This window comes from Nocardiopsis deserti (assembly GCF_008638355.1).
Taxonomy (GTDB): domain Bacteria; phylum Actinomycetota; class Actinomycetes; order Streptosporangiales; family Streptosporangiaceae; genus Nocardiopsis; species Nocardiopsis alborubida.
In genome coordinates this window covers 1-115,343 of the sequence record NZ_ML703348.1, presented here as the reverse complement: position 1 = coordinate 115,343, position 115,343 = coordinate 1, and the positions used below count along the sequence as shown (strand labels likewise).

Below are 115,343 nucleotides of genomic sequence, written 5' to 3'. Positions count from 1 at the left end.
GTGTGTCCTTCGGCATGCAGAGCGCCCGAGAGCACGTGCTGCGGGTGCTGGAGCGCGGCCACACGCCCGGCCGCCCCGAACAGTGCGTGGAGTGGGCGCGGCGGGCCGGGTTCGAGCACGTCAACCTGGACCTGATCTACGGCACCCCCGGGGAGGGCGACGAGGACTGGAGGGCCTCCCTGGAGGCCGCGGTCTCCGCGGGGCCCGACCACGTCTCGGCCTACTCGCTCATCGTCGAGGAGGGCACCCGCCTGGCCGCCCGGGTGCGCCGGGGCGAACTCGCCGAGCCCGACGACGACACGATGGCCGACCGCTACCTCATGGCCGAGGAGATCCTCGCCGCGGCCGGGTTCAGCGCCTACGAGGTGTCCAACTGGGCGCGCACCGAGCAGGGCCGCAGCAGGCACAACCTCCTGTACTGGACCGGCGGCCACTGGTGGGGCGTGGGCCCGGGCGCGCACAGCCACGTGGGCGGCACCCGCTGGTGGAACGTCAAGCACCCGGCCGCCTACGCCGCCCGCCTGGCCGCCGGGGACAGCCCCGGCCTGGCCCGCGAGGTGCTCACCGATGAGGAGCGCCGCTTCGAGCGCGTCCTGCTGGAGCTGCGCGTGGAGGGCGGGTGCCCGCTGGACCTGCTCGAACCGCACGGCCGCGACGCGGCCAAGCGGGCCGTCGCCGAGGGACTGCTGGACGCGGACGCCCACGAGGCGGGCCGCGCGGCCCTCACCCTGCGCGGGCGCCTGCTCGCCGACGCCGTGGTGCGCGACCTCACCTGAGCCCCTCCGGCCGGGCCCGGACACGGCGAGGGGGCACGGCCGACGGCCGTGCCCCCTCACGCTCGCCGACGCGCCGGGCTACTTGACCCAGCTGACGTTGAACGGGTAGCGGTACCACTCGCCCCGGTTGGCGGCCACGCCGCCGATGATGCCGAAGACGATGGCGGCGACCCAGCAGATGAACCAGGTCAGGAAGCCGACGATGACGATCATCAGGAGGCTGGAGATCACGTAGCCGATCATGATCAGGAGCTGGAAGTTCAGCGCCTGTGCCGCCTGGTTGCGGACGAACGGCGACTCGTCCTTCTTCACCAGGAAGATGATCAGCGGCAGGATCCAGCCGAGGATGCCGCCGCCCACGTGGGCGAACATCGCCATCTGACGCTCGTCGGGACTGGGCTGGCCGGTCGTGGCCGAGGAGGGGCCGTAGGCGCCGTGCGGGGGCTGGCCGTAACCGCCCTGCTGGTAGTGGGACTGGTAACCGCCGGTCTGCTCGTACCCGGGCTGGCCCGGGTATCCGCCGGAGGGGTCCTGGTACCCGGGCTGGCCCGGGTATCCGCCGGGCTGGCCGGGCGGGGGCGGGTAACCGCCCTGCGGGTAGCCAGGCTGACCACCGGTGGGGTGACCGTGCTGGGAGGGGTAACCACCGGAGTCCTGGCCGGGCTGCTGGCCCTGGCCGTAGGGGCCCTCGGGAGGGTTGTTGGGATAGGACATGTTGGGTTCCTTCGTGCGGGTGCGCTCGGACTGCGTGCGGGAGCGGATCACTTCAACAGGCGGATGCTCACCGGGTAGCGGTACCACGTCCCCTTGTTGGCGCCGTTGGCGCCCATGACGCCGAACACGATAGCGACGACCCAGATCAGGGCGACCAGGAGGGATCCGATCCAGGACAGCTCTGGGAAGAAGATACCCAGGCCGATGAAGGCCACCCACGCGAAGACGTAGGGGATCAGCAGGGTGAGCTGGAAGTTGGCCGCCTCGGCCGCGTGGTGGCGGACGAACGGCGACTGGTTGCGCTTGGCGAAGTAGATGGCCAGCGGTGGGATCCAGCCCAGGCAGGCGATCACGAAACCGGACAGGTGGGCGAGCATGGCCACGAGCGTGCTGTTGTCGCCGCCCGGGGCGCCCTGCTGGGGCTGGCCCTGGACGCCGGGCTGCCCGTACGCCGCGGGAGCGCCCGGGTAGGGCTGCTGCTGACCCGGGGCGGGCTGGCCGTAGGCGCCCTGGTGGGGCTGGCCGTAGGGCTGCTGCTGGCCGTACTCGGACGGCGGTGCGTATGCGGGCTGTGCGCCGGAGGGCTGTGCTCCCGGGGTCTGGCCGTAGCCCTGCTGGCCCTGGTCGGGCTGCGGGGCGTACGGGGACTGCGCGCCCGAGGGCTGCCCGTAGGCGGGCTGCTGGCCGTAGGCCGCCTGCTGCCCGTACCCGGGCTGCTCGGGGGCCCCTTCCGGCGGGGCGAAACCGGGCTGCTGCTGACCCGGGGCGGGCTGGCCGTAGGCGCCCTGGTGGGGCTGGCCGTAGGGCTGCTGCTGGCCGTACTCGGACGGCGGTGCGTATCCGGGCTGCGCCCCCGAGGGCTGGCCGTATCCGGGCTGTGCGCCGGAGGGCTGTGCTCCCGGGGTCTGGCCGTAGCCCTGCTGGCCCTGGTCGGGTTGCGGGGCGTACGGCGACTGCGCGTCCGAGGGCTCGGGCTGCCCGTAGGCGGGCTGTCCGTAGGCGGGCTGGCCCTGGCCGTGCTGGTCCTGACCGGGCTGGGGCGCGTACGGCGACGGGGCGCCCGGGGGCGGTGCGAAGCCGGGCTGTGCTCCCGGGGTCTGGCCGTAGCCCTGCTGGCCCTGCTGGCCCTGGTCGGGCTGCGGAGCGTACGGCGGCTGCGCCCCGGAGGGCTGTGCCCCCGAGGGCTGGCCGTATCCCGGCTGCGCTCCCGAGGGCTGTTGACCGTGGTCCTGCTGGCCGTAGCCCTGCTGACTCTGGTCGGGCTGCGGAGCGTACGGCGGCTGCGCCCCGGACGGCTGCCCGTAGGCGGGCTGCTGGCCGGGATCCGGCTGCTGGGGCTGCTGTCCGTGCTCCTGCTGCCCCTCCTGTCCGTGGTCCGGCTGCTGTCCCCGGTGGGGGTCCTCCGGGGGCGGGGGGTTCGTCGGGGTCTGGCTCATGCTCTTCCTTGGCTCCGCTGATGAGGGGGAGGTTCCTGTACTACCGTGCTGTACCGACGACCGCGCGGGCCGGAGGCGGGCGACCTCGGCGCCGGACACGGGGACCGACGCCTCGCCCAGGTCAAATCCTAGGTCCTGCCGCTCCTCCCGCGCGCAGTGCTCGCCACGCAGTAGCCGGGCTCGCTAGGGAGCGTCCGGGTGCGGCCCGGTGACGAAGTCGATCAGCTCCTCCACCCGGCCGAGCAGGGCCGGCTCCAGATCAGCATAGGTACGCACCGATCCCAGGATTCGGCGCCACGCCTCACCCGTCTCCATCCGCCAGCCCAGGGCGCTCACGACCCCCTCCTTCCAGGGGACGCCGCGCGGCACCTCGGGCCAGGCCCCGATCCCCACGGAACCCGGCCGCACCGCCTGCCAGACGTCGACGTAGGGGTGCCCGGCCACCAGCACGTGCTCGCCGCGCACCCGCTCGGCGATCCGCGTCTCCTTGGAGCCCGGCACCAGGTGGTCCACCAGGACGCCCAGCCTCCTGCCGGGCCCGGGTGAGAACTCCGCCACGATCGAGGGCAGGTCGTCCACCCCCTCCAGGAACTCGACGGCCACCCCCTCCACACGCAGGTCGTGGCCCCAGACCTTCTCCACCAGCTCGGCGTCGTGGACGCCCTCCACGTAGATCCGGCTCTCCCGGGCCGTGCGCGCCCGCGCGTCCGGCACCGCCACCGACCCCGAAGCACTGCGCAGCGGTCCCCTCGGGGCCGCGGCGGGGCGCACCAGGGTCACCGGCTCGCCGTCGACCAGGAACGCGGCCGGGGCGAGGTCGAACACGCGGCGGCGGCCGTGCCGGTCCTCCAGCGTCACGGTGGCCTTGTCCCAGGCCACCACCGCCCCGCAGAACGCCTCCTCGGCGTCCTCCACGACCAGTTCCCGTTCCAGGGGCACCTCGCGGACCGCCTTCCTCCTCGGGCGGCGCCAGTCCCCGGCGAGCACGTCGCGGCCGTAACGGCCGGTTCCCTTGGTAGCCACGGTCGTGCAGTCTACTGGTGGTGCGAGTCGGCGCCCCGTCGGCCGCGGCGCGTGCCGCGGGCCCCGCGGGAGCGGGGACGAGGGGGCCGGGCCGGGGCGTCGCCGCCCACGGGTAACCGTCAGGGTTTGCGGCCGGGCATAGACTTAGCACTGAGGACCACGGAGTGCCAGGGAGGTGGCGAGTGCTGGATGAGCGCAAGCTCGCGGTCCTGCGTGCCGTCGTCGAGGACTTCGTCAACACCAACGAGCCCGTGGGGTCCAAGGCCCTGGCCGACCGGCACCGGCTCGGCGTCTCCCCGGCGACCATCCGCAACGACATGGTCGCCCTCGAGGAGGACGGCTACATCGCGCAGCCGCACACCAGTGCCGGCCGCGTCCCCACGGACAAGGGGTACCGGCTCTTCGTCGACCGGCTCTCCTCGGTCAAGCCGCTCTCGACCGCGGAGCGGCGTGCCATCGAGTCCTTCCTCACCGGCGCCGTCGACCTCGACGAGATCGTCGCCCGGACCGTACGGCTCCTCGCGCAGCTCACCCGCCAGGTCGCGATCGTCCAGTACCCCTCGCTGACCCGCTCGTCGGTGCAGCACGTGGAACTGGTCCCCCTCGGGGGGCAGCGGATCATGATGGTCGTGATCACCAACACGGGCCGGGTCGAGCAGCGCGTCATCGACGGCCTGGGAGAGGTCCACGAGGCCGCCGTCGACGACCTGCGCGCGATGTTGAACCGGGCCATCGCCGGACGCCACCTCGGCGACGTGCCCGACGCGGTGGAGGACCTGCCTCCGCAGGTGCCGCCCGAACACCGCCAGATGGCGGTGTCGGTCCTCTCCGTCCTGCTGGAGAGCCTCGTTGAACGGCACGAGGAGAAGATCGTCCTCGCGGGGACGGCCAACCTCGCCGCCGTCGACTTCGCCGCCAGCCTGAGGGAAGTCCTGGAGGCACTGGAAGAGAACATGGTCCTCATCCGTTTGCTGGGAGAGGCCAAGGACCCGTCGATGCTCACGGTGCGCATCGGCGCGGAGAACTTCCACGAGGGCCTGAGGTCCACCTCCATCGTGTCGGCGGACTACGGTGTGGGAAACCAGTCGCTCGCCAAGATCGGTGTGGTGGGACCCACCCGGATGGACTACCCGGGGACGATGGGAGCAGTACGCGCCGTGGCTCGCTATGTCGGACAGATTTTGGCAGGACAGTAACCCAGTGGCCAGAGACTATTACCAGGTTCTCGGAGTGCGTCGCGACGCGTCCAAGGACGAGATCAAGAAGGCCTACCGGCGGCTCGCGCGCGAACTCCACCCGGACATCAATCCGGACCCCGCAACCCAGGAGCGCTTCAAGGAGGTGACCCAGGCCTACGAGGTCCTCTCCGACGAGAACAAGCGCCGGATGTTCGACATGGGCCAGGACCCCTACGCGCCCGGCGGCGGTGGCGGGGCCGGGGGCTTCGGCGGCGCGGGCGGGTTCGCCTTCGACGACATCATGAACGCCTTCTTCGGCGGTGGCCAGCCCGGCGGGCGCGGCCCCCGGGAGCGGGTCCGCCGCGGGCGCAGTATCAAGATCCGGGTCGAACTGGACCTGGTGGAGACCGCGTTCGGGGTCAGCAAGGAGATCACCTTCCCCACCGCGATCCTGTGCGAGACCTGCCAGGGCGAGGGGACGGCGGCCGGTTCGCACCGCACCACCTGTGAGATGTGCCACGGGCAGGGTGAGGTGTCCCAGGTCACCCGGTCCTTCCTCGGACAGGTCATGACCTCCCGCCCCTGCCCCCAGTGCTCGGGCCAGGGCTCGGTCATCACCAACCCCTGCGGCGACTGCGCGGGCGAGGGCCGGGTGCGCGAGAAGGTCACCCGCACCGTCAAGATCCCCGCGGGCGTCGACGACGGCACCCGCATCCAGCTCGCCGGAGAGGGGGAGGTCGGCCCCAACGGCGGACCGCGCGGCGACATCATCCTGGAGATCATCCAGCGCCCGCACCCCACCTTCGAACGGCGCGGAGACGACCTGCACTGCACGGTGACCGTTCCCATGACGGCCGCCGCGCTGGGCGCCTCCTTCGCCTTCGACACCCTCGACGGCACCGAGAACATCGACCTGCGCCCGGGCACCAACTCCGGCCACGTCATCACCCTCCCGGACAAGGGCGTCAGCCACCTCGACGGCGGCGGCCGGGGCGACCTGCGCATCCGCGTCGACGTGGAGACCCCGAGTCGACTGGACGAGGAGCAGGAGGCCCTCCTGCGCAAGTTCGCCGAACTGCGCGGCGAGGACCAGACCCCGGGACGCTTCAGCCCCGGACACGGCGGGTTCTTCTCCAAGATCCGCGACGCCTTCGGCGCCAAGTGACACCGCCGGTCTTCCTGGTCGAGGCCGCCGACCTGGCGGCCGACCGGGTGACGGTGGACGGCGCCGAGGGCCGTCACGCCGCCGTGGTGCGCCGCATCCGGGAGGGCGAGACCGTCGACCTCTCCGACGGACGCGGCCTGCGTGCCCGCTGCACGGTGACCGCCGTGGGCAGGGACCACATCGTCTGCGCGGTGGTGGAGCGCCGGGAGGAACCGGCGCCCCGCCCCCGCCTGACCGTGGTCCAGGCACTGCCCAAGGGCGACCGGGGCGAGCTGGCCGTGGAGATGATGACCGAGGCCGGAGCCGACGCGGTCGTGCCCTGGGCGGCGGAGCGCTGCGTCACCCGCTGGAAGGGCGACCGCGCCGCCAAGGCGCTGGCCAAGTGGCGCGCGACCGCCCGTGAGGCGGCCAAACAGGCCCGGCGCGCGCGGCTGCCCGAGGTCGCCGACCTCGCCGACCGCGCCGCCGTGGCCGAGTTGCTGGCCGGGGCGGATTTGGGCGTCGTGTTGCACGAGGACGGCGTCAGCCGCCTGTCACAGCTGGAACTGCCCGCCCGGCAGGGCCCCGGCGTCGTCGTGGTGGTCGGCCCCGAGGGCGGCTTCTCCGACGGCGAACTGGAGGCGTTCGACGCCGCGGGCGCGGTCCGGGCGCTGCTGGGGCCGAGCGTGCTGCGCACCTCCACCGCCGGGGTCGCCGCCCTGTCGGTGCTCCAGGCCCGCACCGGCCGCTGGTAGGGCGTACGGCTGGTAGAGCGCACGGTCGAACACCGAGTACGCAGGAGGCGCCCGGACACGTCCGGGCGCCTCCTGCGCGTGTTCGTGTGTTCTTGTTCGTGACTCCTGTTCGGGGACCGGCCCCGGGACGGGCGCGTCAGCTGCCGGGAGCCGTCTTGGCGCCGCTGTCACCGCCGGTGGTGCCGGTGCCGCCCGTGCCGGTTCCCTCGCCGCCGGTACCGCCGCCCTCGCCGCCGGTACCGTCACCGCCGCCGGAGGGCTCCTCCCCGCCGGTCCCGCCGCCGCTGTCGCCGCCGCCGTCCTCATCGGGGGGACCCTCGCCCGCGCCGCTGCTCGGCTCGTCGCTGGGCTCGCACCCCTCCTCGGAGGCGGCCTTCTCGTCCTTGTCCTCCTCGGAGCCGGACGGGGCCGGGGAGGCGGACTCCTGGGGCGCAGGACACGTGGAGGTGGCCGTGACGCCCTCCTCGGAGGGAGCGGGCTCCTCCTCGTCGTCCTTCGGGGTGGGGGAGGCGGCCGGGTCCCGCGGCGGCTCCTCCTCCTGCTGGGTGGTGCCGTCCACGGATCCGGTGGAGGGATCGGGTACGGCCACACCGCGGTCCTCCCCCCCCTCCTCGGTGGGCGCGCCCTCGCGGTCGGCGCCCGCGGGGACGATCTCCAGCACGTGGTCGCGGACCTGGGGGCTGGAGATGACCACGGATCCGGCGATCAGGGCGGCTCCCGCCACCGCCACCGCCGGACGTAGCCAGGGCATACCGAACCAGGCCGAACCGCGGTTGCGCTCGGTGCGCTCACGGATCAGGTTCAACGCCTCGGGAGAGGTCGTGACCGTGTCGGCCTCGGCCTTGAGCAGGTGGCGGAGCTGCTCCTCGAACGGATCATTCGTGGGGTTCGTGGGGCTGGTCATGTCGTCTGCTCCAGAACAGAGCGGAGCGCGGAGATACCGCGGGACGTGTGGCTCTTCACCGCGCCCCGGCTGATCCCCATGGCGTCCGCGATCTGTGCCTCGGACAGGTCGCCGTAGTACCGGAGCACGATGGCCTCTCGCTGACGGGTGGGTAGTTTGCGCAGGGCACGGATGACGGCTTCGCGCTCCAACAGGCTCAAAGCGCCGTGTTCGGCGCTGGGCGCGTCGGGCAGGGCCTTGGGCGCGTGCTTCTCCACGACCGCCCTGTGGCGGAGCACGGACCGCGCCTTGTTCACCACGGCCTGGCGCAGGTAGGACAGGGCCTTGTTCGGGTCGCGCAGGCGGCGCCACGCTCCGTGCATGGCGACGAACGAGTCCTGGACGACCTCTTCCGCGGTCGCGTGATCGCGGACGAGCAGGGCGGCGAGCCGAACGAGCGGACGGTAGTGCTCCCGGTAGAGCTCCGTCACGGCGTGGTCGGCGTCCCACTCCACCGAGAGCGGTGCCGTGGTGGCACCGGCCACCATGGTTTCTGTCGTCACATCAGTTCGACGCACACCCTTGTCGCGGGGTTTACGAAAGGGCATACCTCTTCTTTTCCAGGTAGACGTGCGTTTCAATCCGAACACGCGGGAATATGGCCGAGGCCGGACGGAGCCGACGACCTGGCGCGCACGGGTGGAAAGCCTATCGCGCCTGGGGCGCCGGGCGTCGCCGAACCCGCTCGCCCGCGGCGCCGCGGGCGCCCTCCGCAGTTGGCCCGCCCGACGGGGACCTGCGGCATCATGGTCCCGGACGAACCCGAGACGGCGGCCGCTCCGGCGGCCGCGCAGACGGAGAAAAAGGTGCGCGATGGCCCAGGAAGACTGTCTTTTCTGCAAGATCGTGAAGGGGGAGGTGCCCGCCGAGATCGTGCGTGAGAGCGAGCGCGCGGTCGCCTTCCGCGACATCAACCCCCAGGCGCCCACGCACGTGCTGATCATTCCGCGCGAGCACTACCCCACCGCCGCCGAGGCCGCCGCCGCGGACGCCGGCCTGCTCGACGAGATCGTCCGGGTGGCGCACGAGGTGGCCGCGGCCGAGGACGTCGCCGACCAGGGCTACCGGCTCGTGTTCAACACCGGCAGCGGAGCCGGGCAGACGGTCTTCCACCTCCACGGGCACCTGCTCGGCGGCCGCGGGCTGAACTGGCCCCCCGGGTAGGCCGGGCCCGGCCCCTCGGCCCGCGGGCGGGCGGGAGCCGCTCCCCGCGCCGCGCCGCCGCCCCGTCCGCACCCCTCCCGCACGTTTTCCACAGGCGGAAATAACGGATCGAGTCGGGCGGAGGCGCCTTGGTAGACTCGTCGCTGTGGGCTTCGAGGGTTCGGTGTGGCCGTTGGGAACACCGGCGAGGAAGCTCCGACCTGGCGCCGTCCGCGGCGCCGGGACCGTCCACCAGGTGCGCCTCCCGCAGGGGTCGGCAGGCGCCCGACCGAAGGGTAGGGACAGCGGCCGCACGGCCTCACCATGTCCGAGACAACGCACACGCACCCGCCACGGGACACCCAGGTCAAGGTCGTGGTGCCCGACGAGCACACGATGGTCAGCCTGCTGGGCTCCAGGGACGAACTCCTCAGGGCGTTGGAGCGGGCCTTCGACAGCGACATCCACGTGCGCGGCAACGAGTTCACCATCAGCGGATCCCCGGAGGAGACCGCCGTCGTGGTCCGCCTCGTCGAAGAGCTGATCGAACTCGCCAAGAGCGGCACCCACGTCACCCCCGACACCATCGAACGCATGCTCCACATGCTGCGCTCGCCCGGCGCCGAGCGCCCCGCGGACGTGCTGACCACCAACATCCTGTCCAACCGCGGCAAGACCATCCGCCCCAAGACGCTCAACCAGAAGCGCTACGTCGACACCATCGACCAGCGCACGGTGGTGTTCGGCATCGGTCCCGCCGGTACCGGCAAGACGTACCTGGCCATGGCCAAGGCGGTCAAGGCGCTCCAGGACAAGGAAGTCAACCGGATCATCCTCACCCGCCCCGCGGTGGAGGCCGGAGAGCGGCTGGGCTTCCTGCCCGGCACCCTCTACGACAAGATCGACCCCTACCTGCGCCCGCTCTACGACGCCCTGCACGACATGCTCGACCCCGACTCCATCCCCAGGTTGATGGCGGCGGGAACCATCGAGGTCGCCCCCCTGGCCTTCATGCGCGGCCGCACCCTCAATGACTCCTTCATCATCCTGGACGAGGCCCAGAACACCTCGCCCGAGCAGATGAAGATGTTCCTCACCAGGCTGGGGTTCGGCTCCAAGATCGTGGTCACCGGTGACGTGACCCAGGTCGACCTGCCCGGCGGGCAGACCAGCGGCCTGCGCACCATCGAGTCCATCCTGCGTGACATCGACGACATCGCCTTCTGCCGCCTGAGCAGTGAGGACGTCGTCCGGCACAAGCTGGTCGGCAAGATCGTGGACGCCTACGGGCGCTACGACGCCGCCCAGGACGACGCGCGGGACGACCGCAGGGTCCCCGCCGGAGGCGTCCGCCCCCGCCGCGGACCCGCGCGCCGGGGCGCCTCCGACACCCCGGCCGTGTCGGAGCCGGAGAGCACCGGTGGCGGGGAACAGGCAGACTGAGGCAGGGGAGTGTTCCACCGGAGGCCTCCGGGCCCGGAACGGTCCAGGGAACACGACCCGACGGCGTTCGAACCGGTGGGCCCGCGACAGGCGGGTCCACCGGTTCGGTTGCCGCTGGCGCGCCGGACCGGCGCGTCGCACCACCGGTCGGGCGCGTCGCCCGGCCCCGCGATCCCTAGGTAAGGCAGCCGCAACCATGAGTATCGACGTCGCCAACGAGTCCGGCGTCACCACCGTGGACGAGGAGAGGCTCTCCCGTCTGGCCCGCCACGTGCTCGACGCCATGCGCGTCCATCCGCTGGCCGAGCTGTCCGTCGTGCTCGTGGACGAGGAGCCGATGGCCGATCTGCACGTGCGGTGGATGGACGAACCGGGTCCCACCGACGTGCTCTCCTTCCCGATGGACGAACTGCGCCCCGGCGGCCCCGGCCGCACGAGCGAGCCGGGCGTCCTGGGAGACGTGATCATCTGTCCGCAGGTCGCCGAGCGCCAGGGCGAGAAGGCCGGGCACGGCACCGAGGCGGAGATCGACCTGCTGTGCACGCACGGCATCCTGCACCTGCTGGGCTACGACCACGCCGAGCCCGAGGAGCACAAGGAGATGTTCGGCCTCCAGGGTGAGATCCTCGCCGCCTGGCGCGAGCGCGAGGCGCCCGGGGCCGAAGGGGACGAGAGCGCCCGATGAGTCCGTCGGTCTGGCCCGACGTCGCCCCCCTGACCACAGGTGAGCCCGTGGAGTGGATCAGCGCGTTCGCGGTCGCCCTGGTACTGACCGCCGTCGCGGGCTTCCTGGTGGCCGCGGAGGTCGCCGTCACCCGTGTGATGTCCGTGGGCCTGCCCGAGGCGAACTCCGGTGAGCGCGTGGCCAAGGCCGGGCGCCGCTGGGAGCGGGTGTCGGCCGATCCCACCCGCCACCTCAACGTGCTGCTGTTCCTGCGGGTGGTGTGCGAGGTGTGCGCGGTGCTGGCCGCCGCCGTGGGCATGGTGTTCCTGTTGGGGCTGGGCTGGCCCGCGCTGGCGCTGACCGCCGGGGCGATGGTCGTGGTGGAGTCGGTGCTGATCGCGATCGCGCCGCGCATCCTCGGCCGCCAGTTCTCCGGGGCCTTCGCGCGCGCCAGCGCGGCGATCGTCTACCCGGTCCAGGTGGTGGTGGGCCCCATCGCCCAGCTGTTCGTGGGGGCGGGCCGCGCGCTCACCCCGCGTGCCAAGGGCGACCGCGAGGGCCCCTTCAGCACCGAGGTGGAGCTGCGCCAGCTGGTGGACCTGGCCGAGCGGGGGGAGGTCATCGACCCCGAGGAGAGCCAGATGATCCACTCGGTGTTCAAGCTCGACGACACGCCCGTGCGCGAGGTGATGGTGCCCCGCCCCGACATCGTGTTCACCAGCCGTGACGCCGACGCCGACGCGGTGCTGACCCTGGCGCTGGCCAGCGGCTACTCGCGTATCCCGGTGACGGGTGAGGACGAGGACGACGTGGTCGGCATCGTCTACCTCAAGGACCTGGTGTACCAGCTGCGCGACCGCTGGGCCGCGGCCGCGGGCACCGACGACGAGGTGCCGCTCACCGCGGGCGACGTGATGCGCCAGGCGAACTACGTCCCCGACACCAAGCCCATCGACGAGCTGCTGCGCGAGATGCAGCAGCAGCGCAACCACGTCGCCGTGGCCATCGACGAGTACGGCGGCACGGCGGGCCTGGTCACCCTGGAGGACATCGTGGAGGAGATCGTCGGTGAGATCACCGACGAGTACGACCACGAGATCCCGCCGGTGGCCTGGCTCGACGCGGAGCGGGTGCGGGTGACCGCCCGCCTGCCGCTGGGCGAGCTGGACGAGCTTTTCCCGGACCGGGACCTGGACGTGGCGGACGTGGAGACCGTCGGCGGACTCGTGGCGTTCGTCCTGGGCCGGGTGCCCGTGGGAGGGGACCGGGCCGAATACGCTGGTCTCCGACTCACCCTCGAGGGCAAGAACAGCCGCCGGAGCCGGATGACCACGGTCCTGGTGGAGCGCCTGCCCGCTGACGCCGCAGGGGCGCCGCAGGAGGGGAACGACGACGTGAGGAGCACGGAGCAGTGACGGAGACGACGGGGCTCGGCCCCGAGGACGGCAAGCTCATCACGCTCGCGCGGGCCTCCCGCGCCCGCAACGCGGTGGCGGAGGGCGCGGCGGTGCGCGACGAGACGGGGCGCACGTACGTGGCCACGACGGTGTCGCTGCCCTCGCTCCGGCTGTCCGCGCTCCAGGCGGCCGTGGCCGCGGCCGTCTCGGGAGAGGCCGCCGCGCTGGAGGCCGCCGTGGTGGTCACCGAGGCCGCGGAGCTGACCGAGGACGACCGCGCGGTGGCGGACGACCTGAAGACCCAGGTGGTGGTGATCGCCGCCCCTGACGGGGTGCCCGCGAGCATCACCCGGCGCTGAGAAGGACGCATGAACGAGCTCGACCTGGAGAAGCTGCGCCTGCCGTTGCAGATGCCCTCCCACCCGGAAGGATTCCGCAGCGGTTTCGCGTGCTTCGTGGGCCGCCCCAACGTGGGCAAGTCCACCCTGATGAACGCGCTGGTCGGGCAGAAGGTGGCGATCACCAGCAACCGGCCCCAGACCACGCGGCGCACGGTGCGCGGGATCGTGCACCGGCCCGACGCGCAGCTGATCATCGTGGACACGCCCGGCCTGCACAAGCCGCGCACCCTGCTGGGTGAGCGGTTGGACTCGCTGGTGCGGTCCACACTGGTCGAGGTGGACGTGATCGCGTTCTGCCTGCCCGCCAACGAGCCGATCGGGCGGGGCGACACCTACATCGCCAAGGAGCTGGCGGAGCAGACCAACACCCCCGTGGTCGCCCTGGTGACCAAGACCGACCTGGTGGACCGGGACGCCGTGGGCCGTCACCTGATGGCGGTGAACGAGCTGGGCGACTGGGCCGACATCGTCCCCGTCTCGGCTCAGGGGGGTTTCCAGCTGGAGACCGTCACCGACGTGCTCTGCTCGCACCTGCCGGAGGGGCCGCCGCTGTACCCGGACGGCGACCTCACCGACGAGCCGGACGAGATGCTCGTGGCCGAACTGGTGCGCGAGGCGGCGCTGGAGGGTGTGCGCGACGAGCTGCCGCACTCCATCGCGGTGGTCGTGGACGAGATGTACGAGCGCGAGAACACCCGCCCGGGCAAGGAGCTGGTGGACATCTACGCGTCGCTGTACGTGGAGCGCTCCAGCCAGAAGGCGATCGTGATCGGGTCCAAGGGCTCGCGTCTGCGCGACGTGGGTTCGCGGTCCCGCAAGCAGATCGAGGCCCTGCTGGGCCGCCGGGTGTTCCTGGACCTGCGGGTGCGGGTGGCCAAGGACTGGCAGCGCGACCCCAAGCAACTGCGCAAGCTGGGCTTCGACCAGCCCACCTGACGTGTTGCCGATGTGGTGTGTGGGGCTTTGACCTGCGTTGATCTTTGCTTATAGCGCGACTCGGGCGTCCAACCTCGCTATAAGTACAAGATCACGCTCGACAGCGCTGGGCCGGTGAACCCTCTCGGTCACCGCACCGGCCGGGACGGACGCACGAGAGCCGGGCCGGGGATCTCCCCGGCCCGGCTTCCTACGTCTGGTTGTTGAGGTCGGTGGCCAGCAGGGTGGCGCAGCGCCGCACGATGGGGGCGGCGCGGTCCACGAACTCCCAGCTCACCCGGGCCTCGGGGCCCGACACCGACACCGCCATCCCCGAGGGCGCCCCCGCGACGGGAACCGCCACGCAGCGCACGCCGACCTCCTGCTCGCCGTCGTCCACGGCGAAGCCCTGCGAGCGGACCCGGCGCAGTTCGGTGAGGAAGTCGTCGGGGTCGGTGATGGTGCGGTCGGTGGCGGCGGGCATGCCGGTGCGGCGGACCGTGGCCAGCACCTCCTCGTCGTCGAGCTGGGACAGCAGTGCCTTGCCCACGCCCGCCGAGTGCGGCAGCACGCGGCGCCCCACCTCGGTGAACATGCGCATGGAGTGCTGTGAGGGCACCTGTGCGACGTAGACGACCTTGTCGCCGTCGAGCATGGCGAGGTTGGCGGTCTCGCCCAGGTCCTCCACCAGCTGCGCCAGGTGCGGTCTCGCCCAGGTGCCCAGCATCTGCGAGGCCTTGTCGCCCAGCCCGATCAGCCGGGGGCCCAACGCGTAGCGGCGGGAGGGCAGCTGGCGCACGTAACCGTTGCCGACCAGGGTGCGGATGATGCGGTGGATGGTCGGCAGCGGGAGCCCCGAGGATTCGGCCAGCTGGCTCAGCGAGGTCTCGCCGCCCGCCTCGGCCATGATCTCCAGCAGGGAGAAGGCGCGGTCGAGGGACTGCACGCCGCCGGGGCGTCCGCGTTTGCCCTGGTCTTCAGGGTGTAGAGAGGTCTGTGGGGCTGACAAGGATCGTGCTCCCATGCTGAGGGCCGTGGGTTCGGGGTCCTGCCTCCGCGGGGGGAGGACGGTTTCCGGCTCACTGTCTTCTATAGCACGTGGAACGGCGGCGTTCCGGTGGTCCGGGAACCTGCGTCCCGGGATCTTGGACACCCCGGGCTCCCTTGTTATTCCGGATAGCAAAAGTTACTATCCACGATAGGAAAAACTAGCCTGGGAGAGGACATACACGTGCAACAGGACCGGCCCGAGAACCGCCGCAGGGAACCCGATCTCGGCCTGGACGTACTCACCGCCGGACTGAACGCCCGCCTGGCCGACGCCGACGCCCGGCTCGTCCGCGACTACCCGGGTTCCTCCGGTGCCCGCCAGCCGGTGCACACCGTCTACGTTCCCGCGGACCGCGTCCGGACCGGCCTGGCCCGGGAGTGGGGTGAGGCCGCCCTGCGCAGCCTGGACGAGTACGCGCCCGACGCCGCGGCACTGGCCGCCGCCACCGGTGTGGACGAGGACGCCGTGGCCGGGGTCCTGCCCCGCCTGCGCGACAAGCTCGCCCGCGAGCCGGTCGAGGACCTGCGCGTGGACCTGGAGGACGGCTACGGCGACCGGGGCGACGAGCAGGAGGACCGCGACACCGTCGACGCCGCCCGCGCCCTGTGCTCCGACCTGGGAGCAGGACAGGCCCCGCCCGTTCTCGGCGTCCGGATGAAGGGCATGGAGGCCGCCGGACGCGCCCGCGGAGCCCGCAGCCTCGCGCTGTTTCTGCACACCCTCCTGGAGGAGCTGGGGGGCCTGCCGGACGGGTTGGCGCTCACCCTTCCCAAGATCACCTCCGTGGAGCAGGTCGAGGCGATGGTCTGGCTCGCCGAGGAGCTGGAGCGGCGCCTGGAGCTGCCCGAGGGGCGGCTGCGGTTCGAGTTGCAGATCGAGACCCCGCAGTCGGTCCTGCTCCCCGACGGCACGGTGGCCGTCGCCCGCATGATCGGCGCCGGACAGGGCCGGGTCAGCGCCCTGCACTACGGCACCTACGACTACAGCGCCGCCTGCGGGATCACCGCCGCCTACCAGAGCATGGCCCACCCGGTCGCCGACCACGCCAAGGCCGTCATGCAGGTGGCCGCCGCCGGAACGGGGGTGTGGCTCTCCGACGGCTCCACCAACGTGCTGCCCGTGGGCCCGGCCGAGGAGGTGCACGCCGCCTGGCGCCTGCACGCCTCCCTGGTCCGCCGCTCCCTGGAACGCGGCTTCTACCAGGGCTGGGATCTGCACCCGCACCAGCTGCCCACCCGCTACCTGGCCACCTACGTCTTCTACCGCGAGGCCTTCGCGCCCGCCGCGGCCCGCCTGCGCGCCTACCTCGGCGCCGTCGCCGGGGGCGTGCTGGACGAGCCCGCCACCGCCCAGGCGTTGGCCGCCGCCCTCGTGAGCGGGGTACGCTGCGGGGCGCTGGACGAGGCCGAGGTGGCCGACGCCGCCGGAACCGACACCCGCACACTCGTCGGCCTGGCCAGTCGACGGGTGGGACAGGAGCAGTGACACACATGACCCAGCACGATCTCGCCGTCCGCGCCCGCCGCGCCCTCACCCCCGAGGGGGAGGGGCCCGTCACCGTCGGAGTGCGCGACGGGCGCGTGGTCAACGTCCTGGAGGGGGAGTTCGCGCCGCTCATCGCCCGCCGCGAGATCACCCTGGCCGAGGACGAGGTGCTGCTTCCCGGCCTGGTCGACACCCACGTGCACGTCAACGAGCCCGGGCGCACCGAGTGGGAGGGCTTCGCCACCGCCACGCGGGCCGCAGCCCTGGGCGGGATCACGACCCTGGTCGACATGCCGCTCAACAGCGTGCCGCCGACCACCACCGTCGCCGGGCTCGACGCCAAGCAGGCCGCCGCCGAGGGCAAGCTCGCCGTGGACGTGGGCTTCTGGGGAGGGGCGGTCCCCGAGAACAGCCGCTCCGGCGCCACGAAGGAGCTCGCCGCGCTCTGGGAGCGCGGGGTGTTCGGGTTCAAGGCGTTCCTGTCCCCGTCGGGGGTGGAGGAGTTCGGCCACCTGTCCCCGGAGGAGTTGTACTCGGCCGCGGAGGCGATCGGGGAGTTCGGCGGCCGACTCATCGTGCACGCCGAGGACCCCGGCGTCCTGGACGGGGCGCCGCCCGCGGCCGGACGCGACTACGCCGCCTTCCTGGCCTCGCGGCCCGACACCGCCGAGAACGAGGCGATCGCCCGGGTGATCGACGTGGCCCGGGCCACCGGCACCCACGCGCACGTGCTGCACCTGTCCAGCGCCTCCGCGCTGCCGCTGATCGCCCAGGCCAGGGCTGAAGGGGTGCCGCTGACGGTGGAGACCTGCCCGCACTACCTCACCCTGGAGGCCGAGGGCGTGCCCGCCGGGGCCACCCAGTACAAGTGCTGCCCGCCCATCCGGGACGCGGCCAACCGCGACCTGCTGTGGCGCGCGCTCGCCGACGGGCTGATCGACTGCGTGGTCAGCGACCACTCGCCCAGCACCCCCGACCTCAAGGACCTGGACACCGGCGACTTCGGCACCGCCTGGGGCGGGGTGTCCGGGCTCCAGGTGGGCTTCTCCGCGGTGTGGACCGAGGCCCGCCGCCGCGGCGGTTCCCTGGCGGACGTGGTGCGGTGGATGTCGTCCGGGCCCGCGCGGGTGGCCGGACTGCGCGGCAAGGGCGCCATCGTCGAGGGCGCCGACGCCGACTTCGCCGTGGTCGCCCCGGAGGAGTCCTTCCGGGTGGACGTGCGTGCGCTGGAGCACCGCAACCCGGTGAGCCCCTACGACGGGGCCGAACTGCTCGGGCGGGTGCGCCGCACCCTCCTGCGCGGTCGGGACGTGGGGCACGAGGACAGGTCCGGGCGGATGCTCGTCCGGCAGTAGGAACGGTGGTCGGGCCGCGGGTTCGGGCGTCCGCGGGGTTCTGGAGGCGGCGCAGGCGGGACTGCGAGCAGGCTGCGCCGTAGGCGTCGGTTGAGGGCGGTGGGCGACGGGTGGGTACGGGCCGTCTCGCCGGAGGCGCCGCTGTGCCTGCTGCGACCCGGTTCCCGTACCGCAGGGCGCCCGAACCAGGAGAGTGCTGCGCGCAGTGTCCGTTGAGGGTGGCGGCCCGCCCCGTCGCGGAGCGCCCCGGCGGGCGGTGGCGGGCGACGGGCGGGCCGAAGCGAAGCGGAGGTCCCAAGGAGAGTCGGGCGGGCCGCGCGGGCGCGGGTGTCAGCCCCGCAGCTCGCTCCAGCGGTCGCGGAGACCGGCGGCCCCGGATTCGGTCAGGGAGCCGAAGACGTTGAGGCGGGCGATGCCGCCGTCGGGGAACACGTCGGTGCGCACGTGGGTGGCGGTGACCGGGGCGTCCAGGACGAAGCGGTGGGCGCTGTCGGGCTCCAGGCGGGTGCGGGGGATGATCTCGAACCACGCGTCGGGGGCGTCGGAGTGCGCGTCGCGTCCCAGGACCGCCACCCAGCCCGCGGCGTTGCCCTTGAGGTAGGCGGTGTCCAGCTCCAGGGCGCGGACCGTGGCCTGGGCGGTGAGGCGGAAGCGCACCCAGTCGTGCTCGGTGTCGCGGCGGCGCCGGTTCTCCCAGCCGTCGTCCATCTTCTGTGAGCGGCCGGGGGCGATGATGTTGTCCGGTGAGGAGTAGAAGCGGTCCGAGGCGTCCTCGACCATGCCGCCGTTGACCAGGGCGGCCACGTCGAAGCCGCCGAGGGCGGTCAGCCAGTCGGGGTCGGGCACAGGCTCGCCGTACACGCGCAGGCGGGCGACGCCGCCGTCGGGGAACTGCCTGAGGCGCAGGTGGGTCCACCGGCGCCCGGCGTCCACCTCGAAGCCGTTGGCGGCGTGCCCGTGGACGAAGGCGCGGGGGACGATCTCGGTCCACTCCGCCTTGAGCAGCTCGTCGGTGGTGGGGGTGCCCTCCAGGTGGACGGCCTCGACGCTGACCTCGCGGGGGTGGTTGCCGCGGAAGTGCGCGGTGTCCACCACCACGCCGCGGACCAGGCCGGGCAGGCCGAGGCGGACCAGGGCCCAGTCGTGGTCGTCGGCCGCGGGGTGGGGCTGGTCGCCGCTCACGCCGCGGCGCCTGCGGGTCTCCCAGCCGTCCATCACCTTGCCCTTGTGCCCGAAGGCGTGCGGGTCGAACACGGCCGGTTCGGGCAGCAGCAGGTTCTCGCGCTGGGCGAAGAACTCGTCGTTGGCCGCCACGACCCCGGCGCCCAGGCGCCGGTCGGCCAGGTCGACCAGGGCCGAGAAGTCGAGGTCGGTGCCCCGGTAGTCGGCGTAGGGGTCGCCGCCCGCGTAGGGGCGGGCGTTGTAGGCACGTGGATCGGTGGGCTGGGCCCCGCTCATGTTGCTCCTGAGAGAAGTGGACGTGTCGGACATGTCCAGAGTCCCAAGAGAGAACGATTACTTCCAGCGAAAGTTTCTGATCACTCTGTTCAGTTGAACTGAACAGAGGGGCCGCCCAGGTCCGCGGCGGTGTCGGCCAGGGCACGCAGCACCGCCGCGACCTGGGGGCGCCCGCCAGCTCCGGAGCGCACGGCGGAGACCACGTGGCGGCGCGGCTGGTCGGAGCGCAGCACCCGCAGGCTGACCCCGGGGGTGTCGTCCGCGGCGGCCAGCCGGGGGATCAGCGCGACGCCCATGCCCGCCGCCACCATGTCCAGGATGGCCCTCCAGTCGGAGGCCACGTGCGCCTGCCTGGGGACGAACCCCGCCTGGGCGCACGAGGCGACGGTGATGTCGCGCCAGGGGCCCGACGCACCGTAGATCCACGGCTCCTCGGCCAGGTCGCGCAGGCGCAGGGCGCGGGCGCCCGCCAGGCGGTGGTGGACGGGCAGGGCCGCGTCCAGGGGGTCGGTGAGCAGCTCGCGCCGGTCGTAGCGGCCGTCGTGGCCGGTGGGGGCCTGGGCGGCCAGGGACAGGCCGACGTCGATCTCGCCCGCCGACAACAGGTCGTAGACCTCGGCCGCCTCGGCCTGGTGCACCCGCGTGGTCAGTCCGGGGCTGGCGCGCCGCAGGGCGCCCAGCGCGGGCACCACGAGGCTGGGGATGGCGGTGGCGAAGGCGCCCACGCGCACGTGCCCGGCCTCGCCCCGGGCGAATCCCTCCAGCTCGGCCTCGGCCCGCTCCAGCTGGGCCAGGACGATGTCGGTGTGGCGCAGCAGGGCGTGCGCCGCGTCGGTGAGGCGGACCCGCCGCCCGTGCGCCTCCAGCAGGGCGACCCCCACCTGCTGGGAGAGGGAGGACAGCTGCTGGGAGACGGCGGAGGGGGTCATGCACAGGGCCTCCGCCGTGGCCCGGACGGTCCCGAACTCCTCCAGGGCGCGCAGGACGCGGAGTTTGCGAAGATCCCAGTCGGTCACCCTGACAGGAATACCATTCAGCAGCCCTGAACGGCAGCGCCGGTGTCCGCGGGGATCCCGCGGACACCGGACCCGGGGCGGGAGGCACGGCCCCCGCCCCGGCGACGGATCACGCCCGGGGTTTGTCCAGGGGCTCGCAACCCCCGTCGCGGTAGGCCTCCCGGGCCTGGTCGGTGTACTTGGCCTCCCCGGGGCCGGCGCTGCCGATCTCCTCGGCGTCGATCTCGGCCGGGGCGGCGGAGCGCCCGCGGCCGATCACGTTGAAGCACACGTTGAGCACGATCGCGACGACGGCCGCGCCGATGATGCCCGAGTGCGCGACCAGCTCCACCGACTCGGGCAGGAACGCGTAGAAGGTCGGGTAGGCCAGCGGGATGACCGCCACGCCCACGGAGGCGGCCACCAGCACCAGGTTGAGGTTGTTGGTGAAGTCGACCTTGGCCAGGGTCTTGACGCCGCTGGCGGCCACGCTGCCGAACAGGACCAGGCCCGCGCCGCCGAGTACGGGAGTGGGGATGGCCGCCATGGCGCCGCCCAGCACCGGGAACAACCCCAGCGCGACGAGGATGCCCGCGCCGGTGGCCACCACGTAGCGGCTGCGCACCTTGGTCAGGGCCAGCAGGCCGATGTTCTGCGCGAAGGAGCTGGTGGGGGTGGCGCTGAAGATCGGTCCGATGATCGAGCCGCTCACGTCGGCGCGCAGGCCCGCCGAGATGCGCTTGGCGTCCACCTTCGAGCCGGTGATCTCACCGACCGCGATGATGTGCGAGGCCCCCTCGGTCAGGACCACGAGCATGATGACGCACATGGTGACGACCGCGGCGACCTCGAACCGGGGCGCGCCGAAGTAGAACACCGAGGTCGGGTCGAACACGATGTCGGCCTCGCCCACCCGGCTGAAGTCGGCCATGCCCAGGGGGACGGCGACCAGGGTGCCCACGAGCAGGCCCAGGAGGATGGACAGCCTCCCCCAGATACCGGGGAGGACCCGGGATCCGAGCACGATCACCCCGAGGGTGAGCCCGGCCAGCCCGAGGTTGGCCACGGGCGCGGCCGGAACCGCGGAGCCGTCCTCCAGGGTGCGGACGCCGCCGTCCATGATCCACCGCGCCGCCACCGGCATGAGGCTGACGCCGATGACGGTGATGATGGTGCCCGTGACGATCGGGGGGAAGAAGCGGATCAGCTGTCCGAAGAACGGCGTCAGCGCCAGGGCGAAGACCCCGGCGGCCAGGGAGGCGCCGAAGGCCACGGGCAGGTTCTCGCCGTCCTGCCCCGCGGCCAGGGAGGTGATGGCGCTGACGGGGACGAAGGAACAGGCCACCACGATCGGCATCTGCGCGCCGACGCGCCGGTGGCCCACGGTCTGCATGAGTGTGGCGAAACCCGCCACGAGGAGCGCGCCGCTGACGAGGATGCCCATGGCGGCAGGGTCGTTCGCGAGCCCGGCGGCGGCGCCGATGACGAGGGCCGGCGCCACCGCGCCGGCGTACATGGTCAGGATGTGCTGGAGCCCGTAGACCAGGAGCAGCCGCGCGGGCAGCTTCTCGTCCTCGGGGCGGGGGGCGGATGCGGCGTTCGTTGTGGCCGAGTCCTTCGCGGACGGACTGTTCGACATGGCCAGTTTCCAGCCTTTGCGATCGGCGGCCACCCCGGAGGGGGCCGAACTCTCGGGCACGGGGCCCGGTGGTGTCGCACCGGCCCGACGCCCCCGTCAGGGGACGCCGGAGCCGGGGAAGGGCCCGCCGCGGCGGGCCAGGACCCGTGGCACGGCTGTGCGCGCGGGTCACGGGAGTGTCGGTGCGCGTGCCCGGCGAGGCTCCGGAGCCGCGGACGGGACCGCGAGGAGAGGGCGGTCCCGCCCGCGGGGCACTGCCGGAGCGCCCACCGGGGAGCGCCCGGGCACGGGGGTGGGGCGGGGCTTCGTCAGGGGGCGCCGTCCGCACGCCAGGAGCTGTCACCCCGAGGAGGGCGCCGTCTAGGGACTGCTTTTCGAACCTGCCTGAGCTTGTGGGGGGTGGTTCGGGCGCCCACGGGGTTCTGGAGGTGCCGGAGGCGGGTTCGCGAGGAACGGGCGAATCCGGTGTAGGCGCCGAAGGTTCCCGTTCTTCGGGCGTCCGAACACGGACCGAAGCGAAGCGGAGGTCCAGAAGAACACGGCCTAGACACTGCCTAGACGAAGCCGGGGACGGTCTTCCAGGCGTCGCCGGGCTCGGGGGCGTCGTCGCGCTCCACGGTGGCCTCGATCTTGCCGTAGGGGCGGTCGGCGGCGAAGAAGACCTCGTTCGGGTTGTCCAGGCCGAACGGGGACAGGTCCACCAGGAAGTGGTGGTTGTTGGGCATGGAGAAGCGGATCTCGGCGATCTCCGGGTGCGCCTCCAGGACGGCCTTGCCCATCTCGTAGAGGGTCTGCTGCAGCGCCAGGCTGTGGGTCCGGGCGAAGGCCTCCAGGCACAGGGCGCGGACCGAGGAGTAGGTACTGTCGAAGTCGTGCTCCACGCCGACGTAGCGCCAGCGGGCGGTGACGTCGGTGGCCAGGATCCGGTCGGTGGTCTCGGGCAGCGTCGTGTACCTGGTCCTGGGGAAGCCGTGGAACTCCGAGCCGGTGGACTTGAGCACGGACAGGCCCTCGAAGCCCGAGACCACCCACTCCCGCCCGTCCGTCTTGGTGACGACGGTGGTGCGGGTCTCGGCGCCCCTGCGTGAGAACGCGTGGTCGTGCGGCCCGGAGGAGGTCTCGATCCGCTCCCAGGAGTACTCCTGCACCTCCTGGCGGGCCCCGTGCACGTACTCGTGCTCGTCCACGAAGTGGCGGGCCAGGCGCAGGGCGAAGTCCTCGACGGCGCCGACGCCGCCCCACTCGCGGGCCTTGGCGTAGACGGTGTTCTTCTGGGTGTCGGTCGGCAGGCAGGTGCTGTTGTCGCCGTGGGTGTGCACCGTCTCCAGCTCTCCGCGCAGCTGGGAGGTGACGTTGACGTCCTTGATCCGGTGGACGTCGGTGTCGCGGTTGACGTGGACGAGGCGGACCTCGGCCTTGCCGTACTGGTTGTCTCCGAGTCGGATGCCCATCAGGGTGAACTCCATCCGTGTGATGCGTGAAGTCGTCATCGTTCGCGCCGTGGCGCAGTGCTACGAGGGAGGACCGCTGTGGTCGTGCGGAAGGACCTGTCGCGCACTCGAAGATTCAGGCTTGCTCTGGCCGGCGAGGATCTCCTGCCCGCCGCTCCCTTCCCGGTCGGCCGTGCCGCCGCGGTGGTCTGTGTGGGTGGTGTCCAGGGGGAGGGCGCGGGGCGCCCGCCTGGTCAGGGTGTGCGTCCGCCGGACATGCCCTAGGAGCCCCGGTAGGTCGAGTAGGCGAACGGGCTCAGCAGCAGCGGGACGTGGTAGTGGGCGTCCTCGTCGGCGAGGTCGAACACGATGGAGACCTCGGGGTAGAAGCCGCGCTGGCCGGTCGCCCCGAAGTAGGCGGCGGTGTCGAAGACGACCCGGTGGAAGCCCGCGGGGAGCCGGTCGGGGCCCAGGTCGGGCACGCGCCCGTCGTCGTCGGTGCGCCCCTCGGCGACCGTCCGCCAGGACCCGGGGCCGTCGGCGGCCTCCAGCCGCACGGGCACGCCGCGGGCGGGTCGGCCCAGGGCGGCGTCCAGGACGTGGGTGGTGACGTGGCTCATGCGTCCTCCAGGAGTTTGACGAGGCGGAGCCCGGCGATCCGCCGCAGCTCCCCGCCGACCACGGCCAGTTCGGTGTCGCGGTCGTTGGACAGTCGTGCGACCAGGTCCGCGAGGAGTTCGCGGCTGGAGCGCCCGCTCGCGCAGACGAGGTAGATCTGCCCGAACCTGTCCTCGTACTCACGCTGGGCGTGGGCGAAGATCCGCTGGACGCGCACGGAGGCGTCGTCGGTGTCGGAGGCGAAGGCGGACTGCTCCCCGCGCGACCAGGCGGCCTCGGTGTCGGCGCCCTCGGCCTTCTCCCCGATGCGGGGGTGGCGGGCCAGTGCGGAGGCGACCTCGTCGGCGGTGACCGCGCGTGCGTGCCCGTCGGCCGAGGCCAGCAGGGCCGCGCGGTCGGAGAAGGGCGCCTCGGACGCGACGGCCGCGATCCAGCGGTCCACGTCCAGGCACTGCGCGAGCGCTGCGCGCAGCTCCCGTGCGGGCAGCGCGTTCAGTCGCGCCAGACCGGGGTCGGGCCCGTTCTCCGGCTCCTCCGGGGTGCTCATGTGGTCTCCCGTGATTCGGCGCGACCCCCGGGTCTCCCGTCCGTGGGACGGCGTACCGCGGCTCCCGCCAAAGATTTTCGTAGAGCAGATAACTAATTCCGTATTACGGATTGGGGGGACTCTAGTTGATGCGAGTGTGACCTTGTCAACACTCGCAAGGGGAGATCTGCGAAAAATAACCCGATCTGTGCCCGAGCACAAAGAAGGCCCAGCCTTCTCGCCGTCACTCAGGGTTGATGACGGGGTTCGTGGGGTGCATGGGGTTGGAGTGGCGCCTGGTGTGCGAAGGGGTGGGATTCGGAGTGGTTGACAAGCGGGGGTGTCCCGGCACACACTTCAATCATTCCTTAAAGCGAAAACTACTTTCCACATTGTGGAAGTAGATGCTGGAGGCAAGGTATGAGCCACACCCTGGGGTACACGGTGAACTGCTCGCTGCTGTTCACCGAGCTCCCCCTCAACGACCGCCCCCGGGCGGCACGGGAGGCGGGCTTCGACGCCGTCGAGTTCTGGTGGCCGTTCGAGAGCCCGACCCCGCCGCAGGACGAGATCGACGCCTTCGTCTCCGCCCTCGACAGGGCGGGGGTCCGCCTCAGCGGCCTCAACTTCTTCGCGGGTCAGCTGCCCGGGCCCGACCGGGGCGTGCTCTCGCACCCCTCGCGCAGCGCCGAGTTCCGCGCCAACATCGACGTCGTGGTGCGCATCGCCGAGCGCACGGGCGCCACGGGCTTCAACGCCCTCTACGGCCTGCGCCAGCCGGGGGTCGACCCCGACGAACAGGACCGGACCGCCCTGGAGAACACCGTCGCGGCGGCCGAGGCCGTGGCCGCGGTCGGCGGCACCGTCCTCATCGAGCCCATCAGCGGGGCCGAGAGCTACCCCCTGACCACCGCCGCGGACGGGCTCGCCTTCGTCGCCCGCGCGGGGGAGGCGGGCGCGGACAACGTCGCCCTCCTGGCGGACCTGTACCACCTCGCCGTCAACGGCGACGACTTCGCCGCCGCGGTCCGCGACCACGCCGCCGAGTTCGGACACATCCAGATCGCCGACACCCCCGGGCGCGGCGAGCCCGGCACCGGACGGCTGCCCATCGGGGAACTCCTCACCGCCGCCCAGACCGGGGGCTACCGGGGACTCGTCGGCCTGGAGTACAAGCCGACCGTGCCCAGCGCCCAGAGCTTCGGCTGGCTCAACTGATCCCCCAGCCGCGCGTCCAACCGCCAGTCAGGCAGCACCAGCCACACAGCACCAGCCACGCACCACCAGTTACGAAGGGGGCCGTCGTGCCCGTCAAGAAGATCGCCTTCATCGGCCTGGGGATCATGGGCCTGCCCATGGCCGTCAACCTCGTCCGCGCCGGGTACACCGTGACCGGCCACAACCTCACCCCCGAGCGCGTCGACGCGCTGGTCGCCGAGGGCGGCCTGCGCGGGGGCAGCGTCGCCGGGGCCGCCGCCGACGCCGACGCCGTCATCACCATGGTCCCGGACTCCCCGGACGTGGAGGAGCTCATGCTCGGCCAGGGCGGCGTCTTCGAGAGCGTCAAGCCCGGCACCCTGGTCATCGACATGAGCACCATCCGCCCGGACGTGTCCCGCTCGGTGGCCGAGGCCGGGGCCGAGCGCGGCCTGCGCGTCCTGGACGCCCCCGTCAGCGGCGGCGAGGCGGGCGCGGTCGAGGCCAAGCTCTCCATCATGGTCGGCGGCGCCGCGGAGGACTTCGAGGCGGCCCGGCCGCTCTTCGACGTCCTGGGCACCACCCCGGTCCTGGTCGGCCCGAGCGGCTCCGGCCAGACGGTCAAGGCCGCCAACCAGCTCATCGTCGCGGGCAACATCCAGCTCCTGGCCGAGGCCCTGGTCTTCCTGGAGGCGCACGGGGTGGACACCGAGTCCGGCCTGGAGGTCCTGGGCGGCGGGCTCGCGGGCAGCACCGTGCTCCAGCGCAAGGGCGCGGCCATGCGCGCGCGCGACTTCACCCCGGGCTTCCGGATCGCCCTGCACGACAAGGACATGCGCATCGTCACCGACTCCGCGCGCGCCGCCGGGGTCGCGATCCCGCTGGGCTCGCAGGTCGCGCAGTACGTCGGTGCGCTCAAGCACCAGGGGCACGGCGGCCTCGACCACTCCGCGCTGCTGAAGATCGTCGAGCAGCTCTCCGACAGCTCCGACCGGTAGCGCCCCGGCACTTCGGACCACAGGGTCCGCGCCCGGCCCCGCGCCGTCCGTCCCCGGTGTTGGCCGCACCGGGGAACCACGGTCCGCGCGCGCCGTCCGTGCCCGCCCGCACCTCAGCAGCACCCCTAGCACTAGCGCTGCCACCACACAGCCACCAGTACACAGCCACCAGCACCCCCAGCACTGAAGGGTTCGCTTCCCATGCCACAGATGCCCGCGATGAACGCGGTCGTGGAGGTCCTCAAGGACGAGGGCGTCGACACGGCCTTCGGCTGCCCCGGCGCGGCCATCCTGCCCCTCTACAAGGCGATGGAACAGGTCGGCGGTATCGAGCACCTGACCGTCCGCCACGAGGAGGGCGCCACCCACATGGCCGACGGCTGGTCCCGGACCACCGGCAAGGTCGGCGTGGCCATCGGCACCTCCGGTCCCGCCGGGACCAACATGATCACCGGCCTGTACACGGCCATCGCGGACTCGGTCCCGATCGTGTGCATCACCGGCCAGCAGCGCACCGACCTGCTGGACAAGGAGGGCTTCCAGGCGGTCGACATCGTCGAGATCGCCAAGCCCGTCACCAAGTGGGCCGTCCAGGTCAAGGAGGCCGCCACCGCGCCCTGGATCTTCCGCGAGGCGTTCCGGATCGCGCGGGAGGGACGCCCCGGCCCCGTCCTGGTGGACATCCCGGTGGACGTCGCCCAGCAGCTGATCGACTACGACCCCGCCATCGACGCCCCGCTGAAGGTCAACGCCGTCGAGCCGCACCCGCCCCGGGTGGAGCGCGCGCTGGACATGCTGCTGGAGGCCGAGCGCCCCCTGATCCTGGCCGGGGGCGGCGTGATCACCGCCGAGGCCTCCGACGACCTGCGCGCGCTGGCCGAGCACCTCCAGGTTCCGGTGCAGGTCACCCTCATGGGCAAGGGTTCCTTCGACGAGGACTCGCCCCTGTACTCGGGCATGACCGGCGTGCAGACCTCCCAGCGCTACGGCAACGCCTCCTTCCTGGAGTCGGACCTGGTCCTGGCCGTGGGCGCGCGCTTCGCCGACCGCCACACCGGGCAGATCGACGTCTACCGGGGCGAGCGCAGGTTCATCCACGTCGACATCGAGGCCACCCAGATCGGCCGGGTCTTCGAGCCCGACCTGGGCGTGGTCTCCGACGCGGGGCTGTTCCTGCGCGAGATGCTCGCCGCCGCCCGCACCCGCGGGGCCACGGCCCAGGTGCGGCCCTGGATCGACCGGGTCGCCGAGCTCAAGGCCACCCTGACCCGCAGGGAGGACTTCGACACGGTCCCGGTCAAGGCGCCGCGCGTCTACAAGGAGATCAACGAGGTCTTCGGCGAGGACACCTACTTCGTCACCGCGATCGGCCTCTACCAGATCTGGGGAGGCCAGCACCAGAAGGCGTACAAGCCGCGCCACTACCAGATCTGCGGCCAGGCGGGCCCGCTCGGCTGGGAGATCCCCGCCGCCATCGGCGTCAAGAAGGCGCTCAAGGACACCGAGCCGGACGCGGAGGTCGTCGGGATCGTCGGCGACTACGGGTTCCAGTACATGGTCGAGGAACTGGCCGTCGCCGCCCAGTACGACGTGCCCTACGTCATCATCATGCTCAACAACGAGTACCTGGGCCTGATCCGCCAGGCCTCGATCCCCTTCGACATGAACTACCAGGTGGACATCCACTACGACGAGTACGGCACCGACAACGTCAAGCTCATGGAGGCCTACGGGTGCTCCGGGCGCCGCGTGCTGGAGCCCGGGGAGATCCGCGAGTCCCTGGAGTGGGCCCGCAAGCAGGCCCAGGCCACGTCGCGGCCGGTGCTCGTGGAGATCATGATCGAGCGCGAGGCCAACACGCCGCACGGGCCCGCGATCGACGCGGTCCGGGAGTTCGAGCCTGCTCCGGGGGCCTGACGGCGGGTGTGCCCCGTGCGGAACGCCTGCCACAGCGGACCAAACGGGGCACACCGGTAGCACCAGGCACATATGAACCCGTCGTTACGGGGTTGTGTCCGGAGTGTGTCGCGACGTGCGTTTTCTCAGGCCCGCACCTGCGCAAACGTGGAGTCACCTTGACGACGGACCCGCCGTGCCAGGGAGCGGGATAACGCAACGGAGCCGTCGTCGGCACTCTCGGAAGTTGGAAAAGCATGTCCCCCCACGCGCGTTTCCTCTCTGCGGCCGCCGTCGCGGCCGTCGCGCTCGCCTCCTCCGCCTGCTCCTCCCAGAACGGGTCCGAGGAGGAGTTCCAGGAGCTCCTGGTGGAGAGCGGTCTGCCCGGTGACGAACTCAGGATCACCGCGCCGGACGCCGAAGGGTTCTGGTGGGCCACCTACGAGGCCACGGAGGACTGCCAGTTGCAGTTCAAGTGGAACGGCACCGACCCGGTGCTGATCTACGGGGCCCAGACGGACGGCTACCTGGAGCTGGCCCCGGACGAGACCCACGTGGAGTCCTTCGGCCAGGGCAAGGTCCAGCAGGCCTGCCAAGGGGAGTTCTGACCGCCTCCGGCCCCGGGCGCGCCGTCCGGGGCCGGAGCCCCGACCGCCGGCGTCAGCCCTCGGCGCCTGAGCCGTCCTCTCCCCAGTGGGGAACGGTGCGGCTCCACTCCACGACCTTGCGCAATGCGGTGTTCACCGTCTCCTCGGGCGCCGTGGTGCACATCGCCCCTCGCAGCCAGGTGTACCGGGACTGACTCCGGCGGTGACGCGTCCGTCCGGCCCGGGGCGGCGGCGCGCGTGCGCGGCCTGCCGGAGGGCGTACCCGGTCGACGGCCCCGCGGCGGGTCCTCCTAACGTGAGTGCGTTCCCGAGGGCATGACCCCTCCCGACCCGCACACCACGGAGCCCGCCATGAGCGACCTGTTCGATCCCGTCCGGATCGGCCGCCTGCACCTGCCCAACCGCCTGTTCATGGCCCCGATGACGCGCTCGCGCTCCCGCGGGGGCGTGCCGGGCGACCTCGCCGTCGAGTACTACGCCCAGCGCGCCTCGGCCGGACTGATCATCACCGAGGGCATCCAGCCCAGCGTCCGCGGCCAGGGCTACACCGACACCCCGGGGCTGCACAGCGACGAGCAGGTCCAGGCCTGGAGGCGCGTCACCGACGCCGTACACGAACGCGGCGGGCACATCTTCGCCCAGCTCATGCACGCGGGCAGGGTCGGCCACCCCAGCCTCTACCCGGACGGCGGGCTGCCCCTCGGCCCCTCTCCCATCGCCTCGGGCGCGTCCATGTACGACGGCGGGCAGAAGCTCGCGCACCCCGTGCCGCGCGAGATGACCGCCGCCGACATCGACCAGACCCTCGCCGACCACGCCGCGGCCGCGCGCAACGCGGTCGCCGCCGGTTTCGACGGGGTGGAGCTGCACGGCGGCAACAGCTACCTCATCGAGCAGTTCCTCTCCGACGGCAGCAACCGGCGCACCGACGGGTACGGCGGCAGCGCCGCCAACCGCGCCCGCTTCGCCCTGGAGGCCGTGGACGCGGTCAGCGAAGCTATCGGCGCCGACCGCACCGGCCTGCGCGTCTCCCCGGCCAGCACCCTCAACGGCATCAGCCAGAGCGACCCCCTGGAGCAGTACCTCGCGCTCCTCGACGGGCTGCGCGGCCGTCCCGGGCTGGCCTACCTGCACCTGACGGAGTCGGCCTCGGCCGAGTACACCGGGGCGCTGCGCAAGGAGTGGCCGGGGGTCTTCGTCCTCAACCCCGCCTCCGGCACCGACACCGGACCCGCCACCGCGGCCCTGGCCGAGGAGCGGGCGGACGCCGTGGCGATGGCCGCGGCCTGGATCGCCAACCCCGACCTGCCGGCCAGGATCAGGACCGGCGGTCCCGTCGCCGTCCCGGACCGGGCCACCTACTACGGCGGCGACCACCGCGGCTACACCGACTACCCGGCCCTGGACGCCTGAGCCCAACCGCCGAGGAGCCGGGCCGCCGAAGCGGTGACGCCTCCGGGCAGGGGCGCCACCGCTTCGGCGGGGGCGGGAACGCGAAATCCCGTCGACGGGACCGGCCCGGCCGCCGGCGCGCGGTGACCGCGCTGCCGGTGGCGGCCTCGGGTGTTGGCCGCACCCTGGGCCCCGTCGACGGGATCTGGAACAACCCCCCTAGCACTGAAGGGTTCACCGAAAATGTTACAGACCCCCCGCCGGTCTCTTGAAATCGAGGTACCGGTAGTGGGGCGGATCCCGCCGCGCGCGCCCTCCGTGGGGCGGACCTCCAGGTCATGTGACGCGCGTCCCAACATGCGGACACCGGGTACCAGTTCCGCGGAGCCGTCTGCTAGCGTGAGGACCGTTATGCTGCGCGAGCTGCTTCTCCTTAGCGGCCGCGGCGGGGGTCGTTAAAAGGTCGGCTCCCTCGCCGCGGGACTTCGGCTTGTCCTGGTCGACCATGACCAAGCGCCAGATCCACCCGAGGAGCCACCGAGATGGTGCCGCAGCAAAAGCCCAGCCCCATGCCCTTCCACCGCTACAAGCCCTTCGCGCCGGTGGACCTGCCCGACCGCACCTGGCCCTCCAAGAGCATCACCGAGGCCCCGCGCTGGCTGTCCACGGACCTGCGCGACGGCAACCAGGCGCTGATCGAGCCGATGGACCCCGCCCGCAAGCGCGAGATGTTCGAGCTGCTGGTGCGGATGGGCTACAAGGAGATCGAGGTCGGCTTCCCCTCCGCCAGCCAGACCGACTTCGACTTCGTCCGGTCCCTGATCGAGGGGGACGCGATCCCCGACGACGTGCAGATCTCGGTGCTGACGCAGGCCCGTGAGGACCTCATCGAGCGCACCGTGCAGAGCCTGGTCGGGGCCAGGCGCGCCACCGTGCACCTGTACAACGCCACCGCGCCCACCTTCCGCCGCGTCGTCTTCCGCGTGGACCGCGAGTCCTGCAAGGACATCGCCGTCCAGGGCACCCGGCACGTCATGCGCTTCGCCGAGCAGTACCTGGGCGGGACCGAGTACTTCGGCTACGAGTACTCGCCCGAGATCTTCGTCGACACCGAGCTGGACTTCGCCCTGGAGGTCTGCGAGGCCGTCATGGACGTCTGGCAGCCCGGCCCGGGCCGCGAGATCATCCTCAACCTGCCCGCGACCGTCGAGCGCTCCACGCCCAACGTCTACGCCGACCAGATCGAGTGGATGAGCCGCAGCCTGTCCCGGCGCGAGCACGTGGTCGTCTCGGTGCACCCGCACAACGACCGCGGCACCGGCGTGGCCTCGGCCGAGCTGGCCGTCATGGCCGGGGCCGACCGCGTCGAGGGCTGCCTGTTCGGGCACGGCGAGCGCACCGGCAACGTCTGCCTGGTCACCCTGGGCATGAACCTGTTCAGCCAGGGCGTGGACCCCAGGATCGACTTCTCCGACATCGACGAGATCCGCCGCACCGTCGAGCACTGCACCCAGCTGCCGGTCGCCCCGCGCCACCCCTACGGCGGCGACCTGGTCTACACCGCCTTCTCCGGCTCCCACCAGGACGCCATCAAGAAGGGCTTCACCGCCCAGCAGGAGGCCGCCGACGCCGCCGGGACCCCGGTGGAGGAGTACGTCTGGGACGTGCCCTACCTGCCGATCGACCCCAAGGACGTGGGCCGCAACTACGAGGCCGTCATCCGGGTCAACAGCCAGTCCGGCAAGGGCGGCGTCTCCTACATCATGCAGCGCGACCACTCGCTGGACCTGCCGCGCCGCCTCCAGATCGAGTTCTCCCAGGTGATCCAGAAGTTCACCGACGCCGAGGGCGGCGAGTTCGCCGCCGGGCGCATCTGGGAGATCTTCTCCCGGACCTACCTGGCCGAGGGCGGCCCGGTCGCGGTGCTGGCGCACCGCTCCACCACCGACAGCGACGGCACCTACCGGATCGAGGCCGACGCCCGGGTCAACGGCGAGATCCGCGAGCTGACCGGCACCGGCAACGGCCCCATCTCCGCGTTCTGCGACGCCCTGACCGACGTCGACGTCAAGGTCCGCGTCATGGACTACGTGGAGCACTCCATGGGCGGGGACGGCGACGCCCGCGCCGCCGCCTACGTGGAGGCCGAGATCGACGGCCGCGTGGTGTGGGGCGTGGGCATCCACAGCAGCATCACCACCGCCTCGCTCAAGGCGCTGTGCAGCGCCATCGCGCGCGTCTGACGCGTGCACGCCCACGGGCGGGCACCCGGGGCCGCGACCGGCGGGTCGCGGCCCCGGCCCGCCTCCCGGCCCGTCTTCCGGTCCCTCAGAGAAGGCCGAAAGGCCCGGGGTCGGACAGGCCCAGGGCGGCGCACGACTCCCGGTGCGCGCCGGTCAGCTCGCCCAGCGCGAGGGGCCTGCGTGAGGTCGCGGCCATGTCCTCGCGCGCCTCGGCCGTCCAGGGGAAGGGGTGCAGCGACAACCCCTGCGCCAGGTCCAGCGCCTCGGCCTCCTCGCGCCAGCCCGGCCAGCGCAGGGCGCGGTAGAAGTCCTCCAGACGGCCCTCCAACAGCCACAGCATCCAGCCGGAGTAGGCCGTCTCCAGCGGCTCCCACTCCAGGGAGTCGGGCGCGAAGTAGACCATCTCCCCGGGCCTGCCGGGGTGGTCCCCGCCCTCCGCCGCGGGCCCGTTGAGGGCGAACACCCCGCCCAGCACGTCGTGGGCGACCACCAGCCGCGGCGGCGGGCCGTACACCACAGCGGCGCTCAGGTCGTTGACCTCGCCCAGTCCGGGCAGCTCCGCCCCGCCGCCGCCGTGCACGCGCAGCCACCCGCCGTCCAGGAGCAGGCCGCCGGACTCCAGCGCCATCGCGCCCAGGAAGGACCGTGCGGTCACCTGGAGGCGGTGCAGGCACGTGCGGCCGCGTTCGGGGTCCACGGGCAGGGCGCGCACCGAGGCCCCGCCCCGCTCCATGCGTTCGGACAGCAGCGGCCAGGCGGGTTCGTCCACCTCGACCAGTTCACTCAGCTCGCGCACAGGGCCACCTCCCGTCGGGCCGCGAGGGGTCGCGACGGCGGTCCACATTACCGGTCGGCGCCGACGCGTTCGCAGAGGCCTTCGGGACGGCGGCGGTAGGCGTGGACGCTGTCCGCGCACGGGGTGACGGAGCGGATAAAAGCCGTGGCGGCGGTGGTCGAGGGAGTGCCACGATGCCGTGCATGGTGTACGGCGAGATCATCCAGAGAACCCTGCGCGTCCCCGAGCCCTCCGGCGCGTCCGGAGACGGCTGCGCCGCGACCCGGCGGCTCGACGCCGCGCTGCTGTCCGTGGGCTTCACGCTCACCGGCGGGCTGCGTGCCCGCCTCGAAGGGCTCGCCCCCGAGGCCGTGCTGCGCGAGGCCGGGCTCCTCCTGGACGCGGTCCGGCGGCTCGTCGGCGCCGCCGCCGAGCACAACGTCTACTTCCGCGACTTCCCCGACAACGTTCCCGACACCGTCGAGTTCTGGGCGGAATGCCTGGCCAAGGCGATCGGCGATCCGGCCGGACCGGTTCACCTGGCGCTTCCGGAGGGGCGGGTCAACCTGCTCGACCTGCCCTCCTACGGCCGCTACCAGCACGCCTACGCCGAACTCGCCGCCGCCCGCGACGCGTTCGTTCCTGGGGCCAAGGACCGGCTCACCCCGCTCCACCTGGGCGCGTCCCTGGCCGAGGAGACCCGCACACTGTACGCGGACCTGGCGGGCAGCCCGGTCCCGCTCGGGCAGGACGACCTGGCGCTCCTGGCCGTGCTCGCCGACGAGTGCGCCGACGGGGAACCGCCGCAGGTCATCCCCGTGCGGGAGAACCGCGCCGTGGTCAACGCCGCCCGTGTGCGGGCCGGACACGCCCCGCGCGTGGACACCGCCACCGACGTGCTGCGCCTGGCCCAGGCCCTCTCGGACGGGGACCCCGCCCTGGTCCGGCCCGCCCGCCCGCGCTCCTTCCGCCGCCGCGAGCGGCGCGCGCTGCTCGCCGCCCTGGACGCGGTGATCGCCGACAACCCCGGCAAGCTCGCCGACGTGGGCCGCCACACCGAGGCGTGGAAGCGGCTGGGGGAGGGGCTGCACCCGCACGAGTACCCGGTGTGGGAGCACGCCCGCGAGGTGTTCGCGGTGGCGCGCGGCGACCGCCGCGTGCGCACCTTCGACGCCCGCGTGGAGGCGGCCTTCCTGGACGGCGACGTGACCGCTGCCGTGGACCTGCTGGCCACCGCTCCGGGCATGCTCGTGCGCGCCCTGGACCGGATCCTGGCGGCGGGCGGCGCCGGGACCGGGGAGCCGCTGGCCGCGCGCCTGCGCGAGGTCGGCGACCGCGTCTCCGGCCGGGTGCTGGTCTCCGCGCGCGAACAGCTCGCCAACCGGGACGCTCCCGGCCTGGTGCGCCTGTTCGCCAACCAGTCCGCGCGCGGGCACACGGCATCCGACACCCGTCCGCCGCTGCCCCGGGCCGACACCGTCGCCGTGCTGGAGGCCCTGGACGGCCTGATCGCCCGGCGCCTGCCGGTCCACGACCTGCTCCTGGTGGACCCCGCCGTGCTCTCGGTGGCCGTGCCGCGTTCGGGCAGGGGCGCCGCCAAGGGCATGGGCGTGCTGCCGCGCGGCAGCCGCACCGAGGTGGAGGGGGACCGGCTGCGGTTCTTCGTGCACTGGACGCAGACGGAGACCCGGGAGACCGACCTGGACCTGTCGGTGGAGCTGCTCGACCAGGACTTCGCCCCGGTCGGCCAGGTGTCCTGGACCAATCTCAGGCAGGGTGCGAGCGCTCACTCCGGCGACCTGGTGGCGGCGCCCGCGCCGGGTGGCGCCACCGAGATGATCGACCTGGACCTGTCCGCGCTGGACGAGCGGGTGCGGTACGTGGTGCCGCAGGTGCTCGTCTACGAGGGCGACCGGTTCACCTTCCTGCCGGAGGCCTTCTTCGGCTACATGACCAGGGACGGCGAACAGGGCGGCATGCCCTTCGAGCCGCGGACCGTGCGCGTGCGCTCGGACCTGGAGGGCGAGTCCCGGGTGCTGGTCCCGCTGGTGTTCAGCCGGGGGAGCGGCGGCCGGTGGAACGCGTGCTGGACGCACCTGTTCCTGCGGGGGCGCCAGCACTTCAACCGGGTCGAGGAGACGGGGGCGTCCGCCCGGCTGATGGCCCGCGCCGTCGTGGAGCGCCGCTACCTCACCGTCCGGCACCTGGTGGACCTGATGGCGGGCGCGGGCGCCGAGGTGCGGGAGTACCGGGAGCCGCCCACCGCCGAGGAGGTCGCCGGGCGCCGGGTGGCCTACCTGGGGCTGGAGCGCCCGGAGGGGCTGCCCGAGGGGGTCGGGGTGACCGCGCTGGCGGATCTGCCCTCCCTGCTGCCCGACCCCGGGGCGGTGTGACCGTAGGATCGCCTCCGGGCGGCACCTGCCGGAGCTTCCTTCTCCCGGGAGCACCGTGAGCGGGCGGTACCGCCGCACCGCCGGTGCCCAGCTCCGGCGCTCTCCGCCCGGAAAACCGCGTGACGTCCGGGGCGGGGGCGCGTTAGCCTCGTCCCCGGGCGGCACAGCGGAGGCTTCCTTCTCGGGGTTCGAATCCCCTTTCTCACGGTACGCAGTCTCCGCGCTCTCCGCCCGGTACGGTGAGGCGCCTTCCGGGGGCTTCCTTCTCCCCGCCGCGAGGCACCCTTTTTCCATCGAGTCCCCGGGCTCCCCCCACCGGCGAGGCACAGCGGCGGCTTCCTTCTTCACCAGAGCCCAGCCGCCGCGCTCTCCTCGCACGCGTCGGGCCGCCCTCCCCTCTGGGGAAGGCGGCCCGACGCGCGTTCGGGGTTACTCCCAGCCGAACATCTGGGTCCAGGCGTTGCCGGACTCGCCGACGCCGATCGCGACCAGGTCGCAGTTGAGGATGTTCCTGCGGTGCCCGTCGCTGTTCATCCAGGCGTCCATCACCTGCTGGGGGTTGGTCTGCCCCTTGGCGACGTTCTCCGCGCCCCAGGCGTCGTAGCCGTGGCGGTCGGCCCGGTCCCCGGGGCCCTCGCCCTCGGGGCTCTGGTGGCTCATGTAGTCGCGCCGGTCCATGTCCTCGCTGTGCTCCTGGGCGGCGGCTGCCAGCCGCGAGTCCACCCGCAGCGGGCCGCACCCGGCGTCCGCGCGCTGGGCGTTGACCAGGGTCACGACCTGCTCGGAGACCCCGCCGGAGGGGGCGTCGGAACCGCTGTTGCCGTGGCCACCGCCGTTGCCGCCACCGTCGTTGCCGCCGCCGCCACCGCCGCCGCCGCCACCGCCGCCGCCACCGCCGCCGGACTCCGAGCCGCCGCCGTCGCCACCGCTGTCACCGCCGCCGGTGTCCTCGCCGTCCTCGGGTACGGAGGAGGCCTGCGCGCTCTGCGGCTCGCCGCCGTCCCCGGAGGGCGTCGGCTCCCGCTCCGGCGTCGCGGTGGGCGAGGCGAAGAAGTCGGCGTCCTCGGAGGCCTCGGGCACGAGCGAGTCGTCGGTGACCGCGGTACCGACCCCTCCCTCCTGCGCCTGGCCGTCCGCGGTGTTCCGGAAGGGGCTGAGACCGGAGTCCGCACCGGTGAACAGCAGTGCGCCCGCCACGACCAGGCCGACGGGGACCGCCGCCAGGGGTATCGCGAGCGGTATCGAGCGCCGTCCGCGCCCGGCACGGCGGTGTCGGTCGGCGCTCTTCCTGCGCCTGCCTCGGCGACCACGCGCCATAGGGCCCTCCTCGGGAAGTGGGACGTCGGGGCACGGGCGCGGCGGGACGCCGTTCGCGCGGGGTCCGCGCTCCGGCCGGTCCTCGCTCGTGCCCCGCGGGTCTCGGGTGGACCCGTGTCGGGGAGCGCGCGGGATGCGCGCGGCTGCTCCGGTAGTGCCGCGGGGGAAGGGCGGCTGGCCCGACGCGGAGCGCCTAGCGCGTGAGAGTAGAGCAAATGTCGCAAAAAGGGAAACCAAACTGTAATAAAGCTGGTCATAGAGGGGTTCTGTGCTCCACCGTCCGCGTGGACGGTCCGTGGTATCCGCGACAATGGGGGGGTGAGTCTCTACCGCGACGAGGGTGTCGTCCTGCGCAACCAGAAGCTGGGCGAGGCCGACCGCATCATCACCCTCCTGACCCGGCGCACCGGCCTGGTCCGCGCCGTCGGCAAGGGGGTGCGCCGGACCAAGTCCCGCTTCGGGGCCCGCCTGGAGCCGTGCACCCACGTCGACCTCCAGCTGCACGCGGGCCGCACGCTGGACGTCATCACCCAGGCCGAGACCGTGCGCGCCTACGGCGAGGCGGTCGTGTCCGACTACTCCCGCTACACCGCCGCCACCGCGATGCTGGAGACCGCGGAGAAGGTCGTCGCGGTCGAGAAGGACCCGGCGCTGCGCCAGTTCCTCCTGCTCATCGGCGCACTGCGTACCCTGGGTGAGGGAAGCCACGACTCCCGGCTGGTCCTGGACGCCTACCTGCTGCGCTCGCTCGCCGTCGCCGGGTACGCGCCCTCGCTGGCCGAGTGCGCCCGCTGCGGCAGCCGGGGGGAGCACCGCGCGTTCGCGGTCCACGCCGGAGGTATGGTCTGCACGGTGTGCCGTCCCCACGGCTCCGTGCACCCGTCCCCGGACACGCTCCGGCTGATGTCGGCCCTGCTCGGAGGGGACTGGGAGAGCGCGGACGCCAGCGAGGACAGGCAGCGCTCCGAGTGCAGCGGGCTGGTCGCGGCCTACCTACAGTGGCACCTGGAAAACGGAATCCGATCACTGCGCCACGTGGAGCGTTCTTGAGTCTGTTCAGCTTCGACACCGGTAAGCGGCGGGAGTACGCCGCGCCCGCCCCGCACCCCAGCGGCGCGCGTCCCCCCGAGCTCCCCGCCCAGCTGGTGCCCCGGCACGTGGCCGTGGTCATGGACGGCAACGGCCGCTGGGCCAAGGAGCGCGGCCTGGCGCGCACCGAGGGGCACAAGGCCGGTGAGTCCTCGCTCTTCGACGTGATCGAGGGCGCCCTGGAGATGGGCGTGGCCAACCTGTCCGCCTACGCCTTCTCCACCGAGAACTGGAAGCGCTCGCCCGACGAGGTGCGCTTCCTCATGGGCTTCAACCGCGACACCATCCGCAGGCGCCGCGACGAGATGCACGCGCGCGGGGTCCGCATCAGGTGGGCCGGGCGCGCGGGGCGGCTGTGGAAGAGCGTCATCCGCGAACTCCAGGACGCGGAGGAGATGACCAAGGACAACACCGCGCTCACCCTCCAGTTCTGCGTGAACTACGGCGGCCAGGCCGAGATCGTCGACGCCGCGCGCGAGCTGGCCCGCAGGGCGGCGGCGGGACTGATCTCCCCGGACAAGATCACCGAGGACACCCTCGCCCAGCACCTCTACGCCCCCGACGTGCCGCCCGTGGACCTGTTCGTGCGCTCCTCCGGCGAGCAGCGCACGTCCAACTTCCTCCTCTGGCAGTCCGCCTACGCCGAGTTCGTCTTCCTGGACACGCTCTGGCCCGACTTCGACCGCCGCGACCTGTGGCGGGCCTGTGAGATCTACGCGAGCCGGGACCGCCGCTACGGCGGTGCCGCGCCCAACCCCGTGTCGGAGGAGAAGAAGTGATGGCAGGTTCGGACGGTCCGCTGCTCAGGCCGGGTATGTCGCTCGTCTCGGTGGGCGACAGCTTCACCGAGGGCGTGGGCGACCCCTATCCGGAACCGGGCGCGGGCTTCCGCGGCTGGGCCGACCGGCTGGCCGAGCACCTGGCCGACGACCAGGGCGAGATCGTGTACGCGAACCTGGCGGTGCGCGGCAAGCTCATGCGCCAGATCGTCACCGACCAGATCCCGCCCGCCCTGGCGATGGCACCGGACCTGGTCACCCTGAGCGCGGGCGGCAACGACCTGCTGCGCCCGGGCGGGGACCCCGAGCGGATGGCCCGGATCCTGGACCACACGGTGGGTCGCCTGCGCGCCGCGGGGAGCCAGGTCGTGCTCTTCACCGGAGTCAACGTCACCACGGGCTACATGCGCGGCACCATCGGCCTGTTCGCGCGCTACTACATGCACGTGCGCGCCGTCGCCGACAAGCACGGCTGCCTCCTGGTGGACCAGTGGCCGATGAGGGTGCTCACCGACTCCCGCGCCTGGGACGAGGACCGGCTGCACATGTCCCCCGAGGGGCACCGCCGACTCGCGCTGCGCGTGGCCGAGGTGCTGGGCGTGCCGGTGGCGGAGCGCTGGGACGAGCCGTGGCCGGACAGCGAACCGGTCGGCTGGGCCCGTGCGCGCCGGGAGGACCTGACCTGGGTCAGGGAGTCGCTCGGCCCGTGGATCGGCCGCCGCCTGACGGGGCGCTCCTCCGGCGACACGGTCACGGCCAAGCGCCCGGAGCTGACCCGGATCACCAAGGACCGCTGACCGCCGCCGTCCCGGTGTGAGGTGCCTCCCAAAACGCCGGAAAGGATCAACCTACTGTCGCGTAACCCTGGCGCGGAGTTGGATGATCGGGCATTATGAGCGGTTTTGGGACGAACTTGGTGCACCGGGACATCCTGTCCTACGTCGCCCTCGGTGACAGCTTCACCGAGGGCATGAGCGACCCCTACCCGGACGGCGGCGGCGCGCCCGACGGCCGCTACCGGGGGTGGGCCGACCGCCTGGCCGAACACCTCGCCGACCACGTCGCGGAGGTGCGCTACGCCAACCTCGCGGTGCGCGGCAAGCTCATCGGCCAGGTCGCCGAGGAGCAGGTCCCCCGGGCGGTGGAGCTCTCGCCGGACCTGATCACGCTGTGCGCGGGCGGCAACGACATCATCCGCCCCGGCAGCGACCCCGACGCCGTCGCCGTGGCCTTCGCCGCGGCGGTGCAGGAGCTCAGCCGGACCGGCGCGCGCATCGTGGTCTTCACCGGGTTCGACACCAACTGGCAGCCGGTGATGCGCCACATGCGCGGCCGGATCGCCACGTACAACATGCACCTGAGGGCCATCGCCGACCGCTACGGCTGCGACGTGGTGGACGTGTGGAGCATGCGGGTCCTGGACGACGCCCGCGCCTGGAGCTGGGACCGCCTGCACCTGTCGCCGGAGGGCCACCGCCGTATGGCGCTGCGCGTGGCCGAGGTGCTCGGGGTGCCCGTCGAGGGCGACTGGAAGCAGCCGTGGCCGCCCGCCGACCCGCGCGACTGGCGCTCCGCCCGCCAGGAGGACCTGCACTGGGCGCGCGAGTTCCTGGTGCCGTGGATCGGCCGACGTCTCACCGGGCGCTCCTCGGGAGACAACGTCAGCCCCAAACGCCCCAGCCTGGACCCGCTGCGCCGGGACTGACGCCGTCCCCGGGCGGCACGCCGCCCGGGGACGGCGAACCGCCCGCCGTGGTCGCGGTCCTCACGGCACGGGCCGACCGGCCGCGACCGCGGCCCCTCCTAGGAGCAGTTGGCGCAGGTCCCGAAGACCTCGACGGTGTGCGTCACACCGGTGAAGCCGTGCCGGGCGCCCATCTCGGCGGCCCACTTCTCCACCGTGGGGCCCTCGATCTCCACCGCGGTCGCGCACACCCGGCACACGATGTGGTGGTGGTGGCTCTCGGTGTCGCACGCCCGGTAGACGGCCTCGCCCTCGTCGGTGCGCAGCACGTCCACCTCACCGGAGTCGCTCAGCGCCTGGAGCGCTCGGTAGACGGTGGTCAGGCCGATCTTGGAACCGTCGGCGCGCAGGTCCGCGTACAGGTCCTGGGCGCTGCGGAAACCGGCGGAACCGGTCAGCGCCTCGCGGACCGCCTCGCGTCGTGTACTCATGGTCTCACCCTCCCCCGCTCAGTCTGGGGCATCGTACCGGTCGAACCTCCACCTGCGGGATCGAAAGCCGCCGCGGAGCGGCGCCCGGAGGCGCGGCGCAGCACGCCGCCGACCGCCACGGCCACGCCGAAGACGGCCAGGGCCAGCAGCACGATCGTCGCTCCGGGGGAGAGTTCGGCGTAGAAGGACGTGGTCAGGCCGCCCACCGAGGACAGCAGTCCGATCAGCACGGCCAGGAGCATCGTCACCCGGAAGCTCTTGGTGAGCTGCTGGGCGGCGGCGACCGGGACGATCATCAGCGCGCTCACCATGAGCACGCCCACCACGCGCATGGCGATCACCACCGTCAGCGCGGCGGTCACGGCCAGCAGCACGCTCAGGAAGCGCACCGGCAGCCCGTGGGCCCGCGCCACCTCCTCGTCCTGGCAGAGCACGAACAGCTCGCGGCCGAACACCGCCACCACCGCGACCACCCCGGCGGTGAGCACGCCCACCACCCACAGGTCGGACTCCTCCACCGTGCTCACCGAGCCGAACAGGTAGGAGACCAGCGTGGCGTTGCTCGCCCCGGGCGTGAGCCCGATGAGCAGCACGCCACCCGCGATGCCGCCGTAGAACAGCAGCGCCAGGGCCACGTCCCCGCTGGTGCGGGCGCGCACCCGCACCAGTTCGATGAGCACGGCGCCCAGCGTGGCCACCACGGCCGCGGTGAGCACCGGTGAGGTGCTGGTGAGCAGGCCCAGCGCCACCCCGGTCAGGGCGACGTGGCCGATCCCGTCGCCCAGCAGGGCCAGGCGCCGCTGGACGAGGTAGGTGCCGATGATGGGGGTGACCAGGCCGACGAGCACCGCCGCGATCAGCGCGCGCCGCATGAACTCGTAGTGGAGCAGCTCAGTCACGGCCGGGCACCTCGAGTCGGATCATCTCCGCGGCCGTGGCGCCCACGGAGTCGGGAGCGTTGGGGTCGGGATGGGGGTGCTGGTGCTCGTGTCCGGGTCGCGCGCACTCGCCGGTGGGCGCGGGGGCGGCGCCGTCGTGCACCACGCGGCCCGACTCCAGCACCACGGCGCGCTCGATCACGTTCTCCAGCGGACCCAGTTCGTGCAGGACCAGGACCACGGTCGCGCCGCGCTCGCGCAGGCGGGCGATGGTGTCGGCCAGCGCGCGCTGGTTCTCGGCGTCCACACCGGCCATGGGCTCGTCCATGACGAAGGTGTCGGGCCGCCCGGCCAGGGCGCGGGCGATGAGCACGCGCTGCTGCTGGCCGCCGGAGAGCTCGCGCACCGCGTCGCGGCCCCGGTCGGCCAGTCCGACGGCCTCCAGGGCCTCGTCGACGGCCGCGCGGTCGGCGCGGGTGGGCAGGGACAGGCGGCGGCGCGAGGCGACCTGCCCGGAGGCGACGATCTCGCGGACGGTGGCGGGGACGGCGCCCCCGGCGGTGAGCCGCTGGGGCACGTAGCCGATCCGGCGCCAGGCGCGGAACCCGCGCAGCGGGACGCCGTGCACCAGGACCTCGCCGGAGGTCAGGGGCACGATGCCCAGCATCGAGCGCATCAGGGTGGACTTGCCGGAACCGTTGGGGCCCAGCACGGCCATCGTCTGGCCCGCGGGCACGTCGACGCTCACACCGTCGAGCACGGGGGCCCCGTCGTAGGCCACGCGTGCGTCGACGGCCTGGAAGGCGGGCGGCGCGTCGCCCGCTACGGCCGTGAACTGGTCAGACACCGTTCCATTATCACGAAAACGAAAATGATTGTCAAAATATGACGGATTCGTGATCTTCCCGGTGCCGCCGGGTCAGTAGCCCAGGACCCGCGCCACCGCCAGCACCAGTACGACCACCACCATGAGCACCCGCGCCGTCCGCGGCTGGCCGCCGAGGGAGGGCCAGGTCAGGAAGGCCAGCCACGCGACGAACGCCGCGACCAGCAGCAGGCACACCGCGCCGACCGGTCCGGGCGCCATCAGCCCCGCGATGAACAGGGCGCCCACCGCCAGCGGCGCCAGCCACCGGGGGCCCTGGTGCAGCCACACGAGCGGCACCGCGCTGCGCTCCTCCACCGCCCTGCGCAGTCCGCCCGTCCTCCTCGCGCGGGGGGAGTCCCCCTCGCGCCGGGGTCGGTCCTGGTCTGGACGCCGCTTCTCGTCACCGTGTTCGGGAGGGGCCATGCTGTCCGTGTCCGCTTCTGGTCCGTGCCGCCGCCGGACAGGCCCGCGCGGGGGCACGCCCATCCGGAAAAGGTGGGCGCTGGGTCCGCCGGGCCTGTGATACTTGTGTCCTGAACCCTAGTGCAGGGCCCCGGCCCGTCGCCGGGCGCCGGTGCGGCTCCGCCGAGTGCCTTCCCCCACCTTCCGCGCGGCGCACCGCCATCGGTACCGTGTTGACTCTTAGTCACAAAAGTTTCACGTTCAGCTGTCAGTCGTCTGATGCACGCGGCCAGCGCGCCCAGCCGCCCGCGCGGCCCGTCGAACCCTCCGGAGGGTGTCAACTTCCGTGCTCGAAGCCACTGTCATCGTGACGTTCGACGTCACCGAGCCCCACCTACAGCACTGCCTCGACTCCCTGGCCCGCCAGCGCGACGACGGCGGGACCGGCGAGCCTCAGGCGGACGCGCAGGTGGTCCTGGTCCCCGTCCGCGACGGTGACCGCCTCCGCGCCGACGGCGCCGAACCCGCGGCCGAGTCCGCCTCCGAGACCTCCGACGCAGAGTCCGGCGGTGACGAGGACATGGCCGAGAACACCGAGGCCGACACCCGCGGGGAGGAGAACGAGCAGGGGGACGAGGCCGTCGAGCCCGCCCGCGAGGACGCGCTCGCCGCCGCCGCCGCGTTCGCCGCCTCACCGCCGCCCGGCCTCACCGCCGTGCTCCTGACCGGCGGGCCCGCCCCCGACCGCCCCGCCGCCCGCGCCCGCGGCGCCGCCGCCGCGCACGGCACCCACCTGCTCTTCCTGGAGGGCTCCGACGCCCTCACCGGCTACGCCCTGGCCTACCTCCTGCGCAGCGCGGGCGACACCCGCTCGGACCTGGTCGTCGGCAACGCGTACAGGTTCGACGAGCTGGGCGCCTCCCCCTCCAAGGCGCACCGCAGGTCCTGCGGCAGGCACCGCATGGCAGAGGACCCCCGCACCGTCCCCGGACTGGCCGCGGACGCCACCCTGGGCAACAAGCTCTGGCGCAGGGGGTTCTGGGACTCCCTGTCCGACCACTCCCTCGCCCCCGAGGACGCCGACCTGGGCCTGCGCCGGGCCGCCCTGGCAGCGGAGACCGTGGACACCCTGCCCGGCCCCGTCCTTCTCATGCGCCGGCGCGAGGCCGCCCTCCCGTCCCTGGACAAGGCCGTGCTCACCCGGCGCCTCACCGCGATGGGCGACCTCGCCGCCGACCTCGCCAGCGCCGACCGCGAGCTGTGGGACCGCACCCTGCTCAGCGGTGAGCTGCACCAGCTCCTCCTGCGCCTGGACGACGCCGACGAGGAGTCCCGCGAGGCCGCCGTCGACCTGCTCAACGCCTACCTCGACCACGTGCCCGCACGCCTCCTTCGCGGCCTCAACGTGCTCGACCGCCTCCTGTACCACCTGGTGCGCAAGCGGCGCACGGCCGACGTCCTGGAGGTCGCGACCTTCGCCAGGAGCGTCGAGATCAAGAAGGCCACCGTCGTGCGGCGCGGCCTCGGCTACTACGTCAGCTACCCCTTCTTCGAGTCGCGGGACCCCGCCCGTGCGGTGCCGCGCGAGGTGTACCGGCTCGGCGAGGACATCCGGGTCCGCCAGAAGACCGAGGACGTCCGCTGGTCGAACGGCCGCCTGCACGTCAGCGGCCGCGTCGGCATCCGCCACCTGCGCGCCCGCAGGCGCTGGCAGCAGCACCTGGCGGCCTTCGCCGTCAACACCTCCACCCGTCGCCGCGTCCGCGTGCCCGTGCGCGTGCGGCTCGCCGCCGAGTACCGCCTCCCCGACGTCATCGACGCCGCCCGCCACGACCACGGGGGCTTCACCGTCGTCGTCGACCCCCGCAAGCTGCGCTCCTCCGGCGGGTGGGAGCCCGGCGACTGGAAGCTGGAACTGGTCGTCCTCAACCGCGGGATCACCCGCCGCAAGATCGTGGCCAACCCCGTCCCCGGTCCGCCCGAGCGCCCGGGCTACCACCGCGTGGACGGGGACGTGTGGGTGCGCCCGCACTGGAGCAGGGACCGCCAGCTGCTGATCAGCGTCGAACCGGCCCGCGCGCGCGTCGCCGAGCACCGCTTCGACGCCCGTACCGGTGTGCTGGAGCTGGAGGGGGAGCTGGTGTCCGCGCCCGCGGCCGAGGCCACCGGGCTGCGCCTGACCCGCCGCCCCGGCACCGCCGCGCTCACCTACCCGGCCACCGTCCACGGCGGCCGCGTCACCGCCCGGGTGCGTGCCGACGAGCTCTTCGACCGAGGCGTCACCGAGTGCGGCGGCGTGATCCGCCAGGAGGAGTGGGACGTCCACCTGGTCACCCCGGACGGGCAGGCCCTCGCCCTGGTCCTGCCCGACGAGGCGGCCACCGCCGCCTACGCGGCCGAGGACGGCCACCGCGAGCTGGCCGTGCTGCGCACCGCGACCGGTCACCTCAAGCTGCGCGCGGGCCACGCCCGGCCCGTGGTCGACCGCGCCCGCTGGGAGGGGCGCGCCCTGCTGCTGGAGGGGGAGTTCTCCGCCGACGCCGACCTGGGCCTGGTCGCCCGGGCGCGCGGTCGCGACGAGGAGCACCCGCTGCGGGTGGAGCGCTCCGGCAGCCGCTTCACGGCCCGGTTCGCCCCCGCCGACATCCCCACCCTGTCCGGCGAGCTGTCCCTGCCCGCGGGCACCTACCAGCTGTGGGGCCGGGTCAGCGACGCCGCCGGGGGCGCCGTCGACGCGACGGACGTGGGCGTGGAGTTCTCCGACGCGCTCATCCCCGGCCTGCCGCTGGAGATGCAGACCAGCGAGCGCGCCTACACCCTCTCCTGCCAGGGGCGCGGCGTCCCCGTGCTCCGGGTGGGCAGCGACCTGCGCCCCGCCGAGCGCGGCACCTTCGCCCAGCGCGAGCTGCGCGAGCGCCACTACCCGGACCGGCGCCGCGAGCCCGTCACCGAGGGCGTGCTCTTCGACAGCTACACCGGCCGCCAGTACTCCGACAGTCCGCGGGGCGTCTACGAGGAGCTGCGGGGGAGGGCGCGCTGGGCGGAGTACCCGATGTCGTGGCTGGTCGCCGACGGCCAGGTGCGCCCGCCCGAGGACCTGACCGCGGTGCGGCACCGGGGCCGGGAGTACTACGAGGAGCTGGCCCGCACCCGTTACCTGGTCACCAACTCCCGCCAGCCCCCGTGGTTCCACCGCCACCCCGACCAGGTGGTCGTGCAGACCTGGCACGGCTCGATGCTCAAGCGGATCGGCTTCGACGTCGAGAACATCCGCGGCAAGTCGCGCGACTACTTCGACAAGCTCGCCTGGGAGACCGCGCAGTGGGACTACCTGGTCTCGCCGAGCCCGTGGGCGACCCCGATCCTGCGCAGCGCCTTCCGCTTCGAGGGCGAGGTGCTGGAGACCGGCTACCCGCGCAACGACATCTTCTTCGCCCCCGACCGGGAGGCCGTCGCCGAGCGCACCCGCCGAAGGCTCGGCCTGCCCGAGGGCAGGAAGGTGGTGCTGTACGCGCCGACCTGGCGCGACGACAAGTACTACACGCGCGGCAGGCACAAGCTGGACCTGCACCTGGACCTGCGCCGGATGTACGACAAGCTCGGTGACGACCACGTGCTGCTGGTGCGCAGGCACCCGCGGGTGGTGGACAGCGTGCCGATCGTGGGCAGGGACTTCGTTTACGACGTGTCCCTCTACCCGGAGATCATGGAGCTCTTCCTCATCACCGACGTGCTCGTCACGGACTACTCGTCGATGATGTTCGACTTCGCCAACACCGGTCGGCCGATGCTCTTCTTCACCTACGACCTGGAGAGCTACCGGGACAACCTGCGCGGGTTCTACTTCGACTTCGAGGAGACCGCGCCGGGCCCGCTGCTGACCGGGTCCGACCAGGTCGTCGAAGCCCTGCTGGACATCGACGAGGTGGCCCGGCGCAGCGGGGCCGCCTACCGGTCGTTCGTGGAGCGGTTCTGCCCGCTCGACGACGGCCGCGCCGCGGCCCGGGTCGTGGACCGGGTCTTCGGCGAGGGGTGATCCGGGGGCGCGTCCCGGGGGTCGTGCGCCCCCGGGGCACGGCGCCGGACCCGTGCGTCCTGGGCAGGTGTCGCCCGGAGCGGGATCGGCGCCTGTGGACAACCGTCCGGCGGCCTCCCGGGTGGGCCACAATGGGACCGTGATCGTCATCACCCGCTACTCCGTGCCCGAGGCCGACACCGCGGCCTTCCAGACCGACGCCGCCGCCGCGATCGAGGTGCTCTCCCGCCGCCCCGGCTTCCGAAGCCACCGGGTGGGCCGCGCCGCGGACGATCCCTGCCTGTGGACCGTGGTCACCGAGTGGGACGGCGCCGGTTTCTACCGCAGAGCCCTGTCCGACTTCGACGTCAAGGTCAACGCCGTGCCGCTGCTCTCGCGTGCCATCGACGAGCCCACCGCGTTCGAACTCGTGACCGGGGGTGAGGCCCCGCTCTGATGTCCTCGGGACGGTTTCCGCACGCCCGGTGACGGTTTCCGCACCTCCGGGGATGGTTTCCGCGTCCCCGAAGGAGGTTGCCGCACCCCCGGAACGTGCGTGCGCGTACCCCCTGGTGCTCTAGCCTGGATGGACGCGGTCGTCGCCGTTGCCCCTCCCCGGTTCCGGCAGCGCCGCGTTTCCACACCAACCGATGTATCGCGCACGCGATCCACCGACACCCAGCCGGATGGAGAGTTCCTCATGGCCGCCAAGTCAGAGGCAATGGACGCACTGGTCAACCTCGCCAAGCGCCGAGGTCTGGTCTACCCCTCCAGCGAGATCTACGGGGGTCTGCGAGCCGCCTGGGACTACGGCCCCCTCGGCGTCGAGCTCAAGAACAACGTCAAGCGCCAGTGGTGGCGCTCCATGGTGCAGGAGCGCGACGACATCGTCGGCCTGGACTCCAGCGTCATCCTGGCCCGCGAGGTCTGGGAGGCCTCCGGCCACGTGACGGCCTTCGTCGACCCGCTCACCGAGTGCCAGTCCTGCCACAAGCGCTTCCGGGCGGACCACCTCATCGAGGCCTACGAGGAGAAGCACGGCCACGAGCCCGCCGAGGGCCTGGCCGCCATCGCCTGCCCCAACTGCGGCGCCAAGGACTCCTTCACCGAGCCGCGCATGTTCAACGGCCTGCTGCGCACCTACCTGGGCCCGGTCCAGGACGAGAAGGGCCTGGCCTACCTGCGCCCGGAGACCGCCCAGGGCATCTTCATCAACTACAAGAACGTCGAGCAGAGCGCCCGCCGCAAGGTGCCCTTCGGCATCGGCCAGATCGGCAAGTCGTTCCGCAACGAGATCACCCCGGGCAACTTCATCTTCCGGACCCGCGAGTTCGAGCAGATGGAGATGGAGTTCTTCGTCAAGCCCGGCAGCGACGAGGAGTGGCACCAGCACTGGATCGACATCCGCCACCAGTGGTACGTCGACCTGGGCATCGCCAAGGACAACCTGCGCCTGTACGAGCACCCGCAGGAGAAGCTGTCCCACTACTCCAAGCGCACCGTCGACATCGAGTACCGCTTCAACTTCCAGGGCGGTGAGTGGGGCGAGCTGGAGGGCATCGCCAACCGCACCGACTACGACCTCAGGACGCACTCCGAGGCCTCGGGCGTCGACCTGTCCTACTTCGACCAGGAGAGCAACGAGCGCTACATCCCCTACGTCATCGAGCCCGCGGCCGGTGTCGACCGGGCGGTGCTCACGTTCATGCTGGACGCCTACAACGTGGACGAGGCGCCCAACGCCAAGGGCAAGCTGGAGAAGCGCGCCGTCATGCGCCTCGACCCGCGCCTGTCGCCGATCAAGGCCGCGGTGCTGCCGCTGTCGCGCAACGCCGACCTCTCACCCAAGGCCCGCGACCTGGCCGCCAGGCTGCGCAAGCGCTGGAACGTGGAGTTCGACGACGCCGGAGCGATCGGCCGCCGCTACCGCCGCCAGGACGAGATCGGCACCCCGTTCTGCGTGACGGTGGACTTCGACACCCTGGAGGACGACGCGGTGACCGTGCGCGAGCGCGACACCATGTCCCAGGAGCGCGTGTCCCTGGACCGCGTGGAGACCTACCTGTTCGAGCGCCTGCCCGGCTGCTGAGCACCGGACCGATGAGGGCCGCCGTCCCCGTGGGGCGGCGGCCCCCGTGCTCTCCGGGGTGCGGGCCGTCCGGCGGGGGCGAGCCGGGGTGCGGAACCGGCGGGGTGGGAGGCTCGGCGCATGGGAAAAATCCATGACGCCATCAATGACCGGCTCGCGCGCTTCCTCCTCGCCCAACCGGTCTTCTTCGTCGGCACCGCACCGCTCGCCGGAGACGGCCACGTCAACGTCTCACCCAAGGGGATGAGCGGGACGTTCGCTGTGCTCGATGACCACCGGGTGGCCTACCTCGACTACACCGGTTCCGGTGTCGAGACCATCGCCCACCTTCGGGAGAACGGTCGGATCGTGCTGATGTTCTGTGCCTTCGACGGGCCGCCGAACATCGTCCGCCTCCACGGCACCGGTCGGGCCGTGCTCCCCGAGGAGCCGGAGTTCGACGGGCTGCGCGCACACTTCCCCAAGGAGCGCACCCTCGGCCAGCGCGCGGTCGTCGTGGTGGACGTCCGGCGTATCTCCGACTCCTGCGGGTTCTCCGTGCCGCTGATGGACCTGCGCGGCGACCGGGACCTGCTGGACCGCTACCACGAGCGCCGCGACCCCGCCTACTTCGACGACCACCGGCTCACCCGCAACTCCGCCAGCGTCGACGGCCTGCCGGGCCTTCCGCCGACCTCCTGAGGGGCAGGCGCGGGGCCGAGGGCACGGCGAGACGGCCGGACCCGGGGGGATTGGTCTCCGGCCGCCTCTTCGGCTCCCCGGCCGCACACGACCGCGGGATCCGGTTCTCAACCTAGCGGTAGGGGGTGCGCGGTACGCGGTCGTTTGGTGTGCCTTGTCCTACCGTGTGAGCGAATCGTGACACCGGTGGAGACCCGATTGGATACCTCGTTCTTCTATGCCTAGGTCTGCTAGGGTAAAAAACCCTGGCGGAACTAGGCAGAGGAAGTGCGCGTGCACATCGACAAGGATCTGGTCGCGGCGTCGGCCACACCGCTCGTCCTGGGCATCCTGGCCGAGGGCGAGTCCTACGGATACGCCATCGTCAAACGCGTCAAGGAGCTCTCCGACGGACGGATGCAGTGGACGGACGGGATGCTCTACCCCCTGCTGCACCGTCTGGAGCGCAACGGCTACGTCCGGGCGTCCTGGGGCGCGTCCGAGACGGGCCGGCGCCGCAAGCACTACGCGATCACGGAGACCGGGTTGGAGACGCTGGCCGAGCGGCAGAAGCAGTGGGGCGTGGTCGCCGACGCCCTCCAGCAGGTGTGGCAGGCCGCGTCGCGGCCCCCGATCCTCGGGGACGCCGCGGCAGGGGGGATCGCCTGATGAGCGAGACCACACGCGGTGACGTCCTGGAGGAGCAGATCGACCAGTGGCGCGGCTTCGTGCGCCGCCGCCGGGCCATCTCCCCGTCCGACATCGAGGAGATGGAGGACCACCTGCGCGAACAGATCGCCGACCTGGGGGCGAACGGCCTCGACGACGAGGAGGCCTTCCTCGTCGCGGTCAGGCGCATGGGCAACCTGGACGAGGTGTCGCGGGAGTTCGCGCGCGAGCACTCCCACCGGCTCTGGAAGCAGCTGGTCCTCGTCCCCGAGGCCGACGAGGGGGCGGGCGGCCTCACGCGCTGGCGCGAGCTCGGCGTGGTGCTCGCGTTCGCGGTCGGCGCGGGACTGGCGGTCAAGCTCCTGTTCACGGCGGTCGACGACGAGTTCGCGCAGTTCCGCAACATCGCCTTCGTGGTGCTCCCGTTCCTGGCGGGATGGTTCGCCTGGAAGCGGCGGGTCACGTGGCGTGTGTGCGCGGCGCTGGCCGCCGTCGCGGCGGTACCGGCCCTGGCCGTGAACCTCTACCCGTTCGAGACGGCCTCCGGGCCGTTGCCGAGTCCCGGCATGACCGCCGTGCTCGCGTTCACGCACGCCCCGGTCCTGTTGTGGCTGCTCGTGGGCGTCCTGCACACGGGCGGGCAGTGGCGGTCCCACGACCGGCGTATGGACTTCGTGCGGTTCATGGGCGAGCTGGTGATGTACCTGGCGCTGATCATGCTGGGGTCCGCGGTCCTCGTCGGCCTCACCTTCGGGGTGCTCGCCCTGGTCGACGTCGACCTGGAGCCGTTCATGGAGGACTGGCTGCTGCCCTTCGGCGTGCCCGGCGCGCTCCTGGTGGCCGCGTGGCTGGTGGAGGCCAAGAAGAGCGTGGTGGAGAACATCGCGCCCGTCCTGACCCGGGTCTTCACTCCGCTGGCGCTCCTGATGCTGCTCGCGGACCTGGTGGCGCTCCTGGTGAACGGTCCGCTGACCACGGTGGACCGCGAACTGCTCATCATCATGGACGCCGTCCTGGTGCTCGTCCTGTTCCTGCTGCTGTACTCGGTCTCCGCCCGTGCCCCGCTGTCCCCGCCGGGCGTGTTCGACTGGATCCAGCTCGCGCTGGTCGGGGCGGCGCTCGCGGTGGACGCCGTCGCGCTGACGGCGATGCTGACCCGTATCGCCGAGTTCGGGTTCACCGCCAACAAGACCGCCGCGCTCGGTCTCAACCTCGTGCTGCTGGTGCACCTGGCGTGGTCGGCGCGGCTGATGGCGGGTTTCGTGCGGGGTACCCGCCCGTTCGCCGCGATCGAACGGTGGCAGACGGCCTACCTGCCGGTCTACGCGGTCTGGGCGGCGCTGGTCGTGGTGGTGTTCCCGCCGGTGTTCGGCTTCGCCTGATCCAGGTGAGGGCCACGTCTTCGCGTTGACCCGGGTCCCTCCCCGAGCCGGGAGGGACCCGGAGGCGGGGCGGGCGCCCGTCGCGCGCGTGCCCGTGTGGTCGGTGGACCGGGCGCGGGCGTCGCACGGAGGGGTGCCGTTCAGGCGGTCGTGTGGACCGCGAACGGCACCCCTCCGTCGCGGTGCTCCGTCTTTCAGCCTGTGGTGTGGACCGCGAACGGCACCCCCCGTCGCGGTGCTCCGTCTTTCAGCCTGTGGTGTAGACCACGAACGACACCGCGACATAGTGGCAGACGAACGCCGCGATGGTCAGCGAGTGGAAGATCTCGTGGAAGCCGAACCAGCGCGGAGCCGGGTCGGGCCACTTGAGCCCGTAGACCACCGCGCCGACGCTGTAGAGCACCCCGCCCACCAGGATGAGGATCCACGTCGCCGGGTGGGTGCCGCCGATCAGCTGGGGGATGAACAGCACCGCCACCCAGCCGATGGCCAGGTACAGCGCGGTGGACAGCCAGCGCGGCGCGTTGAGCCACAGCATCTTGAAGCCGACCCCGGCGATCGCCCCGCCCCAGATCAGCACCAGCATGGCGGTGCGCAGCGTACCCTCGAGCACCAGCAGCACGAACGGCGTGTAGGTGCCCGCGATGATGAGGTAGATGTTGGAGTGGTCCATGCGGCGCAGCACCTTCTGCGCGCGCGGCGACCAGCGCCCCACGTGGTAGACCGCCGAGGTGCCGAAGAGCATCACCGCGCTGAGCGCGTACACGGCGCTGGCGATCATGGCGGGCACGGTGGGGGACAGGGACACCAGGACGATGCCCGCGGCCAGGGCGAGCGGCGCCGTCCCCAGGTGCAGCCAGCCGCGCAGCCGCGGTTTGACCGCCTCCAGCAGGTCCTCGGCCGCCGACGCGGCCCTCTCGGACACGGACGCGTCCGCGGGGACGCCGGACCCCGGGTTCCGGCCGGTCCCGACGTCGCCTGGGCGTCCGCGGTCGTCCCGGTCGGCCTCCGTGCGTCCGGTACCCCGCGCCTGTTCCTCCGACACGCTGCACTCCTCCATCCCGCGGTCCGCGCCGCTGCGGGCCCATCCGAAGCCTAACCTACGGCTCCGTAGGTTACTCATCGGTAGTTCTGTGTTTCGCGGCACAGGCATTCTCCCGTGGCCGGTGTGGCGCCGGATTGGTCGTGTGCGTTCCCGTGGCGGCGTTCGCCGGGGGCCGGCGGCCTCCGAGCGTATCTGCACCTCGGTGACCAGCGGTGTCGTGCTCGCGGGTGCCTCCGCTCGCTGGATCTGGGCGTCCATGCACTCTTCTTTTGCTGGACCACTGGTATAGACCTTTTCAATGGCTGTGAACTGGGGATATATCGAAAAAAGGGAGTTCATGGGAGAGTGATGATGCGGAGTGTGGATAGAGTCGCGCCCATCCGGGCACAGGCGCCGACCCAGCGCTGCGCCGCCGAGAAGCGAGGGAGCACCCCCGTGGCCAAGTACGTCTACACGTTCACCGAGGGCAACAAGGACCTGAAGGATCTCCTCGGCGGCAAGGGGGCCAACCTCGCCGAGATGACCAACCTCGGCCTGCCCGTTCCCCCCGGGTTCACCATCACCACCGAGGCGTGCCGCCACTACCTCTCCCACGGCAGCACGCCCGCCGGACTCGACGCCGAGATCGAGGCCAACCTCCAGGAGCTGGAGAAGGCCATGGGGCGCCGCCTCGGCCAGGCCGACGACCCGCTCCTGGTGAGCGTGCGCTCGGGCGCCAGGTTCTCCATGCCCGGCATGATGGAGACCGTCCTCAACATCGGGCTCAACGACGAGTCCGTCGTGGGTCTCGCCGCCCAGGGCGGTGACGAGCGCTTCGCATGGGACTCCTACCGGCGCCTGATCCAGATGTTCGGCAAGACCGTGCAGGGCATCGACGGCGAACTCTTCGAGGACGCCATCGAGGAGGTCAAGGCAGCCAGGGGCGTCACCAGCGACCTGGACCTGGACGCCGCCGACCTGCGCCGACTCGTCGACCGCTTCAAGGAGGTCGTGCGCGAGCGGACCGGCGGCCCCTTCCCGAGCGACCCCCGCGAGCAGATGGTGCTCGCGGTCCGGGCGGTCTTCGACTCCTGGAACGCTCCCCGCGCCGTCCTCTACCGCCGCCAGGAGCGCATTCCGGCCGACCTCGGCACGGCCGTCAACGTCTGCTCCATGGTCTTCGGCAACCTCGGTATGGACTCGGGCACCGGCGTCGCCTTCACCCGCGACCCCGCCACCGGCCAGCCCGGCGTCTACGGCGACTACCTCCAGAACGCCCAGGGCGAGGACGTGGTGGCCGGGATCCGCAACACCGTCCCCCTCGCCGACCTGGAACGGATCGACGCCCGCAGCCACGGCGAGCTGATGGCCGCCATGGACACCCTGGAGAACCACTACCGCGACCTGTGCGACATCGAGTTCACCATCGAGCGCGGCAGGCTGTGGATGCTCCAGACCCGGGTGGGCAAGCGCACGGCCGCCGCCGCGTTCCGCATCGCCGACCAGCTCGTCGACCAGGGCGTGATCACCCTGGACGAGGCGGTCCAGCGCGTCACCGGCGACCAGCTCGCCCAGCTGATGTTCCCCCGCTTCGACGAGGAGGCCCTCTCCGGGACGGACGCCCACCGCCTCGGCCGCGGCATGAACGCCTCGCCCGGCGCCGCCGTCGGCAAGGCCGTCTTCGACTCCTACACCGCCGTCAAGTGGTCGCGCAGCGGCGAGAGGGTCATCCTGTGCCGCCGCGAGACCAACCCCGACGACCTGGAGGGCATGATCGCCGCCGAGGGCATCCTCACCAGTCGCGGCGGCAAGACCTCGCACGCCGCCGTGGTCGCCCGTGGCATGGGCAAGACCTGTGTGTGCGGCGCCGAGGAACTCGACATCGACACCAAGAACCGGCGCATGACCGCGCCCGGCGGCGAGGTGGTCGAGGAGGGCGATGTCCTCTCCATCGACGGCACCAGCGGCGATGTCCTCCTCGGCGAGGTGCCCGTGGTGGACTCGCCCGTCGTGCGCTACTTCGAGGGGGAGATCGACCCAGCCTCCGACGAGGCCGACGACCTCGTGCGCTCCGTGGACCGCCTCATGCACTACGTCGACGCCGCCCGCCGCATGCGCGTGCGCGCCAACGCCGACACCCCCGAGGACGCCGCCCGGGCCCGCCGCATGGGCGCGCAGGGGATCGGCCTGTGCCGGACCGAGCACATGTTCCTGGGCGACCGCCGCCAGCTCGTGGAGCGGCTCATCCTCGCCGACACCGAGGAGGAGCAGACACAGGCCCTCGACGCGCTGCTGCCGCTCCAGCGCGAGGACTTCGGCGGCATCCTGGCGGCCATGGACGGCCTGCCGGTGACCGTGCGCCTGCTGGACCCGCCGCTGCACGAGTTCCTGCCCGACATCACCGAGCTGTCGGTGCGCGTGGCCGTGGCCGAGGCGCGCGGGGAGAGCCACGAGAACGACCTGCGGGTGCTCCAGGCGGTGCACAAGCTGCACGAGCAGAACCCGATGCTGGGCCTGCGCGGCGTGCGCCTGGGCCTGGTCGTGCCGGGGCTGTTCACCATGCAGGTGCGCGCCATCGCCCAAGCCGCCGTCGACCGGATCGCCGCGGGCGGGCGTCCCCGCCCCGAGATCATGATCCCGCTGGTCGGCACCGTGCAGGAGCTGGAGATCATCCGCGAGGACGCGCTGCGCGTGCTGCGCGAGGTGGGCCGGGAGAACGGCGTCGGGCTCGACTTCCCCGTCGGCACGATGATCGAGCTGCCCCGCGCCGCGCTGACCGCCGGGCAGATCGCCGAGAACGCCGAGTTCTTCTCCTTCGGCACCAACGACCTCACCCAGACGGTCTGGGGCTTCTCGCGCGACGACGTGGAGGCCTCCTTCTTCTCCGCCTACCTGGAGAAGGGCGTGTTCGGGGTCTCGCCGTTCGAGTCCCTGGACGTGGACGGTGTCGGCCGCCTGATCCGCATCGCGGTGGAGGAGGGGCGAGCCGCCCGTCCGGGCATCAAGCTCGGGGTGTGCGGCGAGCACGGCGGCGACCCCGCCTCGGTGCACTTCTTCCACCGTGTGGGACTGGACTACGTCTCCTGCTCCCCGTTCCGGGTACCCGTCGCCCGCCTGGAGGCGGGCCGGGCCGCCGGACACGCCGCGCCCTGACCGGACCGGAGGCGAAACGGGTGCGGCGGTCCGCGGGGACCGCCGCACCCGCCGCGTCTCCCGCCGTGCCGCCTCCGCGCGTGAAGCCCCTGACCAGAGGGGGAAACGGCGCCACCCGAACGCCCCGGGACCGTTCCGGCCGGCCACACGCGCGGGAATGCGCTGTGATCTGCTCGTGATGTATTCTGGCCGCCAGCCGGGCCACCACTTCCCCGCCCGCCTCCCCGTGCCCGCGAAACAGGTACGGGGCGCGCTGACACCACCCTCCGCAACGGCCCTCCCACGGGCCGAATCGCTGAGAACCAGCGATGGGCGGAGGCCGTCCCAATGGGGGTGACACGCCCCCTGACCAGAGAATGTGCGGAGGTGAGCCGGTGCGAGCGGCGAACGACGGCCGCGGCGACGAGCCGTGGGACGACCCGACCACTGCTCCCTCGTCCGACGACGAGGCCACCCAGGTCTTCTCCCGTGGGGACTTCGCCTCCTCGGCCCCCGGGGCCGAGGGCGCCGAGAGCACCCGCGCGTTCTCCGTCGACGACGACGCCACCCGCGCGTTCTCCGCTGACGACGAGACCACGCGGGAGTTCCGGCGCGACGAGGTCCTGGCGCCCGACGCGCCCGCCCCGCAGGGCGTGCCCGCCGACCGGTCGGCGGGCGGTGACGCCGTCTTCACCCGCCGCTTCGTCCGCGAGCGCCCGCGGCCCCGCACCCGGGTCTCCCCGCCCGCGCCCCCGGCGCCCGGGCTCCCCGAGGAGGGCTTCCCGGAGGAGGAGTTCCCGCGCGCCCCGGAGCCCGCGCCCCGCCGCGGCCGCCGCCCCGAGCCGCCGTCCTTCTCCCGGCCGCGCCGACCGCGTCGGCGCCGCTTCCGCCTGCGCTGGCTGGTCAGCCTGCTGCTGGTCACCGCCCTGGCCGTCCCGGCCGGTACCTGGGCCTGGGTCTGGTACGTGGCCCGCCAGGACGAGCGCACCACCTCCGACGCCATCGTCGTGCTCGGCGCCAGCCAGTACAACGGCGTGCCCTCGCCCGTCTTCGAGGCCCGGCTGCGCCACGCCCAGGTCCTCTACCTGGAGGGCGTGGCCCCGGTCATCGTCACCGTCGGCGGCAAGCTGCCCGGCGACAACTTCACGGAGGCCGCCTCCGGGCGCAACTGGCTGATCGAGGTGGGCATCCCCGGCGCCCAGGTCATCGCGGTGGAGGAGGGGCGCGACACCCTCCAGAGCATCGAAGCCGTCGCCGAGGTCTTCGAGGCCAACTCCTGGGACACCGCCATCCTCGTCTCCGACCCCTGGCACAGCCTGCGCTCCGAACGCATGGCCGCGGCCCACGGCATCGAGGCGGGCACCTCGCCCTCCCGGTCGGGACCCGCGGTCATCGAGCGCCGCACCCAGCTGTGGTACATCACCAGGGAGACCGCGGCGCTCTGGTACTACTGGATCTTCGACGACAGCAGCGACATCCAGGTCGACGCCGCCTGACCAGCGCGGTCGGCGCCCGGGTCGTAGCTGGGAAGTAGGCTCGCACACACAATGACGAACAATCCCCGCGAAGGCGGAGCACTCGGCTACACCCACCAGGACACCGAGCGCATGGCCCTGGAGAACCGCAAGAACCGGGCCCGCGACCCCTTCGAGCGGGACCGGGCCCGGGTCCTGCACAGCGCCGCCCTGCGCCGCCTGGCCGCCAAGACCCAGGTCGTCCAGCCCGGTGTGAGCGACTTCCCGCGCACCCGCCTCACCCACTCCCTGGAGTGCGCCCAGATCGGCCGCGAACTCGGCCAGGCCCTGGGCTGCGACCCCGACCTGGTGGAGGCGGCCTGCCTGTCCCACGACCTGGGGCACCCGCCCTTCGGCCACAACGGCGAGCGCGCCCTGGACGAGGCCGCCGCCGACTGCGGCGGGTTCGAGGGCAACGCCCAGAGCCTGCGCCTGCTCGTGCGCCTGGAGGGCAAGGTCATCGACCCCGACGGGCGCAGTGCGGGACTCAACCTCACCCGCGCCACCCTCGACGCCACCGTCAAGTACCCCTGGCTCCGGGGCGAGGGCGGCGACACCCACAAGTTCAACTGCTACCCCGACGACACCGGGGTGTTCGACTGGCTGCGCCGGGACGCGCCCCCGGGCCGCACCTGCTTCGAGGCCCAGGTCATGGACTGGGCCGACGACGTCGCCTACTCCGTGCACGACGTCGAGGACGCCCTGCACGCCGGGCTGGTGGACCCCGCGGCCCTGCGCGGCGCGGCCGAGCGCGCCGAGGTCGTGCGGATCGCCGCCGCCGACTACTGCGACGCCGACCCCGCCGAACTCGACGAGGTCTTCACCGGCCTCATCGCCCATCCCGCGTGGCCGCGCGAGTTCACCGGCGACCTGGCCTCCCTCGCCGCCCTCAAGAACCTCACGAGCGGGCTCATCGGCCGCTTCTGCCGGGCCGCGGAGGAGGCCACCCGCGCCGCGCACGGCCCCGGACGCCTCACCCGTTACGGTGCCGACCTCCTCGTGCCCCGCCGACCCCTGCTGGAGTGCGCCCTGCTCAAGGCGGTCGCCGCCCACTTCGTGCTCTCGCGGGAGGAGGCCCGGGTCTACCAGGCCGAGGAGCGCCGCCTGATCACCGAGCTGGTCGGCCTCCTGTGGAAGAACGCCCCCGAGGGCCTGGACCCGCAGTTCCGCGCCGCCTTCGCCGAGGCCGCCGACGACTCCGCCGCCCTGCGCGTGGTCATCGACCAGGTCGCCTCGCTCACCGACACCTCCGCGACCTCGCTGCACGCCCGCCTCACGGGCTGAGCGAGGGGGCCGCGCACGCGCACCCGGGCCGTTCCTGTTCCCGCAGACGGGCGGCAGGGGGTTGACTTCGTTGATGTGAGCGCTAACAATGTTGCGCACATCACAGAAGTCCCCCCTCTCGTGCCCGGAGGTGTCGTCCCGGTGAAACCCCCAGGTGGCCGTACCCCCGTCATGGCGGACGTGGCCCGGCTCGCCGGAGTCTCCCACCAGACGGTGTCGCGCGTGGTCAACGGCCACCCCAACGTCCGCGAGGAGACGGTGCTCCGGGTGCGCGGCGCCATCGAGGAGCTGGGCTACCACCGCAACTCCACCGCGCGCGCCCTGGTCACCCGCCGCACCAACGTGCTCGGCGTCATCGCCTTCGACTCCACGCTCTTCGGCCCGGCGCAGACCCTGGCGGGGATCGAGCGGGCCGCGCGCGAGGCGGGCTACTTCCTGAGCATGGTCAGCCTCGACGACGTGTCTCCGGAGGGGGTGGTCGCGGCCGCGGACTACCTGGTCCAGCAGTCGGTCGAGGGCTGCGTGGCGATCGCCCCCCAGCGCGCCCTGGTGGAGGCGCTGGCCGCGCTGCCCGGCCCCGGGCCCCTGGTCGCGGTCGAGGGCGGCGAGGGCTCGGGCCTTCCCGTCGTCTGCGTCGACCAGGTCCAGGGCGCCCACGACGCCGTCCGCCACCTGCTCGACCTGGGCCACGCGACCGTCCACCACGTGGAGGGCGACCCCCTGTGGCTGGAGTCCGCGGCCCGGGTGGTCGGGTGGCGCCGGGCTCTGGAGGAGGCCGGGGCGCCGGTCCCCGAACCGCTCCAGGGGGACTGGAGCCCCCGGTCGGGCTACGAGCTGGGCCTGGCGCTGGTGCGCAGGCGCGCCGCGGGGGAGCGCGTCACGGCGATCTTCGTGGGCAACGACCAGATGGCCATCGGCGTGCTGCGCGCGCTGCACGAGGCGGGCCTGCGTGTCCCCGGGGACGTCAGCGTGGTCGGCTTCGACGACATCCCCGAGGCCGAGTACCTGACCCCGTCCCTGACCACCGTCTACCAGGACTTCGCCCAGGTGGGCCGGGAGAGCCTGGCGCTGCTGCTCGCCGAGATCGCCCGGGAGGACCCCGCCGACCCGTCCCGGGCCGAGCGCAGGGTCGTCCCGGCGCGGTTGCGGGTGCGCGGCAGCAGCGGGCCCCCGCCGCCGTGACCCCCTGAGACCTCCCTGTCCGCCCCCTCACGGAGGAGCTTCCCTTGGTCCAGAATGTTAGCGCTAACTATTCACGTTCGACCGACCCGGTGGTCGTCGGGATCGACTTCGGCACCCTCTCCGGCCGCGCCGTCGTGGTCCGGGTCTCCGACGGAGCCGAACTCGGCTCCGCGGCCTCCACCTACCGGCACGGCGTCATCACCGCGCACCTGCCCGGAACGGCCGACCCCCTCGAACCGGAGAGCGCGCTCCAGCACCCCGAGGACTACCGCGAGGTCCTGCGCACCGCCGTCCCCGAGGCGCTGCGCGCCGCCGGGGTCGCGCCGGAGCGGGTCGTCGGCGTCGGCACCGACTTCACCGCCTGCACGGTCCTGCCGGTGACCGCGGACGGCACGCCCCTGTGCGAGCTGCCCGACCTGGCCCGGCGCCCGCACGCCTGGCCCAAGCTCTGGCGCCACCACGCCGCACAGCCCGAGGCCGACGAGATCAACGCCCTGGCCGCCGAGCGCGGTGAGAAGTGGCTGGCCCGCTACGGGGGAAAGATCTCCTCCGAGTGGGAGTTCGCCAAGGCCCTCCAGGTCCTGCGCGACGACCCCGGCGTGTACGAGCGCACCGACCGCTGGATCGAGGCCGCCGACTGGATCGTGTGGCAGCTGTGCGGACACGAGACCCGCAACGTCGCCACCGCCGGCTACAAGGGCATCCACCAGGACGGCGCCTGGCCCTCGGCGGACTTCCTGGCCGCCCTCGACCCGCGCTTCGCCCGCTTCGCCGAGGACAAACTCGCCCACCCCCTGTCCCAGCTCGGAGAGCGCGCGGGCGGCCTCACCGCCCGGGCCGCGGCCTGGACCGGGCTGCCCGAGGGCGTCCCCGTCGCGGTCGGCAACATCGACGCGCACGTCACCGCCGCCACCGCCCAGACCACCGGCAACGGCCGGATGCTCGCCATCATGGGCACCAGCACCTGCCACGTCATGAACTCCGACGTCCTCGCCGAGGTCCCGGGCATGTGCGGCCTGGCCCACGGCGGCATCACCCCCGGAGCGTGGGGCTACGAGGCGGGCCAGAGCGGCGTCGGCGACGTCTTCGCCTGGTTCGCCGACTCCTACGTGCCCCCCGCCTACCACGACGAGGCCCGCGAACGCGGACTGTCGGTCCACGACCTGCTCTCGGCCCGGGCCGCCGACGCCGCGGTGGGGGAGCACGGGCTCGTCGCCCTGGACTGGCACAGCGGCAACCGCTCGGTCCTGGTCGACCACGACCTGTCCGGCGTACTCGTCGGCCTGACCCTGGCCACCAGACCGGAGGAGGTCTACCGGGCCCTGGTCGAGGCCACGGCCTTCGGCACCCGCACCATCGTCGGGGCCTTCGCCGACGCCGGGGTGCCCGTGCACGACCTGACCATCGGCGGCGGCATGGTCCGCAACCCCTTCGTCCTCCAGATCTACGCCGACGTCCTCAACCGGCCGCTGCGTGTCGTGGCCTCCGAACACAGCTGCGCGGTGGGGGCCGCCATCCACGCCGCGGTCGCCGCCGGGGCCCATCCCGACATCCACGCCGCCTCCGCCGCCATGGGCGGGGTGCGGGAGGAGACCGTCGACCCCGACCCGGCCCGGGCCGCCGCCTACGACGGGCTCTTCGCCCTCTACACCGAGCTCCACGACCACTTCGGCCGGGGCGGCAGCCGCAGCCTGCACCGCCTGCGGGCCCTGCGCAACACCGCCCTGGCCGCCGCCGCGAGCGGCGGGGAAGGAGACCAATGACCGCCACCACGCCCACGACCGTGCCCGAGGAGCACCGGGAGGAGGTGGAGCGCCTGCGCGCCCTGGTGTGCGCCCTGCACGCCGAACTGCCCCGGTGGAACCTCGTCACCTGGACCAGCGGCAACGTCTCCGCCCGCGTCCCCGGCGCCGACCTGATGGTGATCAAGCCCAGCGGCGTCTCCTACGACGACCTCTCCCCGGCCGACATGGTCGTCTGCGACCTGGACGGCCGCCTGGTCGAGGGCGAGCACAGGCCCTCCAGCGACACCTCCGCCCACGCCTACGTCTACCGCGCCCGCCCCGACGTCGGCGGCGTCGCGCACACCCACAGCCCCTACGCCACCGCCTGGGCCGCGCGCGGCGAGGCCATCCCCTGCGCCATCACCGCGATGGCCGACGAGTTCGGCGGCGACATCCCCGTCGGCCCGTTCGCCCTCATCGGCGGCGACGACATCGGCAGGGGGGTGGTCGCCACCCTGGAGGGCCACCGCTCGCCCGCCGTCCTCATGCGCGGCCACGGCGTGTTCACCGTCGGAGCGGGTGCCAAGGCGGCGGTCAAGGCCGCCGTGATGTGCGAGGACGTCGCCCGGACCGTCCACATCGCCCGCCAGGGCGGCCCCCTCCAACGCCTTCCCCAGGAGCACATCGACGCGCTCCACGACCGTTACCAGAACGTCTACGGCCAGTAAGGAAGCACCGTGACCGTACCCACGCCCCCCGCCACCGAGCATCCTCCCGTGCGCGCCCGCGCCCCCCGCGTCGGCCTGCTCGGCATCATGCAGCCGCTCTACGACGACATGATCCCCGGCATCACCGAGCACCAGGCGGCGTACGCGGCCCGGGTGGCCGAACGGCTCTCCGGCGTCGCCGAGTGGACCGTCGCCCCGCCGGTGCGCGGTCGCGCCGACGCCGAGGAGGCGATCCGCGGCTTCGAGGCAGCCGGACTCGACGGGGTCCTGGTCGTCATGCTCACCTACGGCCCCTCCCTGCGCGTCACCCGCGCGCTGGGCCGCACCCACCTGCCCCTGGCACTGGCCAACATCCAGCCCGACCCCGCGGTCAGCCCGTCCTGGGACATGGACGACATGACCTACAACCAGGGCATCCACGGGGCCCAGGACACCGCCAACGCCATGGTGCGGGCGGGACTGCCCTTCGAGGTCCTCACCGGCGAGTGGCAGAGCCCGGAGTTCGCCGCGCGCGTGGACCGCTGGGCGCGGGCGGCCCGCGCCGTCACCGCCCTGCGCGGACTGCGGGTCGGCGTGTTCGGCTACCCCATGAACGGCATGGGTGACGCCCGGGTGGACGAGACCGCGCTGCTGCGCAAGCTCGGCCCCGAGGTCCACGTCATCGCGCCCGGAACCCTGCACCGGACCATGGCCGACCTGCCCGAACAGGCCGTGCGCGACCTCATGGACTGGGAGGACGGGGCCCTGGAGGTGGACGGCCGCCTGTCCAAGGAGGAGCGCGAGGACCACGCCCGCATGCAGCTGGGCATCGAACGGCTGCTGGAGGAGTCCGGGTGCGGCGCCTACTCCACCCACTTCGACGCGATCGGGGAGGACGGCCGCTTCGCCCGGCTGCCGATGGCCGCCGCCTCCACCCTGATGGCCCAGGGGTACGGGTTCGCCGGCGAGGGCGACGTCCTGGCAGCCTCGATCGTCTACGCCGGGCACCAGCTCGCCGGGGACGGCCACTTCACCGAGATGTACGCGATGGACTTCCCCAGCGACTCCATCCTCATGAGCCACATGGGCGAGGGGAACTGGAGAGTGGCGCGCGAGGACGAGCCCGTCCGGCTGGTCAAGCGCCCGCTGGGCATCGGCGGTTTGGGCGACCCGCCCACCATCGTGTTCCGCTACCGGCCGGGCCCGGCCACCCTGGCCTCCCTGGTCGCCCTCGGTGGAGAGGAGTTCCGTCTGGTCGTGGCCGAGGGAGAGGTCATCGACGCGCCCGAGCTGCCGTCCCTGGAGATGCCCTACGGCCAGTTCCGCCCCGAGACGGGCGTGCGGGCCTGCATGGACGCCTGGCTCCGCGCGGGCGGCACCCACCACATGGTCATGAACACCGGAGCCCGCGCGGAGGACTGGCGGGTCCTGTGCGAGCTGTCCGGAATCGAGTACGTCCGGGTCTGACCCGGGCACCAGGCGCCCCGGCGCGTTCACACCCCCCAGACGGAGGGCCCCGGGCGGGCCCTCCCGACCCCCCAGGCGCAAGGAGAACACCGTGCGCGAGGCAACCCCCCACCACCCCCCACCGCACGCCGCCCCCCGGGGCCCCGGACGCAGGACCCTGCTCACCGGGGCCCTGGCCGCCGCCGGACTGGCCGCCGCGGGCTGCGCGCCCCCCGACGCACTGCTGTCCGGCGAGACCCGACTGCGGCAGTGGAACCTCTTCTCGGGCGGCGACGGCCTGCGGATGATCGAGATGCACGACGCCTACCGGGCCGAGCACCCGGAGGTCGACTTCCGGGCGACCACCTTCACCTGGGGCTCCCCCTTCTACACCAAGGTCGCGATGGGCGCGGCGGGAGGGCGCGGCGCCGACGTCGCCACCGTGCACGTCTCCCGCCTGGAGAGCCTGGCCCCCGGGAGGCTGCTGGACCCGATCGACCCGGCGCTGCTGGCCGAGGCCGGGATCGACGACACCGTGATCCTGCCCAACATCTGGGAGAAGTGCTTCTTCGACGGGCAGCTGTACGCGGTCCCCATCGACACGCACGTCCTGGTCCAGTACCACAACCTCGACGTGTGCCGCGAGGCCGGACTGCTCGACGCCGACGACCGGCTGGTCGAGGTCAGCGGGCTGGACGACTACATGGCCATGCTCCGCGAGATCAAGGCGGTCACCGGGGCCTACGGCCTGTCGGTCGACACCTGGCAGCCCTGGCCCAACTTCTGGGCGCTCTACCGCCAGCAGGACGGGGAGCTCGTCCTGGGCGAGGACGACTTCACCATGGACGACGACAAGGCCCTGGTGGCGATGGAGTTCATGTACCGGCTCTCCGAGGAGGAGCTGGCGCCCCGTCACTCGATGCTGGCCGACACCGCGGCCAACCTCTCCAACGGCCGGGCCGGGCTGATGATCCACGGCAACTGGGAGATCCCGACGCTGGAGGCCGCCGGAACGGCCTTCTCGGCGGGGCAGTTCCCCGACGTCTTCGGCAACCACCGCACCAGGGGCGACTCGCACTGCTACGTGTTCCCGCACCAGCGCGACCCCGACCCCGAGCGGATCCGGGCCGCGGTCGCATACGCCGCCTGGATGCTGCGCCACAGCCTCACCTGGGCCGGGGGCGGTCACATCCCCGCCTACCAGCCCGTGGTCGAGAGCGCCGAGTACGAGGCGCTCACACCACAGTCCGAGTACCGCGAGGCGGCCGAGAACGTGCAGTTCGAGCCCGAGGCGTGGTTCAGCGGCTCGGCCGGGCGCCTCCAGGAGGAGGCCAACGGCCCGCTCACCACCCTCCACCAGGGGACCCAGACACCCGAACAGGCGCTGGAACAGCTCAAGGGAGCCATCCGCGACCTGCTGACCGTGCCGTCACCGGTGTGAGGGAGCCCGCCATGACCGCCCAGACCCCCACGCCACCCAGGACCACGGCGCCCGGCCCCTCCGGCCGCGGCCTCGTGGACGTGCGCCGCAGGCCCGCCGTGTGGACCGGACTGTGGTTCACCCTGCCCTTCCTCGCCTTCTACCTGCTCTTCCTCCTGTGGCCCGCACTCGTCGGGCTCGTCTACTCCTTCACCGACCGCAGCCTGGCCGGGGGCCCGGTCTCCTTCGTGGGGCTGGACAACTGGAGGGAGAGCCTGACCGACCCCGACATGTGGGACGCGCTGTGGAACACCCTGTGGTTCACGGTGCTGAGCGTCCCCCTCATGGTCGCGCTCGCCCTCGCCCTCGCCCTGCTGACCGACCACGCCCGGCGCCTGGGGTGGTTCCTGAGGCTGTCGTTCTTCGCGCCGTTCGTGCTCCCGGTCGCGGTGATGACCCTCATCTGGAACTGGATGTACAACCCGAGCCTGGGCCTGTTCAACGGCTTTCTGGAACAGCTCGGGCTGGACGGCGTCGAGTGGCTCTTCAGCGAGGACACGGCGATGCTCTCGGTGGTCGTCGCCACCGCGTGGTGGCAGGTCGGCTTCAACTACCTGCTCTACCTCGCGGCCATGCAGTCGATCCCCAAGGACGTGTACGAGGCAGCCGCCATCGACGGCGCGGGCGCCTGGCAGCGCGTCGGCCGGATCACCCTGCCCCTGCTGGCCCGCACCACCGGGCTGATCTCCGTGCTCCAGCTCATCGGCTCCCTGCGCGTGTTCGAGCAGATCTACCTCATGACCTCGGGCGGACCGAACTTCGCCACCAGGACCGCGATCCAGTACATCTACGACTCCGGGTTCGTGGGCCTGCGCATCGGACTGGCCTCCTCCATGGCCTACGTCTTCATGGCCCTGGTCGTCATCGCCTCCATAGCCCAGTTCCGCCTCTTCGCACGGAAGGAGGCCTGACCGGCCATGGCAGTTCCCACCGCACCCGCCACGCCCCACGCGGCCACCGAGCCCGCGCGGCGCGTCCGCCGGCCCCGGCGCGCGCCCTCCCCCGGAACGATCGCCCTCCACACGGTCTCCGCCCTGGCCGGAGCCCTCTGGCTCGTCCCCCTGCTGTGGGCCTTCGCCACCTCGGTCAAACCCGAGGGCGAGACCACCGTCATGCCGCCCTCCTGGCTCACCGACAACCCCACCTTCGAGGCGTACGCCCTCGTGCTGGGGCGCGGGGACATCCTGCGCTGGACGGCCAACTCCCTCATCACCACGGTCATCGTCACCGCGCTCACCCTGGTGGTCTGCGTCCTGGCCGCCTACGGCTTCTCCCGCTTCGACTTCCGCGGCAGGCCGTGGCTGTTCACGCTCGTCATCGGGGGCATCCTCATCCCGCCGCAGACCCTGATCGTGCCGCAGTTCGTCCTGATGACCCAGCTCGGACTGGTGGACACCTACTGGGGGGTCGCGCTGCCGCAGGTGGTCGCGCCGGTGTTCGTGTTCATCCTCAAACGCTTCTTCGACGCCATCCCCCGCGAGTACGAGGACGCCGCCAGGATGGACGGCGCCGGAGCGCTGCGCGTCCTGTGGAACGTGATCCTGCCCCTGTCGAGGCCGGTCCTGGCGGCGGTCGGCATCTTCGCCTTCATCGGCGCCTGGAACAACTTCCTGTGGCCCTTCCTGGTCACCAACGACCCCGAGATGATGACGCTCACCGTCGGGCTGGGCACCGTGGCCGGACAGTACGGGGTCCAGTACGCCCAGGTCATGGCCTCGGCCGTGCTGGGAGCGGTCCCGCTGCTGGTCGTCTTCCTGCTCTTCCAGCGCCACATCGTGACCGGTGTGGCCGGAGCGGGCATCAAGGGCTGACCCCCACCCGCCCCCCACCACCCAAGGAGAACGCATGCTCCGAGCCTCCGTCACCGCCGATAAGGACCACTGGGTCTCCCCCGTGCACCGCCGCGTCTTCGGCTCGTTCGTCGAGCACATGGGCCGATGCGTCTACACCGGCATCTACGAACCCGGGCACCCGACAGCCGACGCCGACGGCTTCCGCCGCGACGTCGCCGACCTGGTCCGCGAACTGGGCGTGACCACCGTGCGCTACCCCGGCGGAAACTTCGTGTCCGGGTACCGCTGGGAGGACGGCGTCGGCCCCAGGGACCGCCGACCGGTCCGCCGCGACCTGGCCTGGCACAGCATCGAGACCAACCAGTTCGGCCTCGACGAGTTCGCCGCCTGGTGCCGCGGCCTGGACATCGAACCGATGATGGCGGTCAACCTCGGCACCCGCGGCCTGGCCGAGGCCCTGGACCTGCTGGAGTACTGCAACCACCCCGGCGGCACCTTCCTGTCCGACCAGCGCGCCGCCAACGGGCACCCCGATCCGCACGGCATCCGCATGTGGTGCCTGGGCAACGAGATGGACGGTCCCTGGCAGATCGGCCACCTCGACGCGCGCTCCTACGGACGCAAGGCCGGGCAGGTGGCGCGCGCCATGAGGATGGCCGACCGCGACCTCGAACTGGTCGTCTGCGGCAGCTCCGGATCGGCCATGTCCACCTTCGGCCAGTGGGAGGCCACCGTCCTGGAGGAGACCTACGACGCGGTGGACCACATCTCGCTGCACGCCTACTACGAGGAGCGCGACGGGGACCTGGCCGACTTCCTCGGCTCGACAACGGACATGGACCACTTCATCGACTCCGTCGTCTCCACCGCCGACGCCGTCGGCGCGCGCCTGCGCGACCCCAAACGCATCCAGCTCTCCTTCGACGAGTGGAACGTGTGGTACCTGAGCCGCCACCAGGCCCTGGCCGCCGCGCAGCCCGCCGACGACTGGCAGGTGGCGCCCCGCGTCATCGAGGACCGTTACAACGTCGCCGACGCCGTCGTCGTGGGCAACATGCTCATCAGCCTGCTCCGGCACGGTGACCGGGTCACCGCCGCCAGCCAGGCCCAGCTCGCCAACGTCATCGCACCGATCATGACCGAGCCCGGCGGCCCCGCGTGGCGCCAGACCATCTTCCACCCCTTCTCCCTGACCGCGCGGGCCGCCCGCGGCCGGGTGCTGCACACCGGCGTCACGGCGCCCCGGTACACGACCGCCAGCCACGGCGAGATCCCGATCCTGGACGCCGTCGTCACCTTCGACGAGCGGGAGGGCACCGCGTCGCTGTTCGCGGTCAACCGCTCCACCGACCAGCCCCTCGCCCTCGACGCCGACCTGCGCGGCCTGGCCCCGACGGCCGTCATCGGCGCCCGGACCCTCAGCGACGACGACCCCTACGCCTCCAACACCATGGACGCCCCCGACCGGGTCGTCCCGCGACCGGCCGGGGACGTGACCCTGGACGGCGGCAGGCTCTCCGCGGTCCTGCCCCCCGTGTCCTGGTCCGTCATCACCGTCTCGACCGACCGGAAATGACCGACCGGAACTGACCGGACCCCTCCGGTGCGCGCCCGCATCCGGACAACGCCCAGAAAGGCGAACGCATGACCCCCCACTCCCGACGCACACCCCTTCTGGCAGCCGCGCTGTGCGGCACACTCCTGCTCACCGCCTGCGGAGGCGTCGGCGACGCCGCGCGGCCCGAGGGCGACGCCGGCGTCGTCGGCATCGCCATGCCCACCCAGTCCTCGGAGCGCTGGATCAACGACGGCGAGAACATGGTCGCCGAGTTCGAGGCCCGCGGCTTCGGCACCGACCTCCAGTACGGCGAGGACGTCGTGGAGGACCAGGTCGCCCAGATCGAGAACATGATCACCCGCGGCGCCGACGTCCTGGTCATCGCCTCCATCGACGGCGAGGCCCTCGGCGACGTGCTCGACATGGCCGCCTCCAGCGACATCCCCGTCATCGCCTACGACCGCCTCATCCTCGGCAGCGAGCACGTCGACTACTACGCCACCTTCGACAACTTCCAGGTCGGCGTCCTCCAGGGCCAGTACATCGCGGACTCCCTCGACCTGGAGAACGAGGAGGGGCCCTTCAACATCGAGCTGTTCGGCGGATCACCCAACGACAACAACTCCTCCTACTTCCTCGACGGGGCGATGTCGGTGCTCCAGCCCCACATCGACGACGGCCGCCTCGTCGTCCGCAGCGACCAGACCTCCATGGAGCAGATCGCCACCCAGGAGTGGTCCGGCGCCGTCGCCCAGGACCGCATGGACAACCTGCTCAGCGCCCACTACTCCGACGAGGAGGTGCACGCGGTCCTGTCGCCCTACGACGGCATCAGCCTCGGCGTGATCGAGTCCCTGCGCGCCGGTGGGTACGGCACCGCGGACCGGCCGCTGCCGGTCATCACCGGACAGGACGCCGAGGCCGCCTCGGTCCGGTCCATCATCGCCGGGGAGCAGACCCAGACCGTCTTCAAGGACATCCGGACCCTGGCGACCCAGACCGTGGACATGGTCGAGGCCGTGGTGCAGGGCGAGGAGGTCCCGGTCAACGACACCGAGAGCTACGACAACGGGGTCAAGGTCGTCCCCTCCTACCTGCTGGAGCCCGTCTCGGTTGACGCCGACAACTACCACGAGGTCCTGGTCGACAGCGGCTACTACGAGGAGTCCGAGCTCGAATGAGACAGGACCAGACGCGGTCCGCCCCCCGGGGCGGACCGCTCCTGACGATGCGCGACATCCGCAAGGACTTCCCCGGGGTGCGGGCCCTGGACGGGGTGTCGCTGAGCGTCGGCCACGGCCGCGTCCACGCCCTGATGGGGGAGAACGGCGCGGGCAAGTCGACGCTGATGAAGGTGCTCAGCGGGGTCCACCCCACGGGCTCCCACAGCGGCGAGATCCTCATGGACGGGCAGCCCTGCGCCTTCTCCGGCGTGGCCGACAGCGAGCGCGCGGGCATCGCCATCATCCACCAGGAACTCGCCCTCATCCCGCAGCTGTCCATCAGCGAGAACGTCTTCCTCGGCCACGAGCAGGCCCGGTACGGCGTCCTGGACTGGGGCGCCACCCACGCCCGGGCCCGCGAGCTCCTGCGCAGGGTCGGACTGGACGAGAACCCGGCCACGCCCGTCGCGGCGCTGAGCGTGGGCGCCAGACAGCTCGTGGAGATCGCCAAGGCCCTGGCCAAACGGGTGCGGCTGCTCATCCTGGACGAGCCCACCTCCGCGCTGAACGAGGCGGAGAGCACCCGGCTGCTCGAACTCCTCCTGGACCTGCGCGACCAGGGCGTCACGTGCATCCTCATCTCGCACAAGCTCGGCGAGGTGGTGCGCGTCTGCGACGAGGTCACCATCCTGCGCGACGGCCGCGCCATCGAGACCCTCGCCGTGGAGCGCGACGCCGACGGGACCCCCTCGGTCGACGAGGACCGCATCATCCGCGGGATGGTCGGCCGCGCACTGGACCAGCGCCACCCCCCGCGCACCGGCGAGATCGGCCGGGTGCGCTTCGAGGTCCGGGACTGGACGGTGGACCACCCCACCCAGGCCGGACGGCGCGTGGTGGACGGGGTCGGCCTGACCCTGCGCGCCGGGGAGGTCGTGGGCATGGCCGGCCTCATGGGCGCCGGGCGCACCGAGTTCGCGATGAGCCTCTTCGGCCGCTCCTACGGACGCCACGTCCGCGGCACCCTGCTCAAGGACGGCGTCGAACTCGCGACCGCCAGCGTCGCCGACGCCATCCGCGGCGGCCTCGCCTACGTGCCCGAGGACCGCAAGTCCCTCGGCCTGATCCTCGACGACGACATCCGCCACAACACCACGCTGGCGGCCCTGGACCGCGTGTCCGCGCGCGGTGTCCTCGACCCCGGGCTGGAGACGGTGGAGGCCGCCCGGATGAGCGAGAGCATGCGGGTCAGGAGCCAGGGCACCACCCAGACCGTGCGCACCCTCAGCGGCGGCAACCAGCAGAAGGTCGTCCTGGGCAAGTGGATGTTCACCCGGCCCGAACTGCTGATCCTCGACGAGCCCACCCGCGGCATCGACGTCGGCGCCAAGTACGAGATCTACCTGATCGTCCGCCGCCTCGCCGCGGAGGGCGCCTGCGTGCTGCTGATCTCCTCCGAACTCCCCGAGATCCTCGGCATGTGCGACCGGGTCTACACGATGTGCGAGGGGCGCATCACCGGAGAGGTCCCCGGGGAGGGGGCCGACCAGGAAACCCTCATGAGACTGATGACGCGAACCGGGGGACACCCGTGAAAGAGCCCACCGCAACCTCCCGACTCTCCCGGCTCGGCGGCGCGCTGACCCGCGGGAACTCCCGCCAGTACGGCATGGCCGCCGCCCTGGTGGCCATCATCGTGCTGTTCCAGATCCTCACCGGGGGCCTGCTCCTCACCCCGCTCAACGTCACCAACCTGATCATGCAGAACTCCTACATCCTGATCCTGGCGATCGGGATGATGCTGGTCATCGTCACCGGCCACATCGACCTCTCGGTCGGCTCGGTGGTGGCCTTCACCGGCGCGGTGTCGGCGATCATGCTGACCGCCTGGGGGCTGCCCACGGTCGTGGTCGTGCCCGTGGCCCTGCTGCTCGGCGCGCTCATCGGCGCCTGGCAGGGCTTCTGGGTGGCCTACGTGCGCGTTCCGGCGTTCATCGTCACCCTCGCCGGGATGCTCGTCTTCCGCGGCGCGACCCTGGCCGTCCTGGGAGGGGAGTCCGTGGCTCCGCTGCCGCCCTCCCTGCGCAACATCGCCAGCGGGTTCCTGCCCTGGCAGGCCGGGGACGGCCTGCACCTGCCCACCCTGCTGCTGGGCGCGGCGGGGGCCGCCGCCCTGGTGTGGATCCAGTGGCGCTCGCGCGCCCGCTCGCTCGGGCACGGGCTCCCGGTCCAGTCCGCGCCGGCCACCGCCGCCTCCTCGGCCGTGATCGTCGCCGCCATCCTGGCGTTCACCTACGTGCTCGCCGACTACAACGGGCTGCCCGTCGTGGGCGTGCTGCTCGTCGCGCTCATCGCCGGGTACTCGTTCGTCATGCGCTCCACGACCATGGGCAGGCGGGTCTACGCCGTCGGCGGCAGCGAGCAGGCCGCCGCGCTGTCGGGGATCCGCACCCAGCGCACCACGTTCTGGGTGTTCGTCAACATGGGCGTGCTCTCGGCGCTGGCAGGGCTCGTCTTCACCGCCCGGCTCAACGCCGCCACGACCGGTGCCGGGACCATGTTCGAACTCGACGCCATCGCCGCGGCCTTCATCGGCGGCGCCTCCGCCTCCGGGGGCGTGGGCACCGTCGTCGGAGCCGTCATCGGCGCCCTGGTCATGGGCGTGCTCAACAACGGCATGTCCCTGATCGGCCTGGGCGTGGACTGGCAGCAGCTCATCAAGGGACTGGTGCTGCTCCTGGCGGTCGCCTTCGACATCTACAACAAGCGCCGTGTCAGCGCCGGGCCCGTCACCGTCTCCGTCCCCCCGTCCTCCTCCGGGCCCCGACGGGACGGGGGCGGGGCCCAGGGTCCGCCGCCCACGGCGGACCGGGCACGGACCTCCTCCTGAGACAGGTCCTCCTGAGACGGGCCCCTCCGGGGGGTCCGGGGTACTACTGATAGCCCCGGATCTCCCGGAAGACCTGCTCCAGGTCCTGCTCACGGGCGTCGAACACCCGGCCGCCCGTCAGCTCCGCCAGCTCGGTCATCTCCGGCACGTCCGACTCCCCGAACAGCACCGTGAACACCGGCACACGCGCCACCGTGTCCGACCGCGCCGCCAGCGACTCCCGGAAGCCCTCCAGCCCGGTACCCCGGTTCACCTCGCCGTCGGTCATCAGCACCACCGACATCAGGGGTTCGTCGTCCGTACGGGCTCCCTCCTCCAGCAGCCTGTACGCCCGCACCAGGGCGTCGTAGGCGGCCGTGTCGCCCTCGGCCTCCAGCCCCTCCACCGCCGCGGACAGGTCCGCGTTGACCTCGTCCACCGAACCCGTCTCCACCACGAAGGTCAGCGGGTCGGCGGGCTGGGTGGCGAAGGGCAGCAGCGTCACCACCTCCCGCTCCTGGAAGGTCTGCGTGCTCTGTGCCAGGGAACCGCCGTCCGCGCCGGTCAGCGCGCCCAGGGCCGACTGGAGTTCGGCGAGCCGGTCGCCCTCCATCGACCCCGACACGTCCAGCACGTACACGGTGCGCGCCGGACGGCGCAGTGAGGCCGAGTAGTCCGCCACCAGGCCGTCCACGACCGCCCGGCTCGCCGGGAACGGCAGTTCCACCAGCGAGGGCACCGGCGGGGACAGCTCGGCCCCGGCCGTGACCGGGCGCCGCCATGTCCGGTCGGCGATCTGCTGCTGGGTCCCCTCCGACGTCAGGTCCTCCACCAGCCGCTCGTACCCGTCCAGCGTCTGCTCGGAGGGGTCCGACAGCAGCGTCAGCGGGTAGTCGGCCGTCACCACGCCGTCGGCCGGGTACACGACCGTCAGGGGCTCCTCCAGCACACCGGAGGCGTTCAGCGACAGGATCACCGACTCGTAGTTGACCAGCCCGTCCACCGGCCTGTCGCCCTCCGCGCGCCGCACGAACGCGTCCGTGAGCCACCCCGACGACCCCGCCGTCACCTCCTGGCCCGCGAAGAACTCCGCCAGATCGGGCCCCACCCGTTCCACGTCCTCCGACCGCAGCGCCGCGCCCGTGTCGGCCATCGCCGAGGCCACCCCGATCAGCGCGGAGAAGCCCGAGTTGGAGGCGCCCGGGTTGGTCATCCCGTAGGTGAAGTCCTCCTCCGCGACCGCCCGGTGCACGTCCGACCAGGTCACCTCCGCGCCCTCGTCCCACCCCAGCTCCCGCGCGCGGTCGGCGGCCACGCCCAGCACCACCGGGGAGATCATGACCGGCGTCTCCACGTGCACCGCCGACCGGCCCTCGCCGTCCAGGTTGAGGTAGCGGTTGGAGGCGAACCACACCGCGTCGTACTCCCCGCCCTCGCCCTGCCGGTCACCCGCGGCGATCCGGGCCATGCCGTCCAGTGTGCCGGTGTACTCCAGCTCCACCGCCACCCCGGTGCGCTCCCCGACCTCCTCCAGCAGCGGCTCCAGGTCGGCGATCTCGCTCCCGGCCAGGATCCGCAGCGTCACGTCCGCGTCCGACCCCGGGGCGGAGCAGCCCGTCGCCGCCAGGGCCGCCGCGAGCACCGCAGCGCACGCGCCGCTGATCCCGCGCCCCCTGCGGACCCCGCTGGCCCCGCGGCCCCTCCCGGTCCCCGTTCCAGCCGCCATCGCCGTCCCGCCTCCGTGTCCGCCCGTCATGCCCTAGCTCCCGCCCCCGGCGCCCCCGTCGCGTACCGACGCGTCGGGGGCGGGCGGGCGCATCCCGTTGCTGGTGTAGGAGTCCTCGATCCCCGTCAGCAGGGTCTCCAGGACCTCGTAGGTGGGCGTGTTCACCACGTCTCCCACCCGGACGCGCACCGGCAGCCCGTGCTCGGCCGCCAGGTCCTCGAACTGGGTGCCGCCCTCGGTGCGGAACCCGTGCGCCGCGGCCAGCTCCTGGAGCCGCGCGTCCTCGGCGAGGAGACGGCCGACCGCGTCGCCCGCCTCCGTGAACGGCACGACGGTGTGCACCGCGTACACGGTCGGCCCCGGGTAGAGCACCACCGCGTCGTCGGCGAGCGCGGGCCCGTTGACCATCGCGTTCACGTACTGCGCCTCGTAGGCCCACAGCAGCGGCGTGTGCCCCGCCCCCAGGTCGCGGTACTGGTCGAAGGGCTGCTGGGAGGACTCCGGCGGCTGGCCCTGGGCGAGGAACAGGCGCGACAGCGTCCCGGTGAGCTCCTCGTCCACCGCGCCCGGCGCGACCACCTCCTCACCGTTGAGCAGGTAGGACAGGGCCGCCACGTGCATCGCCGCCGAGTTGGAGGTGCGCGGGTCGGTGGTGCGCACCAGCACCTCGTTGCGGTTGCTGGAACTGACCGCGTCCCCGGGCAGGTCCCGCCAGCGGGTGCGCTCCTCGGTCAGCTCCAGGTAGGCGGCCAGGTCCAGCGACCACGTGCCGTCCTCGGCCTGTTCGGCGACCCCGGCGCCCTCCAGGGCGTCCACCATCGGCTGGTAGCTCAGCAGGACCATCGGGGTGCTGAAGGGGCGGTACTCGGTGGAGATCCCGTGCCGCTCGCGCACGTGCTCGGAGGCCGGGCCCGAGCCGGGGGAGACGAAGTCGGCTCCCCCGGCGTCCTCGGCCATCAGGCGCGAGCCCCGGGGGCGCACCCGCACCTCGTACCCGAGTTCGGCGAAGCGCTCCACGACCCGCTCGTCCTCGAACAGCTCCACCTTCTCCGAGCCGACCACGCCCTCCACGAGGGCCGTGCCGCCGCCGGTCAGGCGGTTGACCACGACGAAGCCGAGCGCCACGGCCAGGGCCACCGCGAGGACCGAGGCGACCACGACGAACCAGAAAGCGCCGCGGCCGGACGTGTGGGGGAGTCCGCGCACCTGTGCCGAGCCTCCTCGGGGAGCCGATCATCGGGGGGAGCCCGATGGTCCCAGGGTCCACCGGCGCGGAGACGGCCGGCAGATGGCCGCCCGGTGGCGCGACGGGGAAACCCGGGCGCTGGCGCCGTCGCGGCACGGGGTAAGGACCCTCGCCGTGCGGGTGCGGGCGGGACCGCCGCGCGGGTGCGGGGGTTGGCTCGGGGAGGGCCTGTGCACGGCGGTCACGGCGTCGGCGGGGCGAACTACCCTGGAGACCGTGGCAGGCCGGATCAGAGACGAAGACATCGCCCTCGTACGCGAGCGCGCGCCCATCGCCGACGTGATCGGCGAGTACCTCCAGCTCCGCAACGCCGGGGGCGGGTCGCTCAAGGGCCTGTGCCCCTTCCACGACGAGAAGTCCCCCTCCTTCAACGTCACCCCCTCCAAAAATCTCTGGTATTGCTTCGGTTGCGGAGAGGGCGGGGACACCATCTCCTTCCTCCAGAGGATCGACAGCCTCAGCTTCACCGAGGCCGTCGAGACGCTCGCCCGCCAGGTCGGCATCACCCTGCGCTACGAGGAGGGCGGCCGCAGCTCCGCCAGGCACGACACGGGCAAGCGCCAGCGCATGCTCGACGCCCACCGCGCCGCCGCCGAGTTCTACGCCGAGCAGCTCCTCTCCCCGGGCGCGGTCACCGCCCGGCGCTTCCTGGACGAGCGCGGGTTCAACCGCACGCACGCAGAGCACTTCGGCCTCGGCTACGCCCCCGCCGGATGGGAGAACCTCACCGCGCACCTGCGCCGCAAGGGCTTCACCGACGCCGAGCTCGTCGAGGGCGGTCTGGCCAGCCAGGGGCGGCGCGGCGCCTACGACCGCTTCCGCAACCGGCTGCTGTGGCCCATCCGCGAGGTCACCGGCGAGGTGGTCGGCTTCGGCGCCCGCAAGCTCGACCCCGAGGAGGACGGGCCCAAGTACCTCAACTCCCCCGAGAGCCCGGTCTTCCACAAGGGGCGGCTGCTGTACGGGCTCGACCTGGCCAAGCGCAACATCGCCCGGGAGGGCAAGGCGGTCATCGTCGAGGGCTACACCGACGTCATGGCCTGCCACCTCGCAGGGGAGGACACCGCCGTGGCCACCTGCGGCACCTCCTTCGGCGAGGACCACGTCAAGATCCTGCGCCGCATGCTGCTGGGCCGCACCAACCAGAGCGGCAAGGTCGTGTTCACCTTCGACGGCGACAAGGCGGGCCAGAAGGCTGCCGTGCGCGCCTTCGCGGAGGAGCACGGGTTCGCCTCCGAGACCTTCGTCGCCGTGCAGCCCGACGGGCTCGACCCCTGCGACCTGCGCCTCCAGCACGGGCCGCAGGCCGTGGTCGACCTCGTCAAGGACGCCGCCCCGCTGTACGAGTTCATGATCCGCAACGTCATGGAGAGCTACGACCTGTCCACCCCCGAGGGCAGGATGGCCGCCCTGGACGCCGCCGCCCCGGTGGTCGCCAGCATCCGCGACGAGGGCGTGCGCCGCGACTACGGCAGGAACCTCGACCGCTGGATCGGCATCCTGGACGAGGCCTTCGTGCTGCGCCGGGTCAACCAGCACATGCGCGGCGCCCGGGGCCGCGGACCCGGTCCGCGGACGGCCCCCGCGCGGCCCGTGCCCACTCCGGACGCGCAGGAGGCCCCCTACAACGTGGGCGACCCCTCCGTGCAGCGCGAGCGCCAAGCGCTCAAGATCGCCCTGCAGTTCCCCTCGCTGGCCGTGGGCTTCGACGCGTTCACCGAGGAGGACTTCACCGTTCCCCAGCACAGGGCCGTGCTCAAGCTCATCACCGCCGCGGGCGGGGTGGCCGCCGCGCACGACCCCGCCGCATGGGTGAACGGCCTGCGCGAAGCCGCCCCCAATGACACGCAGCGTGATTTTCTCACCCGTTTGGTGGTGGAACAGCTGGAGTTCTACGGAGAACTCGACGAACATTACGCCCGACAAATACTGGGCACAATCAAGACTCATTCCATCAACCGGCGCGAGTCAAACCTGAGATCGGAACTGTCCCGTCTGGAGGGAACTCCCCAGGTGGAGGAACAACAGCGGCTGCTGACCGAACTCATGGCGCTCCAACAGCAAAAACGCGCTCTCCAGGAGATGTGACGGGGCGGTATGTAGCACCGGGGTGACAATAGTAGTTCTCCCTTCCGAGGTACCCGAAAGGGCACAATGGGCGGGTGGCTCCAACAGTTGTGACCAACGAAACTCCGTCCATTCGACAGGTGGTCCGGCTGCTCCCCGACACGGGGTCGGTCAGCCGCGGCGAGGTCGCCTCGGCCCTGGACCGGCTGGACGCGCCCCCGGACTACCTGGACCAGGCGGTCGCCCACCTCGCCCGGATCGGCGTGGAGGTCTCGGGCCCCGACGACACCGCCCCCGAGGACACCGGCCCCGTCTCCGACGGCGGCAGGCGCTCCGGGTCGGACCTGGTCCGCCTCTACCTGCGCGAGATCGGCCGGGTGCCGCTGCTGAGCGCCGAGCAGGAGGTCGAACTGGCCAAGGCGATCGAGGTCGGCCTCTACGCGCAGCACTGCGCGCCCGACGAGGGCGTGCGCACCGCGGAGGAGCTGGCCTGCCTGGTCGAGGAGGGGCGGCGGGCGAAGAGGCGCCTGATCGAGGCCAACCTGCGCCTCGTGGTGTCCATCGCCAAGAGGTACATGGGCCGCGGCCTGCTCCTGCTCGACCTGGTCCAGGAGGGCAACCTCGGCCTGATCCGGGCCGTCGAGAAGTTCGACTACCGCAAGGGCTTCAAGTTCTCCACCTACGCGACGTGGTGGATCCGCCAGGCCATCACGCGGGCGATCGCCGACCAGGCGCGCACGATCCGCATCCCCGTGCACATGGTCGAGACGATCAACAAGATCGTCCGGGTCCAGCACCAGCTGCACCAGCAGCTCGGACGAGAGCCCAGCGTCGAGGAGGTCTCCTCGGCAGCCGGGTTCGTCGGCCAGCGCGTCCTGGAGATCCAGCGGATCGCCCGGGAGCCCGTCTCGCTCCAGTCGCCGATCGGCGAGGAGGAGTCCGACTTCGGCGACTTCATCGAGGACGCCGACGCGGTCGCCCCGGTCGAGGCGGCGGCCTTCACCGTCCTCCAGGAGCAGCTGGGGGCCATCCTCGGCGGTCTCTCCGACCGCGAGCGGCGCATCATCCGGCTGCGCTTCGGGATGGCCGACGGCCACCCGCACACGCTGGAGGAGGTGGGGCGCGAGTTCGGGGTGACCCGTGAGCGCATCCGCCAGATCGAGGCCAAGACCCTGGCCAAGCTCCGCCACCCCTCAAGGGCGGGGAGCCTGCGCGACTTCATCCGCGCGGACTGAGGGCATCCGCCGGTGGGCGCTGAGTCCGGTCCGGCCGGAACCGTTACCGGTGTGGCTCCCGTGTTCTGAACTGCGATGATCTTGTACTTGTAGCGAGGATCGGTGCTCCAACCTCGCTACAAGTACAAGATCACGGCGAACGGGTCGGCGGTCACCCCCAACGCGTGGGCCGCTCCCAGGGTTCCCGTCCGGCGGACGGTCGGCCTGATGTGGCCGACCTGGTGTCGACTCGCCGCATCCACCGGGTCCGGCGTCTAACGTCGTAGGAGTGAGAGCCACGCCAGCCCCGCCGGGCGACGCACCGCCCCCGCGGCGCCGCCCCCTGCTCGCTCTGGGGGCGGTCGTGGCCGCCGCGGTGCTGATCACGGGGGTGTTCGTGACCGCGACCGGAAGGAACCCCGAGAGGCTCGGGTACTTCGCCGACTGGAACGTGGCCAACCGCGGCTACACCGTCAAGGAGCTGGAGGACAGCGGAGCCCCCGAGCACCTGACCCGCCTGATGTGGGCGTTCGGTGACATCAGCGCCGAGGGCCTGTGCCACATCCCGGGCACCCACGACCAGCCCTGGGAGCTGTACCAGCGCCGCTACGACGCGGACCAGAGCGTCAGCGGGCAGGCCGACGAGTACGAGCAGGAGCTCGCGGGCAGCCTCAACCAGCTGCGCCAGCTCCAGGAGAGGCACCCCCACCTGAGGGCCAGCCTGTCACTGGGCGGCTGGAACTGGTCCACGCACTTCTCCACCGCGGCCCGCACCCCCGAGTCCCGGGAGGCCTTCGTGTCCTCCTGCCTGGACCTGTGGCTGCGCGGCGACCTGCCGGTGTTCGAGGGTGAGCCGCAGGGCGGCGACGGGGCGGCCGCCGGGATCTTCGACGGCATCGACCTGGACTGGGAGTGGCCCGGGGGAGCGGGTCACCCGGACAACGTGGAGCACCCCGACGACGCGGCCAACTTCACCCTCCTGGTGGCCGAGTTCCGCCGCCAGATGGACGCGCTGTCCCGTGAGACCGGCGAGGAGTACGTCCTGTCCGCGTCGCTGCCCGGCGGGGCCGCGGCCAGCGAGGCCTACGACGCGCGGGTCTTCGAGCACCTGGACTTCGCCACCGTGCAGGGCTACGACTTCGCCGGTCCGTGGAGCGAGCTGACCGCCTACCACTCCAACCTGTACTCCTCCGACGCCGACGCCAACAGCGTCGACCGGGCCGTGCGGCGCTACGCGGACCTGGGCGCGCCCCCGGGCCGGCTCGTGGTGGGCGTTCCGGCCTTCGGCCGCGGCTGGCAGCTGGAGGACCCCTCCGAACCCGGGCCGGGGCAACCGGTCGCCGGGCCCGCGGAGGACCGCTACGACGGCCCGACCATGGCCTTCTCCGAGCTCCAGGAGATCGAGGGTCCCCGCGCCCTGGACGAGGAGGCGGGCGCCCACTGGGTCCTGGACGGCGACGAGTGGTGGACCTACGACAGCCCCGAGGTGATCCGCCTCAAGGGCGAGTACGTGCTCGAACAGGGGCTGGGCGGGCTCATGGTGTGGAACCTGGACATGGACCCCCGCGGTGAGCTGGTGCGGGCCATGGACGAGTCCCTCGGGGGCTGAGTCCCCGGGCGTCAGGCGCGGACACCGGTCCCGGGAAGGAGTCCGGACACCGGGCCCGCGGCGGTCCGGACAGCGGACCTGGGAGGGGCGGGTGCCCGGCTCCGGGCAGCGCGGCACGCTTGCGGCGCCGCGGCCGCAGCCGCCACGCTGGCACCATGGCCGACCCGCACAGCAGCACCACAGCCCGAACCGACGTCGCCGCCCTGCGCCGCGACCTGGAGAGCCGCGTCCGGGGCACGGTCGCCTTCGACGCGGGGACACGCGCCCTCTACACCTCCGACGCCTCCAACTACCGCCGGGTCCCGCTCGCCGTGGTGGTCCCCGAGACCGTCGAGGACTGCGTGGCGGCCGTCCGCGCCTGCGCCGAGCACGGGGTGGCGATCGTCCCCCGGGGCGGCGGCACCTCCATCGCGGGCAACGCCGTCGGCACCGGCGTCGTCATCGACACCTCCCGCCACCTGCGCGCCATCGAGGGCATCGACCCCGTGGCGCGCACCGCCACCGTGCAGCCCGGCGTCATCCTCGACGACCTGCGCCGCGCCGCCGCCGAGTACGGGCTCACCTTCGCCCCCGACCCCTCCACCCACAGCCGCTGCACCGTGGGCGGAATGGTCGGCAACAACGCCTGCGGCTCCCACTCGGTCGCCTGGGGCACCACCGCCGACAACATCGTCTCCCTCGACGTGCTGCTCAGCGACGGGACCCGGCTCACCGTCGGCTCCAGCGATGGCGAGGAGGAGCACCGCGCCCTGGCCGCGCGCCCCGGACGCGAGGGCCGGATCCACGCCGCCCTCGCCCGCCTCGTGGACGCCCACCGCGCCGAGCTGCGCACCGCGATGCCCGACTTCCGCCGCCGCGTGTCCGGCTACTCCCTGGACCGCCTGCTGCCGGAGAAGGGCCGCGACGTCGCCGCCGCCCTCGTGGGCACCGAGGGCACCTGCGTGTTCGTCCTCGGCGCCACCGTGCGCCTGGTCGAGTCGCCGCCCGCCCGCGCCCTGGCCGTCCTCGGCTATCCCGACGCCCCCGCGGCCGCCGACGCCGTCCCCGACCTGCTCGGCCACCGCCCGCTCACCGTCGAGGGCATCAACCACCGCATGGTCGCCTCCCTGGACAGGTTCGGCTCCGGCTCGCGCGTACCGCTGCCCGAGGGCGGTGCCTGGCTCCTGGTGGAGGTCGCCGGGAAGGACCCCGCGGACGCCGCCGACGCCGCGGAGGGCATGCTCGCCGCCCTGCCGGGCACATCCTGTCCCAGCGACGCCCTCGTCGTCTCCGACCCCGCCCACCAGAAGGCGCTCTGGCGCATCCGGGAGGAGGGCGCAGGGCTCACCCAGCGCACGCCCTCGGGGGCCGAGGCCTGGTCGGGCTGGGAGGACGCCGCGGTGCCGCCCGAGAACCTGGGCGACTACCTGCGCGACTTCGAGGCGCTCATGGAGCGCCACGGCCGCTTCGGCGTGGTCTACGGCCACTTCGGTGACGGCTGCCTGCACGTGCGCATCGACTTCGAGCTCACCACCGAGCGGGGCCGCCGCGAGTACCGGGAGTTCATGGAGGAGGCCGCCGACACCGTGGTCCGGCACGGCGGCTCCCTGTCGGGCGAGCACGGCGACGGCCAGGCGCGCTCGGAGCTCCTGGCCCGCATGTACCCGGCCTCCCTCGTCCGCGCCTTCGGCGAGTTCAAGAGGATCTGGGACCCCGCGGGCCTCATGAACCCCGGCATCATCGTCGACCCGCTGCCCCTGGACGCCGATGTCCGGGTGGCCGCCGTCCCCAGCCCCTCCAGCCCCGGTCCCTCCGTCCCCGGGCCTCCCACCGCATCCCACAGTCCCCGAACGGCGCCTCCGGAGCGGTCCGGCCCGGTGCTGCCGCTGCTCTCGCGGGCCGAACTGGCCTACCGCGAGGACGACGGCGACCTCGCCAAGGCGCTGCGTCGCTGCTCCGGGGTGGGCAAGTGCCGCCGCCAGGAGGGGCCGGGCGTCATGTGTCCCAGCTACCAGGTCACCCAGGAGGAGAAGCACTCCACCCGCGGCCGCGCCCACCTGCTGTTCGAGATGGCCAGCGGCGACGTCATCACCGACGGCTGGCGCTCGGAGGAGGTGCGCGAGAGCCTGGACCTGTGCCTGTCCTGCAAGGGCTGCCTGAGCGACTGCCCGGTCAACGTGGACATGGCCTCCTACAAGGCCGAGTTCCTGCACCAGCACTACCGGGGCAGGGTGCGCCCGGCCGCCCACTACTCCATGGGCTGGCTGCCCCTCTGGGCGCGCCTGGCCTCGCTCGCCCCGGCCGAGGCCAACCGCGCCACCCGGCTGCCGGGAGTGTCGCGCCTGGCCAAGAGGGTCGCGGGGGTGGCCGCCCAGCGCGACCTGCCCTCGTTCTCCCGCACCACCTTCACCCGCGCGTTCCGGCGCCGCGCCGCGCGCGGGCAGGCCCGTGCCGGCGGACCGAGGGTGGTGCTGTGGCCGGACACCTTCGGCAACCACCTCAACCCGAACGTGCCCGCGGCCGCCGTGCGCGTGCTGGAGGACGCCGGGTTCACCGTGGTGCTGCCCCGGGGACAGGTGTGCTGCGGTCTGACGTGGGTGTCCACCGGACAGCTGGACACCGCCCGCGCGGTGATGCGCCGAGCGGTGCGGGCGCTGGAGCCGCTGGTGGAGGAGGGGCTGCCCGTGGTGGGCCTGGAGCCCAGCTGCACCGCCGCGCTGCGCCACGACCTGGTCGAGCTGCTCCCGGGAGAGCGGAGCGAGCGGGTGGCCGCGTCCGTGCACACGCTCGCGGGCTTCCTCAACGAGTACGCGCCCGACTGGCGGCCGCCCCGGATCGCGGCCTCGGCCCTGGCGCAGGTGCACTGCCACCAGCACGCGGTGATCGGCTTCGACGCCGACCGCGAGCTGATCGCCCGCGCGGGGATCGACGGCGAGGTGCTGGACTCGGGCTGCTGCGGACTGGCGGGCGACTTCGGGTTCACCGAGGGCCACTACGAGGTGTCCGCGGCCATCGGCGAGCGCGAACTGCTGCCCCGGGTGCGCGGTGCCTCCCCGGACACGCTGGTGCTGGCCGACGGCTACAGCTGCCGCACCCAGATCGAACAGGGGGCGGGCCGCCGGGCGCTGCACCTGGCCGAGGTGCTGGCGCGGGGGCTGGCGGAACGCGACGCGCAGGGGATGGCGGCCCGCGACGCTCGGGAGCCCGCCGGGCGATCCGACCGCGTGTGACTCCTGTCGTCTCCTGGGAAGCATGTGAACCTGCCGACATCCCCGGGGGGTTCCCGCAGTTCCGGGCCACCCCGGGGACGCGGCCGGTCGGTGGCCGAGAGACCGAGCCTTTCGCCGGACCGCGGCCGTGGCTAGGGTGACCGTGCGTTCCGGCGCGGGCCGCGCCCGTGACCCCCGCCGCGTCCCGCGGACCGGGCCCCGCACCGGGCGCGGGCACTTACCGTAGGCGTCGTCCCGCCCGCGCGGCGGGACCGCCGACCACCAGGCGGCAGGCCACCCCACCGCCGCAGAACGGGGTTCCTCCATGTCCACACCCACCGGGCTCCGCGCCGCCGCCGTCGGCCTGACGGCGCTCCTGGCCGCAGGCTGTGCGAGCCAGGGCGGCGGCGAACTCGCCTCCTCCACCGCGGACACCTCGGACACCGCCTCCGAGGCGGCCGCGGCCGCCTTCGACGGCTTCCCCGAGGGCACGTTCGACTACCAGCTCGGCGCCTCCTACGCCCCGCCCCCGGGCGTCGGCACGGTGGTGCGCGACTCCACCTCCGAGCCGGCGGAGGGGATGTACTCCGTCTGCTACGTCAACGGCTTCCAGACCCAGCCCGGCGACCTGGAGTGGTGGCTCGAGGAGCACCCGGACCTGATCCTGCGCGACGCCTCGGGCGAGCCCGTCGTCGACGGGGACTGGCCCGACGAGCGCCTCCTGGACACCTCCACCGAGGACAAGCGCTCCGACATCGCCGACATCCTCGCCGAGACCGTCTCCGCCTGCGCGGACAAGGGCTTCGACGCGGTCGAGTTCGACAACCTGGACTCGGACCTGCGCTCCCAGGGCCTGCTCACGGTCGACGACAACCTCGCGCTGGCCGCCGAGCTGGTCGGGCTCACACACGGACACGGCATGGCCGCGGGCCAGAAGAACTCCGCCGAGGTCACCGAGCGCGCCAGGGAGGAGGTCGGTTTCGACTTCGCGATGACGGAGGAGTGCGCGGTGTGGAACGAGTGCGAGGCCTACACCGACGTCTACGGTGACGCCGTCCTGGCGGTGGAGTACCCCGAGGCACTGGAGGAGGAGGGGATGACCTTCGAGGAGGCCTGCGCGGCTCCGGGCGCGCCCTCCCGGATGATCCTGCGTGACCTGGACCTGGTCGGCCCCGACCACGGGGACTACCTCTTCGAGGCCTGCTGACCGCTTCCGGCCACCCGGTGCCGGGCGCGCGGAACCCCCCGAGCCGCCCGGCACCGGTCGGGCGCTGGGAAGTACCTCCTCACACGCCCATCTGGTCGTGGAGGGCGTCCAGGGCGCGGGAGACGGCGCCGGGCAGGCGCGGGTCCCGCTGGTCCACCCCCTCACCCAGGTGGATGCGCCAGGCCACGTCGGCGCCGCCGGGCGGCCGCCGCGCCACCAGGCGAAAGCCCGTGGAGGAGTCCGCGCCGGGGAAGGGCACGAAGCGGTTGACCAGGATGGTCGCGGTGACCCGCTCGGAGACGGTCTCGGCCAGGCGGCGGTAGTCCACGCCGTCGGAGCCCGGGTCTGAGCGCAGCCGTACCGTGTGCTCGCCCGTGCCCTCCTCCAGGAAGGTGAAGGTGTCGGGGCTCCAGCTGGCCCGGTCGATGTCCTGCCAGGGCACCGCGCGCCCGTCGGGCAGGTGCAGGGCCCGCGTGGTGGCGGCCAGGACGGGCGCCGCCTCCCCGGCCGGGGAGGCGACGGGCGCGTGGGCCAGCACGCGCTCGCCCCGCTCCAGCCGGGCTCGCAGCGCCGCTGGCACACCCCTGGAGAACAGGGCCACTAGCGGTTCCCGCCGTTGCCGGGGGAGCCGTTGTCCTCCGGAGGCTGGGTGCCGTTGGACCTGTGGCTCTCCCACTCGACGAGCTCGATCTCCTCGTCGGTGGGCCGCGCGAGGAAGTCGCGCACGGACGTGACCGGCATCTTGTCCACGGCCTTGTCGTAGACGGTGCGGCCCGCGTTGCTGACCTGGGCGCCGACCAGGCCGGCGACCTCCTGGACGACCGGGCTGTCGGCCACCTTGCGCGCGGTGCGCGCGAGCTGCTCGTAGCGGGCCCTGCCCGCCCGTGCTCCCAGGACGTAACCGATGGCGAGTCCGGCGGCGAACGTGATCCGGTAACGCATGGTCTACCTCTTCACCCTTTGGAGACGATCGGCGTGATCCGTGCTCGACGTTACCTCGTCGCGACTCCGCCACACATGCCGACACCGGTCACGAGCACTCCGCGGGGACGCTACGCTTGATGTGTCGCCACGGCCCGGCCGTGGGACGGATGCCATCCCGCGTAGCTCAATCGGCAGAGCAGCCGGCTGTTAACCGGCAGGTTATTGGTTCGAGTCCAATCGCGGGAGCACCATGAGGGCCCGTCGGAAGCATCCGGCGGGCCCTCGGCCTTGCGGGCGGCTGTTCGGGTGAGCGGCTGTTCGGGTGGTCGGAGCCGCTGCGGGAGGCGAGAACCCGTCGCGAGCACCCTCCGGAAGGCGCTAGGCTAAGGGATGTCGCCGAGCCCCCGGGGCTCGGGGAGCCAGTGCGATCCCGCGTAGCTCAATCGGCAGAGCAGCCGGCTGTTAACCGGCAGGTTATTGGTTCGAGTCCAATCGCGGGAGCAGCAGGGACAGGGTCCTTCCCCACCAGGGGAGGGGCCCTGTCGTCGTTGTGTCCGACCCGCTTCTCCGCAGAAGAGGTCCCTGGCGGCTTCCGAGGGCGGCTCCCCCGGCTCTTTCCCGGGTTGGTTGTCTCCGTGCGCTCGCGGCCCTGAACTCCCCAAGACCCCACCTGTCCCGACTGCCTCGCACACTCGCGCTTGCGGCCCTCAGCTGCCCGGCGCCCCCTCCGTCCCGGCTGTCTCACGCGATCGCGCGTCCGCGCTTCGCTTCCGAAAGTATTCCGGAAAACTTCCGTTACTCCACTGGAAAATGGCCGAAATTTCTTCCTACCATGGAGGCTCGCACCGCTGGTTCCGGCCCGCGCCCCCACCCTCCACCGGAAGTCCGGATGCGGCTCCCGGCCGCCGCACGCGCGGCGGCGCCCCCGGCGGGCCGGACCGGCACACCCCCCGTCTGGTGCGCACCGGCGGGTACGCGGCCCGACGCCATCCGGCGGGGGCCGCTCCGGCCGATCGCGCGCCCTCCCTCCGGAGGTCCTCATGCGCTTCCACCGCCACCGATCCCGGGTGTGGGCGGCCACGGCCCTCGTGGCCGCGGCCAGCCTGGCCACCACCCTCGTTGCGCCGACCGGCGCCGCCGCGCAGGTCGAACCCGCCACCGAGCACGACGGCGCCGACTGCGCGGTGCCCGACCCCGGCCCCTCGGCCGCCGACCCCCTGCTTCCCGACCCCTTCACCAGCCTGGACGGCACCCGCGTCTCCACCCGGGAGGAGTGGGAGTGCCGCCGGGCGGAGATCCACGAACTGGCGGAGAGCTCCGTCTACGGGGAGAAACCCGCACCCCCCGACAGCGTCACGGGCACGGTCACCTCGTCCGGCATCACCGTGAACGTGACGGACCAGGGCCGCAGTACCAGCTTCTCGGCGTCGGTGGACCTGCCGAGCGGTTCCGGACCCTTCCCGGCCGTCATCGTCTACGGCGGGTTCGGGGCGGACACGGCCACCATCAACGCCGCGGGCGCCGCCGTCATCAGTTACGACCCCTTCGCGGTCGGGGCCGAGGGCACCTCGCGAGGCAACAAACAGGGCGCGTTCTACGACATCTACGGCTCCTCCAGCGGCACGGGGCTGCTCATGGCCTGGGCCTGGGGCGCGAGCCGCATCATCGACGTCGTCGAGCAGTCGGGCGGCAGCGTCCTCCAGGCGGACGCGACCGGCGTCACCGGGTGCTCGCGCTACGGCAAGGGCGCCCTCGTGGCGGGCGCGTTCGACCAGCGCATCGACCTGACCATGCCGATCGAGTCGGGCACCGGCGGCGTCCCCGTCCTCCGCGGGGTCGCCCAGGAGAGCGGAGCCCAGCCCCTGAGCAGCGCCTACGGCGAGCAGCCGTGGCTGGGTGACGCCTTCGGCTCCCACACGGGCAACCCGAGCACGCTGCCGGTGGACACGCACCAGATCCTGGGCATGATCGCGCCGCGCGGGCTGTTCGTCATGGAGAACCCCCACATCGACTGGCTGGGAGCCCGGTCCGGGAGCGTGGCGGCCCTGGGCGGAGCGCAGGTCTACCAGGCGCTCGGCGCCCAGGACAACATCAGCTACTGGTCCGACGTCCAGGACGGCACCCACTGCGCCACCAGGCCCGAGTGGCGTGCCCCGCTGCGGCAGAGCATCGAGACGTTCCTGCACGGGACGGGCGAGGCCCCCGGCGTGTTCCGGGTCGCGCCCGGCAGGTCCGGCGACCTGTCCGAGTGGAGGGACTGGCAGACTCCGGCCCTGACCGACGGCGGCGGTGGTGACGGTGGTGGCGGTGATGACGGCGGCGGTGACGACGGCGGTGGCGGTGATGACGGCGGCACGGACGGCGCCTGCACGGCCAGCTACCGGACGGTCAACAGCTGGTCCGGCGGTTTCCAGGGCGAGGTGTCGGTCCGCAACGACGGCGCCAGCGCGCTCGACGGCTGGAGCGTCGGTATGACCCTGGCCCCCGGGCAGTCCGTGGGCAACCTCTGGAACGGGGTGAACACCGGCACCAGCGGAGCCGTCACGGTGCGCAACACCCCCTGGAACGGCGCCATCGCGGCCGACGGCGCCGTCACCTTCGGCTTCGTCGCCACCGGAGACTCCTCCGCGGCACCCAGCGGTATCAGCTGCACCAGCCCCTGATCCCTCCCGCACTCCGACGAGACTCCGCCCCGGCGCGCTTCCGCCCGCCGGGGCGGACCCATCGGCGAACGTGTGGGGGACGACCCGTGCGCAGGGTCCTGGCCGGTCGGTGTCGACGGGACGCCCGGCGGTCAGGGCGAGCGTGGGCGCTGGTGGGGGCGTCCCCTTCCGTCGCAGCGTGTGGCACGGCCACGGCGCGTGTGTGGGCGCCGGGCCCGGTCCGACCGGCTTCCTGTTCCGGTGGGACGGCGGCATGGGCTGCGGGACGGGACCGCGGTCGAGGGGCCACGGCCCGGGGGCGACGTGCGCCCGTTCCGACGGCGAGGAGAGCGGCGCCGGGGCCGCGTCCGTGCCCTCGGGAGCCGGGGCGGTCGGGTCTCACCGGCCGGACATCCACCATCCGGGCCAGCGGTTCGGGGCCGCTGAAGCACTCCGGTGGTCCCCGTGGTCGGGACACGGGACCGCCCGGTGTCAGGCCCCTGGGCTGAGGGGCCGGGTGTGCGCGGTGGCGCACCTCGCCCGCTGCCGGTCCGGGGCGGCTGCGACGCGGGGAGGAGGAACGCCTCAGATCCCGCCGACGCCGCCGATGAGCAGTCGGCGGTTGCGCTGGGGCATCTGGTAGCAGCCGGGTACGGGCGGGGCCACGGGTAGCGTGCGCCACCGCTGGACCTCGATCACGCCGGGCTCGGTGACGCGCCAGCCCTCGAAGAAGCCGAGGATGGCCTTCCGGGAGCGCCAGCGGCCGGACCGCAGGCGCTCGGCGAACACCTGGTCCAGCTGCTCGGCCCGCGCCGCGTCCTTGGGGTAGACGGCCGGGTCGGGACGACAGTAGTGGCTGAGGACCATGTGGCTGCCGGGAGCCAGGGCGTCGCGCAGGGCGGCGATGTGCTCGGCCGGGTGGTCGGCGTCGGAGGTGTGCGTGACGGCGCCGGTGAGCAGCAGGCCGACGGGCTCGTCCTGGTCGAGGAAGCTCCGGGTCTCGGAGCTGTTCAGGAGCTCTTCCGGACGGGTGAGCGAGGCGCGGACCGCGGTGGTGGTGCGCCGGTCGCGGAGCAGGGCGAGGTGGTGGGTCAGGACCACCGGATCGTCGGTGGCGTAGACGACCCGGGCCCGTGGGTCGCTCTCGTGCGCGATCTCGTGCGGATCACCCGGTGCGGGAAGGCCCGCGCCGAACTGGATGAACTGCCGGATGCCCAGGTCTGCGCACAGGTGGCGGACGGCGCGCTGGAGGAAGGCCCGCTCGCCCAGCACGAGGTCCTGGAACCCCGGAGCGGCCCGCTCCGCGCGGCTGGCCAGGTCCCGGTCCGCCTCGAAGTGGTCCTTGCCCTTGAGATGGAAGGAGTGCAGCCGCGCCACGCTGGGCCGGGTCAGGTCGACGGCGGGCGGTGGGTGGGCGCGGAGGTGTTTGCCCCCCGCCTGCCTCAGGAAAGCGGGAGAGGTGAATCGAGACATCGCCGTCCTCTTGTCTGAGGTGGGAAGAGTGGTCGACCACTGGATTGTATTCCGCGTGAGCGGTGTTGTTAACCGAGTCACAGACACCGGTCATAAAAACCGGTGTTCGCGGTGCCCGGGAAGTACTGCGGGGTGTGTCGGAGGGCGATCCTGGGCAGGCTAGGTGCTATACCCCTAATGTCCATTATGGGAGGAATCGGGACGGGGTCCCGGAGGCCGTAAGCCCATGGATAGGGGCTTACCGGGTTCTGCGAGTGCGCGTGTGTGACAGGGGAGACGTGTGGGTACGTGCGGTTGTGTCCCACCCCGGGGCGGATCCGCGGGCGCGTTCCCGTGCGGGAACGGCGAAAAGCGTTCCCCCGCGCATATCGGAGGGAAATTCCGCGCCCGTAGTCGCCACCTGCGAAAATTCCCCGGCGCACCCAGGAATGCGGCACAACCGGTGAAGGGCGGAGTGGCGGTCCGAAAACACCGAAGCACCGTTCGGACGCTGGCCCTCCCGGGCACCGACCCGCCCGGCTCCGCGCTGTGGCTAGCCTGGGACCATGGACCGCCCGTACACCATTCTCAGCTGCGCCATGTCGGTCGACGGACGCATCGACGACACCGGGCCCGAGCGGCTGCGCCTGTCCAACGAGGCCGACTTCGCCGAGATCGACGAACTGCGGGCGGGGTGCGACGCCATCCTCGTCGGCGCGGGCACCCTGCGCGCCGACAACCCGCGGCTGTTGGTGCGCTCCCCGGAGCTGCGCGAACGCCGCCGGGAGGGCGGGCGCACCGAGCACCTGCTCAAGGCCCTGGTCACCCGTGGCGGAGAGGTCGACCCCGCGGCCCGCTTCTTCTCCACCGGGGACGCGGGCGCTGTCGTCTACACCGGCGGGGAGGGCGTGGAGACCGCCCGTCGCGCGCTGGCCGTCCGGCCCGCCGCCGATCCGCCCGCCGAGGTCGTGGACGCGGGGGACCCCCCCACCGTCCGGGCCGTGCTGGCCGACCTGGCCGACAGGGGCGTCGCCCGCCTGCTGGTCGAGGGCGGCGGGCACATCCACACCCTCTTCCTCACCTCGGGGCTGGTCGACGAGCTCCGGCTGGCGGTGGCCCCCTTCCTGGTGGGGCAGGAGGACGCCCCGCGCTTCGTCGTGCCCGGCGCCTTCCCGCAGACCCCCGACGCGCCGATGCGGCTGGTGGAGGCCAGGGCGCTGGGCGACGTGGCCGTCCTGCGCTACCGGCTGGCCCCGGGAGCGCACGCGTGAGCGCCGGTCCGCCCCCCGCCGAGGGGGAGTCCGACGCCCGTTGGCTGCGCCGCACCGTCGAGCTGTCCCGCTCCTGCCCGCCCTCGGACACGGCGTTCTCGGTGGGCTGCGCCGTGGTCGCCGCCGACGGCACCGTCCTGGGCGAGGGCTACTCGCGCCGTGACGATCCGCACGACCATGCCGAGGAGGCGGCCCTGCGGGAGGTGGACGCCGACGACCCCCGGCTGGCCGGCGCCACCCTGTACTCGTCCCTGGAACCGTGCAGCTCCCGCTCCTCCCGGCCGTTGCCCTGCTCGGCCCTGATCCTGGCCACGCCCGTCGCGCGCGTGGTGTTCGCCTGGCGTGAGCCCTCCGTGTTCGTGGACTGCGACGGCGCCGAGCGCCTGCGCGCGGCGGGCCGGACGGTCGTGGAGCGGCCCGACCTGGCCGGGGACGTGCGCGAGGTCAACGCCCACCTGCTGGACTGAGCGGGAGCTCGGCGGACGGCGGCCGCGTCATCTGAGGTTGCCCGCGTAGGAGTACAGGCGGCGCGTCCGGGCCTTGGTCTCCTCGTCCTCGTAGGGGTTGGTGACGCGGGCGTGCACCGCCCCGGAGAAGTCGTCCCACTCCTGGGCGCTCATCCGGGGCGCCCTGGCGTCGAGGTGGCGCATGGCGACGGGCTCCTCCATCTCCAGGAGCCCGTCGAGTTCGTCGCTGGCCGACACCGACCTGCCGAAGGAACCGGCGACCTCGCGGACCCTTCCGGCGAACTCCTCGTCCCTGGACATCCTGCGGGCGACGTAGGCGGCGGCCGCGGCGCCTCCCGCGGCGACGGCCCAGGCGATCAGGGGAAGGGGCATGGTCGAACCTCCTGTGTGTGAAGGTCCGCACGACCGCTGGAGCGGGAGGGGTCGGCGGGCAGGGGAGCGGGCCCGGCGGTGCCGGACCCTGTGTTGTCCTTTCTACCCGCCGGAGGCAGCCCGACCCGGGTTGTCCACAGGCCGGATCCGGCTGTGGCGCGGCCCGGGCCCGGGGGTGTTTGCTTGCTACAGGGGGCCCTCCCCCCGGAGCGGCATGGGCGTGCCCGGAAACGACCGCTTCCGCGCGGCCAGCGGTGCCCGCGCCCGACCGTGTTCGCCGCGGCAGCCGGTCGCGCCCGTCAGCCGGTCGCGCCCGTCAACCGGCGGCACCCGTCAACCGTTCACCGTCCGCTGCCGCCCGCCCTACAGCCGGTCCACGTCCGCCACGTGCACCACCGCGCGCCCCTCGACGTCGGACGCGGCCAGGTCCACCTCGGCGCTGATGCCCCAGTCGTGGTCGCCCGCCGGGTCGGCGAAGATCTGGCGGACCCGCCACAGCTCCGGCTCCTGCTCGATGAGCAGCATCGCCGGGCCGCGCGCGTCCGGGCCGGTCCCGATCGCGTCGTGCTCCTCGAAGTAGGCGTCCAGGGCCTCCTCCCAGGCCTCGGCGTCCCACTCCCCGTCCTCGTCCATCCGCCCGAGTTCGTCGTGGCGGCGCAGGGCGGCCAGCTCCACGCGGCGGAACATCTCGTTGCGCACCAGCACCCGGAACGCCCGCTCGTTGGTGGTGACGGGCCGCACCTTCTCCTCGGCGGCGGCGGCGTCCTGCGGCACCTCCGCCTCGGGGTTGGTCAGCTGCTCCCACTCGTCCAGCAGGCTGGAGTCCACCTGGCGGACCAGCTCGCCCAGCCACTCGATGAGGTCGCGCAGTTCCTCGGTCTTGGCGTCGTCGGGCACCGTCTGGTTGAGCGCCTTGTACGCGCTGGCCAGGTAGCGCAGCACGAGCCCCTCCGAGCGGGCCAGCTCGTAGTAGCCCACGTACTCGACGAAGGTCATCGCCCGCTCGTACATGTCCCGGGCCACCGTCTTGGGCCGGAGCGGGTGGTCGCCCACCCACGGGTGGCCGCGCCGGTACACCTCGTAGGCGTGGCCGAGCAGCTCCTCCAGCGGCTTGGGGTAGTCGACCTCCTCCAGCCGCTCCATGCGCTCGTCGTACTCGATGCCGTCCATCTTCATCTGCTGGACGGCCTCGCCGCGGGCCTTGTTGAGCTGGGCGCCCAGGATCTGCCTCGGGTCGTCCAGGGTGGACTCCACCACGCTGAGCACGTCCAGCGGGTACGTGGGCGACTCCTTGTCCAGCAGATCCAGCGCGGCCAGCGCGAACGTGGACAGCGGCTGGTTGAGCGCGAAGTCGGCCTGGAGGTCCACGGTCAGCCGCGCGGTGCGCCCCTGGGCGTCGGGCTCGGGGAGCGCCTCCACGATCCCGCCGTCCAGCAGCGACCGGTAGATGGCGATGGCCTCGCTGATGTGGCGGCGCTGCCTCGGGCGGTCGTCGTGGTTCTCGGTGAGCAGGTGCTTCATCGCCGGGAAGCAGTCGCCCGGGCGGGCGATCACGCTCAGCAGCATGGCGTTGCTGACCCTGAACCGCGAGGTCAGGGGCTCGGGGTCGGCCTCGATGAGCTTGGTGAAGGTGGCCTCGTCCCAGGAGACGAAGCCCTCCGGGGCCTTCTTGCGCACCACCTTGCGCCGCTTCTTGGCGTCGTCGCCGACCTTGGCCAGGGCCTTCTCGTTCTCGATGACGTGTTCGGGCGCCTGGGCCACCACGTTGCCGACGGTGTCGAACCCGGCGCGTCCCGCGCGCCCGGCGATCTGGTGGAACTCGCGGGCGCGCAGGCGGCGCACACGCACCCCGTCGTACTTGCTCAGCGCGGTGAACAGCACCGTGCGGATGGGCACGTTCACGCCCACGCCGAGGGTGTCGGTGCCGCAGATGACCTTGAGCAGACCCGACTGGGCCAGGCGCTCGACCAGACGCCGGTACTTGGGCAGCATGCCCGCGTGGTGCACGCCGATGCCGTGCCGCACGTACCGGGACAGGTTGCGGCCGAACTTGGTGGTGAAGCGGAAGTTGCCGATCTCCGCGGCGATCGCCGCCTTCTCCTCCTTGGTGCACATGTTGATGCTGGTCAGCGACTGCGCGCGCTCGACCGCCTGCGCCTGGGTGAAGTGCACGATGTACACGGGGGCGTTGCCGCTGCCGAGCAGCTCCTCCAGCGTCTCGTGCAGCGGGGTGACCCGGTAGTCGTAGTAGAGGGGGACGGGGCGCTCGGCCGAGGCCACCACGGCGGTGGAGCGCCCGGTGCGCTTCTCCAGGTCCTCCTCGAAGCGGCTGACGTCGCCCAGGGTGGCCGACATCAGCAGGAACTGCGCCTGCGGCATCTCCAGCAGCGGCACCTGCCACGCCCACCCGCGGTCGGGCTCGGCGTAGAAGTGGAACTCGTCCATGACGACGGTGTTGATGTCGGCGTCCGCGCCCTCGGCCAGGGCGATCTGGGCCAGCACCTCCGCCGTGCAGCACACGATGGGCGCGTCGGCGTTGACGCTGGCGTCGCCGGTCATCATGCCCACGTTGTCGGTGCCGAAGATCTTGCACAGGTCGAAGAACTTCTCCGACACCAGCGCCTTGATGGGCGCGGTGTAGAACGCGCACTCGTTCCGGGCCAGCGCGGCGAAGAGCGCGCCCGTGGCCACCATGCTCTTGCCCGAACCGGTGGGGGTGTTGAGGATGACGTTGGACCCGGAGACGACCTCGATGAGGGCCTCCTCCTGGTGCGGGTAGAGGGTGAGGCCCCGCTCCTCGGCCCACAAAGCGAACGCCTCGAAGAGGGAGTCGGGTTCTGGTTCGGCCGGAAGCACATCGATGAGACTCACGGTCTCTATACTGCCTGCTTCCCGGCCCCCTTCGGGACGGTGGCCGCCGCGCGGGACACCCCGGACCCCGGGACGGCGACGGGCGCACCCCGTGCGGGGGTGCGCCCGTGCGTCACCGGCGCCGCGGTGGGCGCCGCTGTGGTCAGACCAGGCCGAGCTGCCTGACGGTGTCGCGCTCCTCGACGAGCTCCTTGACGGAGGCGTCGATGCGGGCGCGGGAGAAGTCGTCGATCTCCAGGCCCTGCACGATCTCCCACCTGCCGTCGCGCGAGACGACGGGGAAGGAGGAGATGATGCCCTCGGGCACGCCGTAGGAGCCGTCGGACGGGATGGCCGCGGAGGTCCAGTCGCCCTCGGGGGTGCCGTTGACCCAGTCGTGGACGTGGTCGATGGCGGCGTTGGCGGCGGAGGCCGCCGAGGAGGCGCCCCGGGCCTCGATGATCGCGGCGCCGCGCTTGGCGACGGTCGGGATGAAGTCGTTCTCCAACCAGGCCTGGTCGCCGACGGCCTTGGCCGCGTTGGCGCCGTTGACCTCGGCGTGGAACACGTCCGGGTACTGCGTGGCGGAGTGGTTGCCCCAGATCGTGAGCTTCCTGATGTCGTTGATCGACACGTCGAGCTTCTTGGCGAGCTGGGTGAGCGCGCGGTTGTGGTCCAGGCGGGTCATCGCGGTGAAGCGCTCGGCCGGGACGTCGGGGGCGTGGCTCTGGGCGATGAGGGCGTTGGTGTTGGCGGGGTTGCCCACCACCAGCACGCGGATGTCGTCGGCCGCGCCGGCGTTGATCGCCTCGCCCTGGGGCTTGAAGATGCCGCCGTTGGCCTCCAGCAGGTCACCGCGCTCCATACCCTTGCCGCGCGGGCGGGCGCCGACCAGAAGGGCGACGTTGGCGCCCTGGAAGGCCTGGGTGGCGTCGTCGAAGATGTCGATGCCCTGGAGCAGCGGGAAGGCGCAGTCGTCCAGCTCCATCGCCGTGCCCTCGGCGGCCTTGACTGCCTGCGGAATCTCCAGCAGGCGCAGCTTCACCGGGGTGTCGGCGCCGAGCAGCTGGCCGGACGCGATCCGGAACAGCAGCGCGTAGCCGATCTGGCCGGCGGCGCCGGTGACGGTGACGTTGACGGGTGCTTTGGACATGACGTGAACTCTCCCTGACGACGTTTCGCGACCCGCGATGCTCACAACGGGTTCGACGCGGCTTCGGTGCCGGGCGCTGGGGGCCGTCCAGGCGCGCGCCGCACCTCACCACCCTAGACCGCGTGCTCCCGCGTGCTGTGACCCAGGTGCTCGGTACACCTTCCCGGGCCGCTCCGCGAGGGCGGTCGGGAGGCCCTGTACGGTAACGGATTTAGGGCGGGGAAACGTCGGACCCACCCTGTTAGGATGGCGTTTGCCGATCACGGCGGGCCGGTAGCTCAGTTGGTTAGAGCAGGGGACTCATAATCCCTGGGTCGCGGGTTCGAGTCCTGCCCGGCCTACCCTCTCCGAACACGAAAAAAGCGCCGCTGACCTGTGGATACAGGGCAGCGGCGCTTTCTTTGCCGCGAGCTGTGCCCGAGAACCGCCGCCGCGGTCCGGAGGCCGTGTAATAGGCGCCGGAGTTCGGGCGGTGTGCGGTCGGCGGCGCCGTTCCGCGGTGCGGCGGCCGTCCGTTCCCGGAAAGGGCGTCCAACACGCGCGCCACGTGCGGTACCGGCTCCGCTGCGCCCCCGTGTCCCGCCGTCCTTCGGGTGCGGGCGGGAGTGGTGGCGCCACGGGACGGGGAGGTCGCGGCGCCCGTTTCCTCGCTTGTATTTTGTCTACTTATAGGGCTTTTGGTATGTTTCTTCCTTCTGGGGAAGCCCTCGCTACGGCATCCGAATAAAGGGCATCCGATTTTCCGGTCCGACATCGGATGAATATGGCGGCACTCCTGCCCGAATCCGACGCTCCTTCGCGTTTTCCCGTTCCGTGCAGGTCGCAGGCCATACGACCCGCCGTCCAGTACATCCCGGAACCTCCGCGCCCGGCGGTGGGGGCTCGTTTACACTGGCGGCCGTTCCGAGGGGCGCGGTGGTCCACGTCTCAACAACCACCGCGCGTCCGGCGGCGTCCGGCAGTCGGTGGACAGATGCATTCGGGGGGGAGAGGCGAGCGTTGGGAGCGGACGGCAGACGGCGGCGCGGAACCCACCGGCAACGGGCGAACCCCCGCCCCCGCCTGCTGCGCGGCCTGGCCGCGGCGGCCGTGGCGGTGCTCCTCGTGGTCGTGGTCAACACCGCCGTCTCCCGGGACGACGGCGGCGGACCCTCCGAGCCCAGGGAGCAGACGGTCCCCGCGGTGAGCGCCGTCCCCTTCAGCGGCCTCGTCGACCGGATCGGCGTCTCCCGGGACACCTCCGTCGCCACGGTCGACCTCGACGGCGCCGGGCACAGCCTGTCCTCCCAGACGCTGGCCTCCGCCGGGTGGACGCCCGGCCGCGAGGTGGTCCTGCTCGGCACGCCCATGGAGCTGCCCGACTACGCCCCCGGCCGCCCCGACCACCTGGTCTCGGACGGCCAGTTCCTCCGGCTCGCGGACGAGCGCTACCGGTCGCTCACCTTCCTGGCCACCGCGACCCGGACCGACGGCATCGAGGCCGAGGTCACCGGAACCGGCCGTGTGGTCTACGCCGACGGCGGGGAGCAGGAGTTCACCCTGTCCGTCCCGCACTGGACCGCCGGACCCGCGAGCGAGGCCGCGCTCACCCTGCCCTACGCCAACTCCGCGCGGCACGCCGGCCCCAGCCCCACCCTCGGCGCGGCGCGCCTGTACGCGCGCGGCCTCACCGTGGACCCCGCCCGCGAGATCTCCCACGTGGTGCTGCCCGAGACCGCCGACGACGCGGGCCGCATCCACGTGTTCTCCGTGGGCGGGCGCGCCGCGGACACGGAGTGGACGGGCACCTGGGCGCGCGCCACCTCCGGCTACATGGAGGTCGGCCCCTGGCGGGACCAGACCCTGCGGTTGTCGGTGCGCACCACCACCGGCGGCCGCACGGTCCGGATCCGCCTGGACAACACCTTCGCCGCCGCCCCCGTCACCGTGGGCGCGGCCTCCGTGGCACTGCGCGGGACCGGCGCCGACATCCGCGGCGCCGCGGTCCCGCTCACCTTCGGGGGACGTTCCGACACCGTCATCCCGGCCGGGGGACAGGTGTTCAGCGACCCCGTCGAGATGCTCCTGCCGCCGCAGACCGACGTGCTGGTCAGCATCCACGTGCCCGAGCAGGTGACCACCGCGCCGGTGCACTACGCCTCGGTGGACACCAACTACACCAGCGCGCCCGGCAGCGGCGACCTGACCCTGGACACCACGGGGCAGCCGTTCACCGGCCGGGTCGCGCAGTGGCCCTTCCTCGCCGCGGTGGAGGTCTCCGGGGGCCCGGGCGCGATCGCGGTCTTCGGCGACTCCATCACCGACGGGACCCGCTCCACCCCCGACGCCCACGCCCGCTGGCCCGACGTGCTCAGCGCCCGCCTGTCCGAGCAGCCGGGGCTGCCCAACCCGGGCGTGCTCAACCTCGGCGTGGCCGGGAACCACGTGATCAGGGACGGCTACCCGGGAGAGGGCGTCTCCACCAACCCCAGCGGAGTGGCGCTGACCCGCCGGGTGCACCGGGACGTGCTGGCCCAGAGCGGGGTGGACGCCCTGGTCATCTTCGCCGGGATCAACGACCTGCGCTGGAGCACCCCGCCCGAGGCGGTGGTCGGCGGGATCGAGGAGATCGCGGGGCTGGCCCGCGAGCACGGCATGCGGGTGTTCGTGGCCACGCTCGGCCCCTGCGGGGGCGAGCCGCGCTGCACCGAGGAGGTCGACCGGGCCCGCCAGCAGGTCAACACCCACCTGCGGGCGCAGGCGAACGACCCCCTCGCGCCCTTCGACGGCGTGTGGGACTTCGACGCGGTCCTGCGCGACCCGCAGGACCCCAGCCGCATGCTGCCCGCCTACGACTCGGGCGACCACCTCCACCCGGGGGACGCCGGACTGCGCGCGCTGGCCGAGTCCGTGGACCTCTACCAGCTCGTCGGCGGCTAGATCGTGTTCCTCGGATCATCCGGGACCCGTCCCGGACGCCCGGTCAGCGCGGGCACCCCAGGTGGTGGTGGATGACCAGGTCCACGTAGACGGCGCCGAGGTCGTCCAGGCTCAGCCCGGCCCCGGGGTCGTACCAGTGCAGCAGGGAGTCGAAGGTCTCCAGCACGTCGTCGGCGACCCGCCCGGGCTCGCGCACCCCGAAGACCCCGCGGGTCACGCCGTCCAGGATGATGCCGCGGACGTGCTCGCGGTACGTCCGCGTCAGGGAGCTGACCTCGCGGTGGCGGGCAGGATGGATGGCGCGCAGCACCGGCAGCAGCTCGTGCCCCAGCGCGGTCGCCGCGCGGTGCTGCCAACCGGTCTCCACGTGCCGCCTGACCAGCGCCGACATGCGTTCGATCGCGGGCCGGTCGGGCCGGTCCGCGGCCAGCTGCCCGTGCACCCGCTCCCGGGTGGAGCGCAGCACGACGGCGTAGGCCAGGTCGAACCTGGTGGGGAAGGCGCGTCTGAGCGCGGCGGGGTCGGCCCCGGTCTGGGCCGAGATCCGGGAGGTCAGCTCGGACATCGCCAGACCCTGTGAGCCGTGCTGAGCGAACAGGTGCGCCGCGCAGTCCAGGACGGGGGCCGTGGTGCGGAGCGCGTGAGGGGATGCGTCGGCCGTCATGTGGTGTCTCATCGCTTCGGGTGCGCCCCCGGAGAGAGGGAGGGCGTGCGGTCTTCATCGGATCGGTTCCCTGCCTCCCCCTCAGACCGGACCGGCGGTCGGTGTCCGCCGCTCCCTGCCGCTGGTCAGCGCAACGAGGTCCTCGATCCGCTCGGTGGCGAGCGCGTCCACGCCCATGCCCACCACGCGTGCCATCTCGGGGAAGTCGTTCACCGTCCACGCCGTGACGAGGTAGCCGCGGCGGTGCATCTCCGAGACCAGGTCCCGGGTCAGCAGCGTGTAGTGCGTGCCGAGGAAGGCGGGTCGCAGGGTCCGCACCACGTCCTCGGGTGGCGGGCCCGGCTTGTCCCAGGCCAGCATCAGCCGGGCCTCGGGGCTGCGGCCCCGCAGGGCGTCGAGGGTCTCGGTGGAACCGGTGAAGAGCACCTGGTCGCCGAACCCGCGCGCCCGCAGCAGCCCGTCCGCGGCCAGCGCCGCCTCGGGCGCGCCGGCGTCCACGAGCAGGGGAGGGGGAGCGTCGCCGGTGTACTCGGCGAGCACCTCCATCAGGGTGGGCACGCGCCGCTCCACGTCGTCGCGGGCGGAGGCCAGTTCGGCCAGGGTCAGTTCCCCCACGGGGCGGGGTGGGGAACCGGGAAGGGCCACGAGCCGTTCGTCAACCAGGACGGGATAGCCGTCGGAGGTGAGGTGGACGTCGATCTTGACCAGGTCCGCCCCGGCAAGCGAGGCTGAACGCAGGGCCGGGAGGGTGTTTCCCGGGAAGCGTGCGGTGTCTCCGCGCAGCGCGATGGACAACGTCATGCCGTCAAGGGTGGCAAAGACTTCCGCCTTACGTGGTGCAAACAGGAAAAACGCCCACCGGAGGCGGGCGCGGCCGCGCGGGCGGTCCCCGGCGCGGACCGGTGCTCCCGTTACCGGTCCCGTTACGTGGTGCCACGATTGCGAGCGGACTCACGTCGTGAGGAAGCCGACGGGGTGCGGCGAGCTGGGAAACTTTGTTACACGGCGTCGTGACCGCACGGTGCCCCATGACCGTCCCTGGAGTGTGAGGCGAACGATGATTCCGGACCAGAGACGAGAGCACATCCTCAAGCTCCTTCAGGAGCGCCACGTGCTGAGCATCAACGAGCTCACGTCGATGCTGTCCGTGTCCCACATGACGGTCCGGCGTGACATCCAGGCGCTGGAGAACGACGGCAAGGTGCTGTCGGTCACCGGGGGGGTGCGGCTCGCGGCGCGGCTCAAGAGCGAGCCCTCCTACCTGGCCAAGGCGCAGCTGGAGGTACCCGCCAAGCGGGCCATAGCGCGCGCGGCGGCCGATCTGGTCCGGGAGAACTTCACCATCTACCTGGACGCGGGCACGACCACGCTGCAGATGGTCCCGCTGCTCACCGACAAGGTCGGCCTGACCGTCATCACCAGCGACTTCAACGTCGTGGGCCACCTGATGGAGTACCCGGGGATCGAGCTGATCCACACCGGCGGGGTGGTCTCGCACTCCGACCACTCCTCGGTCGGGCGCTTCACCGCCGACTTCCTGCGCCAGGTGAACGTCGACCTGGCCTTCATCGCCAGCAGCTCATGGGACGCCGAGCGCGGGTCGACCACGCCCTCCGAGGCCAAGGTGGTCGCCAAACAGGCGCTGCTGCGGATCGCCTCCAAGAGCGTGCTCACGGTCGACAGCACCAAGTACGGCAAGTTCGGCACCTTCCGGGTGGCGAGCCTGGAGGAGTTCGACCTGATCATCACCGACGACCGGCTCCCGCGCTCGGCCGTGGACGACCTCGCCGAGCGCGACGTGCGCCTGAAGCTGGTCGAGGTGGAGTAGGGCCGCGTGCCCGTCGGGCGCCTCCGGCGGCGCCGGTCCGCCGGAGCCCGGTCCGCGCCCGGTCGGCGGCGCGGAACGCGGAGGTCCCGGTCACGGCCTGACGCGGCTCAGTCCTCGCCGGCGTCGAGCTCCGCGTGGGCGTACAGGGCCAGTTCGGTGCCGTCCGGGTCGTAGAAGAGCAGGGTGGAGCCCTCCTCGCGGTGCATCACCGGGGAGTGCTCCACGTCCATCTCCGCGAAGCGCTCCTCCCAGGCCTCCAGCTCACCCAGGTTCTCGACGCCCAGGGTGAGGCGGTCCAGGCCGCAGCGCCTGCGGTCGAACCTGCCCTTGAAGTTGTCGCGGTGCTGGATGAGCGCCAGCAGCAGCCCGGAGGCCGGGTGCTGGCACTCGGTGCGCCGTGTGCCCTCGTGGTCGCGCTTGCCGAGGACACGGAAACCCAGGACCGTGCGGTAGAAGCGCACACTCTCGTCGCGGTCGCGGACCGACAGGGTGACGCGGGCGAGCCCGTTGAGCTGGGGCACGGGCACCTCTCTGCGGCGGGGGCCGATGGTGGCCAGTAGATCGAGCACGATCATCGAGCCTAGGTCGGAGTCAGAATGATGGGTCCCTCTTTAACGCGGGTTTAACGCCTGATGTTCCCCGAATCACCCGAATACGCTCCCTGACCTCCCCGGTTGCGCCTCTCAACGGTCCGGAGTGGAGCGCGTCACCACCGCCGGAGAGGGCGGTTCGTCGCGGACGTACCAGCGGGTGCGCATCACCAGGACGGTCACCGCGAAGGAGACCAGGCCGCCCAGTGTGGCCAGCACGAACGCCCCCTGGTGGCCGTGGGCGTCGGCGAGGACGCCCGCGACCGTCGACCCCAGCGCCTGGCCCAGGATCAGGCAGCTCAGGATGACGGCCATCGACTGCGACAGGCGGCTCGCCGGGGCGGCCCTCTCGATCAGCCCGAACAGGCTCACGATGTGCGGGCCGATCGCGGCGCCCAGGACGAAGAGGGCCGCCGCCAGGGCGGCCGCGCCGTGGGCCGTGTACAGCGGCAGGGTGAGCAGGAACAGCGCACCCGCCGCGATCCGGGTCCGCGCCGTGAGCGGGAAGCCCACGGGGACGGAGGCCATCAGCAGGCCCGCGACGGCGCTGCTGGTGCCCATCACCGCGTACATCAGCCCGGACAGGTCCCCGTGCCCGGAGGCGGCCGAGAAGGCGGTCACACCGGTGGACATGCCGCCGAAGAACAGGCCCTGGCAGAACATGGGGGCGGCCAGCACCAGCAGCGCGGGCGTGGCGATGCGGCCCCCCGCGCCGCGCACCGGAGGGGTACCGGGCGGAGCGGTGGGGTGCAGGGCGAACACGGTCCCGAACACGCCGATGAGCACGGCCGCGCCCAGCACGCTCGCGGCCGGTGAGAGCGTCACGGTGAGCAGGCCCACCAGGGCGGGGCCCAGGACGAACGCGGCCTCGTCCAGCACGCCCTCGACCGACATCGCCGCGGACACCGAGCGCTCGCGCTCCTCGCCCCTGTGCGGTCCCCGCCGGATGAGCACCACCCAGCGTGTGCGCGCCATGGGGCCGATCTGGGGCATGCACAGGCCCGCCACGGCGGCCAGCACGGCCAGGAGCGGGGCGGAGGCCCCCGCCAGGACGGCGAACACGAGCACGGTGACGAGCACGGCGTCCACGAGTGAGGTGACCAGTACCGGCACCCGCTGCCCGCGCCGGTCGGCGAACCGGGCGATGACGGGGCCGCCCACCGTCTCCCCGAGCGCGAAGGCACCGGTCACCGCGCCGGCGGCGGCCACGTTCCCGGTCGTGGTGGTGACCAGGGTGAGCAGGCCGATCAGGGACATGGAGATGGGCAGGCGGGCGAGGAAGGTGCTCAGGAGCAGCGGCCACCCGGCGATGTGGTGCATGCGTCGCAGCGTGTCCAAAGGTGACATCCGGCCCCTGTCCGCGGTCGTGGTTCCCGACCCCCGGCTCCCGGCACGGCCGTGTGGCTCGGGCCATCGCGGAAGGGCCAAAATTCATCCCATGATATGGCCGACGTCCGCGGGCGGAAGCCCTTCCGGTACCCGTGTGGGGGCTTCCGGGGGTCCAGTGGACCTTCCGGTGCCCGTGCGGTGGAGTCCGGAACCCCGAGGGTCCTTCCGCCACGTGCGCCGGATGTGCCGCGGGGGGAAGGCGGGTGCCCGTCGCCGGTGATGGCGCCGTCGGGGCCCGGGGTCCGGGGCGCGCCGCGAAGGGTGGGTGGGCGCACGCGCACGCACCACTCCCCGGAGGGGGAGGTCCCACCCTGACTTTCGGCGGTGCCGCCGACCCGCTCCCGGTGTGTAGGTTCACCGGCATGGACCTCTCCGTACCGCGCGCGGGCCTTCGGCGTGCGCTGTCCCCGCTCGGGGGCTGGCCCACCCGGGGCGCAGCCTGGCGCGACGTGCTGTTGGGTGCCGTGATCGCCGCCCTGTGCCTGGGGGAGATGCTCGTCCGCTGGCTCTCCGGGGGTATGCCCGCCGCCGAGGCGCTCGCCACCGCGGGCGCCGCCGTCGCGCTGACCGCGCTGACCGTGGTGCTCGGCCGCCTCTACCCGCTGCTCGCCCTGGTCGTGGCCCTGCTCGGCTCGTTCTGGGTGTACGGGTTCGGCGTCCTGCTGCTGTGCGTCGCCTACCTGGCGGGCCGCCGCGTCCCCACGGTGTGGTCGGCGCTGGTGCTCTTCACGTCCGCGACCGTCCTGTGGATGGTGGTCGCGGCGCTGCTGTGGCCCGACGACCCGGCGGGGTGGACCGCCACGGTGAGCACCATGGTGTTCACCGTCGTGTTCCCCTGGCTGGTGGGCGTCTACCGGCGCCAGCACGTGGCCCTGGCCGAGGCCGGATGGGAGCACGCCCGCCAGCTCCAGCGCGAGCACCGTCTCACCGTCGACGAGGCCAGGCTCCGCGAGCGCTCCCGCATCGCCCAGGACATGCACGACTCCCTCGGCCACGAGCTCAGCCTCATCGCCCTGCGCGCCGGGGCCCTGGAGGTCAACCCCGACCTCGACGGGGAGCACCGCCGCTCGGCGGCCGAGCTGCGGGTCACCGCCGTCAACGCCACCCACCGCCTGCGGGAGATCATCGGCGTGCTGCGCGCCGACGCCGAACCCGCGCCCATGTCCCCCGCGGGCGAGGGCGTCCCCGCCCTGGTCGAGCGCGTCCGCGACTCCGGCATGCGGGTCGTGCTGGTGCGCGACGGGGAGGTCGGCGGCCTGCCGCCGATGGTCGACCGGGCGGTCCACCGGGTCGTCCAGGAGTCGCTCACCAACGCCGCCAAGTACGCCCCCGGCGCCGACGTGACGGTGTGGCTGACCACGAGCGGGGAGCGGGTGGAGGCGAGGGTCACCAACTCCGCGCCCTCGGGGCCGTGCCCCGACACCGGTCCGGGCGGCAGGCGCGGGCTCATCGGCCTGCGCGAGCGCGTCCGCCTGACCGGGGGCTCCTTCGCCGCCGGACCGGACGGCGACGGCGGCTGGGAGGTCTGCGCGACCATGCCGCTGGACGGCACCGCCGGGGCGGGGCCCGACGAGGCCGGGGAGGCTGACCAGATCGACCAGCTCCAGCTCGCCGCCCGCCGCCGGGTGCGCGGCTGGACGCTGGCCCTGGCTCTGGTCCCGGTCGTCGCGGCCGTGGTGGTGGTGTTCACGCTGGGCTGGGTCAGCGTCACGAACATGGAGCGGGCCACCCTGGCCCCCGAGGATTTCGCCGCCCTGACCGTCGGCGACCCCCAGGCCGAGGTCGAGGCGGTGCTGCCCGAGGACTCGGTGTACATGGACGCGGGCATGCTGGAGGAGGGCGCCGTCCCCCCGGGCGCCGCGTGCAGCTACTACCGCGGCAACAGCGTGTTCTTCGGCGGCGAGGCGACGTTCTACCAGCTGTGCTTCGCCGAGGGGCGCCTGCTGACCAAGGGGGAGGCGCCGCTACGGTGACCACGCGGTTCCGGAACGGACACGGGGAAGAGGGACAGACGTGATCAGGGTGCTGCTCGCCGACGACGAGGCGATGATCCGTGCCGGGGTGCGGGCGATCCTGCGCAGCGACCCGGAGATCGAGGTGGTGGCCGAGGCCGCCGACGGCCGCGAGGCCGTGGACCTGGTGCTCTCCCACCGTCCCGACGTGGCGCTGCTGGACATCCGGATGCCCCGGATGGACGGCCTCGCGGCCACGGCGGAGGTCCACAGGGTCGCGCCCGAGACCGCCGTGGTCATCCTCACCACCTTCGGGGAGGACAGCTACATCTCCCAGGCGCTCGGCGGCGGCGCCAGCGGCTTCCTGCTCAAGGCGGGCGACCCGCGCGAGCTGATCGCCGGGGTGCACGCGGTCGCCGACGGCGGCGCCTACCTGTCCCCCCAGGTGGCGCGCCAGGTCATCGCCCGGTTCGGCGGGCCCCGGGCCGCCCGGGAGGTGGCGGCCGTCGCCCGGGTCGAGGAGCTCACCCAGCGCGAGCGCGAGGTGCTGGCCCTGGTCGGTGCGGGCCTGTCCAACGCCGACATCGCCGAACGGCTGTTCCTCGTGGAGGGCACCGTCAAGAGCTACGTCAGCGCCATCCTCAGCCGGCTGGAGATGCGCAACAGGGTGCAGGCGGCCATCCTCGCCCACGAGGCCGGACTCGTGGACACCTCCGCCACCTGACCCGGTGCCGGGCGGACCGGCCCCGGTGGGGAAGACTGGGGGTTATGAACGACGCGTGGCTGGACGCCGCCTGGCGCGGGCTCGCCGGGGACGGCCCCGAGGCGGTGGCGGTCGGCGCCGAACTCCTGGGCCGCTGGAACGAGCCGCACCGCCGCTACCACACGCCCGCCCACCTGGAGGCCGTGCTGCGCGCGGTCGACCTGCTGCTCCGCGAGGAGAGGGTGCGCGACGCCGACCTCGTGCGCTACGCGGTCTGGTTCCACGACGCCGTCTACGAGGGGGTCCCGGGCCGCGACGAGCGCGAGAGCGCGCGGCTCGCCGAGCGGCTGCTGCCCCTGACGGGGATGGGGACCGCGCGGGTCCGCGAGGTCGCGCGCCTGGTCGGGGTGACCGCGACGCACCGGCCGGGGAGGTGGGACGCCGACGGCGCGGTGCTCTGCGACGCCGACCTGTCGGTGCTGGCCGCTCCGGCCGACGGGTACCTGGCCTACACCACGGCGGTGCGCGCCGAGTACCGGCACGTTTCCGACGAGGACTTCCGCGCGGGCCGGAGCGCGGTGCTGCGGTCGCTGCTGGAGGCGCCGCACCTGTTCCACACCCCGTCCGGGCGGGCGCGGTGGGAGGCGCGTGCCCGGGTGAACGTGCTCGCCGAACTCGACCGGCTGAACGCCCCGCCCCCGGTGGAGCCGCCCCCGCCCTGAACCGGCCGCCGTCCGGCGGGTGAAGCGGGGTGCGGCCTCATGCATCCCGTCTCACGCCGCGCGGGGCGGGCACGCCATCCCATCAGGGGTCCGGCTTCCCGGCCGGTCAGCAGAGGCACGGTCCGACACCGGGACTCGGCTGCTTCCGGCGGAGGTGGTGCTCACCTGTTGACGGCTGCGGGACCGGGTCCCACCGACCCGGCGAGTCCCCTTAGGCGGTGCTGGTCAGCCGGGCGGCCTTGGGCCGCCGCAGCCCGGACGCGCGCAGGCGCGTGACCAGCTCGCGGCCGCTGACGTGCTCGGCGCCCAGTTCCAGGGCCCGGGCGTGCAGGTGCTCGGGGATGTCGTAGTGGTCGCGCTCGAACGCGCGCGGGTCCACCCCGAGCGCGCGGGCGAAGGCGTGCAGCTCGTCGTAGGAGCTGTCGCTGACCAGGTGCGCGAACAGCCAGCCGCGCGGCCCCGGCCAGACCGGGGTGTCGATGAGAACGCTCATCCCAGAAGCCTAGAGCCCCTGTCTTCCGGGTTCTCGGCCGTCCGGGTCCTCGGTCGCGTGCGGGGAGCGGCGCGTGGGGGACGGCTCCGTCGCGGTCCGCCGCGCGCCGGGTGCCGGGCGCCGGGCGCTCCTCGGTCCGACGCGCCCGGACACGGCGCTGTACGGGGTCTCCGACGCCGCCGACTTCCGGCACCACGTGGTCATGGAGCTCCGCGCCACTCCCGCCCGCTGCCCGGGGGACCCCGCGGTGACCGGCCTCGTCGACGGGCTTCGCGACGCCAGCCCCGACTTCGCCCGGCTCTGGGAGCGGCACGACGTGCAGGCCGCGCTGACGCTCACGAAGACCTTCCGGCACCCGGTCGTCGGGGAGGTCACCGTCGACTGCGACGCGCCCGCGCTCACGGACCGCGACCAGCGCCTCGTGCTCTATAGCGCGCCGCCGGGATCCCCCGGCGCCGAGGCCCTGGCCCTCCTGAGCGTGCTCGGAGCCGGGGCCGGCGCTTACCCGAGGTAGCGTCGCGGACGGCCGGGAGACCGGCCCCTGGTCGACGCGGCCGTCGGTGCAGCCCACCCGGCACCGGCCGTCCCGCCGTCGTCAGGAGGCCAGGCCGTCGGGAACCTCCGTGAGACGGGCCCCAGGCGGTGTCCGGTCAGGGCCGCCCGGTCACCGGAGCGCTCACCGGGCGCCAGGGCACGGGGCTGGACATCACCATGGTGCTGGAGGGGCGCCCGTGCTCGGCGAGCCTGTCGATGACCTCCTCGAAGTGCTCCATGGAGCGGACCGCGATGAGCAGGACGCAGCAGTCGTCGCCGGTCACCCGGTGCACCTGGAGGATCTCCGGCATCTCCAGCGAGGCCTCGTCGCGGAGCAGGCAGTGCGCGCCGAAGCACTCCATGCGCACCAGGGCGGTCACGGGCAGCCCGGCCGCGGCCGGGTCCACGTGCGCGTGGTAGCCGGTGATCACCCCGCGGTCGGTGAGGCGCCGTACGCGGTCGGCGACGGCGGGCGCGGACAGGTTCACCCGGCGGGACAGTTCGTTGAAGGACAGGCGCCCGTCCCGTTGGAGCTCGGCGAGGATGCGCTGGTCGACGCTGTCCAGCGGGGTTGCCAACCGTGATGCCATGCTTTGCGTTCCCAAAGTCGAGAGTCACAACGTCTTACGAATGCTAGGCCAATGTCCCCTTCGCGTGTCCGTCGGCCCTTCCTGTCCGGGGTGCGGGTGCCCGATGATGTCACCTCACGCGCCCGGCGGCCGTGCGCGGGGGCGGATCCCTCCGCCCGGGGCGCCGCGGGCGCGCTGCCGTACACGCGATTCCGACAAGGGGTTTCCATGCTCTCCACCACCGCCCAGCAGTGTCCGTACGCCGGTGACCCCGGCGGGGCCGAGGCGGCCCGGAGCGCCGGGGCCGACAGCCCGACCCTGTCCTTCGAGCGCGCGACCCCCTACGTCGACTACGCCGGTATCGACACCCTGCTGTCCCTCCAGAAGCCGCGCACCGCCGAGCCCGCCGAGCCCTCGTTCATCATCGCCACCCAGGTCATGGAGCTGCTGTTCGCCCTGGTGCAGGAGCGCTGGGAGGCCGCCCGCGACGCGCTGGAGGCCGACGACGTGCCCGGCGCCCTGGCCTGGCTGCGCCGCGCCCGCAACGCCCAGGACGTGCTCAACGACTCCTGGGGCCTGCTCGCCGACATGACGCCCACCGAGTTCAACCGCTTCCGCGACTCCTTCGGCGAGGCCTCGGGTTTCCAGTCCTACGGCTACCGCAAGCTGGAGTTCCTGCTCGGCAACAAGTCCGCCGCCATGATCCGCCCGCACAAGGCCATGGACGGCGTCGTCGACGACCTCACCACCCTGCTGGAGCGTCCCGGGCTCTACGACGCGGCGCTGCGGCTGCTGCACCGCCGCGGCCTGCCGGTGCCCAAGGACCGCGTCGAGCGCGACTGGACCCTGTCCTACGAGGCCAGCCCCGGCGTGGAGGAGGCATGGAAGGCCGTCTACGCCGACGACGTGCCCGGCAACGAGCTGTTCCTGCTGGTCGAGGCGCTGCTCGACGTCGCCGAGCGGGTCACCCGGTGGCGCCAGCGCCACCTGCTCGCCGTCAAGCGCACCCTGGGCGGCAGGCCCGGCAGCGGCGGCTCCAACGGCCTGAACTGGCTGGCGCGCAACGCCGAGCAGGACGTCTTCCCCGAGCTGTGGTCCCTCCGCAGTACCGTCTGACCCGTTCCCACCCGCTGCCACGAGGAAGCAGGACCCCGATGACCCCCGCCACCCGTGCGGACTGTGTCGCGCTCGACGCGGCCGATCCCCTCGCCCCCTTCCGGGAGGAGTTCGTCCTCCCCGAGGGCGTGGTCTACCTGGACGGCAACTCGCTGGGCGCGCTGCCGCGCTCCACCCCCGGCCGGGTCGCCGACATGATCGAACGCGAGTGGGGGCGCGACCTCATCCGCAGCTGGAACGACGCCGGGTGGTGGGACAAGCCGCGCACCCTGGGCGCCAAGATCGCGCCGCTGGTCGGCGCGGCGGCCGACGAGGTCGTGGTCGGCGACGGCACCTCGGCCAACCTGTTCAAGACCCTGGTCGCGGCGCTGCGCATGTCCGACCGCTCGGTGGTGCTGGGCGAGGCGGGCAACTTCCCCACCGACCTGTACGTCGCCGAGGGCGCGGCCGCGCTGACGGGCGCCACACAGAGGCGCGTGGACCCCGACGGCCCCGCGCTGGCCCGGGACCTGGAGCGGGGCGACGTCGCGGTCCTGCTGCTCAGCCACGTGGACTACCGCAGCGGCACCCTGCGCGACATGCCGGGCATCACCCGCCTGGCCCACGAGCACGGCGCCCTGGTGGTCTGGGACCTGTGCCACAGCGCGGGCGCGGTCCCGATCGACCTCTCCGGGAGCGGCGCCGACTTCGCGGTGGGGTGCACCTACAAGTACCTCAACGCGGGTCCGGGCGCCCCCGCGTTCCTGTACGCCGCCCGCCGTCACCACGCCGTGGCCGACCAGCCCCTGATCGGCTGGCACGGGCACGCCCGCCCCTTCGACTTCAGCGCGGACTACGAGCCCGCCGAGGGGGTGTCGCGCTTCCTGAGCGGTTCGCAGCCGCTGGTGGCCGACGCCGCCCTGGAGGCGAGCCTGGACGTGTGGGCCCGGGCGGACATGGGCCTGGTGCGCGCCAAGAGCCTGGCCATGACCGACCTGTTCCTGGAGCGCGCGGCCCGGGCGGGCATCTCCTCGATCACCCCGGCGGAGCACGCGCGGCGCGGCAGCCAGGTGGCCCTGGTGCAGCCGGAGGAGGGCGCCGGGTACCCGATCGTGCAGGCGCTCATCGCGCGCGGTGTGATCGGCGACTTCCGCGCCCCCGACGTCATGCGGTTCGGGTTCACCCCGCTCTACCTGCGCTACGCGGACGTGTGGGACGCCGCGCAGGCCCTGCTGGAGGTCGTGGAGACGGGGGAGTGGCGCCAGGAGCGCTTCGCCCGCCGCGGCCAGGTGACCTGAGCCCGGCGGTCCGGCTCCGCTCGCGGGGCCGGACCGCCAGCCGGTCGCACCGGTCCCGCCCGCCTGCCGAGCAACCCTCCGGGGTTCCTCTGCCCGTGCCCGGGGTCGCCCCGGCCGTCGCTGACCGTTCCCGGATGTGTGGATTGCGTGGCCTTGACCATGTTCGCCGGTATTCGGCGCTTCTTCCTCCGCCGCCGTGACCCGTGGTCCGCGACTCCCCGCACGGCCCCGGGCCGCTCCGCGACCGCCCTCGGCCGGGCGGAGCCGAAACTATGGCGAGGGCCACGGGAAAGCCCGTCCGTCATCCTCGGGTCGGTCCGTAAATCCCCTGTCAACAGGGCTTTTCGCGTTTTCGGCCCCTCGTGCGTCCTGTTTCGTAGCGTATTGCGAGAGACACGCAAGGTCATTTTACCTGCGGGGATTGCGCGCTTTGCCTAAACGTGGGTTAGTGTCCTCGTGATCGGTTCGTTATTGCTGTTTGACGAACCGATGCCGAGCCCTTGACCGGCCGAGAGCCGCAAGGGAGTCGAGACCTCTTTCCCCGGGAACAGGGCCGCGCGAATCCACGCGCCTGCGCCAGCGGAGACGCCGAATCCCATCGGCGCATTCCGTTCCCGCCCGCAACTCGCCGCCAGCGACGCGGGAGAACCCTGCCTTGACCACGCCCTCGCGGGGGCGCACCGAACGTGCCCGCACGCCGGGTGAGTCATGCCCGCGGTCTTCTCGGCCCTGTCGTCAACCTGGCTTCCTACTTATGAGCAACGACACTCCCATTCAGCACGGCGAAGTTACCGCGACCTACTTCTGGGACGACGGTTCCGGTATCAACGGGGACACCGGAGCCCCCGCGAGCGGGGAACCCATGCAGAAGGGGCTCTTCTCCAGCCCCAGTTGGCCGCTCGGCACCGAGGGCTATGTCGTCCACGAGGGCAAGAAAGCCGAGTTCTTCATCGGAGACCGCGGCCCGGGCGCCCCCTCCGAGGGCTGTGACGTCCTCCTCGACATGGACGGCAAGACCTTCGCCGAGATCACGGGCGAGACCTGGAACGACAGCAACTACACCGTCAGCGGTGGCAACGGCCACCTCGAGGTGGAGTACTACATCACCAAGTGGGGCGACGGCGCGGGCACCGAGGGCGCACCGCACCCCTTCCAGCAGCCCGGCAACAAGTGCGAGGACGCGGTCTCCCCGATCCCCGAGGACGCTCTTCCCGAGGAGGAGGCCGAGGAGACCGAGGAGCCCGCCGAGGAGAGCGCGCAGAAGACCGAGGAGTCCGAGGAGCCCGCCCCGGAGAAGGCCGAGGGCGAGGCCGAGCAGAGCGCCAAGGAGGAGTCCGGGGAGGGCGCCGCCGAGGACGGGAGTGAGGACGGCGACGGCGGCGTGACCGCCGAGACCGCGGCCAACGACCTCTCCGGCTTCCAGCTCATGGGCTCCGACGGCGTCATCGGCGGCACGGGGCTGCTGGCCCTGGCCCTCGTCCCGGCCGTCCTGCTCGCCGTGTTCTTCGCCTGGAGCCGCCGCCCGTCCGGCGCCCACGCCGGAGCCGAGGACGACAGCGGAAGCCTGACGGACGCGAGCAGCGGCCGCCACGGCCTGAGCTCGCGGATGAACTCCGTGATCGACAGGCTGCGCGGCGGGCGCTGACCCGCACCCGGGCAGCCCACCAGCCGGGACACGGGTCCCGGCGCACCGCGGGGGCCGCGGCCGACCGGCCGCGGCCCCCGTTCGCGTCCGGGGCACCGCGCGAACCCGCTCACCCCGTGTGGGGCCTCCCGCCCGGGTCCGCGGAAGACCCGCGGACCCGCTCGTCCGGAGCGCGCAGCACCTTGTTCCCGTCCGCGAACGTGCTGACCCGGGACCGGGGGACTCCTGACCGGGGTTGTGGACGGGCCGCCGGTCGCCGTTGACCGTGTCGGCCCGTCCGCCCCGCGGGCGCGCCGACACGGGGTCCGCGCGCCCTGTCCCGTGCCGCGGCCCCCCGGTCCGGCGTCCGTGCCCGCCGTCCCGGCGGCGCCGTTGCCGCCCGCGGATCCGGAGCCCTCCCGCGGCCGCGGCACGGAGGTCCGTATCGGATGTTCGCCGTTCAGGCCTCCTGCGGCCCGCGGGCCGCGGCGGGGCACCGGAAGCTGTCGCGGCGGCCGATGACCATGGCGCGGTGGAGGCCGGCGAGCCGGGTGCGGTCGGGAGCGGTGAACAGCGGGTGTTCCACACGCCGACCGTGCCGGTCCACGAGACGCACCGGCTCCGTCGAGGGGAGTGGAGGAGCCGGGCCGGATCGCTCATCGGTGTGCTTCATGTCTTGAATATGAGGTGAATCACCCCATATTGTCGAGAAGTCCATCCGGATACTGGACGAACTGCTCAGTAGTGCGGTGCGGCGTCCCGGATGTTCTCCGTCGATGATCGTGTGAGCGGTATGAGGTAAGACACATGGCCGTGCAGCTGGACGACACCGACCGCCGCATCATCTCCCTGCTCCGCGACGACGGGCGCATGTCCATCCGCGCGGTCGCCGAACAGGCGCACATCTCCCGCGCCAACGCCTACTCGCGCCTCGAACGCCTGCGCTCGGAGGGCGTCATCCGCGGCTTCACCGCCGTCATCGACCCCGAGAAGTACGGCACCGCCCTGTCTGCCTACGTGTCCGTGCGCATCGAGCAGCACTCCTGGGAGCGTTTCCGCGGCTACCTGCGCGACATCCCCGAGGTCGACCACGCCGCCCTCGTCTCCGGGGACGTGGACCTGCTCCTGCTGGTCCGCGTCGCCGACGCCGCGGCCCTGCGCACCTTCGTCCTCGAACGCCTCCAGCGCATCCCCGAGGTCAAGAGCACGCAGACCATGTTCATCCTCGACGAGCCGCCGCTCTAGTGTGCTGATTGGTTATTTGGTTTAGGGTTGTAGGGGTGAATCGACCTGGCCCCAAACTCGAACCGGTAGAGCTGTCCGAGGACGAACACGCTGAGCTCCTACGCTGGCTCAGACGCCGCAAGACCACCCAGGACATGGCCCTGCGGGCACGGATCGTGCTGGCCTGCGCCCAGGGCAAGTCCAACGCCCAGGTCCAACACGAGGTGGGGGTCTCGGCCCCCACGATCGCCAAATGGCGCAAGCGCTTCCTGGCCCACCGCCTGGACGGGCTGGTCGACGAACCCCGCCCCGGCAGACCGCGCACCATCACCGACCAGGACGTCGAACGCGTGGTCACCGCCCCCCTGGAGTCCACACCCGCCAACGACACCCACTGGTCCACGCGTTCCATGGCCGAGCACACCGGCCTGACACAGAACGCCATCTGGCGGATCTGGAACACCTTTGGCCTGCAACCCCACCGCAGCCAGACGTTCAAGCTCTCCACCGACCCGTTCTTCATCGACAAGGTCCACGACGTGGTCGGGCTCTACCTGGACCCGCCCGAGCGCGCCCTGGTGTTGTGCGTGGACGAAAAGTCCCAGATCCAAGCACTGGACCGCACCCAACCGGTGCTGCCGATGATGCCGGGCACCCCCGAGCGGGCCACGCACGACTACGTGCGTGCGGGGGTGAGCAGCCTGTTCGCCGCGCTGGACGCCGCCACCGGGCAGGTCATCACCTCCCTGCACCGCCGTCACCGCGCCATCGAGTTCAAGAAGTTCCTGGCCAAGATCGACAAGCAGGTACCCGCCGAGTTGGACGTGCACCTGGTCCTGGACAACTACGCCACCCACAAGAGGGCCGAGATCCGTCGGTGGCTGGTGCGCCATCCTCGGTTCCACCTGCACTTCACCCCGACCAGTTCCTCGTGGTTGAACCTGGTCGAGCGGTGGTTCGCCGAGATCACCACCAAGTTGATCCGCCGGGGGACCCACCGCAGCGTCCAGGCTTTGGAGAAGGACATCCGTGACTGGGCCGCCGCGTGGAACGAGGCTCCTCGGCCGTATGTGTGGACCAAAACGGCCCAGGAGATCCTCCAGAGCATCGCGGTGTACTGCCAACGCATCCCGAAACGAACTAATAAATCAGCACACTAGG

The 115,343-nt window shown here is 72.5% G+C and carries 96 protein-coding genes and 3 tRNA genes (1 of these 99 running past the window's edge); 65 read left to right on the top strand and 34 right to left on the bottom strand.

The features are described 5' to 3' along the window. On the top strand, nucleotides 1-776 hold the 3' portion of the coding sequence (gene hemW, locus FYW99_RS03390; RefSeq protein WP_150250138.1) for a radical SAM family heme chaperone HemW. 457 nt of this gene lie to the left of the window's left edge; 776 of the gene's 1,233 nt are visible here — the last part of the coding sequence; its start codon lies off the left edge, out of view; it ends in the stop codon at nucleotides 774-776. A 78-nt stretch (nucleotides 777-854) separates the two neighbouring features. Here hemW and FYW99_RS03385 read toward each other — a convergent pair whose 3' ends face one another. From FYW99_RS03385 to FYW99_RS03375, 3 genes are all read right to left on the bottom strand, one after another. After that, on the bottom strand, nucleotides 855-1,490 hold the full coding sequence (locus FYW99_RS03385; RefSeq protein ID WP_150250136.1) for a DUF4870 domain-containing protein: 636 nt from the start codon (nucleotides 1,488-1,490) through the stop codon (nucleotides 855-857). 47 nt (nucleotides 1,491-1,537) lie between these two features. After that, the gene (locus FYW99_RS03380; RefSeq protein ID WP_150250702.1) at nucleotides 1,538-1,867 is read right to left on the bottom strand and encodes a DUF4870 domain-containing protein; all 330 of its coding nucleotides are present in this window, start codon (nucleotides 1,865-1,867) and stop codon (nucleotides 1,538-1,540) included. A gap of 1,242 nt (nucleotides 1,868-3,109) precedes the next feature. Next, nucleotides 3,110-3,949, bottom strand: coding sequence for a DUF3097 domain-containing protein (locus FYW99_RS03375; RefSeq protein ID WP_150250134.1), 840 nt, complete (start codon nucleotides 3,947-3,949; stop codon nucleotides 3,110-3,112). A gap of 182 nt (nucleotides 3,950-4,131) precedes the next feature. Here FYW99_RS03375 and hrcA point away from each other — a divergent pair, with 182 nt between their 5' ends. From hrcA to FYW99_RS03360, 3 genes are read left to right on the top strand one after another with little or no spacing between them, the layout of a single operon-like run. After that, nucleotides 4,132-5,145 carry a heat-inducible transcriptional repressor HrcA gene (gene hrcA, locus FYW99_RS03370; RefSeq protein WP_150250131.1) on the top strand — a complete coding sequence of 338 codons (1,014 nt, stop codon included), beginning with the start codon at nucleotides 4,132-4,134 and terminating at the stop codon, nucleotides 5,143-5,145. Between the two features lie 4 nt (nucleotides 5,146-5,149). Continuing rightward, nucleotides 5,150-6,292 (top strand): molecular chaperone DnaJ, encoded by a 1,143-nt coding sequence (dnaJ, locus tag FYW99_RS03365; RefSeq protein WP_150250128.1) that lies wholly within the window; start codon nucleotides 5,150-5,152, stop codon nucleotides 6,290-6,292. After that, nucleotides 6,289-7,026, top strand: a complete 738-nt coding sequence (locus tag FYW99_RS03360; protein ID WP_150250125.1) for a 16S rRNA (uracil(1498)-N(3))-methyltransferase — start codon at nucleotides 6,289-6,291, stop codon at nucleotides 7,024-7,026. The genes dnaJ and FYW99_RS03360 overlap by 4 nt, the downstream gene beginning before the upstream one ends. Nucleotides 7,027-7,162: 136 nt before the next feature. Here the strand turns inward: FYW99_RS03360 and FYW99_RS31660 are convergent, their stop codons facing one another. Together FYW99_RS31660 and FYW99_RS03350 are read right to left on the bottom strand one after the other, a co-directional pair. Next, nucleotides 7,163-7,930, bottom strand: a complete 768-nt coding sequence (locus tag FYW99_RS31660) for a prolipoprotein diacylglyceryl transferase (RefSeq protein WP_190394536.1) — start codon at nucleotides 7,928-7,930, stop codon at nucleotides 7,163-7,165. Then, nucleotides 7,927-8,457 (bottom strand): SigE family RNA polymerase sigma factor, encoded by a 531-nt coding sequence (locus FYW99_RS03350; protein ID WP_013151757.1) that lies wholly within the window; start codon nucleotides 8,455-8,457, stop codon nucleotides 7,927-7,929. The genes FYW99_RS31660 and FYW99_RS03350 overlap by 4 nt, the downstream gene beginning before the upstream one ends. 325 nt (nucleotides 8,458-8,782) lie before the next feature. Here FYW99_RS03350 and FYW99_RS03345 point away from each other — a divergent pair, with 325 nt between their 5' ends. From FYW99_RS03345 to era, 6 genes are all read left to right on the top strand, one after another. Continuing rightward, complete coding sequence (locus FYW99_RS03345) at nucleotides 8,783-9,133, top strand: histidine triad nucleotide-binding protein (RefSeq protein ID WP_150250123.1); 351 nt, start codon at nucleotides 8,783-8,785, stop codon at nucleotides 9,131-9,133. A gap of 303 nt (nucleotides 9,134-9,436) precedes the next feature. Continuing rightward, entirely contained in the window at nucleotides 9,437-10,555 is a 1,119-nt protein-coding gene (locus tag FYW99_RS03340) for a PhoH family protein (protein ID WP_150250120.1), read from the top strand. Between the two features lie 196 nt (nucleotides 10,556-10,751). Beyond that, on the top strand, nucleotides 10,752-11,240 hold the full coding sequence (gene ybeY / locus FYW99_RS03335) for an rRNA maturation RNase YbeY (RefSeq protein WP_150250118.1): 489 nt from the start codon (nucleotides 10,752-10,754) through the stop codon (nucleotides 11,238-11,240). Then, nucleotides 11,237-12,634: a hemolysin family protein gene (locus tag FYW99_RS03330; RefSeq protein ID WP_150250115.1), complete on the top strand. Its 1,398-nt coding sequence runs from the start codon at nucleotides 11,237-11,239 to the stop codon at nucleotides 12,632-12,634. The genes ybeY and FYW99_RS03330 overlap by 4 nt, the downstream gene beginning before the upstream one ends. After that, nucleotides 12,631-12,975, top strand: coding sequence for a cytidine deaminase (locus tag FYW99_RS03325; protein WP_150250112.1), 345 nt, complete (start codon nucleotides 12,631-12,633; stop codon nucleotides 12,973-12,975). Before FYW99_RS03330 ends, FYW99_RS03325 begins: the two co-directional genes overlap by 4 nt. Before the next feature lie 9 nt (nucleotides 12,976-12,984). Next, entirely contained in the window at nucleotides 12,985-13,953 is a 969-nt protein-coding gene (gene era, locus FYW99_RS03320; protein ID WP_150250109.1) for a GTPase Era, read from the top strand. Nucleotides 13,954-14,143: 190 nt separating this feature from the next. Here era and FYW99_RS03315 read toward each other — a convergent pair whose 3' ends face one another. Then, nucleotides 14,144-14,878, bottom strand: a complete 735-nt coding sequence (locus FYW99_RS03315) for an IclR family transcriptional regulator (protein ID WP_061078315.1) — start codon at nucleotides 14,876-14,878, stop codon at nucleotides 14,144-14,146. Nucleotides 14,879-15,163: 285 nt separating this feature from the next. On the opposite strand from FYW99_RS03315, the gene FYW99_RS03310 reads away from it, so the two are divergent. Both FYW99_RS03310 and allB read left to right on the top strand, forming a co-directional pair. Beyond that, nucleotides 15,164-16,468 carry a DUF6986 family protein gene (locus FYW99_RS03310; protein WP_150250107.1) on the top strand — a complete coding sequence of 435 codons (1,305 nt, stop codon included), beginning with the start codon at nucleotides 15,164-15,166 and terminating at the stop codon, nucleotides 16,466-16,468. A gap of 5 nt (nucleotides 16,469-16,473) precedes the next feature. Further along, nucleotides 16,474-17,823 (top strand): allantoinase AllB, encoded by a 1,350-nt coding sequence (allB, locus tag FYW99_RS03305; RefSeq protein WP_150250104.1) that lies wholly within the window; start codon nucleotides 16,474-16,476, stop codon nucleotides 17,821-17,823. 330 nt (nucleotides 17,824-18,153) lie between these two features. Here the strand turns inward: allB and alc are convergent, their stop codons facing one another. From alc to uraD, 6 genes are all read right to left on the bottom strand, one after another. Further along, the gene (gene alc / locus FYW99_RS03300) at nucleotides 18,154-19,281 is read right to left on the bottom strand and encodes an allantoicase (protein WP_150250101.1); all 1,128 of its coding nucleotides are present in this window, start codon (nucleotides 19,279-19,281) and stop codon (nucleotides 18,154-18,156) included. A gap of 89 nt (nucleotides 19,282-19,370) precedes the next feature. After that, nucleotides 19,371-20,297, bottom strand: a complete 927-nt coding sequence (locus FYW99_RS03295; RefSeq protein WP_150250099.1) for a LysR family transcriptional regulator — start codon at nucleotides 20,295-20,297, stop codon at nucleotides 19,371-19,373. A 109-nt stretch (nucleotides 20,298-20,406) separates the two neighbouring features. Then, nucleotides 20,407-21,915 (bottom strand): nucleobase:cation symporter-2 family protein, encoded by a 1,509-nt coding sequence (locus FYW99_RS03290; protein ID WP_150250097.1) that lies wholly within the window; start codon nucleotides 21,913-21,915, stop codon nucleotides 20,407-20,409. A 554-nt stretch (nucleotides 21,916-22,469) separates the two neighbouring features. Continuing rightward, nucleotides 22,470-23,366 carry a factor-independent urate hydroxylase gene (gene pucL, locus FYW99_RS03285; protein WP_150250700.1) on the bottom strand — a complete coding sequence of 299 codons (897 nt, stop codon included), beginning with the start codon at nucleotides 23,364-23,366 and terminating at the stop codon, nucleotides 22,470-22,472. 260 nt (nucleotides 23,367-23,626) lie between these two features. Then, a complete protein-coding gene (gene uraH / locus FYW99_RS03280) occupies nucleotides 23,627-23,965 on the bottom strand; it encodes a hydroxyisourate hydrolase (RefSeq protein ID WP_150250094.1) in 339 nt (112 codons plus the stop codon). Then, nucleotides 23,962-24,510: a 2-oxo-4-hydroxy-4-carboxy-5-ureidoimidazoline decarboxylase gene (gene uraD / locus FYW99_RS03275; RefSeq protein ID WP_150250091.1), complete on the bottom strand. Its 549-nt coding sequence runs from the start codon at nucleotides 24,508-24,510 to the stop codon at nucleotides 23,962-23,964. Before uraD ends, uraH begins: the two co-directional genes overlap by 4 nt. 399 nt (nucleotides 24,511-24,909) lie before the next feature. On the opposite strand from uraD, the gene FYW99_RS03270 reads away from it, so the two are divergent. The 6 genes from FYW99_RS03270 (at nucleotide 24,910) to leuA (ending at nucleotide 32,823) form a co-directional block, all read left to right on the top strand. Then, entirely contained in the window at nucleotides 24,910-25,707 is a 798-nt protein-coding gene (locus FYW99_RS03270) for a hydroxypyruvate isomerase family protein (RefSeq protein ID WP_150250089.1), read from the top strand. A gap of 86 nt (nucleotides 25,708-25,793) precedes the next feature. Beyond that, the gene (locus FYW99_RS03265; RefSeq protein ID WP_150250086.1) at nucleotides 25,794-26,684 is read left to right on the top strand and encodes a 2-hydroxy-3-oxopropionate reductase; all 891 of its coding nucleotides are present in this window, start codon (nucleotides 25,794-25,796) and stop codon (nucleotides 26,682-26,684) included. A gap of 201 nt (nucleotides 26,685-26,885) precedes the next feature. After that, entirely contained in the window at nucleotides 26,886-28,601 is a 1,716-nt protein-coding gene (gene gcl, locus FYW99_RS03260; protein WP_150250083.1) for a glyoxylate carboligase, read from the top strand. Between the two features lie 236 nt (nucleotides 28,602-28,837). Next, nucleotides 28,838-29,188, top strand: a complete 351-nt coding sequence (locus FYW99_RS03255) for a hypothetical protein (RefSeq protein ID WP_150250081.1) — start codon at nucleotides 28,838-28,840, stop codon at nucleotides 29,186-29,188. A gap of 351 nt (nucleotides 29,189-29,539) precedes the next feature. Continuing rightward, on the top strand, nucleotides 29,540-30,601 hold the full coding sequence (locus tag FYW99_RS03250) for an alkene reductase (RefSeq protein WP_150250074.1): 1,062 nt from the start codon (nucleotides 29,540-29,542) through the stop codon (nucleotides 30,599-30,601). A gap of 521 nt (nucleotides 30,602-31,122) precedes the next feature. Continuing rightward, nucleotides 31,123-32,823, top strand: coding sequence for a 2-isopropylmalate synthase (leuA, locus tag FYW99_RS03245; RefSeq protein WP_150250072.1), 1,701 nt, complete (start codon nucleotides 31,123-31,125; stop codon nucleotides 32,821-32,823). Between the two features lie 85 nt (nucleotides 32,824-32,908). Here leuA and FYW99_RS03240 read toward each other — a convergent pair whose 3' ends face one another. Next, complete coding sequence (locus tag FYW99_RS03240; RefSeq protein WP_150250069.1) at nucleotides 32,909-33,619, bottom strand: DUF2625 family protein; 711 nt, start codon at nucleotides 33,617-33,619, stop codon at nucleotides 32,909-32,911. A gap of 173 nt (nucleotides 33,620-33,792) precedes the next feature. On the opposite strand from FYW99_RS03240, the gene FYW99_RS03235 reads away from it, so the two are divergent. Next, the gene (locus FYW99_RS03235) at nucleotides 33,793-35,991 is read left to right on the top strand and encodes a TerD family protein (protein WP_150250067.1); all 2,199 of its coding nucleotides are present in this window, start codon (nucleotides 33,793-33,795) and stop codon (nucleotides 35,989-35,991) included. 429 nt (nucleotides 35,992-36,420) lie between these two features. On the opposite strand, the gene FYW99_RS03230 is transcribed toward FYW99_RS03235, so the two are convergent. Then, entirely contained in the window at nucleotides 36,421-37,308 is an 888-nt protein-coding gene (locus FYW99_RS03230; protein ID WP_223838681.1) for a CAP domain-containing protein, read from the bottom strand. Between the two features lie 318 nt (nucleotides 37,309-37,626). Here FYW99_RS03230 and recO point away from each other — a divergent pair, with 318 nt between their 5' ends. From recO to FYW99_RS03210, 4 genes are all read left to right on the top strand, one after another. Continuing rightward, complete coding sequence (gene recO, locus FYW99_RS03225) at nucleotides 37,627-38,358, top strand: DNA repair protein RecO (RefSeq protein WP_061078333.1); 732 nt, start codon at nucleotides 37,627-37,629, stop codon at nucleotides 38,356-38,358. Further along, a complete protein-coding gene (locus FYW99_RS03220; protein ID WP_150250064.1) occupies nucleotides 38,355-39,176 on the top strand; it encodes an isoprenyl transferase in 822 nt (273 codons plus the stop codon). Before recO ends, FYW99_RS03220 begins: the two co-directional genes overlap by 4 nt. Continuing rightward, entirely contained in the window at nucleotides 39,176-39,973 is a 798-nt protein-coding gene (locus FYW99_RS03215; protein ID WP_150250062.1) for an SGNH/GDSL hydrolase family protein, read from the top strand. Before FYW99_RS03220 ends, FYW99_RS03215 begins: the two co-directional genes overlap by 1 nt. Before the next feature lie 95 nt (nucleotides 39,974-40,068). Next, nucleotides 40,069-40,881 carry an SGNH/GDSL hydrolase family protein gene (locus FYW99_RS03210; RefSeq protein WP_190394535.1) on the top strand — a complete coding sequence of 271 codons (813 nt, stop codon included), beginning with the start codon at nucleotides 40,069-40,071 and terminating at the stop codon, nucleotides 40,879-40,881. A 98-nt stretch (nucleotides 40,882-40,979) separates the two neighbouring features. On the opposite strand, the gene FYW99_RS03205 is transcribed toward FYW99_RS03210, so the two are convergent. The 4 genes from FYW99_RS03205 to FYW99_RS03190 form a co-directional block, all read right to left on the bottom strand. Next, on the bottom strand, nucleotides 40,980-41,351 hold the full coding sequence (locus tag FYW99_RS03205; protein WP_150250059.1) for a Fur family transcriptional regulator: 372 nt from the start codon (nucleotides 41,349-41,351) through the stop codon (nucleotides 40,980-40,982). Beyond that, complete coding sequence (locus tag FYW99_RS03200; protein ID WP_150250056.1) at nucleotides 41,348-42,250, bottom strand: metal ABC transporter permease; 903 nt, start codon at nucleotides 42,248-42,250, stop codon at nucleotides 41,348-41,350. Before FYW99_RS03200 ends, FYW99_RS03205 begins: the two co-directional genes overlap by 4 nt. Further along, nucleotides 42,243-43,076: a metal ABC transporter ATP-binding protein gene (locus FYW99_RS03195; protein ID WP_150250053.1), complete on the bottom strand. Its 834-nt coding sequence runs from the start codon at nucleotides 43,074-43,076 to the stop codon at nucleotides 42,243-42,245. Before FYW99_RS03195 ends, FYW99_RS03200 begins: the two co-directional genes overlap by 8 nt. 72 nt (nucleotides 43,077-43,148) lie before the next feature. Beyond that, nucleotides 43,149-43,520: a DUF6703 family protein gene (locus FYW99_RS03190; RefSeq protein WP_150250050.1), complete on the bottom strand. Its 372-nt coding sequence runs from the start codon at nucleotides 43,518-43,520 to the stop codon at nucleotides 43,149-43,151. A 325-nt stretch (nucleotides 43,521-43,845) separates the two neighbouring features. Between FYW99_RS03190 and FYW99_RS03185 the strand changes: the two genes are divergently transcribed. The 6 genes from FYW99_RS03185 to FYW99_RS03160 all read left to right on the top strand — a co-directional run bounded on the left by FYW99_RS03185 (nucleotide 43,846) and on the right by FYW99_RS03160 (nucleotide 52,314). Beyond that, nucleotides 43,846-47,535, top strand: coding sequence for a CDP-glycerol glycerophosphotransferase family protein (locus FYW99_RS03185; protein ID WP_150250047.1), 3,690 nt, complete (start codon nucleotides 43,846-43,848; stop codon nucleotides 47,533-47,535). 139 nt (nucleotides 47,536-47,674) lie between these two features. Next, entirely contained in the window at nucleotides 47,675-47,971 is a 297-nt protein-coding gene (locus FYW99_RS03180; RefSeq protein WP_190394534.1) for an antibiotic biosynthesis monooxygenase family protein, read from the top strand. 243 nt (nucleotides 47,972-48,214) lie between these two features. Further along, a complete protein-coding gene (locus FYW99_RS03175) occupies nucleotides 48,215-49,603 on the top strand; it encodes a glycine--tRNA ligase (protein ID WP_190394533.1) in 1,389 nt (462 codons plus the stop codon). Nucleotides 49,604-49,723: 120 nt separating this feature from the next. After that, nucleotides 49,724-50,284: a pyridoxamine 5'-phosphate oxidase family protein gene (locus FYW99_RS03170; protein WP_150250041.1), complete on the top strand. Its 561-nt coding sequence runs from the start codon at nucleotides 49,724-49,726 to the stop codon at nucleotides 50,282-50,284. A gap of 273 nt (nucleotides 50,285-50,557) precedes the next feature. Continuing rightward, nucleotides 50,558-50,932, top strand: coding sequence for a PadR family transcriptional regulator (locus FYW99_RS03165; protein ID WP_150250038.1), 375 nt, complete (start codon nucleotides 50,558-50,560; stop codon nucleotides 50,930-50,932). Beyond that, the gene (locus FYW99_RS03160; RefSeq protein ID WP_150250035.1) at nucleotides 50,932-52,314 is read left to right on the top strand and encodes a permease prefix domain 1-containing protein; all 1,383 of its coding nucleotides are present in this window, start codon (nucleotides 50,932-50,934) and stop codon (nucleotides 52,312-52,314) included. Before FYW99_RS03165 ends, FYW99_RS03160 begins: the two co-directional genes overlap by 1 nt. 247 nt (nucleotides 52,315-52,561) lie before the next feature. On the opposite strand, the gene trhA is transcribed toward FYW99_RS03160, so the two are convergent. Then, a complete protein-coding gene (trhA, locus tag FYW99_RS03155; protein WP_150250033.1) occupies nucleotides 52,562-53,374 on the bottom strand; it encodes a PAQR family membrane homeostasis protein TrhA in 813 nt (270 codons plus the stop codon). A gap of 420 nt (nucleotides 53,375-53,794) precedes the next feature. Between trhA and ppdK the strand changes: the two genes are divergently transcribed. The 14 genes from ppdK (at nucleotide 53,795) to mmsB (ending at nucleotide 73,211) form a co-directional block, all read left to right on the top strand. Next, entirely contained in the window at nucleotides 53,795-56,491 is a 2,697-nt protein-coding gene (ppdK, locus tag FYW99_RS03150; protein ID WP_150250692.1) for a pyruvate, phosphate dikinase, read from the top strand. Nucleotides 56,492-56,865: 374 nt separating this feature from the next. Then, nucleotides 56,866-57,966, top strand: coding sequence for a YdcF family protein (locus tag FYW99_RS03145; RefSeq protein ID WP_150250030.1), 1,101 nt, complete (start codon nucleotides 56,866-56,868; stop codon nucleotides 57,964-57,966). A gap of 51 nt (nucleotides 57,967-58,017) precedes the next feature. Beyond that, complete coding sequence (locus FYW99_RS03140; protein WP_150250027.1) at nucleotides 58,018-59,268, top strand: deoxyguanosinetriphosphate triphosphohydrolase; 1,251 nt, start codon at nucleotides 58,018-58,020, stop codon at nucleotides 59,266-59,268. A 171-nt stretch (nucleotides 59,269-59,439) separates the two neighbouring features. Then, complete coding sequence (locus tag FYW99_RS03135) at nucleotides 59,440-60,450, top strand: LacI family DNA-binding transcriptional regulator (protein WP_150250690.1); 1,011 nt, start codon at nucleotides 59,440-59,442, stop codon at nucleotides 60,448-60,450. Between the two features lie 89 nt (nucleotides 60,451-60,539). Beyond that, nucleotides 60,540-62,213, top strand: coding sequence for a ribulokinase (gene araB, locus FYW99_RS03130; RefSeq protein WP_150250688.1), 1,674 nt, complete (start codon nucleotides 60,540-60,542; stop codon nucleotides 62,211-62,213). Beyond that, on the top strand, nucleotides 62,210-62,902 hold the full coding sequence (locus tag FYW99_RS03125) for an L-ribulose-5-phosphate 4-epimerase (protein WP_150250024.1): 693 nt from the start codon (nucleotides 62,210-62,212) through the stop codon (nucleotides 62,900-62,902). Before araB ends, FYW99_RS03125 begins: the two co-directional genes overlap by 4 nt. Before the next feature lie 9 nt (nucleotides 62,903-62,911). Further along, nucleotides 62,912-64,348, top strand: a complete 1,437-nt coding sequence (locus FYW99_RS03120) for an L-fucose/L-arabinose isomerase family protein (protein WP_150250021.1) — start codon at nucleotides 62,912-62,914, stop codon at nucleotides 64,346-64,348. A gap of 91 nt (nucleotides 64,349-64,439) precedes the next feature. Next, the gene (locus FYW99_RS03115; RefSeq protein WP_150250018.1) at nucleotides 64,440-65,768 is read left to right on the top strand and encodes an extracellular solute-binding protein; all 1,329 of its coding nucleotides are present in this window, start codon (nucleotides 64,440-64,442) and stop codon (nucleotides 65,766-65,768) included. An 11-nt stretch (nucleotides 65,769-65,779) separates the two neighbouring features. Beyond that, nucleotides 65,780-66,718 carry a carbohydrate ABC transporter permease gene (locus tag FYW99_RS03110; RefSeq protein WP_150250015.1) on the top strand — a complete coding sequence of 313 codons (939 nt, stop codon included), beginning with the start codon at nucleotides 65,780-65,782 and terminating at the stop codon, nucleotides 66,716-66,718. A 6-nt stretch (nucleotides 66,719-66,724) separates the two neighbouring features. Next, a complete protein-coding gene (locus tag FYW99_RS03105) occupies nucleotides 66,725-67,618 on the top strand; it encodes a carbohydrate ABC transporter permease (protein ID WP_150250012.1) in 894 nt (297 codons plus the stop codon). 34 nt (nucleotides 67,619-67,652) lie between these two features. Continuing rightward, entirely contained in the window at nucleotides 67,653-69,176 is a 1,524-nt protein-coding gene (arfA, locus tag FYW99_RS03100; protein ID WP_150250009.1) for an arabinosylfuranosidase ArfA, read from the top strand. Between the two features lie 68 nt (nucleotides 69,177-69,244). Beyond that, a complete protein-coding gene (gene chvE / locus FYW99_RS03095; protein ID WP_150250006.1) occupies nucleotides 69,245-70,339 on the top strand; it encodes a multiple monosaccharide ABC transporter substrate-binding protein in 1,095 nt (364 codons plus the stop codon). Continuing rightward, complete coding sequence (locus tag FYW99_RS03090) at nucleotides 70,336-71,916, top strand: sugar ABC transporter ATP-binding protein (protein ID WP_150250004.1); 1,581 nt, start codon at nucleotides 70,336-70,338, stop codon at nucleotides 71,914-71,916. Before chvE ends, FYW99_RS03090 begins: the two co-directional genes overlap by 4 nt. After that, nucleotides 71,913-73,211: a multiple monosaccharide ABC transporter permease gene (mmsB, locus tag FYW99_RS03085; RefSeq protein WP_150250001.1), complete on the top strand. Its 1,299-nt coding sequence runs from the start codon at nucleotides 71,913-71,915 to the stop codon at nucleotides 73,209-73,211. Before FYW99_RS03090 ends, mmsB begins: the two co-directional genes overlap by 4 nt. Before the next feature lie 43 nt (nucleotides 73,212-73,254). Here mmsB and FYW99_RS03080 read toward each other — a convergent pair whose 3' ends face one another. Both FYW99_RS03080 and FYW99_RS03075 read right to left on the bottom strand, forming a co-directional pair. After that, nucleotides 73,255-74,916 carry a VWA domain-containing protein gene (locus FYW99_RS03080; RefSeq protein WP_150250686.1) on the bottom strand — a complete coding sequence of 554 codons (1,662 nt, stop codon included), beginning with the start codon at nucleotides 74,914-74,916 and terminating at the stop codon, nucleotides 73,255-73,257. 33 nt (nucleotides 74,917-74,949) lie between these two features. After that, nucleotides 74,950-76,122, bottom strand: coding sequence for a hypothetical protein (locus FYW99_RS03075; RefSeq protein WP_150249998.1), 1,173 nt, complete (start codon nucleotides 76,120-76,122; stop codon nucleotides 74,950-74,952). A 256-nt stretch (nucleotides 76,123-76,378) separates the two neighbouring features. Here FYW99_RS03075 and dnaG point away from each other — a divergent pair, with 256 nt between their 5' ends. The 5 genes from dnaG to FYW99_RS03050 all read left to right on the top strand — a co-directional run bounded on the left by dnaG (nucleotide 76,379) and on the right by FYW99_RS03050 (nucleotide 85,447). Next, on the top strand, nucleotides 76,379-78,250 hold the full coding sequence (gene dnaG, locus FYW99_RS03070) for a DNA primase (protein ID WP_150249995.1): 1,872 nt from the start codon (nucleotides 76,379-76,381) through the stop codon (nucleotides 78,248-78,250). Between the two features lie 119 nt (nucleotides 78,251-78,369). Then, nucleotides 78,370-79,464: an RNA polymerase sigma factor RpoD gene (rpoD, locus tag FYW99_RS03065; RefSeq protein ID WP_150250684.1), complete on the top strand. Its 1,095-nt coding sequence runs from the start codon at nucleotides 78,370-78,372 to the stop codon at nucleotides 79,462-79,464. Between the two features lie 268 nt (nucleotides 79,465-79,732). Continuing rightward, a complete protein-coding gene (locus FYW99_RS03060) occupies nucleotides 79,733-81,052 on the top strand; it encodes a glycoside hydrolase family 18 protein (protein WP_190394532.1) in 1,320 nt (439 codons plus the stop codon). 155 nt (nucleotides 81,053-81,207) lie between these two features. Continuing rightward, nucleotides 81,208-84,261: an FAD-binding and (Fe-S)-binding domain-containing protein gene (locus tag FYW99_RS03055; protein WP_150249992.1), complete on the top strand. Its 3,054-nt coding sequence runs from the start codon at nucleotides 81,208-81,210 to the stop codon at nucleotides 84,259-84,261. A 304-nt stretch (nucleotides 84,262-84,565) separates the two neighbouring features. After that, nucleotides 84,566-85,447, top strand: coding sequence for an endo alpha-1,4 polygalactosaminidase (locus FYW99_RS03050; protein ID WP_150249989.1), 882 nt, complete (start codon nucleotides 84,566-84,568; stop codon nucleotides 85,445-85,447). A gap of 79 nt (nucleotides 85,448-85,526) precedes the next feature. Here FYW99_RS03050 and FYW99_RS03045 read toward each other — a convergent pair whose 3' ends face one another. Further along, nucleotides 85,527-86,048 (bottom strand): hypothetical protein, encoded by a 522-nt coding sequence (locus FYW99_RS03045; protein WP_150249986.1) that lies wholly within the window; start codon nucleotides 86,046-86,048, stop codon nucleotides 85,527-85,529. Further along, on the bottom strand, nucleotides 86,048-86,389 hold the full coding sequence (locus tag FYW99_RS03040; RefSeq protein WP_150249983.1) for a hypothetical protein: 342 nt from the start codon (nucleotides 86,387-86,389) through the stop codon (nucleotides 86,048-86,050). Before FYW99_RS03040 ends, FYW99_RS03045 begins: the two co-directional genes overlap by 1 nt. Nucleotides 86,390-86,544: 155 nt before the next feature. Between FYW99_RS03040 and FYW99_RS03035 the strand changes: the two genes are divergently transcribed. The 3 genes from FYW99_RS03035 (at nucleotide 86,545) to FYW99_RS03025 (ending at nucleotide 89,034) form a co-directional block, all read left to right on the top strand. Further along, nucleotides 86,545-86,617: transfer RNA gene (locus FYW99_RS03035), tRNA-Asn, on the top strand. Nucleotides 86,618-86,799: 182 nt separating this feature from the next. Next, nucleotides 86,800-86,872, top strand: a tRNA-Asn gene (locus tag FYW99_RS03030). A 539-nt stretch (nucleotides 86,873-87,411) separates the two neighbouring features. After that, a complete protein-coding gene (locus FYW99_RS03025) occupies nucleotides 87,412-89,034 on the top strand; it encodes a glucuronyl esterase domain-containing protein (protein ID WP_150249980.1) in 1,623 nt (540 codons plus the stop codon). A 564-nt stretch (nucleotides 89,035-89,598) separates the two neighbouring features. Here FYW99_RS03025 and FYW99_RS03020 read toward each other — a convergent pair. Beyond that, nucleotides 89,599-90,486: an SAM-dependent methyltransferase gene (locus FYW99_RS03020; protein ID WP_150249977.1), complete on the bottom strand. Its 888-nt coding sequence runs from the start codon at nucleotides 90,484-90,486 to the stop codon at nucleotides 89,599-89,601. A 545-nt stretch (nucleotides 90,487-91,031) separates the two neighbouring features. Here FYW99_RS03020 and FYW99_RS03015 point away from each other — a divergent pair. Together FYW99_RS03015 and FYW99_RS03010 are read left to right on the top strand one after the other, a co-directional pair. After that, nucleotides 91,032-91,736 carry a RibD family protein gene (locus tag FYW99_RS03015; protein ID WP_150249974.1) on the top strand — a complete coding sequence of 235 codons (705 nt, stop codon included), beginning with the start codon at nucleotides 91,032-91,034 and terminating at the stop codon, nucleotides 91,734-91,736. Next, nucleotides 91,733-92,203: a cytidine/deoxycytidylate deaminase family protein gene (locus tag FYW99_RS03010; RefSeq protein ID WP_150249971.1), complete on the top strand. Its 471-nt coding sequence runs from the start codon at nucleotides 91,733-91,735 to the stop codon at nucleotides 92,201-92,203. The genes FYW99_RS03015 and FYW99_RS03010 overlap by 4 nt, the downstream gene beginning before the upstream one ends. Before the next feature lie 27 nt (nucleotides 92,204-92,230). On the opposite strand, the gene FYW99_RS03005 is transcribed toward FYW99_RS03010, so the two are convergent. The 3 genes from FYW99_RS03005 to FYW99_RS02995 all read right to left on the bottom strand — a co-directional run bounded on the left by FYW99_RS03005 (nucleotide 92,231) and on the right by FYW99_RS02995 (nucleotide 96,578). Further along, nucleotides 92,231-92,575: a hypothetical protein gene (locus FYW99_RS03005; RefSeq protein WP_150249968.1), complete on the bottom strand. Its 345-nt coding sequence runs from the start codon at nucleotides 92,573-92,575 to the stop codon at nucleotides 92,231-92,233. A gap of 363 nt (nucleotides 92,576-92,938) precedes the next feature. Continuing rightward, nucleotides 92,939-95,431 carry a DEAD/DEAH box helicase gene (locus tag FYW99_RS03000; protein ID WP_150250680.1) on the bottom strand — a complete coding sequence of 831 codons (2,493 nt, stop codon included), beginning with the start codon at nucleotides 95,429-95,431 and terminating at the stop codon, nucleotides 92,939-92,941. Nucleotides 95,432-95,588: 157 nt separating this feature from the next. Further along, on the bottom strand, nucleotides 95,589-96,578 hold the full coding sequence (locus tag FYW99_RS02995) for a malate dehydrogenase (protein ID WP_150249965.1): 990 nt from the start codon (nucleotides 96,576-96,578) through the stop codon (nucleotides 95,589-95,591). A gap of 267 nt (nucleotides 96,579-96,845) precedes the next feature. Between FYW99_RS02995 and FYW99_RS02990 the strand changes: the two genes are divergently transcribed. Together FYW99_RS02990 and FYW99_RS02985 are read left to right on the top strand one after the other, a co-directional pair. Beyond that, a tRNA-Ile gene (locus FYW99_RS02990) sits at nucleotides 96,846-96,919 on the top strand. A gap of 658 nt (nucleotides 96,920-97,577) precedes the next feature. Next, nucleotides 97,578-99,497, top strand: coding sequence for an SGNH/GDSL hydrolase family protein (locus tag FYW99_RS02985; protein WP_150249961.1), 1,920 nt, complete (start codon nucleotides 97,578-97,580; stop codon nucleotides 99,495-99,497). 43 nt (nucleotides 99,498-99,540) lie between these two features. Here FYW99_RS02985 and FYW99_RS02980 read toward each other — a convergent pair whose 3' ends face one another. Further along, nucleotides 99,541-100,161 (bottom strand): TetR/AcrR family transcriptional regulator, encoded by a 621-nt coding sequence (locus FYW99_RS02980; protein ID WP_150249958.1) that lies wholly within the window; start codon nucleotides 100,159-100,161, stop codon nucleotides 99,541-99,543. Between the two features lie 81 nt (nucleotides 100,162-100,242). Then, a complete protein-coding gene (locus FYW99_RS02975) occupies nucleotides 100,243-100,962 on the bottom strand; it encodes a glycerophosphodiester phosphodiesterase (RefSeq protein ID WP_150249955.1) in 720 nt (239 codons plus the stop codon). A 256-nt stretch (nucleotides 100,963-101,218) separates the two neighbouring features. On the opposite strand from FYW99_RS02975, the gene FYW99_RS02970 reads away from it, so the two are divergent. Then, the gene (locus FYW99_RS02970; RefSeq protein ID WP_013151829.1) at nucleotides 101,219-101,989 is read left to right on the top strand and encodes a DeoR/GlpR family DNA-binding transcription regulator; all 771 of its coding nucleotides are present in this window, start codon (nucleotides 101,219-101,221) and stop codon (nucleotides 101,987-101,989) included. Nucleotides 101,990-102,096: 107 nt separating this feature from the next. On the opposite strand, the gene FYW99_RS02965 is transcribed toward FYW99_RS02970, so the two are convergent. Beyond that, on the bottom strand, nucleotides 102,097-102,564 hold the full coding sequence (locus FYW99_RS02965) for a VOC family protein (protein WP_150249952.1): 468 nt from the start codon (nucleotides 102,562-102,564) through the stop codon (nucleotides 102,097-102,099). Nucleotides 102,565-102,672: 108 nt separating this feature from the next. Further along, a complete protein-coding gene (locus FYW99_RS02960; protein WP_150249949.1) occupies nucleotides 102,673-103,926 on the bottom strand; it encodes an MFS transporter in 1,254 nt (417 codons plus the stop codon). A 404-nt stretch (nucleotides 103,927-104,330) separates the two neighbouring features. Between FYW99_RS02960 and FYW99_RS02955 the strand changes: the two genes are divergently transcribed. From FYW99_RS02955 to FYW99_RS02945, 3 genes are read left to right on the top strand one after another with little or no spacing between them, the layout of a single operon-like run. Continuing rightward, nucleotides 104,331-105,941 carry a sensor histidine kinase gene (locus FYW99_RS02955; RefSeq protein ID WP_150249946.1) on the top strand — a complete coding sequence of 537 codons (1,611 nt, stop codon included), beginning with the start codon at nucleotides 104,331-104,333 and terminating at the stop codon, nucleotides 105,939-105,941. A 40-nt stretch (nucleotides 105,942-105,981) separates the two neighbouring features. Then, nucleotides 105,982-106,644, top strand: coding sequence for a response regulator (locus tag FYW99_RS02950; protein WP_150249944.1), 663 nt, complete (start codon nucleotides 105,982-105,984; stop codon nucleotides 106,642-106,644). Between the two features lie 44 nt (nucleotides 106,645-106,688). Further along, nucleotides 106,689-107,345: an HD domain-containing protein gene (locus FYW99_RS02945; protein WP_150249940.1), complete on the top strand. Its 657-nt coding sequence runs from the start codon at nucleotides 106,689-106,691 to the stop codon at nucleotides 107,343-107,345. A 211-nt stretch (nucleotides 107,346-107,556) separates the two neighbouring features. On the opposite strand, the gene FYW99_RS02940 is transcribed toward FYW99_RS02945, so the two are convergent. Further along, the gene (locus FYW99_RS02940; protein WP_150249937.1) at nucleotides 107,557-107,838 is read right to left on the bottom strand and encodes a DUF4031 domain-containing protein; all 282 of its coding nucleotides are present in this window, start codon (nucleotides 107,836-107,838) and stop codon (nucleotides 107,557-107,559) included. A 73-nt stretch (nucleotides 107,839-107,911) separates the two neighbouring features. On the opposite strand from FYW99_RS02940, the gene FYW99_RS02935 reads away from it, so the two are divergent. Further along, a complete protein-coding gene (locus FYW99_RS02935) occupies nucleotides 107,912-108,352 on the top strand; it encodes an MmyB family transcriptional regulator (protein ID WP_223838679.1) in 441 nt (146 codons plus the stop codon). A 136-nt stretch (nucleotides 108,353-108,488) separates the two neighbouring features. On the opposite strand, the gene FYW99_RS02930 is transcribed toward FYW99_RS02935, so the two are convergent. Next, nucleotides 108,489-108,962 carry an Lrp/AsnC family transcriptional regulator gene (locus FYW99_RS02930; RefSeq protein ID WP_013151836.1) on the bottom strand — a complete coding sequence of 158 codons (474 nt, stop codon included), beginning with the start codon at nucleotides 108,960-108,962 and terminating at the stop codon, nucleotides 108,489-108,491. A 207-nt stretch (nucleotides 108,963-109,169) separates the two neighbouring features. On the opposite strand from FYW99_RS02930, the gene FYW99_RS02925 reads away from it, so the two are divergent. The 3 genes from FYW99_RS02925 to FYW99_RS02915 all read left to right on the top strand — a co-directional run bounded on the left by FYW99_RS02925 (nucleotide 109,170) and on the right by FYW99_RS02915 (nucleotide 112,979). Continuing rightward, entirely contained in the window at nucleotides 109,170-110,057 is an 888-nt protein-coding gene (locus tag FYW99_RS02925) for a tryptophan 2,3-dioxygenase (RefSeq protein ID WP_150249934.1), read from the top strand. Nucleotides 110,058-110,095: 38 nt separating this feature from the next. Beyond that, nucleotides 110,096-111,334, top strand: a complete 1,239-nt coding sequence (gene kynU, locus FYW99_RS02920) for a kynureninase (protein WP_150249931.1) — start codon at nucleotides 110,096-110,098, stop codon at nucleotides 111,332-111,334. A 754-nt stretch (nucleotides 111,335-112,088) separates the two neighbouring features. Then, entirely contained in the window at nucleotides 112,089-112,979 is an 891-nt protein-coding gene (locus FYW99_RS02915; protein ID WP_150249928.1) for a hypothetical protein, read from the top strand. Between the two features lie 439 nt (nucleotides 112,980-113,418). Here the strand turns inward: FYW99_RS02915 and FYW99_RS32130 are convergent, their stop codons facing one another. After that, entirely contained in the window at nucleotides 113,419-113,631 is a 213-nt protein-coding gene (locus FYW99_RS32130; protein WP_223838676.1) for a hypothetical protein, read from the bottom strand. Nucleotides 113,632-113,765: 134 nt separating this feature from the next. Here FYW99_RS32130 and FYW99_RS02905 point away from each other — a divergent pair, with 134 nt between their 5' ends. Both FYW99_RS02905 and FYW99_RS02900 read left to right on the top strand, forming a co-directional pair. Continuing rightward, nucleotides 113,766-114,203, top strand: coding sequence for an Lrp/AsnC family transcriptional regulator (locus FYW99_RS02905; RefSeq protein WP_047868273.1), 438 nt, complete (start codon nucleotides 113,766-113,768; stop codon nucleotides 114,201-114,203). 35 nt (nucleotides 114,204-114,238) lie between these two features. Next, nucleotides 114,239-115,342 carry an IS630 family transposase gene (locus FYW99_RS02900; RefSeq protein ID WP_150249926.1) on the top strand — a complete coding sequence of 368 codons (1,104 nt, stop codon included), beginning with the start codon at nucleotides 114,239-114,241 and terminating at the stop codon, nucleotides 115,340-115,342. Nucleotide 115,343: the final 1 nt, after the last annotated feature.

Coding starts and splice junctions, on each gene's coding strand:
- FYW99_RS03270 (WP_150250089.1), top strand. CDS start 24,910: ATGAGCCACACCCTGGGGTACACGGTGAACTGCTCGCTGCTGTTCACC.
- FYW99_RS02945 (WP_150249940.1), top strand. CDS start 106,689: ATGAACGACGCGTGGCTGGACGCCGCCTGGCGCGGGCTCGCCGGGGAC.
- era (WP_150250109.1), top strand. CDS start 12,985: ATGAACGAGCTCGACCTGGAGAAGCTGCGCCTGCCGTTGCAGATGCCC.
- uraH (WP_150250094.1), bottom strand. CDS start 23,965: ATGAGCCACGTCACCACCCACGTCCTGGACGCCGCCCTGGGCCGACCC.
- FYW99_RS03055 (WP_150249992.1), top strand. CDS start 81,208: ATGGCCGACCCGCACAGCAGCACCACAGCCCGAACCGACGTCGCCGCC.
- FYW99_RS02970 (WP_013151829.1), top strand. CDS start 101,219: ATGATTCCGGACCAGAGACGAGAGCACATCCTCAAGCTCCTTCAGGAG.
- FYW99_RS03385 (WP_150250136.1), bottom strand. CDS start 1,490: ATGTCCTATCCCAACAACCCTCCCGAGGGCCCCTACGGCCAGGGCCAG.
- FYW99_RS03350 (WP_013151757.1), bottom strand. CDS start 8,457: ATGGTGGCCGGTGCCACCACGGCACCGCTCTCGGTGGAGTGGGACGCC.
- FYW99_RS03015 (WP_150249974.1), top strand. CDS start 91,032: ATGGACCGCCCGTACACCATTCTCAGCTGCGCCATGTCGGTCGACGGA.
- FYW99_RS03255 (WP_150250081.1), top strand. CDS start 28,838: ATGTCCCCCCACGCGCGTTTCCTCTCTGCGGCCGCCGTCGCGGCCGTC.
- trhA (WP_150250033.1), bottom strand. CDS start 53,374: ATGGAGGAGTGCAGCGTGTCGGAGGAACAGGCGCGGGGTACCGGACGC.
- allB (WP_150250104.1), top strand. CDS start 16,474: ATGACCCAGCACGATCTCGCCGTCCGCGCCCGCCGCGCCCTCACCCCC.
- pucL (WP_150250700.1), bottom strand. CDS start 23,366: ATGGGCATCCGACTCGGAGACAACCAGTACGGCAAGGCCGAGGTCCGC.
- FYW99_RS03210 (WP_190394535.1), top strand. CDS start 40,069: ATGAGCGGTTTTGGGACGAACTTGGTGCACCGGGACATCCTGTCCTAC.
- FYW99_RS02995 (WP_150249965.1), bottom strand. CDS start 96,578: ATGTCCAAAGCACCCGTCAACGTCACCGTCACCGGCGCCGCCGGCCAG.
- FYW99_RS02915 (WP_150249928.1), top strand. CDS start 112,089: ATGAGCAACGACACTCCCATTCAGCACGGCGAAGTTACCGCGACCTAC.
- FYW99_RS03025 (WP_150249980.1), top strand. CDS start 87,412: ATGCGCTTCCACCGCCACCGATCCCGGGTGTGGGCGGCCACGGCCCTC.
- FYW99_RS03160 (WP_150250035.1), top strand. CDS start 50,932: ATGAGCGAGACCACACGCGGTGACGTCCTGGAGGAGCAGATCGACCAG.
- alc (WP_150250101.1), bottom strand. CDS start 19,281: ATGAGCGGGGCCCAGCCCACCGATCCACGTGCCTACAACGCCCGCCCC.
- FYW99_RS03125 (WP_150250024.1), top strand. CDS start 62,210: ATGACCGCCACCACGCCCACGACCGTGCCCGAGGAGCACCGGGAGGAG.
- FYW99_RS03345 (WP_150250123.1), top strand. CDS start 8,783: ATGGCCCAGGAAGACTGTCTTTTCTGCAAGATCGTGAAGGGGGAGGTG.
- FYW99_RS02980 (WP_150249958.1), bottom strand. CDS start 100,161: ATGACGGCCGACGCATCCCCTCACGCGCTCCGCACCACGGCCCCCGTC.
- FYW99_RS03330 (WP_150250115.1), top strand. CDS start 11,237: ATGAGTCCGTCGGTCTGGCCCGACGTCGCCCCCCTGACCACAGGTGAG.
- FYW99_RS03105 (WP_150250012.1), top strand. CDS start 66,725: ATGGCAGTTCCCACCGCACCCGCCACGCCCCACGCGGCCACCGAGCCC.
- FYW99_RS02965 (WP_150249952.1), bottom strand. CDS start 102,564: ATGATCGTGCTCGATCTACTGGCCACCATCGGCCCCCGCCGCAGAGAG.
- FYW99_RS03205 (WP_150250059.1), bottom strand. CDS start 41,351: ATGAGTACACGACGCGAGGCGGTCCGCGAGGCGCTGACCGGTTCCGCC.
- gcl (WP_150250083.1), top strand. CDS start 26,886: ATGCCACAGATGCCCGCGATGAACGCGGTCGTGGAGGTCCTCAAGGAC.
- FYW99_RS02930 (WP_013151836.1), bottom strand. CDS start 108,962: ATGGCATCACGGTTGGCAACCCCGCTGGACAGCGTCGACCAGCGCATC.
- FYW99_RS03230 (WP_223838681.1), bottom strand. CDS start 37,308: ATGGCGCGTGGTCGCCGAGGCAGGCGCAGGAAGAGCGCCGACCGACAC.
- FYW99_RS03190 (WP_150250050.1), bottom strand. CDS start 43,520: ATGGCCCCTCCCGAACACGGTGACGAGAAGCGGCGTCCAGACCAGGAC.
- FYW99_RS03005 (WP_150249968.1), bottom strand. CDS start 92,575: ATGCCCCTTCCCCTGATCGCCTGGGCCGTCGCCGCGGGAGGCGCCGCG.
- FYW99_RS02955 (WP_150249946.1), top strand. CDS start 104,331: ATGGACCTCTCCGTACCGCGCGCGGGCCTTCGGCGTGCGCTGTCCCCG.
- leuA (WP_150250072.1), top strand. CDS start 31,123: ATGGTGCCGCAGCAAAAGCCCAGCCCCATGCCCTTCCACCGCTACAAG.
- FYW99_RS03380 (WP_150250702.1), bottom strand. CDS start 1,867: ATGCTCGCCCACCTGTCCGGTTTCGTGATCGCCTGCCTGGGCTGGATC.
- FYW99_RS03135 (WP_150250690.1), top strand. CDS start 59,440: ATGGCGGACGTGGCCCGGCTCGCCGGAGTCTCCCACCAGACGGTGTCG.
- FYW99_RS03050 (WP_150249989.1), top strand. CDS start 84,566: ATGTCCACACCCACCGGGCTCCGCGCCGCCGCCGTCGGCCTGACGGCG.
- FYW99_RS02975 (WP_150249955.1), bottom strand. CDS start 100,962: ATGACGTTGTCCATCGCGCTGCGCGGAGACACCGCACGCTTCCCGGGA.
- uraD (WP_150250091.1), bottom strand. CDS start 24,510: ATGAGCACCCCGGAGGAGCCGGAGAACGGGCCCGACCCCGGTCTGGCG.
- FYW99_RS02925 (WP_150249934.1), top strand. CDS start 109,170: ATGCTCTCCACCACCGCCCAGCAGTGTCCGTACGCCGGTGACCCCGGC.
- FYW99_RS32130 (WP_223838676.1), bottom strand. CDS start 113,631: ATGAAGCACACCGATGAGCGATCCGGCCCGGCTCCTCCACTCCCCTCG.
- FYW99_RS03090 (WP_150250004.1), top strand. CDS start 70,336: ATGAGACAGGACCAGACGCGGTCCGCCCCCCGGGGCGGACCGCTCCTG.
- FYW99_RS02960 (WP_150249949.1), bottom strand. CDS start 103,926: ATGTCACCTTTGGACACGCTGCGACGCATGCACCACATCGCCGGGTGG.
- FYW99_RS03235 (WP_150250067.1), top strand. CDS start 33,793: ATGCCGTGCATGGTGTACGGCGAGATCATCCAGAGAACCCTGCGCGTC.
- FYW99_RS03215 (WP_150250062.1), top strand. CDS start 39,176: ATGGCAGGTTCGGACGGTCCGCTGCTCAGGCCGGGTATGTCGCTCGTC.
- kynU (WP_150249931.1), top strand. CDS start 110,096: ATGACCCCCGCCACCCGTGCGGACTGTGTCGCGCTCGACGCGGCCGAT.
- FYW99_RS03080 (WP_150250686.1), bottom strand. CDS start 74,916: ATGGCGGCTGGAACGGGGACCGGGAGGGGCCGCGGGGCCAGCGGGGTC.
- FYW99_RS03340 (WP_150250120.1), top strand. CDS start 9,437: ATGTCCGAGACAACGCACACGCACCCGCCACGGGACACCCAGGTCAAG.
- FYW99_RS03170 (WP_150250041.1), top strand. CDS start 49,724: ATGGGAAAAATCCATGACGCCATCAATGACCGGCTCGCGCGCTTCCTC.
- FYW99_RS03110 (WP_150250015.1), top strand. CDS start 65,780: ATGACCGCCCAGACCCCCACGCCACCCAGGACCACGGCGCCCGGCCCC.
- arfA (WP_150250009.1), top strand. CDS start 67,653: ATGCTCCGAGCCTCCGTCACCGCCGATAAGGACCACTGGGTCTCCCCC.
- FYW99_RS03250 (WP_150250074.1), top strand. CDS start 29,540: ATGAGCGACCTGTTCGATCCCGTCCGGATCGGCCGCCTGCACCTGCCC.
- ybeY (WP_150250118.1), top strand. CDS start 10,752: ATGAGTATCGACGTCGCCAACGAGTCCGGCGTCACCACCGTGGACGAG.
- FYW99_RS03290 (WP_150250097.1), bottom strand. CDS start 21,915: ATGTCGAACAGTCCGTCCGCGAAGGACTCGGCCACAACGAACGCCGCA.
- FYW99_RS31660 (WP_190394536.1), bottom strand. CDS start 7,930: ATGACCAGCCCCACGAACCCCACGAATGATCCGTTCGAGGAGCAGCTC.
- FYW99_RS02905 (WP_047868273.1), top strand. CDS start 113,766: ATGGCCGTGCAGCTGGACGACACCGACCGCCGCATCATCTCCCTGCTC.
- chvE (WP_150250006.1), top strand. CDS start 69,245: ATGACCCCCCACTCCCGACGCACACCCCTTCTGGCAGCCGCGCTGTGC.
- FYW99_RS03175 (WP_190394533.1), top strand. CDS start 48,215: ATGGCCGCCAAGTCAGAGGCAATGGACGCACTGGTCAACCTCGCCAAG.
- FYW99_RS03040 (WP_150249983.1), bottom strand. CDS start 86,389: ATGCGTTACCGGATCACGTTCGCCGCCGGACTCGCCATCGGTTACGTC.
- FYW99_RS03140 (WP_150250027.1), top strand. CDS start 58,018: ATGACGAACAATCCCCGCGAAGGCGGAGCACTCGGCTACACCCACCAG.
- FYW99_RS03020 (WP_150249977.1), bottom strand. CDS start 90,486: ATGTCTCGATTCACCTCTCCCGCTTTCCTGAGGCAGGCGGGGGGCAAA.
- FYW99_RS02940 (WP_150249937.1), bottom strand. CDS start 107,838: ATGAGCGTTCTCATCGACACCCCGGTCTGGCCGGGGCCGCGCGGCTGG.